106 protein-coding genes and 1 tRNA gene (1 of these 107 only partly in view) are annotated in these 114,818 nt (G+C 59.9%); 46 read left to right on the top strand and 61 right to left on the bottom strand.

The annotated features are described in order from the left end of the window. The 6 genes from LC094_RS04400 to LC094_RS04375 all read left to right on the top strand — a co-directional run. A protein-coding gene (locus tag LC094_RS04400; RefSeq protein WP_226550530.1) for an acetyl-CoA carboxylase biotin carboxylase subunit crosses the window boundary here: on the top strand, positions 1 to 222 show its 3' portion. 1,155 nt of this gene lie to the left of the window's left edge; 222 of the gene's 1,377 nt are visible here — the last part of the coding sequence; its start codon lies beyond the left edge, outside the window; the stop codon is at positions 220 to 222. Then, positions 219 to 1,094, top strand: coding sequence for a 5-oxoprolinase subunit B family protein (locus LC094_RS04395; RefSeq protein ID WP_226550529.1), 876 nt, complete (start codon positions 219 to 221; stop codon positions 1,092 to 1,094). Before LC094_RS04400 ends, LC094_RS04395 begins: the two co-directional genes overlap by 4 nt. Beyond that, positions 1,084 to 2,055, top strand: a complete 972-nt coding sequence (locus tag LC094_RS04390) for a 5-oxoprolinase subunit C family protein (RefSeq protein WP_226550528.1) — start codon at positions 1,084 to 1,086, stop codon at positions 2,053 to 2,055. Before LC094_RS04395 ends, LC094_RS04390 begins: the two co-directional genes overlap by 11 nt. Positions 2,056 to 2,160: 105 nt before the next feature. Beyond that, a complete protein-coding gene (torT, locus tag LC094_RS04385; protein WP_226550527.1) occupies positions 2,161 to 3,225 on the top strand; it encodes a TMAO reductase system periplasmic protein TorT in 1,065 nt (354 codons plus the stop codon). 67 nt (positions 3,226 to 3,292) lie between these two features. Further along, positions 3,293 to 4,795, top strand: coding sequence for a sugar ABC transporter ATP-binding protein (locus tag LC094_RS04380; RefSeq protein ID WP_226550526.1), 1,503 nt, complete (start codon positions 3,293 to 3,295; stop codon positions 4,793 to 4,795). Beyond that, positions 4,792 to 5,808 (top strand): ABC transporter permease, encoded by a 1,017-nt coding sequence (locus LC094_RS04375; protein WP_226550524.1) that lies wholly within the window; start codon positions 4,792 to 4,794, stop codon positions 5,806 to 5,808. The genes LC094_RS04380 and LC094_RS04375 overlap by 4 nt, the downstream gene beginning before the upstream one ends. Before the next feature lie 115 nt (positions 5,809 to 5,923). Here LC094_RS04375 and LC094_RS04370 read toward each other — a convergent pair whose 3' ends face one another. From LC094_RS04370 to LC094_RS04355, 4 genes are all read right to left on the bottom strand, one after another. Next, positions 5,924 to 9,211: a CapA family protein gene (locus tag LC094_RS04370; RefSeq protein WP_226550523.1), complete on the bottom strand. Its 3,288-nt coding sequence runs from the start codon at positions 9,209 to 9,211 to the stop codon at positions 5,924 to 5,926. A gap of 190 nt (positions 9,212 to 9,401) precedes the next feature. Continuing rightward, positions 9,402 to 9,593, bottom strand: a complete 192-nt coding sequence (locus tag LC094_RS04365) for a hypothetical protein (RefSeq protein WP_226550522.1) — start codon at positions 9,591 to 9,593, stop codon at positions 9,402 to 9,404. Between the two features lie 247 nt (positions 9,594 to 9,840). Beyond that, positions 9,841 to 11,727 (bottom strand): BapA/Bap/LapF family prefix-like domain-containing protein, encoded by a 1,887-nt coding sequence (locus LC094_RS04360; RefSeq protein ID WP_226550521.1) that lies wholly within the window; start codon positions 11,725 to 11,727, stop codon positions 9,841 to 9,843. A gap of 252 nt (positions 11,728 to 11,979) precedes the next feature. Then, complete coding sequence (locus tag LC094_RS04355) at positions 11,980 to 13,767, bottom strand: BapA prefix-like domain-containing protein (protein WP_226550520.1); 1,788 nt, start codon at positions 13,765 to 13,767, stop codon at positions 11,980 to 11,982. Between the two features lie 315 nt (positions 13,768 to 14,082). Here LC094_RS04355 and LC094_RS04350 point away from each other — a divergent pair, with 315 nt between their 5' ends. Then, on the top strand, positions 14,083 to 16,065 hold the full coding sequence (locus LC094_RS04350) for a hybrid sensor histidine kinase/response regulator (protein WP_226550519.1): 1,983 nt from the start codon (positions 14,083 to 14,085) through the stop codon (positions 16,063 to 16,065). Positions 16,066 to 16,261: 196 nt separating this feature from the next. After that, positions 16,262 to 16,897: a response regulator transcription factor gene (locus LC094_RS04345; RefSeq protein ID WP_226550518.1), complete on the top strand. Its 636-nt coding sequence runs from the start codon at positions 16,262 to 16,264 to the stop codon at positions 16,895 to 16,897. A gap of 80 nt (positions 16,898 to 16,977) precedes the next feature. Here the strand turns inward: LC094_RS04345 and LC094_RS04340 are convergent, their stop codons facing one another. The 14 genes from LC094_RS04340 to LC094_RS04275 form a co-directional block, all read right to left on the bottom strand. Beyond that, complete coding sequence (locus tag LC094_RS04340; RefSeq protein WP_226550517.1) at positions 16,978 to 17,406, bottom strand: hypothetical protein; 429 nt, start codon at positions 17,404 to 17,406, stop codon at positions 16,978 to 16,980. A gap of 541 nt (positions 17,407 to 17,947) precedes the next feature. Next, a complete protein-coding gene (locus tag LC094_RS04335) occupies positions 17,948 to 19,276 on the bottom strand; it encodes a BamA/TamA family outer membrane protein (protein WP_226550515.1) in 1,329 nt (442 codons plus the stop codon). A gap of 76 nt (positions 19,277 to 19,352) precedes the next feature. Then, positions 19,353 to 20,525 (bottom strand): HlyD family efflux transporter periplasmic adaptor subunit, encoded by a 1,173-nt coding sequence (locus LC094_RS04330; protein WP_226550513.1) that lies wholly within the window; start codon positions 20,523 to 20,525, stop codon positions 19,353 to 19,355. Further along, complete coding sequence (locus LC094_RS04325; RefSeq protein ID WP_226550511.1) at positions 20,522 to 22,657, bottom strand: type I secretion system permease/ATPase; 2,136 nt, start codon at positions 22,655 to 22,657, stop codon at positions 20,522 to 20,524. The genes LC094_RS04330 and LC094_RS04325 overlap by 4 nt, the downstream gene beginning before the upstream one ends. Positions 22,658 to 22,676: 19 nt before the next feature. Beyond that, the gene (locus LC094_RS04320) at positions 22,677 to 23,852 is read right to left on the bottom strand and encodes a TolC family protein (protein ID WP_226550509.1); all 1,176 of its coding nucleotides are present in this window, start codon (positions 23,850 to 23,852) and stop codon (positions 22,677 to 22,679) included. A 418-nt stretch (positions 23,853 to 24,270) separates the two neighbouring features. Continuing rightward, complete coding sequence (locus LC094_RS04315) at positions 24,271 to 25,779, bottom strand: hypothetical protein (RefSeq protein WP_226550508.1); 1,509 nt, start codon at positions 25,777 to 25,779, stop codon at positions 24,271 to 24,273. A 1,031-nt stretch (positions 25,780 to 26,810) separates the two neighbouring features. Then, positions 26,811 to 26,900, bottom strand: a tRNA-Ser gene (locus LC094_RS04310). A 131-nt stretch (positions 26,901 to 27,031) separates the two neighbouring features. Beyond that, positions 27,032 to 27,784 carry an alanyl-tRNA editing protein gene (locus tag LC094_RS04305; protein WP_226550507.1) on the bottom strand — a complete coding sequence of 251 codons (753 nt, stop codon included), beginning with the start codon at positions 27,782 to 27,784 and terminating at the stop codon, positions 27,032 to 27,034. Further along, complete coding sequence (locus tag LC094_RS04300; protein ID WP_226550506.1) at positions 27,781 to 30,258, bottom strand: DUF3772 domain-containing protein; 2,478 nt, start codon at positions 30,256 to 30,258, stop codon at positions 27,781 to 27,783. The genes LC094_RS04305 and LC094_RS04300 overlap by 4 nt, the downstream gene beginning before the upstream one ends. Continuing rightward, positions 30,255 to 31,301, bottom strand: coding sequence for a cysteine synthase A (locus LC094_RS04295; protein ID WP_226550505.1), 1,047 nt, complete (start codon positions 31,299 to 31,301; stop codon positions 30,255 to 30,257). Before LC094_RS04295 ends, LC094_RS04300 begins: the two co-directional genes overlap by 4 nt. A gap of 157 nt (positions 31,302 to 31,458) precedes the next feature. Then, positions 31,459 to 32,832, bottom strand: a complete 1,374-nt coding sequence (locus LC094_RS04290; RefSeq protein WP_226550504.1) for a cytochrome P450 — start codon at positions 32,830 to 32,832, stop codon at positions 31,459 to 31,461. Then, positions 32,829 to 34,049, bottom strand: a complete 1,221-nt coding sequence (locus LC094_RS04285) for a hypothetical protein (RefSeq protein ID WP_226550503.1) — start codon at positions 34,047 to 34,049, stop codon at positions 32,829 to 32,831. Before LC094_RS04285 ends, LC094_RS04290 begins: the two co-directional genes overlap by 4 nt. A gap of 59 nt (positions 34,050 to 34,108) precedes the next feature. Then, the gene (locus tag LC094_RS04280) at positions 34,109 to 34,861 is read right to left on the bottom strand and encodes a cytochrome c biogenesis CcdA family protein (protein WP_226550502.1); all 753 of its coding nucleotides are present in this window, start codon (positions 34,859 to 34,861) and stop codon (positions 34,109 to 34,111) included. A gap of 150 nt (positions 34,862 to 35,011) precedes the next feature. Further along, positions 35,012 to 37,990, bottom strand: a complete 2,979-nt coding sequence (locus tag LC094_RS04275; RefSeq protein ID WP_226550501.1) for an Rne/Rng family ribonuclease — start codon at positions 37,988 to 37,990, stop codon at positions 35,012 to 35,014. Positions 37,991 to 38,723: 733 nt separating this feature from the next. Between LC094_RS04275 and LC094_RS04270 the strand changes: the two genes are divergently transcribed. Further along, positions 38,724 to 39,272, top strand: a complete 549-nt coding sequence (locus LC094_RS04270) for an NADPH-dependent FMN reductase (RefSeq protein ID WP_226550500.1) — start codon at positions 38,724 to 38,726, stop codon at positions 39,270 to 39,272. A gap of 54 nt (positions 39,273 to 39,326) precedes the next feature. On the opposite strand, the gene LC094_RS04265 is transcribed toward LC094_RS04270, so the two are convergent. The 9 genes from LC094_RS04265 to purC all read right to left on the bottom strand — a co-directional run bounded on the left by LC094_RS04265 (position 39,327) and on the right by purC (position 47,717). After that, positions 39,327 to 40,103 (bottom strand): hypothetical protein, encoded by a 777-nt coding sequence (locus LC094_RS04265; RefSeq protein ID WP_226550499.1) that lies wholly within the window; start codon positions 40,101 to 40,103, stop codon positions 39,327 to 39,329. A gap of 71 nt (positions 40,104 to 40,174) precedes the next feature. Continuing rightward, positions 40,175 to 40,918 carry a hypothetical protein gene (locus LC094_RS04260; protein WP_226550498.1) on the bottom strand — a complete coding sequence of 248 codons (744 nt, stop codon included), beginning with the start codon at positions 40,916 to 40,918 and terminating at the stop codon, positions 40,175 to 40,177. Positions 40,919 to 41,002: 84 nt separating this feature from the next. Next, entirely contained in the window at positions 41,003 to 42,337 is a 1,335-nt protein-coding gene (locus LC094_RS04255) for a sigma-54-dependent transcriptional regulator (RefSeq protein ID WP_219784735.1), read from the bottom strand. Positions 42,338 to 42,415: 78 nt separating this feature from the next. Then, on the bottom strand, positions 42,416 to 44,143 hold the full coding sequence (locus tag LC094_RS04250; protein WP_226550497.1) for a sensor histidine kinase: 1,728 nt from the start codon (positions 44,141 to 44,143) through the stop codon (positions 42,416 to 42,418). 185 nt (positions 44,144 to 44,328) lie between these two features. Continuing rightward, a complete protein-coding gene (purQ, locus tag LC094_RS04245; RefSeq protein ID WP_226550495.1) occupies positions 44,329 to 44,997 on the bottom strand; it encodes a phosphoribosylformylglycinamidine synthase subunit PurQ in 669 nt (222 codons plus the stop codon). A 99-nt stretch (positions 44,998 to 45,096) separates the two neighbouring features. Next, positions 45,097 to 46,017 (bottom strand): DUF1176 domain-containing protein, encoded by a 921-nt coding sequence (locus tag LC094_RS04240; protein ID WP_226550494.1) that lies wholly within the window; start codon positions 46,015 to 46,017, stop codon positions 45,097 to 45,099. A gap of 71 nt (positions 46,018 to 46,088) precedes the next feature. Continuing rightward, positions 46,089 to 46,547, bottom strand: a complete 459-nt coding sequence (locus LC094_RS04235; RefSeq protein WP_226550492.1) for a DUF1203 domain-containing protein — start codon at positions 46,545 to 46,547, stop codon at positions 46,089 to 46,091. A gap of 144 nt (positions 46,548 to 46,691) precedes the next feature. Further along, complete coding sequence (purS, locus tag LC094_RS04230; RefSeq protein ID WP_219784739.1) at positions 46,692 to 46,922, bottom strand: phosphoribosylformylglycinamidine synthase subunit PurS; 231 nt, start codon at positions 46,920 to 46,922, stop codon at positions 46,692 to 46,694. A 33-nt stretch (positions 46,923 to 46,955) separates the two neighbouring features. After that, a complete protein-coding gene (gene purC / locus LC094_RS04225) occupies positions 46,956 to 47,717 on the bottom strand; it encodes a phosphoribosylaminoimidazolesuccinocarboxamide synthase (RefSeq protein ID WP_219784740.1) in 762 nt (253 codons plus the stop codon). Positions 47,718 to 47,978: 261 nt separating this feature from the next. Here purC and LC094_RS04220 point away from each other — a divergent pair, with 261 nt between their 5' ends. The 3 genes from LC094_RS04220 to bmt all read left to right on the top strand — a co-directional run bounded on the left by LC094_RS04220 (position 47,979) and on the right by bmt (position 51,779). Next, positions 47,979 to 48,290 carry a DUF1476 domain-containing protein gene (locus LC094_RS04220; protein WP_226550490.1) on the top strand — a complete coding sequence of 104 codons (312 nt, stop codon included), beginning with the start codon at positions 47,979 to 47,981 and terminating at the stop codon, positions 48,288 to 48,290. Positions 48,291 to 48,641: 351 nt separating this feature from the next. Further along, positions 48,642 to 50,696: a phosphatidylglycerol lysyltransferase domain-containing protein gene (locus tag LC094_RS04215; RefSeq protein ID WP_226550488.1), complete on the top strand. Its 2,055-nt coding sequence runs from the start codon at positions 48,642 to 48,644 to the stop codon at positions 50,694 to 50,696. 78 nt (positions 50,697 to 50,774) lie between these two features. Continuing rightward, positions 50,775 to 51,779, top strand: a complete 1,005-nt coding sequence (gene bmt / locus LC094_RS04210; RefSeq protein WP_226550487.1) for a betaine--homocysteine S-methyltransferase — start codon at positions 50,775 to 50,777, stop codon at positions 51,777 to 51,779. Here the strand turns inward: bmt and LC094_RS04205 are convergent. Further along, positions 51,776 to 52,900, bottom strand: coding sequence for a PA0069 family radical SAM protein (locus LC094_RS04205; RefSeq protein WP_226550486.1), 1,125 nt, complete (start codon positions 52,898 to 52,900; stop codon positions 51,776 to 51,778). The two genes, bmt and LC094_RS04205, sit on opposite strands and share 4 nt — an antisense overlap. A gap of 71 nt (positions 52,901 to 52,971) precedes the next feature. After that, the gene (locus LC094_RS04200; protein ID WP_226550485.1) at positions 52,972 to 53,382 is read right to left on the bottom strand and encodes a SufE family protein; all 411 of its coding nucleotides are present in this window, start codon (positions 53,380 to 53,382) and stop codon (positions 52,972 to 52,974) included. Positions 53,383 to 53,571: 189 nt separating this feature from the next. On the opposite strand from LC094_RS04200, the gene LC094_RS04195 reads away from it, so the two are divergent. The 3 genes from LC094_RS04195 (at position 53,572) to LC094_RS04185 (ending at position 56,538) form a co-directional block, all read left to right on the top strand. Beyond that, the gene (locus tag LC094_RS04195; RefSeq protein ID WP_226550484.1) at positions 53,572 to 54,072 is read left to right on the top strand and encodes a hypothetical protein; all 501 of its coding nucleotides are present in this window, start codon (positions 53,572 to 53,574) and stop codon (positions 54,070 to 54,072) included. A gap of 76 nt (positions 54,073 to 54,148) precedes the next feature. Then, positions 54,149 to 55,099, top strand: a complete 951-nt coding sequence (locus LC094_RS04190) for a nucleoside hydrolase (protein WP_226550483.1) — start codon at positions 54,149 to 54,151, stop codon at positions 55,097 to 55,099. A gap of 38 nt (positions 55,100 to 55,137) precedes the next feature. Continuing rightward, positions 55,138 to 56,538 carry a protein adenylyltransferase SelO gene (locus LC094_RS04185; RefSeq protein ID WP_226550482.1) on the top strand — a complete coding sequence of 467 codons (1,401 nt, stop codon included), beginning with the start codon at positions 55,138 to 55,140 and terminating at the stop codon, positions 56,536 to 56,538. Positions 56,539 to 56,542: 4 nt separating this feature from the next. Here LC094_RS04185 and LC094_RS04180 read toward each other — a convergent pair whose 3' ends face one another. Continuing rightward, positions 56,543 to 57,217, bottom strand: coding sequence for a hypothetical protein (locus LC094_RS04180; protein WP_226550480.1), 675 nt, complete (start codon positions 57,215 to 57,217; stop codon positions 56,543 to 56,545). Between the two features lie 36 nt (positions 57,218 to 57,253). Between LC094_RS04180 and LC094_RS04175 the strand changes: the two genes are divergently transcribed. The 9 genes from LC094_RS04175 to LC094_RS04135 all read left to right on the top strand — a co-directional run bounded on the left by LC094_RS04175 (position 57,254) and on the right by LC094_RS04135 (position 65,281). Beyond that, positions 57,254 to 57,961: an endonuclease/exonuclease/phosphatase family protein gene (locus LC094_RS04175; RefSeq protein WP_226550479.1), complete on the top strand. Its 708-nt coding sequence runs from the start codon at positions 57,254 to 57,256 to the stop codon at positions 57,959 to 57,961. A gap of 69 nt (positions 57,962 to 58,030) precedes the next feature. Then, positions 58,031 to 58,249 carry a DUF6500 family protein gene (locus LC094_RS04170; protein ID WP_226550478.1) on the top strand — a complete coding sequence of 73 codons (219 nt, stop codon included), beginning with the start codon at positions 58,031 to 58,033 and terminating at the stop codon, positions 58,247 to 58,249. A 127-nt stretch (positions 58,250 to 58,376) separates the two neighbouring features. After that, positions 58,377 to 59,642 (top strand): cation:proton antiporter, encoded by a 1,266-nt coding sequence (locus tag LC094_RS04165; RefSeq protein ID WP_226550477.1) that lies wholly within the window; start codon positions 58,377 to 58,379, stop codon positions 59,640 to 59,642. Continuing rightward, positions 59,639 to 60,472, top strand: a complete 834-nt coding sequence (locus LC094_RS04160; protein WP_226550476.1) for a PhzF family phenazine biosynthesis protein — start codon at positions 59,639 to 59,641, stop codon at positions 60,470 to 60,472. Before LC094_RS04165 ends, LC094_RS04160 begins: the two co-directional genes overlap by 4 nt. Before the next feature lie 113 nt (positions 60,473 to 60,585). Further along, positions 60,586 to 60,996, top strand: a complete 411-nt coding sequence (locus tag LC094_RS04155; protein ID WP_226550475.1) for a Fur family transcriptional regulator — start codon at positions 60,586 to 60,588, stop codon at positions 60,994 to 60,996. 120 nt (positions 60,997 to 61,116) lie between these two features. Next, positions 61,117 to 62,025 carry a DMT family transporter gene (locus LC094_RS04150; protein ID WP_226550474.1) on the top strand — a complete coding sequence of 303 codons (909 nt, stop codon included), beginning with the start codon at positions 61,117 to 61,119 and terminating at the stop codon, positions 62,023 to 62,025. Between the two features lie 141 nt (positions 62,026 to 62,166). Further along, the gene (gene eno / locus LC094_RS04145; protein ID WP_226550472.1) at positions 62,167 to 63,444 is read left to right on the top strand and encodes a phosphopyruvate hydratase; all 1,278 of its coding nucleotides are present in this window, start codon (positions 62,167 to 62,169) and stop codon (positions 63,442 to 63,444) included. Between the two features lie 128 nt (positions 63,445 to 63,572). Next, positions 63,573 to 64,646 (top strand): RelA/SpoT domain-containing protein, encoded by a 1,074-nt coding sequence (locus LC094_RS04140; RefSeq protein ID WP_226550471.1) that lies wholly within the window; start codon positions 63,573 to 63,575, stop codon positions 64,644 to 64,646. 26 nt (positions 64,647 to 64,672) lie between these two features. Next, on the top strand, positions 64,673 to 65,281 hold the full coding sequence (locus LC094_RS04135; protein WP_226550470.1) for a GNAT family N-acetyltransferase: 609 nt from the start codon (positions 64,673 to 64,675) through the stop codon (positions 65,279 to 65,281). A gap of 111 nt (positions 65,282 to 65,392) precedes the next feature. Here the strand turns inward: LC094_RS04135 and LC094_RS04130 are convergent, their stop codons facing one another. Further along, positions 65,393 to 65,668, bottom strand: coding sequence for a glycine zipper 2TM domain-containing protein (locus tag LC094_RS04130; protein WP_226550469.1), 276 nt, complete (start codon positions 65,666 to 65,668; stop codon positions 65,393 to 65,395). Between the two features lie 119 nt (positions 65,669 to 65,787). On the opposite strand from LC094_RS04130, the gene LC094_RS04125 reads away from it, so the two are divergent. Next, entirely contained in the window at positions 65,788 to 66,249 is a 462-nt protein-coding gene (locus tag LC094_RS04125) for a cupin domain-containing protein (RefSeq protein ID WP_226550468.1), read from the top strand. Positions 66,250 to 66,469: 220 nt separating this feature from the next. On the opposite strand, the gene LC094_RS04120 is transcribed toward LC094_RS04125, so the two are convergent. Next, entirely contained in the window at positions 66,470 to 67,600 is a 1,131-nt protein-coding gene (locus LC094_RS04120) for an anhydro-N-acetylmuramic acid kinase (protein WP_226550467.1), read from the bottom strand. Positions 67,601 to 67,672: 72 nt separating this feature from the next. On the opposite strand from LC094_RS04120, the gene tyrS reads away from it, so the two are divergent. Continuing rightward, on the top strand, positions 67,673 to 68,962 hold the full coding sequence (gene tyrS / locus LC094_RS04115) for a tyrosine--tRNA ligase (protein WP_226550465.1): 1,290 nt from the start codon (positions 67,673 to 67,675) through the stop codon (positions 68,960 to 68,962). Positions 68,963 to 69,077: 115 nt separating this feature from the next. After that, complete coding sequence (locus LC094_RS04110) at positions 69,078 to 69,944, top strand: hypothetical protein (RefSeq protein WP_226550464.1); 867 nt, start codon at positions 69,078 to 69,080, stop codon at positions 69,942 to 69,944. Positions 69,945 to 70,018: 74 nt separating this feature from the next. On the opposite strand, the gene LC094_RS04105 is transcribed toward LC094_RS04110, so the two are convergent. Both LC094_RS04105 and LC094_RS04100 read right to left on the bottom strand, forming a co-directional pair. After that, positions 70,019 to 70,576, bottom strand: coding sequence for a peptidylprolyl isomerase (locus LC094_RS04105; protein WP_226550463.1), 558 nt, complete (start codon positions 70,574 to 70,576; stop codon positions 70,019 to 70,021). Continuing rightward, positions 70,569 to 71,075: a peptidylprolyl isomerase gene (locus LC094_RS04100; protein ID WP_219784763.1), complete on the bottom strand. Its 507-nt coding sequence runs from the start codon at positions 71,073 to 71,075 to the stop codon at positions 70,569 to 70,571. The genes LC094_RS04105 and LC094_RS04100 overlap by 8 nt, the downstream gene beginning before the upstream one ends. A 191-nt stretch (positions 71,076 to 71,266) precedes the next feature. Here LC094_RS04100 and LC094_RS04095 point away from each other — a divergent pair, with 191 nt between their 5' ends. From LC094_RS04095 to LC094_RS04035, 13 genes are all read left to right on the top strand, one after another. Beyond that, on the top strand, positions 71,267 to 72,454 hold the full coding sequence (locus LC094_RS04095) for a phosphoglycerate kinase (RefSeq protein WP_226550462.1): 1,188 nt from the start codon (positions 71,267 to 71,269) through the stop codon (positions 72,452 to 72,454). A 259-nt stretch (positions 72,455 to 72,713) separates the two neighbouring features. Then, entirely contained in the window at positions 72,714 to 73,607 is an 894-nt protein-coding gene (locus tag LC094_RS04090) for a fructose bisphosphate aldolase (protein ID WP_226550461.1), read from the top strand. 426 nt (positions 73,608 to 74,033) lie between these two features. Continuing rightward, positions 74,034 to 75,716: a glucan biosynthesis protein gene (locus LC094_RS04085; RefSeq protein WP_404814972.1), complete on the top strand. Its 1,683-nt coding sequence runs from the start codon at positions 74,034 to 74,036 to the stop codon at positions 75,714 to 75,716. 2 nt (positions 75,717 to 75,718) lie between these two features. Continuing rightward, a complete protein-coding gene (locus LC094_RS04080) occupies positions 75,719 to 75,913 on the top strand; it encodes a hypothetical protein (protein WP_226550460.1) in 195 nt (64 codons plus the stop codon). Positions 75,914 to 75,929: 16 nt separating this feature from the next. After that, entirely contained in the window at positions 75,930 to 77,738 is a 1,809-nt protein-coding gene (gene mdoH / locus LC094_RS04075; RefSeq protein ID WP_226550459.1) for a glucans biosynthesis glucosyltransferase MdoH, read from the top strand. Then, positions 77,725 to 78,939 carry an OpgC family protein gene (locus LC094_RS04070; protein ID WP_226550458.1) on the top strand — a complete coding sequence of 405 codons (1,215 nt, stop codon included), beginning with the start codon at positions 77,725 to 77,727 and terminating at the stop codon, positions 78,937 to 78,939. Before mdoH ends, LC094_RS04070 begins: the two co-directional genes overlap by 14 nt. 199 nt (positions 78,940 to 79,138) lie before the next feature. Continuing rightward, the gene (locus LC094_RS04065; RefSeq protein WP_167600721.1) at positions 79,139 to 79,441 is read left to right on the top strand and encodes an FtsB family cell division protein; all 303 of its coding nucleotides are present in this window, start codon (positions 79,139 to 79,141) and stop codon (positions 79,439 to 79,441) included. Between the two features lie 75 nt (positions 79,442 to 79,516). Next, complete coding sequence (locus tag LC094_RS04060; protein ID WP_226550986.1) at positions 79,517 to 80,089, top strand: transglycosylase SLT domain-containing protein; 573 nt, start codon at positions 79,517 to 79,519, stop codon at positions 80,087 to 80,089. A gap of 605 nt (positions 80,090 to 80,694) precedes the next feature. After that, positions 80,695 to 81,720 carry a pyruvate dehydrogenase (acetyl-transferring) E1 component subunit alpha gene (gene pdhA / locus LC094_RS04055; RefSeq protein WP_226550457.1) on the top strand — a complete coding sequence of 342 codons (1,026 nt, stop codon included), beginning with the start codon at positions 80,695 to 80,697 and terminating at the stop codon, positions 81,718 to 81,720. Positions 81,721 to 81,738: 18 nt separating this feature from the next. After that, positions 81,739 to 83,112 (top strand): pyruvate dehydrogenase complex E1 component subunit beta, encoded by a 1,374-nt coding sequence (locus LC094_RS04050; protein ID WP_226550456.1) that lies wholly within the window; start codon positions 81,739 to 81,741, stop codon positions 83,110 to 83,112. A gap of 12 nt (positions 83,113 to 83,124) precedes the next feature. Then, positions 83,125 to 84,432 (top strand): pyruvate dehydrogenase complex dihydrolipoamide acetyltransferase, encoded by a 1,308-nt coding sequence (locus tag LC094_RS04045; RefSeq protein WP_226550455.1) that lies wholly within the window; start codon positions 83,125 to 83,127, stop codon positions 84,430 to 84,432. A gap of 121 nt (positions 84,433 to 84,553) precedes the next feature. Beyond that, positions 84,554 to 85,432: a hypothetical protein gene (locus tag LC094_RS04040; protein ID WP_226550454.1), complete on the top strand. Its 879-nt coding sequence runs from the start codon at positions 84,554 to 84,556 to the stop codon at positions 85,430 to 85,432. 149 nt (positions 85,433 to 85,581) lie between these two features. Beyond that, on the top strand, positions 85,582 to 85,896 hold the full coding sequence (locus LC094_RS04035; RefSeq protein WP_226550453.1) for a hypothetical protein: 315 nt from the start codon (positions 85,582 to 85,584) through the stop codon (positions 85,894 to 85,896). Between the two features lie 5 nt (positions 85,897 to 85,901). Here LC094_RS04035 and LC094_RS04030 read toward each other — a convergent pair whose 3' ends face one another. From LC094_RS04030 to LC094_RS03950, 17 genes are all read right to left on the bottom strand, one after another. Next, entirely contained in the window at positions 85,902 to 86,738 is an 837-nt protein-coding gene (locus LC094_RS04030) for a glycosyltransferase family A protein (RefSeq protein ID WP_226550452.1), read from the bottom strand. 16 nt (positions 86,739 to 86,754) lie between these two features. After that, positions 86,755 to 87,573 carry a serine O-acetyltransferase gene (gene cysE / locus LC094_RS04025; RefSeq protein ID WP_226550451.1) on the bottom strand — a complete coding sequence of 273 codons (819 nt, stop codon included), beginning with the start codon at positions 87,571 to 87,573 and terminating at the stop codon, positions 86,755 to 86,757. Positions 87,574 to 87,717: 144 nt separating this feature from the next. Continuing rightward, positions 87,718 to 88,434 carry a DUF2793 domain-containing protein gene (locus LC094_RS04020; protein WP_226550450.1) on the bottom strand — a complete coding sequence of 239 codons (717 nt, stop codon included), beginning with the start codon at positions 88,432 to 88,434 and terminating at the stop codon, positions 87,718 to 87,720. Then, positions 88,427 to 92,410: a baseplate multidomain protein megatron gene (locus LC094_RS04015; protein WP_226550449.1), complete on the bottom strand. Its 3,984-nt coding sequence runs from the start codon at positions 92,408 to 92,410 to the stop codon at positions 88,427 to 88,429. Before LC094_RS04015 ends, LC094_RS04020 begins: the two co-directional genes overlap by 8 nt. Positions 92,411 to 92,413: 3 nt before the next feature. Then, positions 92,414 to 92,866: an NlpC/P60 family protein gene (locus LC094_RS04010; protein WP_404814971.1), complete on the bottom strand. Its 453-nt coding sequence runs from the start codon at positions 92,864 to 92,866 to the stop codon at positions 92,414 to 92,416. Continuing rightward, positions 92,866 to 93,777, bottom strand: coding sequence for a DUF2163 domain-containing protein (locus tag LC094_RS04005; RefSeq protein ID WP_226550447.1), 912 nt, complete (start codon positions 93,775 to 93,777; stop codon positions 92,866 to 92,868). The genes LC094_RS04010 and LC094_RS04005 overlap by 1 nt, the downstream gene beginning before the upstream one ends. Further along, the gene (locus LC094_RS04000) at positions 93,777 to 94,409 is read right to left on the bottom strand and encodes a DUF2460 domain-containing protein (RefSeq protein WP_226550446.1); all 633 of its coding nucleotides are present in this window, start codon (positions 94,407 to 94,409) and stop codon (positions 93,777 to 93,779) included. Before LC094_RS04000 ends, LC094_RS04005 begins: the two co-directional genes overlap by 1 nt. A gap of 50 nt (positions 94,410 to 94,459) precedes the next feature. Further along, entirely contained in the window at positions 94,460 to 95,143 is a 684-nt protein-coding gene (locus tag LC094_RS03995; protein WP_226550445.1) for a phage tail tape measure protein, read from the bottom strand. 4 nt (positions 95,144 to 95,147) lie between these two features. Continuing rightward, positions 95,148 to 95,366 (bottom strand): rcc01693 family protein, encoded by a 219-nt coding sequence (locus LC094_RS03990; protein WP_394707350.1) that lies wholly within the window; start codon positions 95,364 to 95,366, stop codon positions 95,148 to 95,150. 22 nt (positions 95,367 to 95,388) lie between these two features. Further along, positions 95,389 to 95,703: a gene transfer agent family protein gene (locus tag LC094_RS03985; protein ID WP_226550443.1), complete on the bottom strand. Its 315-nt coding sequence runs from the start codon at positions 95,701 to 95,703 to the stop codon at positions 95,389 to 95,391. Positions 95,704 to 95,706: 3 nt separating this feature from the next. After that, positions 95,707 to 96,120 (bottom strand): phage major tail protein, TP901-1 family, encoded by a 414-nt coding sequence (locus LC094_RS03980; RefSeq protein ID WP_226550441.1) that lies wholly within the window; start codon positions 96,118 to 96,120, stop codon positions 95,707 to 95,709. A 23-nt stretch (positions 96,121 to 96,143) separates the two neighbouring features. Next, complete coding sequence (locus LC094_RS03975) at positions 96,144 to 96,554, bottom strand: DUF3168 domain-containing protein (protein ID WP_226550439.1); 411 nt, start codon at positions 96,552 to 96,554, stop codon at positions 96,144 to 96,146. Then, complete coding sequence (locus tag LC094_RS03970; protein WP_226550438.1) at positions 96,551 to 96,895, bottom strand: head-tail adaptor protein; 345 nt, start codon at positions 96,893 to 96,895, stop codon at positions 96,551 to 96,553. Before LC094_RS03970 ends, LC094_RS03975 begins: the two co-directional genes overlap by 4 nt. Next, positions 96,895 to 97,491, bottom strand: coding sequence for a head-tail connector protein (locus tag LC094_RS03965; RefSeq protein ID WP_226550437.1), 597 nt, complete (start codon positions 97,489 to 97,491; stop codon positions 96,895 to 96,897). Before LC094_RS03965 ends, LC094_RS03970 begins: the two co-directional genes overlap by 1 nt. Before the next feature lie 162 nt (positions 97,492 to 97,653). Further along, entirely contained in the window at positions 97,654 to 98,859 is a 1,206-nt protein-coding gene (locus LC094_RS03960) for a phage major capsid protein (protein ID WP_404814964.1), read from the bottom strand. 51 nt (positions 98,860 to 98,910) lie between these two features. Then, positions 98,911 to 99,522, bottom strand: a complete 612-nt coding sequence (locus LC094_RS03955) for an HK97 family phage prohead protease (protein WP_226550436.1) — start codon at positions 99,520 to 99,522, stop codon at positions 98,911 to 98,913. A 1-nt stretch (position 99,523) separates the two neighbouring features. After that, complete coding sequence (locus LC094_RS03950) at positions 99,524 to 100,816, bottom strand: phage portal protein (RefSeq protein WP_226550435.1); 1,293 nt, start codon at positions 100,814 to 100,816, stop codon at positions 99,524 to 99,526. 361 nt (positions 100,817 to 101,177) lie between these two features. On the opposite strand from LC094_RS03950, the gene LC094_RS03945 reads away from it, so the two are divergent. Beyond that, positions 101,178 to 101,636: a hypothetical protein gene (locus tag LC094_RS03945; RefSeq protein WP_226550434.1), complete on the top strand. Its 459-nt coding sequence runs from the start codon at positions 101,178 to 101,180 to the stop codon at positions 101,634 to 101,636. A 43-nt stretch (positions 101,637 to 101,679) separates the two neighbouring features. Here LC094_RS03945 and LC094_RS03940 read toward each other — a convergent pair whose 3' ends face one another. Together LC094_RS03940 and LC094_RS03935 are read right to left on the bottom strand one after the other, a co-directional pair. Beyond that, complete coding sequence (locus LC094_RS03940) at positions 101,680 to 103,083, bottom strand: DNA-packaging protein (protein ID WP_404814963.1); 1,404 nt, start codon at positions 103,081 to 103,083, stop codon at positions 101,680 to 101,682. Then, positions 102,968 to 103,294: a hypothetical protein gene (locus LC094_RS03935; protein ID WP_226550433.1), complete on the bottom strand. Its 327-nt coding sequence runs from the start codon at positions 103,292 to 103,294 to the stop codon at positions 102,968 to 102,970. Before LC094_RS03935 ends, LC094_RS03940 begins: the two co-directional genes overlap by 116 nt. A 288-nt stretch (positions 103,295 to 103,582) precedes the next feature. Here LC094_RS03935 and LC094_RS03930 point away from each other — a divergent pair, with 288 nt between their 5' ends. Further along, positions 103,583 to 104,356 (top strand): potassium channel family protein, encoded by a 774-nt coding sequence (locus LC094_RS03930; protein WP_226550432.1) that lies wholly within the window; start codon positions 103,583 to 103,585, stop codon positions 104,354 to 104,356. Between the two features lie 36 nt (positions 104,357 to 104,392). On the opposite strand, the gene LC094_RS03925 is transcribed toward LC094_RS03930, so the two are convergent. From LC094_RS03925 to fabF, 3 genes are all read right to left on the bottom strand, one after another. Continuing rightward, complete coding sequence (locus tag LC094_RS03925) at positions 104,393 to 105,583, bottom strand: APC family permease (RefSeq protein ID WP_226550430.1); 1,191 nt, start codon at positions 105,581 to 105,583, stop codon at positions 104,393 to 104,395. Positions 105,584 to 105,647: 64 nt separating this feature from the next. Then, on the bottom strand, positions 105,648 to 106,823 hold the full coding sequence (mltG, locus tag LC094_RS03920) for an endolytic transglycosylase MltG (protein WP_226550429.1): 1,176 nt from the start codon (positions 106,821 to 106,823) through the stop codon (positions 105,648 to 105,650). Position 106,824: 1 nt separating this feature from the next. Then, complete coding sequence (fabF, locus tag LC094_RS03915) at positions 106,825 to 108,087, bottom strand: beta-ketoacyl-ACP synthase II (RefSeq protein WP_226550428.1); 1,263 nt, start codon at positions 108,085 to 108,087, stop codon at positions 106,825 to 106,827. Positions 108,088 to 108,240: 153 nt separating this feature from the next. On the opposite strand from fabF, the gene LC094_RS03910 reads away from it, so the two are divergent. Beyond that, the gene (locus LC094_RS03910) at positions 108,241 to 109,437 is read left to right on the top strand and encodes a PilZ domain-containing protein (protein WP_226550427.1); all 1,197 of its coding nucleotides are present in this window, start codon (positions 108,241 to 108,243) and stop codon (positions 109,435 to 109,437) included. Between the two features lie 107 nt (positions 109,438 to 109,544). Here the strand turns inward: LC094_RS03910 and LC094_RS03905 are convergent, their stop codons facing one another. The 4 genes from LC094_RS03905 to LC094_RS03890 form a co-directional block, all read right to left on the bottom strand. Continuing rightward, positions 109,545 to 109,778 (bottom strand): acyl carrier protein, encoded by a 234-nt coding sequence (locus LC094_RS03905; protein WP_009571390.1) that lies wholly within the window; start codon positions 109,776 to 109,778, stop codon positions 109,545 to 109,547. 215 nt (positions 109,779 to 109,993) lie between these two features. Next, complete coding sequence (gene fabG / locus LC094_RS03900) at positions 109,994 to 110,731, bottom strand: 3-oxoacyl-[acyl-carrier-protein] reductase (protein ID WP_226550426.1); 738 nt, start codon at positions 110,729 to 110,731, stop codon at positions 109,994 to 109,996. Between the two features lie 89 nt (positions 110,732 to 110,820). Beyond that, positions 110,821 to 111,750, bottom strand: a complete 930-nt coding sequence (fabD, locus tag LC094_RS03895) for an ACP S-malonyltransferase (protein ID WP_226550425.1) — start codon at positions 111,748 to 111,750, stop codon at positions 110,821 to 110,823. Between the two features lie 97 nt (positions 111,751 to 111,847). Beyond that, entirely contained in the window at positions 111,848 to 112,528 is a 681-nt protein-coding gene (locus tag LC094_RS03890) for a hypothetical protein (RefSeq protein ID WP_226550424.1), read from the bottom strand. A 275-nt stretch (positions 112,529 to 112,803) separates the two neighbouring features. Between LC094_RS03890 and rpsF the strand changes: the two genes are divergently transcribed. The 3 genes from rpsF to rplI are packed head-to-tail and all read left to right on the top strand — an operon-like array spanning position 112,804 to position 114,030. Beyond that, positions 112,804 to 113,160, top strand: coding sequence for a 30S ribosomal protein S6 (rpsF, locus tag LC094_RS03885; protein WP_226550982.1), 357 nt, complete (start codon positions 112,804 to 112,806; stop codon positions 113,158 to 113,160). Between the two features lie 24 nt (positions 113,161 to 113,184). Then, complete coding sequence (gene rpsR, locus LC094_RS03880; RefSeq protein WP_005852865.1) at positions 113,185 to 113,412, top strand: 30S ribosomal protein S18; 228 nt, start codon at positions 113,185 to 113,187, stop codon at positions 113,410 to 113,412. A gap of 12 nt (positions 113,413 to 113,424) precedes the next feature. Next, positions 113,425 to 114,030: a 50S ribosomal protein L9 gene (rplI, locus tag LC094_RS03875; RefSeq protein ID WP_226550423.1), complete on the top strand. Its 606-nt coding sequence runs from the start codon at positions 113,425 to 113,427 to the stop codon at positions 114,028 to 114,030. Between the two features lie 60 nt (positions 114,031 to 114,090). Here the strand turns inward: rplI and LC094_RS03870 are convergent, their stop codons facing one another. Beyond that, on the bottom strand, positions 114,091 to 114,681 hold the full coding sequence (locus tag LC094_RS03870) for a hypothetical protein (protein WP_226550422.1): 591 nt from the start codon (positions 114,679 to 114,681) through the stop codon (positions 114,091 to 114,093). Positions 114,682 to 114,818: the final 137 nt, after the last annotated feature.

Below are 114,818 nucleotides of genomic sequence, written 5' to 3'. Positions count from 1 at the left end.
CTGGGCAAGGTCATCGTTTACGCCGAGACCCGCGAGGCCGCCATCGACAAGCTGGTGGAGGCGCTCGAAAGCATGGAGATCGGCGGCACGAAAACCACCGCGCCGCTGCATCTGGCCTTGGCCTCCGACCCGGAGGTGCGCAAAGGCGCCTTCCACACCCAATGGCTCGAGCCCTGGCTTGAGGCTGGCAACCTGTCCGCAACCAAAGGAGACGCCGCATGAAAACGCGTTACACATATGGCGGGGACGAACATATCTATGTCGAGATCGACGATGAAATGTCGCTCGACGCCTTCTTCATCGCGCTCTCTCTGTCGAACATGGTGCGCGAGGCGAATATCCCCGGCGTGACCGAGATCCTGCCCGCCAATGCCTCTTTCGAAGTGCGGTTCGACCCCGACGTGATCGCGCCCGACGCGATGATGGAGAAGATCAAAGCCTTCGAACATCAGGCCGAAGCGCAGGAAAAGCGCCTCGACACCCGGATCATCGAAATCCCGCTCTATTACGAGGACCCCTGGACCCACGAGACCCTGATGCGGTTCCGCGAACGCCACCAAGACCCGACGGGCAGCGATCTCGATTACGCCGCGCGGATCAACGGCTATGATACGGTCGCCGATTTCATCGAGGCGCATCACAGCCAGCCGTGGTTCGTCTCGATGGTCGGCTTTGTCTCCGGCCTGCCGTTTCTCTACCAACTCGTCGAGCGCGACAAACAGCTCGAAGTGCCGAAATACCTGCGCCCCCGCACCGACACGCCGAAGCTGACGGTGGGCTATGGTGGCTGTTTCTCCTGCATCTATTCCGTGCGCGGCGCGGGCGGGTACCAGATGTTCGGCATCACGCCGATGCCGATCTACGACCCGGAGCAAAAGATCAGCTATCTCAAAGACTTCATGGTCTTCTTTAAACCCGGCGACATCGTGAAATGGAAACCCATCGACCGCGCCGAATACGACCGCATCACGCAGGCGGTCGAGGATGGCACCTACACGCCGCGCATCGCCGAGGTCGCTTTTGATCTCGACGCGTTCAACGACGACATGACCGGCTTTAACGCCAAGCTGATGGAGGCCCTCAATGACGCTTGAGATCATCAAACCCGGGCTTGCAACGACCATTCAGGACCTTGGCCGCCCCGGCTATTTTCACCTCGGCATTCCCGAAGGCGGCGCGATGGATCGCCTCGCGTTTCGGGCCGCAAACCTGCTCGTTGGCAATGACGAAGGGGCCGCGGGATTGGAAGCCGTCTTCATGGGGCCGGAGATCAAATTCGGCGCCGAGATGAGCGTGGCCGTGACAGGCGCAGAGATGCCCATGTTCCTTGACGGCGAGCCGCGCGAGACATGGACCTCCTTTACGGTGAAACCCGGTCAGGTGCTGTCCTTCGGCTTTCTGAAAACCGGCGCGCGCATCTATATCGCGGTCTCCGGCGGCATCGACACGCCGCCCGCACTTGGCTCGCGCTCGACCTATCCGATTGGCGCTTTGGGTGGCTTTGAAGGCCGCGCCATTGCCGCAGGCGATGTGATCCCTGTCGGCGACGGGTCGGTGGTGGCGGAGGGACGCGTGGTCCCCGACGCGCTCCGACGCCGCCCCGGCACCCCGGCCGAATTGCGCGTCCTGACCGGCCTGTATTGGCACCGTTTGACGGAAAAGAGCCAAAAGGCGTTCTTTGACGACGATTGGGTGGTCGCGCCCGAGGCCGACCGCATGGGCTACCGCTTCCGTGGCGGCCAGCCGATGGAATTCGTCGACCGTCCGCAGCCCTTCGGCGCAGGCTCCGATCCGTCGAATATCGTCGACGGCTGTTATTCCTACGGCTCCATTCAGGTGCCCGGCGGGCTTGAGCCCATCGTGTTGCACCGCGATGCGGTGTCGGGCGGCGGGTATTTCACCCTCGGCGCGGTGATCTCCGCCGATATGGACCTCATCGGGCAATTACAGCCCAACACGCCGGTCAAATTCAAACGCGTCGAGATGGACGAAGCACTTGCCGCCCGCGCCGCACGCAAAGCCCTGATTTCAGACATTCGTCAGTCCCTCTCCTGAGGGGCCGACGTCCCCCCGGGGCTTCGGCCCCACCTCGAAAGCCAGACCACAACAATAAGCGGCACAAAGCCGCCTTCCCTGATGAACCAACAAGGAGTCAGATCCATGAAACTCGCCCTGATGACAGGCGCGGCGCTTGCCGCGCTGGCCACATCCCCCAGCTTTGCCGAAGACTGGTTTCCCTATGAGGCCGAAGAGGTGACCCCCGCCTTCTCGACCGACGGGACCGCCAGCGCCGTCACCTACACGCCGCTTGAGAAGGCCGATGCGGCCTATGACATCTGCGTGTCCTTCCCGCATATGAAAGACGCCTATTGGCTGGGTGTCGACTATGGCGTCGCAGAAGAAGCCAAGCGTCTCGGCGTCAAGATGAACCTCGTCGAAGCAGGCGGCTACACCGAGCTTGCCAAACAGGTGAGCCAGATCGAGGATTGTGTGGCCGCAGGGGCTGACGCGGTGATCATCGGCGCGATTTCTTACGATGGCCTGAACAACGTGATCAAAGAGACCGCCGCCAAAGGCATTCCGGTGATCGATGTGATCAACGGCGTCTCCTCGCCCGACATCTCCGCCAAATCTCTCGTGTCCTTCTACACGATGGGCTTTGAGACCGGCAAATATCTGGCCGAAAAACACCCGGCGGGCAGCGATCCGGCCAAAGTCGGCTGGTTCCCCGGTCCGGCAGGCGCAGGTTGGGTCGAGGCCGCGAACTCCGGCTTTATGGAGGCCGTCAAAGGCTCCGCCATTGAGGTTCTGGAACCGCGCTACGGCGACACCGGCAAGGAAGCCCAACTCAAACTCGTCGAGGACGTGCTGCAATCCGACCCGGATGTGAGCTACCTCGCGGGCACGGCCGTCACCGCCGAAGCCGCACAGGGTCTGTTGCGTGAACGCGGTCTGACGGATGAGATCGGCCTTTTGGCCTTTTACATGACGCCTGGCGTCTACACAGGCATCCAGCGCGGCATGATCGCGGCGGCACCGGCGGATTCCATGGTCATTCAGGGCCGGATCGCCATGGACCAAGCCGTGCGGATCATCGAAGGCAAGGACTACGTCAAACACGTCGGGCCGAAAATCTTTGTCGTCGACAGCGACACCATTGGCGATCTGTCCCGCGATGCGATCCTGCCGCCGGAAGGCTTCCGCCCCGTCTTCTCCGTCGAGTGATCGCCTGATCCCTCTTTGATCCGAAGACACGGGTGAGGCCTTGCCGTCTCACCCGATAGGAGGCCCCATGACTCTTCCTCTTCTCACGACCCACAACCTCACCAAGACCTACCCCGGCGTGCGTGCCCTCGATGGCGTAGATTTTGATCTTATGGCGGGCGAAGTGCATGTTTTATTTGGCGAAAACGGCGCGGGGAAATCCACGCTGATCTCCATGCTCGCAGGCGCAAATACACCCTCCGAGGGCAAAATTTACCTCGATCATCACGAGGTGGCCTTCGACTCCGTGGCCCGCGCCAAGGCGCATGGCGTCTACACGGTGTTTCAGGAATTCTCTCTCATCCCCACGCTCACCGTGGCCGAGAACATGTTTCTCGGACAGGAGCCGCGCATGGGGATTTTGATCGACCATGCCGATATGCGCCGCCGGGCGCAGGAGATTTTCGATGAGCTGGGCTTTCCGATTTCCCCCACCGCGCAGGTCTCCACGCTGTCGCGCGCACAGCAGCAGATGCTGGAGATTTCCAAGGCGTTTCACGGCGATCTGAAGGTGCTGATCCTTGATGAACCCACCGCCTCCCTGACCGAACGCGAGGTGGATCACCTGTTCCATTTCATCGACCGACAAAAGGCCAAAGGCGTCGGCATCATCTATATTTCGCACCGGATGCAGGAGTTCAAACGCATCGCCGACCGCATCACCGTGCTGCGCGACGGGGCCAAGATCGGCACGGTCGAGATGGCGGGCACGGATGAGGCAGCTTTGGTCGAAATGATGACCGGACGCCAGATTGCCGACATCTATCCGACCATCGCCACGACGCCCGGCGACGTGGTGCTTGAGGTCGCGGATCTCGCCACCCTCGGTATCGCGCCCTCTTCGCTCCGCCTGCGCCGAGGCGAGGTTCTGGGTGTGGCGGGGTTGGTCGGCTGCGGCAAATCGCGGTTCTTCCGCGCCATGATGGGCTTAGGTCCCCGACGTTCCGGCACGGTCCACTTGAACGGGCACGACATCACCGGACTGCCGACTCGCGAGATCATCCGCGCAGGCCTCTATTACCTGTCACCTGATCGCAAACACGAGGGGCTGGATCTGGCCAAGACCTCTGACGAGAACCTTGCGCTCAATGTCGTGACCTCCGGTGCGCCCGTGAAACGCGGCTGGATCGACTGGCGCAATGTGCGTGACACGGTGGCCGGGATTGCCACGCGGGTCGAGCTGCCCGAGGACTACCGCGCCCGGCGTGTGTCGCAACTATCGGGCGGTAATCAGCAAAAGGTGCTCTTCGGCAAAGCCTTTGGTCAGGAGGCCGATGTCTATATTTTCGACGAACCCACCGTGGGCGTCGATATGGGCACCCGCGCGGCCCTTTACCTGAAAATCAAGGCTCTGGCCGAAGCGGGCAAGGCGGTGATCGTGATCTCCTCCGATCTGCCCGAAGCGATCAACCTGTCCCACCGCATTCTTGTTTTCGCCAATGGTCATGTGTCGGCAGAGCTGCCGCGCGCTGAGGCCAGCGAAGACACCGTCCTGAACTATTTCTTCACCGAAAGCGAGCCCGTCCAATGAGCGATGCAACCGCAGCGGCGCAGGTCACACCGCGCGCCAATCCGATCAAAACCCTGTTCATCCGCGTGGGCGTCTTGCCGTTCTTTCTGGGCATCGCGTTGGTGGTGTTCTCCTTTATGTCCGACAAATTCCTGACCGGGCAGAACCTGATGAATGTCGCGCGCCAGTCGGTCTATCTGGTGCTCGTCTCCTTGGGGCAAATGCTGGTCTTGGTCTCCGGCGGGTTCGATCTGTCGGTCGGCACCGCGATTGCGCTGACCTCTGTGGCCTCCGCCCTGTCGATGACATGGGCCGCGGGCGTCTTTGACAGCGTGTTCCTGATCATCGCGACCGGCATCCTCGCAGGCGGCTGCGTCGCGCTGATCGTCGGGCTGATCAACGGCGTGGGTGTGGCCTATTTCGAGGTCTCGCCTTTCATCATGACGCTGGGCGTCTCCTCCGTGGGCGCAGGGCTTGCGCTCTTCATGACCGGCGGCATCCCGATCTCCGGCCTGCCCATTGCCTTTGGCGACACCTTCGGGTTCGGCAAATGGTTCGGCGTGCCCGTGCCGGTGTTCATCGCGGTGATCTGTATCGTCGTGATGTGGCTGATGATGTCGCGCACCACGCTGGGCACCCGCATCTATGCCGTCGGCGGCAACATCAAGGCCGCGCATCTCTCGGCCATCGACACCAAGAAGACGCTGGTTCTGGCCTATGTGCTCTGTTCGCTGATCGCCGCGCTGACCGGCGTGCTTTTGACCGCCCGCGTCGAGAGCGGCGAGGCCAATCTCGGCGGCACCATGGCGCTTGAATCGATCGCAGCCTGTGTCATCGCGGGCGTCTCATTGCGAGGCGGCATCGGGCGGGTTCAGAACGTGGTCTTGGGCGCGTTTTTCATCGTCATGGTGCAAAACGGCATGAACATCGCCCGCGTCAGTTCCTACATGCAGATGGTGCTGCTGGGCAGCTTGTTGATCCTTGCGGTGATCTTTGACCAGATGCGCTACCGGATGATCATGCGCGGCGCGTAACGCCCCGCTCACAGATGGTCAAAACCCGCGCGACCTTCGACGTGGCGCGGGTTTTATGCCCCAAAGCCCCAAAATCTCGTAAACCTGTGTGAGAAGTCCCCATCTGGCGCAGCGGCTACGATGGGTCTCCCAAGCGTAGCGGAAGAGGTCTTGGAAAAAGATAGCAGTCCGTATTCGGGCGCCGTCCAACAACACGGATTTCAAGCTGCAAATACGCCGCACGCAGATGTTCGAGCGCCGGAGGACGCAGGCCGAAACGGTCATAATAGATTTCTCCCGCCTGCCAGCGGGAGGTTGGCTGCATCCAGTCACAGGGATCATGCGCCGAACCGAGCCCCCAGATCGCGCGATGCTCCCCGCCGGGCGGAACGGCCCGATACTCGAGCTTCAAATCATCCGGTGGCACAGGCGTTGCGCGCCACCACGTCTCCACCCAAAGCATCTCGCGGCGGGTGATCTGCGTCGGATTGAGACGAACCCCCAAGAGCTCAAGCCCGTTCACGATCTGAGGGACGACCCGGGCATCGCGGGGCACATGGGTCGCCTGTCCGAGACGGACGGCGGGCGCAAACTCCGACAGGCGTTCAAGCCGACGGGGTTTCTCCTGTTTCGCAACGGCTTCGGTTCGGGCGTTCGTCGTGTCTGTCGGCCTGGCGGCACGATCCGCAGGCGCATCGACATGGATCACCACAGCCTGCTCCGTGATCTCAACAGAGGTTCCGACCGCCCGACAGCGCGCAGCGAAATCGGCAAGGACGGGCGCGGCGGCGGCGGCGGGCAAGGTCTCGCAAAAACCATACCCGACACCGATGGGAAGAAACTCGACCCAAGCCACGCGGCCACGCTCAAGGCCAAGACGAAACACGCCGCCCGGTTTGATGTCGCTTCGCAAAGCTTCTGACAAGATCACCCCCAAGCCCGGCAGGATCGGCTTGGAGTTATAAATTTCGACGCCTTCAAGCCGGCTGTCGCGTGCGCCAAAGACCAGATCGGCCCCTGCGTCGATCAGGGCCTGCGACAGCGCACGTTGGGTCGCCTCAGCGACCTGTTTCCCCCAATGCACGGAGACGAAAACGACATCCGCCTGCTCTGCCGCGGCGTTGAACTCCTGCGTCAGGCGCCACGCATCCGGATGGTGGGGCGAGAGATAAGCCGTTCCGGCCTCAGCCTCACCTGCCGCAAAGCGTTCTTGGGAGGCATCGATACCAAACAGCGCAACACGCAGATCGCCCGCCTGACAATAGGTCGGCTGAAAGGCCGCTTCACGATCAGATCCGCTGCCTGCACTGGCGATACCGACCGCATCCAGAATGTCTTTTTGCTGCAAAAGCGCCGCTGGACCGTAATCGCCGCTATGGGCATTGGCGACCGTCACCGCATCGATCCCGGCATTGGCGAGCACCTCGATCATCTCTGGCCGGGCGCGCCGATAGAACGGCCCCTGCTCGCCCTTGTCGACCCCCTGCTGGCCCAATGTGCTCACCACACAATCAAGGGTCGCAATCGACAAATCTGCCTCTTTCAACACGGGAAGCTCAATCAGTTGATCCAGTCCAAGCTGTCCGGCGCGGTCATGCACGCGCCCGCCGAGATTGAGACTGCCCGCCAGTGCCACGACAGCCTGTGCCGGATGCGGCAAACTTGGGACCGAAGCCTGTGGCGCACTCTCGATTGCAGCTGTCGCTTGGGCTTGGCCGAGATAATACCGCAGATAGGCAACATAGCCCGAGAGGTAATGTTCCACATCGTCAATGCGCACCCGAAACGCGTGATGCCGGATGAAAAAACTCCCCAAGATACGCGCAGGATTTTTGAAATACATCGCAATCTCGGGCCAGAAAAAGCCGTTCAGCAGATGATGCGCCCGGGTTTCCAGTGCCCGGTAAAATGTATCACGATCCAACTGCTTCAGGAGATGACGATGCTCCGCGCTTTGGTCGAGGCGACCGATCATCTTATGCGCGGCCATCATCAATTCGAGCAGCGTCGGAAAGGTGGTAATCCGGTCGAGCACAAAGTCGAGATGCCCGACAACATTCTGAAGTCCAAAGCGAAAATAGCGTTCCTCCGGCCGGTAGAGTGTCAGCTCGTTGACACAGTAGCTCAGCCAGTGATCGTGAATTTTCCAATGCTCCTGCGCGATGAAATAGTCGAACGCTTTCTCAACCGTCGCGATCCAGCGCGGGTCCTTGGTCAATCCGTACAGGCGCATCAATCCAAAGGCCGCCTCGCCATCGTAATAGATGATGCGAAACACCTCCTTGACCGAAAGATCATCGGCATTGAGCACATGCGCCAACTGTCCCGTCTCTGCGTCCTGAAGCCGCACAATCCCCAAGGCCAGCGCCTCAAGAAGGGACAGATGACGCTCATCGCCGGTCAGTTCGGTGTATTTCACAAGCGCCAGAAGACAAACGGCACTTCCGCCCAGTTTGAGCTCATTGTTCATGTCGCGCAGGTAAGCGACCTGTCCCCCCTCCGGCGCGTCGTAGGGTTGGATCAACGTCTCGGTCAGAAAAGCAAGCCCGCGATCAATCGCCTCTTTGAGCGCCGCATCCTGCGTCACCTCCCAGGCCTCCAGCATCGCATAAAGCGTGCTCGCATGGCGCAAGGTGTTGTAAGAGTTGATTTCCCGATCAAAACACGGATGCAGCCCGTAGGTAAATTGGCCCTTCTCGTCGAGCTGCTCAGCCAAAAAACGGCTGGCGTCGTCAATCAACCGCGTGACGCAGGGCTGATCCAGATCCGCCAATTTGCGCCGCCCGGTATCCCGCCCTTCGACCCCGCCTTCATAGCCATGTAGCGGCACAGGCGGCGCATCGGCCTCAAGCAAAAACGCCTCTGTCGCAAAAAGCTGCACGGGGGCCTGCGCCTCAGTCGGCAAGGTGAACGCCGCACCGAAACGTCGCTTGCCATAGGCCGTGAAGTTCTTGATGTTCAATCCCGCGTGTTCGACCGCATTGCCAAGATAGAGCATCGCATTGGCATTCAGTTCCTGTTCGAGAAACGCCTGAGAAAACCCGGGGTCCAGTGCCACGCCATAGCGGAAATAGTTGCGTTTGCTGGCTTGAAACGCCTGTTGTGCCTGCTCCCATGACAAGGCCCAGCTTTGGCTGACCCAATCCACGCGCACCCAACGGACCTTCCTGTCGGAGGCGTCCGCCTCGATGCACCACTGTTCGAGCTGCGTCCAAAGGGCTTTCACATCCGGCGCGGAAAAATGAATGACTGTCGCACGTTCGGTGCCGTTGCTGATCGAGAAAAAGACCCGAAGCGGCGCGTTTTTTTCAGCGGATGACATCGCATAGGTCAGCGCCGCACGTGCCTGCGCCAAAAGTTGGCTTAGCGGCACCAAAGGCGAGGCGGTCAGGCGGGAGAGCGGGTCGCAAATAGTCTTCGTCATGACTTATATCCTGAGCAGGTTCATCCCGAACGGCTCAGACACCCTCACCTTTTGAGCATAGTAAATACGCCGAAAGGATAGGATCATAGCACCACGATCCAAGTCAACACTGGCGTCCCAGAAAAGACATGTCGACACAGTCCTCACGACAAGACCATGGCGGCAAAGCTCTGGCTCAGCTGTTCTGGCCCTAACTCTGGCCCTGACCCGCTTTGAAAAGCGCCTGATGGTCTGCCGCCAGAGCTGCGAAGGCACGAGACGTCGCTGAAAAGCCCAAAGATTCAGCAATAACACTTGCGTAAAGCGCGTCCGCAATCAAATTGCTGGACAGTCCCTGTGTCGATGCATCAGTATGCCGGAGATCATTCAAGCTTTGGTTCATGTCGAACTCCTAAAGGAGAGAGGCAGATCATGCTGGGTGAGTGATATTGGGGGTGACACAATCCGCCTCTCAAGTGTTGGGTTGGTCCGGTGAGAGACCAGCCCTGCGTGCGGAGAAGTTATTTGCAGGGTCTTCTCCTACACCATCCAATGGCCGTTGGATGGTGATCTCTTTTTATACTACCGGCTTGGCCACGCTATGCCCCAGATAGAGCCCGGGCGGGCAATTCCGCCCGGGTCTGTTTTGTTTAGATCGGCAGGATGTCGGTGACACCGCCCAGCAGGTCGTCGCCCAACAGATCACCGCCAAGCAAACCATCCGTCAGCCCACCAAGGAGCCCACCGGACGCCGCCGGGTCACCATCCGTCACCAGGACAAGCCCTGTCGCATCGGCAACAAGTCCTGCGTCACCGATCACGTCGCCAAGCACTCCGTCATTGCCGGTGATGTCGCCCAAGAGGCCACTGTTGCCGGTCACATCGCCGAGCAGGCCACCATCTGCGAGCACATCGTCGAGCAAGCCAGCGTCACTGCCCGTCAGCCCAGACAAAAGCCCACCTTCGCCGCCAAGGAGACCATCGGTCAGCCCGCCAAGGAGATCATCGCCCAAGAGGCCGTCCGTCACGCCACCAAGCAGATCGCCTTCGCCACCGAGCAGACCGTCGGTCAAACCACCGAGAAGGTCACCGCCCAAAAGGCCGTCTGTCAGACCACCAAGCAGGTCGCCCTCGCCGCCAAGCAGCCCATCGGTCAAACCACCGAGCAGATCACCGCCCAAGAGGCCGTCTGTCAGGCCACCAAGCAAGTCGCCCTCGCCGCCAAGCAGACCATCGGTCAGACCACCGAGAAGGTCACCGCCCAAGAGGCCGTCCGTCAGACCACCAAGCAGATCGCCTTCGCCGCCGAGCAAACCATCTGTCAGACCGCCGAGCAGACCGTCCGTCAAACCGCCGAGGAGATCACCGCCAAGGAGGCCGCCATCCGAACTGCCGTCGGTTGCGCCTTCGCCGAGCAGGCCGGTGCCGATCAAATCGCCGACAAGCCCTTCAGAGCCCGTGATGTCACCAAGCACGCCATCGTTCGTCAACAGATCGCCCAGAAGGCCACCGGAGCCCGTGACGTCGCCCAGCAGGCCGGAGTTTCCGGTCAGATCGCCGAGCAAGCCGGTATCGGAGACGAGACCGTCAAGCAGGCCAATATCGTCACCTTGGACCCCGTCGCCCAGAAGCGGTTGCCCCAGAAGGTCGTTTCCAAGCCCCCCAAGCACGCCGTCTTCCCCGACGAGATCACCCAGAAGGCCATCAGACCCCGTGATATCGCCCAACAGCGCACCGTTGTCCGTGAGACCGGCCAGCAGACCGCCAGCACCGATCAGCGGATCGAGGAAGCCCTGAACATCCGCATCGGCGTCTGCATCAGCGTCCGCATCAGCATCCGCGTCGGCGTCAGCATCGGCATCCGCATCCGCGTCGGCATCGGCGTCCGCATCAGCGTCGGCGTCAGCATCTGCATCGGCATCCGCGTCAGCATCGGCGTCAGCATCTGCATCGGCATCCGCGTCAGCATCGGCGTCAGCATCTGCATCCGCGTCGGCGTCAGCATCAGCATCCGCGTCGGCATCGGCGTCCGCATCAGCATCAGCATCGGCGTCAGCATCTGCATCTGCATCGGCGTCAGCATCTGCATCGGCGTCAGCATCTGCATCGGCGTCAGCATCCGCGTCGGCGTCCGCATCTGCATCCGCGTCGGCGTCAGCATCCGCGTCGGCGTCAGCATCCGCGTCGGCGTCCGCATCGGCGTCGCTGTCATCACCGCCGCCTCCACCGCCACCGGCGAGTGCTGCGAGACCGAGGGCGCCAAGACCGAGCGCCGCCACGGCTTCCTCGGGCATGCTTTCACCAAGGCCAGCCGCCGCGGGATCGCCTTCAATCACCATATCGTTGCTATAGACAATGCTATGAAGCGACCCGTCTGCAGCCGGGACGTAATAGCCAGCAACGGTGATCATATCCCCATTGCCAAGATCAATGATCAGATCATTGCCCGACCGGCTGTATGTCTCAAGCCCGGTCTGGTCGATGTTCAGCGGAACGCGCACCTCATTCGGGGACGCCTGAATTGTTTTCATAGTCATGTTTCACTCCAATACCCAATTACACCCTTCGCACAGTAACGAACACATACGTAAGTTCATACGAAAGACTTAAGTATGTATCTGAGATATTTTAGTATGCCTAGTCAAGTTTTCTCGCATCATATTCGGAGAAAATCCGACGACACGCACAACTCAGGCGCATTTCCCCCCGGCCTCGTGCTCACAAAGGGCCATCAAAACAGAAAAACGCCCCGCCAAAGGCAGGGCGCTTCATCGCGTTTCCGAGATCGATCAGATCAGAGAATCGTCACCACCGAGCAGACCACCGGTCAAATCGCCCAGAAGACCATCCTCTCCACCGAGCAAACCGTCCGTAAGCCCGCCAACGAGACCACCGTCGCTGAGCAGACCGCCGACCAGACCTTCGTCGCCGATCACCCCATCAAGCAGGCCATCCTCACCACCGAGCAGACCACCGGTCAGACCGCCCAGAAGACCGTCTTCGCCGATGATGCCGTCCAGCAAGCCATCGGTCAGGCCACCGAGCAGACCGTCAGAGGCCTCGCCCCCATCGGTCAGCAAGGTCAGACCCGTCAGTTCTGTCACGAGCCCCTCATCCCCAACGACGCCGCCAAGCAGGCCATCGTTGCCAGTCACATCACCGAGCAGCCCGCTATTGCCAGTCACATCGCCCAGCAGCCCCCCATCAGCCAGCACAGGATCCAGAAGCCCGGCACCCTCACCGCCTAGGACACCATCCGTCAAGCCGCCCAGCAGGCCATCTTCGCCGCCCAAGAGACCATCGGTCAGATCACCAACCAGCGGAAGCCCGTCGAGAAGACCGCCCTCGCCGCCGAGCAGGCCGCCAAGCAGACCGTCGTCGCCGGTCAAACCGCCGAGGAGTCCATCTTCGCCGCCGAGAAGTCCGTCGGTCAGATCACCCACGAGCGGGAGACCATCCAGAAGTCCCCCTTCCCCGCCGAGCAAGCCGCCCAGAAGTCCGTCGTCGCCGGTCAGGCCGCCAAGCAGCCCATCTTCGCCGCCGAGAAGACCATCCGTGAGACCGCCCACAATCGGAAGGCCGTCCAACAGGCCGCCTTCGCCGCCCAGCAACCCATCGGTCAAACCACCGACCAGCGGAAGACCGTCGAGCAAGCCGCCTTCGCCGCCGAGAAGACCATCCGTGAGACCGCCCACCAGACCTTCGTTGCCAAGCAGGCCACCGACAAGGCTATCGCCGCCGAGAAGACCGCCCACGAGACCGTCCTCCGCCAAAAGCCCACCGACGAGCCCCTCATCGCCCAGCAATCCGCCCACGAGACCGTCTTCGGTCAGAAGGCTACCGACAAGACCGTCAGCGTCCAGCAAACCGGCGGTGAGACCGGTGCTGCCGAGCAAGCCACCGACAAGCGAGCCCTCGCCCAACAGCGCATCGGTCACGCTGGACAAAGGATCATCGGAGCTCGGGCCGTCACCGAGCAGACCTGCGCCCAGCAGACCACCCAAGAGACCTTCTTCGCCGGTCACGGCACCCAAAAGGCCGTCATTGCCGATCAGGCTGCCCAGCAGGCCTTCGGATCCTGTGATCGCGCCAAGGCCACCTTCGTTGCCGGTCAAAGACCCCAGAAGACCGTCGTCATCCACAACAGAGTCGAGAATGCCCGTCGATTGGTCCGGCTCGGGCTCCGGCTCGGGCTCGGGCTCGGGATCCGGGTCGACCGTATCATCGTCATCATCGTCTGAATTGTCGTCGTCGTCATCCAAAAGCACTGCGGCACCAAGCCCCGCCAAGGCGGCCAGACCAGCGCCGGCTTCATCCAAGGAGAACCCCTGACCAAGCCCTGCGACCGCGTCTTCATCGTCCCAGACGCCTTCGACACCGCTGAACGTGCCATCTGCATAGAGCAGGCGATGCGCCTCGCCACTGGCGGTTTCGATATAAAAATTGCTGAGGGTGAGCGTGTCACCATTGACCTGTTCAATAACAAGGTCGTTTCCGGATTTCACAAAACGGCTCACGCTGTCCTTATTCAGATGAATCTGAACATCCACTGCGTCGCCAACAACAAATCCACTCATCGCCATTTCCCTAGTCCTTTCATGTGGCCCCTGCGGCCAGAATCGTTACGTAAGCAATAACCCCTCCCCTTAGTTATCAAAAGTATGTAGTTACATCAATAATAATATTTAGAGCATCAAATTGATCAGAGTTAGAACAATACGCAGCGAGAAACATTGCCGAAAAGTTGCATCTCCCCTTCCTTTGCGCCAATCACTCAGCGACACTCAGCGCGTGACAGATTGCACACGGCTAAGTTGAACATGGCCAAGCAAAGAACTGACGCAGACAGCACGGAAACTCCGTCGAGGACTGAAACACAGGTATGGTTAAACATGACGTCTGACCCCTATGCATCGCCCGCTCAGAACAACGCAGCGATGCGACCGATCATTCAAACCATTGCGCGTCTCATCGCGACGGACCGGCGCCCTTCCTTACTTGCCACCGAGACCGGAAGCATCCTTCTGGCCAACGCTCCCGCACAGCGTCTGCAGCTTGATCAGGGGGATCTGCAAGACAAACTCGACTGGAAAGCCCTGTGCAAACAGGCGAATCGCGCCACCAGTGTCGCCACCTCACTCACGCTTGGCGCAACCGAGCTGGAGGGCGAAGTCGTCCATCTCTCTCTTGGGGCGGGCGACGGCTTTCTTTTGCGACTTTCAGAAAATGATCACGAGGCCGCTTGGCTGCGCAACCGCTCACGTGCCGCCACGCTCATGCGCGTCGCGCATGACCTGCGTACGCCGATCCAGTCTCTCCTGGCAACGGCGGAGAATGTTCTGGACACCGCCGCCACTAACGACATGGCCCAAAACCAACAGGCCCGCAATCAGCTCAAGAAAACCTCCGAGTTGGCGCTGGAGCATATCAGCAACGTGCTTGGTGTCATTCGCGGTGAGCAAAGCGTCAGCGGCCTGCGTCCGGACGAGACATTCAACATCACCGAGGAATTGCGCAGCCTCATGATGATGATCTCTCCGATCGCGCGCGCCCGTCATGTGAATCTCAAACTTTGGCTCGATCCACATGAAGATGTGTGGGTGCATGGGCCGGTGCGTTTTGTGCGGGCACTCTTTCAAAATATTATCGACAACTCTGCCAAATACGGCGGGCAGGATGTCGAAATCGGGCTCTCTTGTCGTCCCATCGCCACAACGGAAACCGATGAGCCCTCGCTCAAACTTACTCTGACGGTCAAAGACATGGGGGGCGGCCTGCCCCCGGATCAAAAAGCGCGCCTTTTGAAAGCGCTCGGTCAGGCCGACGCGAAGCAGATCGAATCCTCGCGAGACAGCACCACCGCCCAATCCGAGCGCCCGTCGGCGGGATTGAATGTCCTCGCCCATGCCTTGCGACAACTCGGCGGCACGCTTGAATTCTCCGATCGCTATACAGGCGACTGTGAGACGGCAACCGACACGGACGCCGCGGTCATTGGCACGGTGATGGAGGTGACACTGGTTTTAGAAAAAGGAGAGCAGACGGGCCTGTTTTCCGAAACGCCAAACAAGTCGCTGCCCGAAGAAAACTCTTTGCAAGGGTTCTCCATCATTCTGGTCGAGGACAGCCCCGCAAGCCGGGACTGGATTTGCCATGTCCTGCGCGCCGCAGGCGCCCATGTCTGGCCGGCTGGAACAGGCCTTGAAGCGCTTTCCTTGCTCACGAAATCGGACATTACCGACAAACTCGATCTGATCCTGACCGACATGACCCTCCCTTACATGTCCGGCGTCGAATTCGCGCAACGCGTGCGCAAACAAAAAGACATCAACTGGCACGGCCCCATCGTGGCTCTGACGGCGCATGTGGCGGATGCCGTGCTCTCGGCCTGTGACGCCGCCGGTATTGCGAAGGTGCTTGAGAAACCCATTCGACCGGCACAGTTGCGCGCGGCGTTACACGCGGTCTTGGAGGACGCCAGAGGGACGTCGCAAAGGCTGTCGCCGCCGGCCTCACAGGACGAGGTCAAGGCCGTTGAGCCGGAAGCGACAGAGGTTCCGCCGCTCAAAGACGAGATTGTGCACGAACTGCTGACACAACTTGGCCATCAGGGCGCAACCTCTTTCATGACCCGCGCACATGCCGAGGCGGGCCAAGTGTTGTCCAAGCTGCAAAAAGACGGCATTAGCCCCGATACGGGTCGCATGCTGCATGCGGCGACAGGGGCCTGTAGCCTCACGGGACTTGGCGCATTGGAAGCCTGCTTGCGGTGTATGGAAAAGGCTTTTGATGCTGGCGCCCCCTTAGAGGACTGTCAGAAACAATTGGAAAAAGACCTCGCGCGCACTCAAAAAGCGATTTTTGAACTACCATAAGCTATATTGCCCCACCTCAAATACAACCATAGATTGCAAAATGTGGATTTCGTGCAGAATTCCGGAACATAATGAGCATTTGCTCAGTTAAAGAGTGGTGAAAATATTTTAGTGATCTCTATAGAGCTTCATTGCGTATTGAAGTTCACCAGTGAGACCAACTGGGCCGCACAGGCTTGGAAAAGAAGGAAAGCAGATGACGGCGACCGCCTCTAAGACGAGAATTCTGATTGCAGACGACCACGCGATGGTTTTGGAAATGTTCGATCATTTTCTTTCCAACCTCCCAGAATTCGAGGTAACAACGGCTCCCGATCTGAATGTAGCCATCGACATTCTCGACCGCGATGGCCCTTATGATTTGGTTTTGGTCGACTTGAACATGCCGGGCATGAACGGTGTCGAGGGGCTGGGGAAAGCGCTTGAGAAAAACCAAGGCAAACCGACCGGGCTTTTGACCAGCGATCCGACAGCTCAGGTTGTCACCGAGATTCTCGCCATGGGTAGCTCTGGCGTCATCCTCAAGACCGCGTCTTTGAAAGATTTGGCCAACGAAATCCGCTTTATGGCGGCGGGCGGACGATATGTGCCGGTCGAGTTGCTTGACCTGCAACGCCTTAAATCACGCGGCACGACGAAATCACCGCTTTCGGAAAGAGAAATGCAAGTGCTTGAGCATTTGGCAGAGGGGCAATCGAACCGCGAAATCGCGCAGGGTCTGAGCCTCGCTGAAGCCACCGTCAAGATGCATGTGAAATCAATCTGCACGAAACTCGGCGCGAACAACCGGACACAAGCGGTCATCGTGGCGCAGGACAGGAACTACATCTGAGCCTGTTGCGAAACGCCCGCACCGCTCTCCCTTGCACCGCGTTTCTCTTTATTCCCTGCCTCAGATAAAAAGAGAACGCGTTAATGTAGCTGACGCAAGGATCGCAGAACCGTTTGCCCGCAGGCTTTCGCGGGCAAAATGGCGTGACAGATTCCGAGAGAAGACAGAACGGACTCCCCTTCCCACATCTCGCTTTCAAGCGCGACAATGCGAATATCGGGATAGGTGCGTCGGATTTGCAAGCAGGCATCTGCTGCGGCCTCCGGCGCACCAAAAAAATCCTCATCCACGACAAGAACATCTGGTTTCCAGACGCCACCATGTAGATGGCTCAGCGCATTGTGCGCATTGTCGCTGTGGAGCAAGGACATCTGAAATCCTTGCCTGATTTGAGACATATCCATGGGGATTGCGTCCCAATCGGTGAAGGCAATCACATTGATCACCAAATGCGCAGACCCGGCTGAAACTGCGACGGCATTTTCCGGTTTTAAAGTTTGCTGTAGCATGCGTGAGCCCCCGTCATCCCCAGACGCACTTTCGGCGTCTTATATTTACTCCAAGTATGCCAACCGCACCGGCCGACGCATTGCGTGCTTTCGTGATGGTGCAGCATCTTCCGTAAGCTCCGACCAAACCGACAGATGGCGGTTCACCCGAAGCACTTGCACCAAATCTCCATTCGCCCCTTTTTGCTGCGCCGTTTTCCGGTCCATTTTTGCAAAAAGACGATCTTCCAGACTGCTCCGCTTATTGCCGCTTGCCTGTTGTCGTTTGAAAAGCATGAAATCACCAAACACTCTAACCGGGACCAACTCCCGAAATCTCGAATCGCGCCGCCCCCTAAACCCTGAGGTCCTTGCGCCGTCTTGAGACATGAGATAGCACGAATGGATATTTATACCTATACTTATTTTTAAAAAATAATCTTTAGTATGTAGTACAAAATCAATCTCGAGGAATTGCATAGAAAACAGGCGTTGGCTCCGCGAGATGCCAACGCCCATCAAATTTCCAGACATGACACCGACGAACCGATGTCAAAAACGCCTAAAAACGTGTGCTTAAGCTCAGACCAAAAACCTGCTCTTCATCGCCGTCCTCTTTCTCGATCGGCTTTGCGATGTAGAGAGAAATGGGGCTTGTTCCCACCTCAAAGGACAACGACAGCCCCACGGAACTGCGCTGGTGGTAATCGTCGTCGATCGCCCCACCCTGCGTATCGTCCAAGCCCCAAGCCGCGCCCGTTTGCCAGAACACGCCTCCCACCACGGGCGCCTCGACGAGGGCTTCGAAATTGTGCTGGAACTCGACGGAAGACACCGCAAACTTGTTGCCACCAAGCCCTTCACCGTTGTCACGCGGCCCAACGCCGCGCGGCGCAAAGCCGCGAAACATGTCGGCGCCGGGCGCAAAGCGGTCCAGAACCCGTGTGGCATTGCCCTGTTGCCCCGAAACCGTGCCCGCCTCGAGAGAGATCAACATGCGAGACTGTGCCCCAAGCGGCACATAGGAGCGGGTTTCAAAGCGGAAATCGGACAATTCGTCATCCGTGCCGAGGTTCCAGAAATACTGGTCCATGCCGAGATTGTATTCCCAGGTGCCCCAGCCACGTTCGCCATCCTCAAAAGAGCTGTGATTGAGGCCCAGTCGCACATAGGGCGCCGCGATGCTGTCGGTCTCTTCCGCCAGCAAAAGCGCACTGGCGTCTGGCGCCACATCGAAAAGCCGGTAATCACGGTATCCCAGACCCGCCTCCAGACGCGTCCTCGTCGTGAGTGTCCAGGCCAGATAGGCTTCGATCTGAGCCGCCTCGCGCGAGAAAGAGCGGTCGTCGTAGGAGATCTCCTCCCACCCCGTGCGAAAGCCCAAATCAATGTCGTCGCCGATGACATCGACATGATAGAGACGCGCGATGGCCCGTTTGACTTCGGAATTATATTCCAGCCGCACCGAGCCGTAGGTGTCGGGCAAAAGGTTGTAGCGTTCAAAAAACAGCCCACCGATCACCCCGTCTTGCGACGCGTAACTCAGGCTGCCCTCGATCCGCCCCGGCTGGGTGTTCAACTCCTGCACCTCGATGACAAGCGTCTCCCCCTCGGGATAAAGCACAACACTCTCGAACACGCCCGTGGACATGAGACAATCCTCGATGGCGCGCAGTTCCAGCGAGAGATAGGGCACATTCGGCACCGCCCCGCAGGTCATCTGAATGTCCTGTTCCGGGATGAACTGCGCCCCGCGCACTTCGACGCGGGCAAAGCTTTGCACCGATTGGGTCCCAACAGATTGCGCAGTACCCACTGTCGCAATCAGTGCCAAAGCAGGAAAAAGAACCGCCGTGCGTCGCACGGCAGGAGCAAAGAGTGGCGGCAGCATAGGTGTCTTTCTCTTACATCTCTTCAATTGTTTCAGCTCTGCGTCTGCGTTTCTGATGCCCCCACATCCAAAACGCTCAACGCAATCTTGCGCGCATCAGCGGACGGGTCAGATAGCTCAGAACCGACCGCTCTCCGCTTTCGATATCGACCTGCGCGACCATGCCGGGCCGGATCGCGAACTGCTCCCCAAAGCGTTCGAGATAGCTGGTCTCCGTGCGCACCATCACGCGGTAGAAATCTTGCGGACCCTGCGGCGTGTCCTCTTCGACCGTGTCCTCGGAAATCTGCGTGACCACCCCGGCGAGATCGCCATAGGTCGCAAAATCATAGGCCGTGATCTTGACGCTCGCGGGCATGCCCGGCGCGACAAAGGCAACGTCTTGCGGCTTGACCTTGGTCTCGATCAAAAGCTGATCGTCCGTCGGCGTGATCTCCATGATCGGCTCACCGGGCTGCACCACGCCGCCCAGTGTGGTGATTTCGATGTTGTTGACACGTCCGGCCACGGGCGAGCGGATTTCCGTGCGTTGGAATTCGTCCTGCTTCTGGATCAGGTCCTGCTGCAAGGTCGTCAGTTTGGCGCGCCGTGCCGCGAGATCCTTGTAGGCGTCCTGCACATAGGCGTTGCGCACTTCGTTGATCTTGCCGTCAAGCTCCGCCTTTTGCTGACGCAACTGCAAAAGATCGATCTGGCTGACGGCCCCGCCCGCGGCCAGCGGGCTGGTGATTTCGATCTGGCTCTCGATCGTGCCACGTTCCTCTTCAAGCGAAGCCAGTGAGGCTTCAAGCTTGGTCCGGCGGGCTTCGAAGAGGCGCAATTCCGTCGCTTCCGCCTCGTTGGGCGTTGGCCCAAACTCCAGATGCGGCTGCTCCAGAACCTCCGCCTCGAGACGTTGAACCTCTGCCGCCAATGCGGTGATCTCGGCCTGCGTGGCGTTGAAGGCCGTTTGCGACCGCGTGGGGTCGAGACGGGCGATCAGCTGGCCTTCCTGAACGATGTCCCCCTCGCTCACATGCAGTTCCGCAAGGATGCCACCCTCCAAACTTTGGATGGATTGCAAACGACGCAGCGGCACGACGCGCCCGTCGCCGCGGGTGATCTCGTTGATCTGGGCCAGCGCGGCCCAGCCGATTGCGATGACCAATGACAGCACGACCGTCTGGATCACCAAGCGCGCGCGTTTCACGGTCTGCCTGCGATAGCTGCCGTCGATATGGCTCGTTGTGATCAGATCGGCGTTGCTCATTTCACGGCCTGCACCGGTTTGGACTGCGCCGAATTGGCCCGCGCCGTGTTGAGGATCTGAAGCAGATCACCATCCCGCGCCACGCGCCCGTCCTTCAACACAATCGCCCGCTCGGTGAGACCGAGCAACTCGCGCTTGTGGGTGGAAATGATCGTCGTGCGGCCTTTGAGCCAGTCTTTGAGATAGGCGATCACTTTGGCTTCGGTCACATGGTCAAACGCTGAGGTCGGTTCATCGAGCAGCACCACTTTCGGGTCCTGCAACAAGACGCGCGCCAAACCGATGGACTGTCGCTGACCGCCGGAGACATTGGCATTGCTTTGAATCTGAAGATCGAGCCCGCGCACGTGTTGGCGCACGAATTTGCCAAGTCCCACGGCATCAAGCGCGGTCAAAAGCTCTTCGTCGGAATGCAGCCCGTGATCGAGCAAAAGATTCTCGCGCAGCGTGCCCTGAAACAAAGCGACGCTCTGCGGCAGATAGCCGATCTGACGCCGCCGGTCGATCGGATCGATCTGGCTCAAGGCAAGATTGTCCAACAGGACGCTCCCCGTTTGCGGATCGGTCAAACCGGCCAGCAAACGCAACAGCGTCGATTTCCCGGCCCCGTTGCCACCCAAAAGAGAAATCCGCTCCCCGGCTTCGATTTTCAATTCAGGGATGGCCAAGACCGGCGGAGCCTCGGGATTGTGGCGAAACACCACGTCCTGAAGCTGGTAGTCGCCCTGCATCATTTCTGCGCGCACGAAATGCCGATCCGAGGGGCGCTCGACCGGCATTTTCATGATCTCGTCGAGACCTTCCATCGCGGCGCGCACATGTTGCCACTTGGCAAGAAGCCCGGCCACCTGCCCCATCGGAGACATCGCACGGGTCGACAACAAGGTACAGGCGATGAGGCTACCGACGGTCAAATCACCGGCGCTGATCAGATAGACGCCAGCGATCACCACACCCGCATATGCAAGGCGCTGAACCGCGCTGACCAGCTGCGTCATCAACGTCGTCAGATTGCGGGTCTTCACCGCCGTCGTCGCCATCGTCGCCGTCAGCTGTGCGTGCGCCCGCTGAAGCCGACCTTCGGCGCGCGCCGCTTTGACCGTTTCGAGATTGGTGATGGTTTCGAGCAACAGCCCGTTGAGCGCAGCCGCCTCGCGGGTGTTTTCCTTTGAGGCCCGCGCCAGTTTCTTTTGCATCAAAATGCCGGGCAAAACCGTCAGGATCACCCCGGCCAACACCACCAGCGCGACAGAGCCACCGATGAACCAGATCACGCCCAGGAAGATCAGCACGAAAGGCAGATCGCAAATGGCCGTCACGGTGCTCGACGTGAAGAACTCACGCACAACGCCGAAATCACGGACTTGGTTTGCGAAGACGCCCGGTGAGGCGGGCTGGTTGACAAGGCGCATGTTCGCCACCTTGTCAAAAAGCTGTGCCGAAAGACGCAAATCCAAATCGCGCCCAGAGACATCGACCAAAGACGAGCGCATCAAGCGCAAGACCAGCTCAAGCACGATGGCGATGCCAACACCACTGGCCAGAATCCACAGGGTGTCCATCGCATTGTTGGGCACCACGCGGTCATAGACCTGCATCGAAAACAGCGCGGTCGCGACGGCCAGAAGATTGGCCGCAAAGGACGCGATCATCACGTCGCTATAAATCCACCAATTTTCCCACAGCGGCCCAAGCAACCAATGCCCACGCCCCGCCTTTTTGCCATCCAGACGGTCGGACACGATGTCGAGCGGCTTTGAAATCAACAGTTTACCGTCGTGTAGGCGCTCAAGTTCTTCGAGGGTCCAAACGGCTCGACCGCCGCCGGACTCCGGTAGAACGACTCTGGCCCGCTGGCCCGACATCTCTTCGAGGATCAGCGTGCGGCCGTCTTTCAGAAAGAGCAGAACCGGAAAACTATGTTCAGGCAGAGTGTCCAGCACCTCGCGGCTGATCCGGCAGCTCATATTGGCACGTCGCAACGCCAAAGGCGCCATCTCCGGTGTCAAATGGCTCCCCGCCTCAAGCGGCAATCCTTCGGTCAACTGGGTGACCGAGCTGGACACCCCCTGCAACCGGCAAAGTTCCAGAAGGCCCAGGACAAGAGGATCGTGCGATACCGTATCTTTCATGCCAACGTCCGTTCCCTAATTACTGTATCACCGTGGTGACGGAGAGCATCGTGCCAAGCACACCGAGTTCCTTGGCCGATTCATATTCCGTGCGTTTGCGTTCATCGTATGTGTCAATCTCATCAAGCTGAGCGTCATAAAGATCACGCCCCGTCGTCAGCAAATCGAGAATCTCACGTCGTCCCGCGACGAATTGCTCTTCGTAGGTGCTCAGAACTTTCTCCGACTCGCGAAGCTGCACCGCTTTGGAGCTTTCGCTCCGCCGCAAAAGGCTTAGCCGTTCCAGCGCACTGCTGGCCGTGTTCATGAGTTGACGTTCGACCCCATTGAGCGAGGCTTTCGCGCCTTCGACCTGAAGCTGGGCCATCTGAATCTGGCGCTGACCAAAGCCACGCGAATTCAGGTCCACACCTGCGGAAATCCCCAAGGCGGTTTGTGTCTCGCCGCCATTCAAATCAACGCGCCCCTGCGCCTGAAGATTGATCGTGGGAAACCGCTGCGCTTTCGCGGTGGTGATCCCCGCCTCAGCTTCGGCCACGGCGGCCCGGGCGGCGACATATTCCGGCGCGATGCGAATGGCCGCGCGGATTTTTTCGGAACTTCCGTAATGCTCCGAAAAGCCGATCACGGGCGGCCTATTGACGCTCGGCACCGGCTGACCAATGAGAAATTCCAGTTGGGCCATGGCGATTTGGCGATTGGCCAAAAGTTGCGACATCTGCTCATCCGCACGCGCAATCTCAAGGCGCGCACGCGCCACTTCGCTGTTGTCGCTGACGCCCGCACGGGCGCGATCCTGCGCCTGATCCGCCAAACGGCGCGCAAATGCCATATACTCTCTCGTATAGGCGATTTTGCGATCCAAAACCTCTACATCAAGAAAAAAGCCCGCAATCTCGAATGTCAGATCTTCGATCGCAACCTTCAGATCGGACACTGCCTGGACGCGGACCTGAGAGGCTTCTTCGATATCCGCTTTTGTCTTGCCCCAATCGAAGAGCACCTGCGTGACGCTCATGGTAAGCCCCGGACCATCACTATCTGTCGTGCTTGTGTCGCCGGAGAGGCTGATGGACGGGAAATAGGCATCGCGCGCCGCCTGAATATCGACGGTTTTCATCGCAACTTCTTGCCGCAACGCTTCGACGCCAGGATCGTTCACCGAAGCAACCAAGACCGCTTCCTGTAACGACATCTGCGCCCATGCGGCAGGTGCTGAGAAAACTGTCAGAACACAAGCGGATGCAATGAGGCCCTTCCGGACGCGTTTCCCAAGGGACCGCCCGAGCGTGCGTGTGGCTGGCAAAGGTCTCCTGCTTTCCCGCCTCATCTGAGAGTACTCACAGCCGTGGAGATAGGAAGTGAACCCAGAATTAGGGTCGGTCTCCGCATCGCTACAAAAGTTCTTAACATCATATCATCGCTATCGATTCCCCCCTGCAAAAGAGCGATCGACCCCCCAGAACAAACGTTTGACGTAGCCGGATCCACAAAAGCGGATACGGCCTTCTCATGATGCACCCTAAAGGTGAAACATTAAGCCTTTTACCACCTAAAGGTATATATTTAATACATCAAGTATTGGGGTGGAAATTTCAACCCTAGTTTACACATTACTGTGCGGCATCATCATGCGAGAACAATCCATCAAGGAGCGTATCCTCGACACCGACCGTATCAACAAGTGCCCCAGCCAAATCGCCAGTCTCACCGAGCAAGCCGCCAATGAGCTCGCCGCTGTCTTCGACCACATCACCCAGAATCGCATCCAGAGCATCGCCGCCCGCCATGACATCCGAGCTCGAGGGGCCGAGGATTTCACTCAGCAGGCTATCGATTTCACCATCCAGCGGCAGGCCGACATCGCCCGCCAAGAGCCCTTGATCGGCCAACGATCCGGTCAGGCTGTCCTCGCCCACAAGACCGGCAAACAGATCGTCGAACCCGCCCAGAGCCACCTCTGGAACGTCGATGTCAAAGACATCCTCATCGCCCAACAGGCCCGTCAGCACGTCATCGACGCCATCCAGAATTGTGTCCGTCACCTCGCCGAGAACATCTCCGACATCCCCAGCGGACGAATCGAGGCCGATCAGCGTATCGAGGAAATCACCTTCTTCCTCACCACTGACACCATCTGCCTCATCCGTCGCATCAGATCCGCCGCCCAGACCAAGCAACCCGCTGAGCAGGCCGCCATCGCCGACGAGATCTCCGATGATCGGCAAATCGCCGACCAGATCGTCCAAAAGGCCGCCCTCGCCAAACAGGTCATCGACAACGTCCGAAATGATTCCATCGTCGCCCAACACGCCGTCGAGCACCCCGTCCCCCAAAATCGGGTCAAGGATGCTGCTCAACACACCATCTTCGCCGACCAGCGCATCCATGAGATCATCGATCACACCGTCTTCGCCGAGCAAATCGGCCAACAGAGACTCATCTCCGAGCAACTCCGTCAGCGCACTCCCCAAAAGCCCATCAGGGCCAAGAAGCGCCTCCAAAGCGTCAAGATCGAGCAAGCCATCTTCACCGATCAAAGTGTCGAGCAGCGTAGCGACAAGGCTCTCATCCCCAAGGAGCGTATCGAGGATTCCACCTTCGCCCAACAGCGCGTCTAGGAGCGCATCGACAAGACCATCATCCCCAATGATGGGATCGAGAACATCCCCGAGCAGACCGCCGTCATCGTCATCGCCGTCGAAAAAATCAGCCTTGGGAGGATCATTGGAATCGCCCCCCAAGCGTGCAGCCGTTGCTTCATCGGCCTCCGCCAAAATCTCGACTGCCGCCGCATTTGCCGCACCTGCATCGGATGTCTGTGCGGTCCGCCCCGCTGCGGCAACGGCTCCAGACACAGCAACGTCAAATTCACCCAACACATCGTCGGCACCCTCATCCGCACCGACATCAGGCAATTCTTCATTGAGTTCGCCGTCCTCCGGCGCGTCTGTTTCAGCTTGAGCAATCTGGACGATGTCTTCCGACCCATCCTGTTCGGCGACCGCCTCTTGAGGCGTGCCAGCAAAGGCGCTGAGCCCCTCTGACATTCCCGCCTGCAAGGCCAAGCCCATACCAATAGCGGTGGCTGCCGCACCGTTCAGGCCGGCTTTCTGATTCATACGTTCTTGTTGGGATGCGCCCACAGGAAAAGGGTGCGCGGCCTCATCTACAGGGCGCTGTACCGGCTTATCCTGATCATTTTTCGCCATTTTCTGACGCACTCCACACTTCAAAAATCAACACGACACCCGCAACATCCACATCGAACACAAGAGGCTTCGTCGACGTTACTTACTATTTTATACGACAGAGAGAAACCCATATCCAGCATTTTGTATATAAGGACATACCTAAGTAAAAAAACGACTTCCCGAACATAACGGCGAAGCCTTAAAGCGATGTGACCTTGCTGAAACGCGGTATCAACAACGTGAAAAAGAATTCTTAAAAGAGCTATATTATTGCATAAACTCAAACAGCAAACCTCAATTCCCCCAAACACGCAGGGTCACGCCTCCCGCAAAAGCATCTAGAATATATACTTTAGTATTGTAGGAAAATTTGCGCGCAATCGCCGCCTCGCCACGCCGCAATGCACAAACCGCACTGAACAACACAAGCGGCCCAATCGTGAATCCAACCCGAATCACGATGGCCACCCCCTGCCAACCGGTCCGTTTCCAGCGCTTTTGAATGACAGGCCTCGCGTCCAACGGAAGGGCGCTTTCTCGAGCCAGAGGACATAAGCTCAGCACGCTGTGGGTGTTTGCTTTTGTCGCGCCTCCTCAGCGAAAGCAGGCACATTCTAGCGCGCCCCATTTGGGCAGCATGACCGTCGTCAGACCTTGTTGAACGATTGGGCGATTGCACTCGGAAAGGAGCCGCAACATCTGTTTGGCTTAATCCTGCCTTCTGACCGCAAGACAGACGATCAATCCAGCCCGTAGACCAAAGCGGCCCTACATCGCAGCCCCCTACCAACGCCCTCCCCCATGTGGGACAACATCAAATGAACAGGCTGGAGCGAAACATACGTGAGAAAAGCATGAAAGCCAAACGCGAAGCCCTCAACAGGCCGCAAATAACCCCGTCTAAATAAAGGGAAATGCCGCCAACACATCGCAGCAAGCACAGGTTTTCTTAGGGTATATGGCGGAGAGGAAGGGATTCGAACCCTCGAGACGGTTCCCCGCCTACACACTTTCCAGGCGTGCGCCTTCGACCACTCGGCCACCTCTCCGCCGGCGTCTATAGTGGAGATCATGGGGGGGGTGCAACCCCCCGATTGTCAGAAAATGAATGTTTTTTGACGCCGCGCGAAAGCGTCTCTGCGAAAAGGGTCTTTTGCGCCATAAAAACAAGGCAATACACTCAATCCAGATGGATCGAGACCCGGCGATTGTCGCGGCCTTTTTTCTCGAGCTTGCCGATGCGGATGCGCCCGATTTCAGAGGTGCGCGCCACATGGGTGCCGCCACAGGGTTGCAGGTCGATCTGATCGCGTCCCAGCCCGATCCGGATCAACCGCACGCGGCCCTCAGTCTGGCCCTGCCCCATCGGCGGCATGACCGACATGGTCTTGACGATGGCCGGATTGGCAATCAACTCTTCGTCGGTGATCCAATCCTCGGTGACCACCAGATCACGCTCAATCAGGGCGTTGAGATCGTCTTCGAGCGCCTGTTTGTCCGCGACGGGCTCCGGCATCTGGAAATCCAACCGGCCCTTTTCCGCGCCAATCGCCCCGCCCGTCACCGGATAGGGCAAGACAACGGACAAAAGATGCAACGCCGTGTGAATGCGCATGTGATGATGCCGTCGCATCCAATCCAAACGCTGGGTCACCGTGGCGCCAATGGGCGGCAGGGGGGCGGGTTCGGCAGGGATCAGGACGATCTCATCGCGGGCACCATTCGGTGCGCCTTTCACCGTCGTGGCAATCGTCAGGCCAGCTTTGGTGCCGCCCTCAGACCAATCCAACCGCCCGCTGTCGCCGGGCTGACCGCCCCCCGTGGGATAAAAAATCGTGCGGTCCAACACCACACCGCCCTCGGAGGTGTGGCGCAGCACCCTGGCCTCGGCCTCTTGCAGATAGGCATCTTCGCGAAACAGCAGCACGGTCATGTGCTGTCCCCATCTGCGTCGCCCTCCGCGTCCTGGTCGAAATCTTCGTCTTCCAACATCCTTGGATCGGCCTTGCTCGGCGTCTCACCCGCTGTGCTTTGCGGCTTCTGCCCCTCAGTCGCCTGACCCGCATCCGGCACCGCCGGTTTTGGCGACAAAACCTCAGGATTGCGCAGCCAGATGTCGCGCTGCGCAAAGGGAATCTCGATGCCTTCCTCGGCAAAGCGTTTCGCGATCGCGTGGTTGATGTCGTTTTTCACCGCCACGATATAGGTCACGTCCCGCAGGATCGCGCGGATCTCGAACTCAAGCGCATCGGCCCCGAAATTCAGGAACCAGACCTGCGGCGCGGGGTTCATCGCCACCATCGGCTGGTCCTCGGCAATCTCGCGTAGGATCGCCTCGACCTTGCGCGTGTCAGTGCCATAGGCCACGCCCACGGGCACGATCACCCGACCGATAAGATTGCCGCGCGTGTAGTTGGTCACCTGATTGGAAATCAGATCGGCGTTCGGCACGATCAGGTCGGTCTTGTCAAAGGTCTCGACCCGCGTCGAACGCACGGAAATATCGCGCACAAAGCCCATCTGGCCATTGCCGACATCGATCCAGTCGCCCTCGGAAATCGGCCGCTCGATCAACAGAATGATGCCGGAGACAAAGTTCTGCACGATGTTCTGAAGGCCGAAACCGATGCCGAGAGACAGCGCACCCGCGACAATCGCCAGTGCCGACAGATCGATGCCCGCCGAGACGATGGCAATGATCGCCGACAGAAAGACGCCAAGGTATCCGGCGCCCGCGATGATGGCGTTTTGGCCGCCTTTGTCGAGCTTGGTCTTCGGCAGAACGGTGCTTCTGAGTGCCGCTTTGAACAGCCGCGTTGCGCCAAGACCGATCATAAAGACGATGACAAAGGTCACAAAAACGCCGGGCGAAATGGTGACCCCGCCCAGGGACACGCCCTCGTTGATCTGGACCCACAGCTCCCAGAGCTGATCCTCGCGCATGCCCCAGATCAGCGCGAAGAACGGCAGGGACGCCACGGTGATCAGGAAGGAGGCAAAGACCGGAATAAGCGCGTCCTTGGCGCCCTCCTGTTGGCGCGTCACCAAGGCGTAGAGATCGTAGCAAAGCTTTGAGAGCACCGCGACAAAGCCCATGAGGCCCAGCGAACGCAACAGCGGAAAGACGATGCTCTTGGCCGCTTCCATATAGCCGGCCGCCGCCAGCAACACGGCCAAAACCGAGGCGATCAACACGATGCGCGCGATGGTTTGCAGGATCAGCGCGCCAAAGCCCTGACCTTCGACGGCCCCCTCAGGATGCTCTTCATCCGAGGCGGAGATTTTCGCAGGCGCCAGAATCCGCGCCAGACGAAACAGCGCAATCCCCGCCACCAGCACCAGAGGAAAGCTCAGAACCGCCAGGGTCGCGGGCGTATAGGCATCGATCTCCGCCAGCTGAATCAGCACCTCGTTGAGCACCGACATGATGCCCGCCAAGGCCCCCATGGTCATCGCCTCGACGCGGCGCACCGCCCCCAGATCGAGGATCGGCTCCTCCGCGCCCGTCGCATAGAACAGGCGCCCTGCAATCCAGCGCCAGAAGAAATACACCAGACCGATTTGCGGGATCGCGGCCATCGCCACAGCGGCGCGCGGCCCCAAGGCGCCGGTCAGCGTCGCCGCCACGAGAATGGCGATCAGGCCGATCATCGGCATCAGAATTTGCAGCAAAGAGGCCAGAAACCCCGTGACGCCCTTGCCCGCATCCCCCGACACACGAGCGCGCACCCAATTGGTGAGGCTTTCCGACCAATGCCGCCCACGCATGATGAAAATCAGCGCCACCAAAAGCGACAGGCCGATCATCGCCCCATTGGTTTTCAGCGTGCTGCGCCCGGTTTGCGAGGCGGCATTTTCCACGATGGAGGTCCAGCCCGCGACACCCGTTTGCGCCAGAGCGCCAAAGGCGGCGGGCCAAAGCGTCGGATTGAGCGGACTCGGACCGAGGCTCATCAGCTCATCGGCCTGACGTTCGGTGAGCGTTGCGTCAATTTCGGAAATCAGCCCGTTGGCACGGGTATAGGCCTCTTCGGCGGTCTTGATCGGCGCCTGCGCGCTTTCAAGTTGGCTGTTCAGCTCGCGACGCCGCTGGGTGATTTCGGCGCTTTCGCTTTCACCCTCGGCGGGCGCGGCCCCCAGCGCGTCGATCTGCGCCTTGAGCGTCTCGATCCGGGTGGAATTCGCACCCTCTGCGGAAAGGAAACTTTCACGCCAGGTGACAAGCTCACCACGAAGCGTTTCAAGCGCGGCATTCGAGGTGTCGCTTGCGGAGATTTGCTCTTCCGCAACGCGCGCCTCACTTTCCCATTGCTTGTAATCGGGTGTGGCCCCCTCTTGGGCCGCTGCCGAAAGCGGCAGGGCCAAAAGGACTATCAGGATGAATCGACGTAAAAACTGGCTGATCATACCCCTTCATATACGTCAGGCAGCGCGCGCGGTCCACGGTCAAGCCATTCCGGCACGGGCAGTTGTTTTTCCTTGAGAAACTCGGGGTTAAACAATTTCGACTGGTAGCGCGTGCCGTAGTCGCACAGGATCGTTACAATGGTGTGACCCGGCCCCATCTCGCGCGCCATGCGCATCGCGCCCGCGACGTTGATGCCGGACGAGCCGCCGACGCAGAGGCCTTCGTGTTCCAACAGGTCGAAAACGACCGGAAGCGCCTCTTCGTCCGGGATTTGATAGGCGAAATCCGGGGTGAAGCCTTCGAGGTTGGCGGTGATCCGGCCCTGCCCGATGCCTTCGGTGATCGAACCGCCCTCGGATTTCAGCTCGCCGGTTTTGTAGTAGCTATAGAGTGCCGCGCCCATCGGATCGGCGAGACCGATTTTCACGCCCTTGGGCTGAAGCGCCATGCCGACACCCGCGAAAGTGCCGCCGGAGCCCACCGCGCAGATAAAGCCATCCACCTTGCCGCCGGTCTGATCCCAGATCTCCGGGCCGGTGGTTTCGATATGCGCCTGACGGTTCGCCACGTTGTCGAACTGATTGGCCCAGATCACGCCGTTCGGTTCGCTTTGTGCAAGTTTCGCGGCCAGACGCTCGGAATAACGCACGTAATTGTTCGGATTTTTATAGGGCGCAGCGGGCACTTGAACGAGTTCCGCGCCTGCGAGCCGGATCATGTCCTTTTTCTCCTGAGACTGCGTTTCCGGAATCACGATGACGGTGCGAAAGCCCAAAGCAGAGCCGACAAGCGCCAGACCGATGCCGGTGTTGCCCGCCGTCCCTTCGACAATCGTGCCGCCGGGTTTCAGCGTGCCTTTTTTCAGCGCGTCCTGAATGATGAACAGGGCGGCGCGGTCCTTGACCGACTGGCCGGGGTTCATGAATTCCGCCTTGCCGTAAATCTCACAGCCGGTCGCCTCCGACGGGCCTTTGAGCCGGATCAGGGGCGTGTTGCCGATGCTGTCGATCATATCGCGTTTCAGGGCAGAAGGAGCAGACATAGATATATCCTTTAAATCTCGCAGTCCCTGAATGTGTAGGACGTCCATTCCGCGAACTCAAGACAGCGCCAAAGAGACAGGGAGGCTGTTCCGGTTTTTCGCGCGATGCCGGAACGCGCGTTTGCCCGAACAGCTTACCCTGTGAGGATTTCCGCCCTCAAAAAGCGTCCTGCCGAGGCGTGAGTTTGAGCCAGATGCCGTCTTTCGAGCGCACGGTGAGATGCGCGACGGGCACGGGCGTCTTGTCCGCGACGGTTTCAACTCGAAACGCCCGCAGCAAAAGCGCCAGAAACAATGGCCCCTCGACCATGGCAAATCCCGCGCCGGTACAGACCCGCGGCCCCGAGGAAAACGGGATGAAGGCGTCGCGCAGACAGGTCTTGCCGTTTTCGGTTTTGAACCGATCCGGGTCGAATTCATCAGGCCGTTCCCAAAAAATCTCATGCCGCCCGAGGTGCCAGGGCGAGAGCACAATCTGCGCCCCTTTCGGCACGTCGCGTTCGCGAAACCGCACCGGACATTTCGCCTCACGCACCATCATCGGCACCGGCGGATAGAGCCTGAGCGTTTCACGGAACACGTCTTTGGTAAAGCGCAGTTTTGAGAGGTCCGAAAACGTCGGCGCGTCGGGCAGGCTCAGCGCCTCCTCTGCCACACGGTCCTGAACCTCCGGATTCGCCGCCAAAAGCCAAAGCGCCCAAGCCAGCGCCGTGGCCGAGGTCTCATGCCCCGCGAGGAAAAAGATCGCCACTTGATCGACCATTTCCTCGGTGTCAAACCGCTCTCCCGTTTGCGGATCGGCGGTGGTCATGATCTTCGTCGCCAGATCGTCGGGCGCGGTGCCCGCTTTGATCTCCGCCATGCGTTTGGCGGTCAGATCGGTGATCAGCTTGCGGATCGCCTTGGCGCCGTCGCGAGTGCGTTTGCGATGAAACCGGGGCAACCATTTCGGCAGCGGGATGAAGGCGGCGATGTTGAGAATGGGTTGGGCGCGTTGATAGCCTTGGAACTCCTCAAAGACCTTCGAGGCGGTGTCATGGGTGATCGGGATCGAGAACAGCGTGCGGAAAATCACATCCGCCGCGCCCTCTGAGGCGTAGGGTTCGATGTCGAGCGGGCCGTCTTTGGCTCCGGTCTGATCCTGCAACCGCGCCACCATCGCCTGCCCTGCCCCAAGCATCGCCGGAAACGTGTCCTTCAGCCGCCCGCCCTCGAACGCCGGGTCGATGATGCGCCGTTGTTTGAGCCAGGTCTCGCCATTGGTCAGGAACACCGAATTGCCCAGAAGCGGTCTGAGCCCCTCTGCCACGCGCCCCGATTTGGGGAAATTCATCGGCTCCTCATTGAGCACGCGTTTGACCAAAGAGGGCTGGTTGACCAGAAAACTGCGGAAAAACGGCGTCTTATATTCCGCCATCCAGGCGCGATAGAGCTTGGCCGGTTGCGCCGAGAGAATGTCCTTGCGGAAGAGTTTGACGTAATTGCGCAGACTGGTTTTTTCCGGGCGCGGGGTCGGTTTTGGCGGGATCATGACCTATCCTCCGGCGCCATTTCGATAAATTTATTGGCCGGCGTGTCGATCCGCGAGGGGCTTGGCATCGCATCCGCAAACCGCGTGGCTAGAGTTTCGCCGCCTGCGGTGATTTTGAAATAGTCGTAGTCACCGGGCCGATCGAACGCACAGAGATACTGAAAATGCCGCCGGAAGAAACGGCGTTTCATGGTGGCCTGTTTCTCGGGGCTGAGCGTCTGGGTGAAGGCGGCCGACATCACCAGCGGCCATTTTTGCCCGTCAGGCGCCACGCCAGAAACCTTGATCGGATCGCAGAGCGCGAAAGAACACGGGTCGCCCGGCGCCGTGACATCGAGCCAGAAAAGCTCAGGACGCGCCGAAAGATAGGCCAGATCGCGGCGCAGCACCTTGGCCTCCGGCAAATAAGACACCATCGGCACGACATGACCAAGGGTCAGGAAGGACAGAACGGGGCCTGCCTTAGCCCCCTCGCCCGCCCGGATCAGATCGGCCAGAATAGACACGCCCAAATGCGCGCCGGAGCTATGTCCGACGAGCAGAACCTCGTCCCAATCCTGCGTGAGCGCCTCAGCAATCTCGGCGCGAAACGCGGCCATGCGAGCGTCCAGCATCGGCGGATTGGCCCCGCGCCAGCGCGCCGAAAACCCGTAGTCATGCATCAGATAATAGGCGAACAGCTTGCCGTCTTTCGCCTTGAACCAACGCAAAAGCAAATAGCCCGCGATCAGGCCGAGACCAAAACCGATCCAAGCCGCCCCCATGAGACCCGCGATCCAAGTGATCGCCCAGACCAACAAGAGCGCAATCAGAAGCTGCGCCAGCAACACGCCAATCGGGTAAAGCGCGGCAATGACCGGCCCGCGCCGGAGCTTCATAAGGCGAAACAGCGCGCCCGTGGAGATGTAAATCCAGGCGGTGCGCGCAAGGATCAGATAGGTGCGGAAAATCCCCGCCTCCATGCTGCCTTGCACGATGTCGGACCAGACGAGGACGTCGATCTCACTCTGAGTCGCCTGACCGTCGATCTCGCCGCGAACGGACCAACCGAAATTGCGGCCCTTTTTCGGGGAAAGCGTGAGGGAATAGCCGGAGATTTCCGCCTGCGTCGCGCCCTCTTTGCGGTACAATTCGCGGTAGCGGCGCGGCGGAATGGGGTCGTAGCCGGGGATGTAAAACACCCGACGCCGTTTAACCTCTTTACCCTGCTCGCTCATCCCGAAACCTTTAACGTTTTCGGTACACTAGCGCGGGTTTGGGGCGAAATTAAGCCCCTTTAACCCAGTTGACTCAGCGCCGGGAAGGTTTCCAAAAGCCAGTACGACAGGCGCGAGAAGGCGCCGGTGACCATCAGCAGGCCGACGAGCAGAAGAAGCCCGCCCATGATTTTCTCAATCAGCCCCATATGGCGTTTGAGACGGTTCATCAGACCGACCGCGCGGGTGATGAAAATCGCAGACAAGAGAAACGGCAGACCGAGGCCAATGGCATAGGTCGCCAAAAGCGTGGTGCCGCGCGAGACCGACCCTTCAGAGGCCGCCATCGACAGGATCGCGCCCAGTTGCGGCCCGATGCAGGGCGTCCAGCCGAAAGCGAAAGCGAGGCCCAAAACGTAAGCCCCCAGAGCGGTGCCGCCCTTGTCGCCCGCGTCCAGACGCGCTTCGCGGTCGAGGATCGGAATGCGGAACACAGACAGGAAATGCAGTCCCAAAATGATGATCACCACGCCTGAGATGCGCGCGAAAAGCACCTGATTTTTTAGGAAAAACATCCCAAAGGCCGAGGCCGTGAAGCCCATGAACAGGAAGACAGTCGAGAGCCCCAAAACGAACATCAGAGCGGGCAGGATCGCCTTGCGAGAGGCCTTGCCGCCGCCGGTCAGCTCATTCATCGAAATCCCGGACATATAGGCCAGATAGGGCGGCACGATGGGCAGGACGCAGGGGCTGAGAAACGACACCATCCCCGCCGCAAGCGCGACGAACATGGAGGGCAGAAGCGTGGCGTCAAAGAGATCAATTCCGAACATATTTTGCTCATGCCACAGGAAAGCGGTTCTGACCAGCGTCGTGACTGTCGCAGCGGCTCACATTCTCGTTTGAGAGTGCATCAAATGAAAACGGCCGGGACTGTGCCCGGCCGTTTCATGTCTTTGCGAGTGTGCTTTAGAGGGCGTGCCTTAGCGGCTCCACCAGCCCCGGCGCTTCGGCTTGTCCGCTTCCGGTTCAGCCTCCGCATTGGCGGGTTCTGTCACGGGTTCGGGCTCCGCTGCGACCTCTGGCTCAGCCGGGGCCTCTGCCACAGGCTCCACCTCGGGCGCGACCTCAGCCACAGGCGTTTCCACGACCTCGGGCGTTGCTTCTGGCACGACCTCGGCCACCTCTTGCGACGCCACCTCAGGCGCGGCCTCGACAGGTGGTTGCTCTGCTGCCTCTGCCGCAGCTTTTTCCGCCTCAGCGGCAGCTTTCGCGGCTTTGTCGGCCTCGATCTCCGCCTTGGTGCGACGCTTGCGCTTCGGCTTCGGCGCCTCCTCTGCAGCGGCCTCACCTGCAGCTTCCGCAACAGGCTCTTCGGCCTTTTTGCGACGGGTCCGGGTGCGCTTCGGCTTTTCTTCGACCGGAGCCTCTGCGGCCTCCTCCGAGGTTTCTTTGGCGGTCTCTTTGGCGGCCTCGGCCCCCTCCTCAGACGCCACCTCTTCGACCGGTTCGGCCTTTTTGCGGCGGCTGCGGGTGCGTTTCTTCGGGGCCTCTTCGGTCGGAGTGTCCTCAGACGTAGACGCGGCCTCAGCCTCTTGCTGAGCCTCCGGAGCCTCAGCGCCCTCGCCCTCAGAGGTTTCCCCCTCTTCGGACCCAGTCTCGCCGTTTTCACCGTTTTCGTCACGCGACTTGCGACGGCGACGACGACGACGGCGTTTCTTCGGCTTTTGATCCTCGGAACTCTCTTCCGAAGTCTCAGCGGCGCCCTCCTCGGCCTCGTTCACATCTTCTTCGACCTGATCCTCGACCTCATCGTCGTCGTAATCCGACATCAGATCGGCAGAGGCAGAAATCACCGTCGCGCTCACTTCCGGCACCACGCGGGTGGCGGTTTTGAATTTCTCGATGGAGAAGTCCGGCGAGATCAGGAAAGGATCGGCCTCGATGCGGATCGCCATGCCATAGCGCGCTTCGATCTGGGCGATCATTTCGCGTTTCTGGTTCATCAGATAGTTGACGATGGCCACCGGCGCCTTCAGCAGCACCTCACGGGAACGCTTGCGCGTGCCCTCTTCTTCGAGCTGGCGCAGGATCGACAGCGCCATGTTGTCGTCGGAGCGGATCAGACCGGTGCCGTGGCAATGCGCACAGGGCTGGGTCGTCGCCTCAAGCATGCCGGGACGCAGACGCTGACGCGACATTTCCAACAGGCCGAAACCGGAGATACGGCCCACCTGAATGCGCGCGCGGTCGGTTTTCAGCTTGTCTTTCAGACGCTTCTCGACCGCCGTGTTGTTGCGACGCTCTTCCATGTCGATAAAGTCGATCACGATCAGACCGGCCAAGTCCCGCAGACGCGCCTGACGCGCCACCTCTTCGGCGGCCTCCAGGTTGGTCTTGAGCGCGGTGTCCTCGATCGAGCCCTCTTTCGTGGCGCGGCCCGAGTTCACATCGACGGCGACCAAGGCTTCGGTCACGTCGATCACGATGTAGCCGCCGGATTTGAGCTGAACCACCGGGTTAAACATGCCCGCGAGGTAGCTTTCGACCTGATAGCGCGCAAAGAGCGGCAGTTGGTCGGCGTAATGCTTCACGTTCTTGGCGTGGGACGGCATGATCATGCGCATGAAGTCCTTGGCCTCGCGATAACCCATCTCGCCCTCGACGAAAACCTCGTCGATGTCCTTGTTGTAAAGGTCGCGGATCGAGCGTTTGATCAGGTCGCCTTCCTCGTAAATCTTCGCCGGTGCGACAGATTTGAGGGTCAGCTCGCGGATCTGTTCCCACATCCGTTTGAGATAGTCGTAATCGCGTTTGATCTCCGTCTTGGTGCGCTGTGCGCCCGCCGTGCGGATGATCAGACCAGCGCCCTGCGGCACTTCCAATTCGCCTGCGATCTCTTTGAGTTTCTTACGGTCTGCGGCGTTGGTGATCTTGCGCGAAATGCCACCGCCACGGGCGGTGTTCGGCATCAGGACACAGTAGCGACCGGCCAGAGACAGGTAGGTGGTCAGCGCCGCGCCCTTGTTGCCGCGCTCTTCCTTGACGACCTGCACCAGCATGACCTGACGCACTTTGACGACTTCCTGGATCTTATACTTGCGCGGACGCGGTTTGCGTTTCGGGCGCACTTCCTCGTCGGTGTCATCGTCGGCGACGCTTTCGATGGACTCGTCCTTGTCAGCGGCCGTCTCGGCGTCGTCTTCGTCAGAGTCGTCTTCATCGTCAGACTCATCATCAGAGTCTGCGTCGTCTTGGGTCGCCTCGTCGTCAGATGCGCCCTCTTCCGCCGTTTCCGCCGCATCTTCCGGCTCTTCGACCGGCGTTTCCTGCACGGTGAATGCGGGCGATGTGCCCTCTTCGACCGACGCCTCTGCGGTTTCGGCCTCTTGAGCCGGCTCTTCTGCAACGTCGTCAGCAATCAGAGCATCGGCCTCGGAGGCCTCCGGCTCGATCACATCCATGCCAGAAACCGGGCCAGAAACAGCGCGCGTGTCAGCCTCAGAGCCATCCTCTGCGGGCAGATCGACCTCTTTGGTCTCCACCGCATCCTCGCTCTTGAGCCCTTCCGCTTTCACGTCACCGGATTGGGTCTCATCGGATTTCGAGCGCGACCGCGTGCGGCGGCGGCGAGAGCGTTTGGGCTTGTCTTCTTCCTCTTCGAGCGCTTTGGCATAGGCCAGCTCTTCGGCCAGCAAGGCCTCACGGTCCGCAACCGGGATTTGGTAGTAATCCGGGTGGATTTCAGAGAACGCCAAAAAGCCGTGGCGGTTGCCGCCGTAATCCACGAAGGCCGCCTGCAAGGACGGCTCGACGCGCGTTACTTTTGCGAGGTAGATGTTGCCAGCGAGCTGGCGTTTGTTTTCCGATTCAAAGTCGAATTCCTCGACCTTGTTTCCGTCGACCACCACAACGCGGGTTTCCTCCGCGTGGGTGGCGTCGATGAGCATTTTCTTTGCCATTGAATTTGTCTTCCGGCACCCGATACGGGCGCGCCCCTGTTGAAAGAGGCGTCGCGGGTCAGCGGGTGATGTTTTGGGGCGAGCGGATCGGCTAAGGCAGCGGTCGCAAACGCACAGCGGCCAAGGGCCCCCGTGTCTGCGTTTCTTCGTGCCTGTGCGCGTTGCATCGCGTTTCTTCTCCGGCGCATCGCGTGATCTTTGTCACTCTTGCGCCCATTTAAATCCCGCGGGCCCTCAAAGGACTGTCGGGACGGTTCGTGCCGAGGTTTTGTCATTCCATGCGGCGGTATCGGTCTGTTCTGCGGGCGGTGCCTTACAGTCGATCGTTTTCGCGACCCCGGGCCTCCAAAACACGCATACAGCGAATCTTTCACACGCGGTTTCCGGGGCGGGAATGCCACCAAGCGGACCTGCGTTCTTATATCAGTAGTGATGCATGTGCCTTTAGACAACACGCAAATTCATGGAAACGACATTTTCGGCCACAGTTCGCCCTAAGTTCACCCTTAAAAAGCGGCTCAAAAAGCGTTTCGCCGCATAAAATAGCGCAAAACCGATTAACGAAAGCTTTTCATGGATGAACAGCCAAAGCTTTTTCAATGTGCGCGGAGACAGGGATCAGGTGCTGCGCTGCACATAAGTTTCACTGTTTATTTGCGCTCGCAATACTACATTAAAAATCAAGATTTAGCACAAACGCGCAGCCCTCTGCGCAATCCCGAAAGGATGTACCATGACCCGTATCGCTGTTCTCGTTGGCTCGCTCCGCAAAGACTCGCACACCCTGAAGCTTGCCAAGGCGCTGACCAAAATTGCCCCTGAGGGCCTTGAGTTCAATTTCGTCGAAATCGGCGACCTGCCCTTCTATAACGAAGACCTCGACACCGACACGCCGCCCGCCGCATGGGCGCGCTTCCGCAAAGAGATCAAAGCCGCCGACGGCGTGCTTTTCGTGACCCCGGAATACAACCGCTCGATGCCCGCCGCGATCAAGAACGCGCTGGATGTCGGCTCGCGTCCCTATGGCGACAGCGCCTGGGGCGGCAAGCCCGCCGGCATCGTGACCGCAAGCCCCTCGGGCATCGGCGGTTTCGGCGCCAACCACCACCTGCGCCAGCCGCTGGTGTTCCTCAACATGCCCGCCATGCAACAGCCCGAGGCCTATATCGGCAACCTTTGGAACATGTTTGACGAAGACGGCAAAATTGTCACCGAAGGCACCGAGGATTTTCTCAAATCCTGGCTCGAAGCCTATGCCAAATGGGTGGCAGACCACATCTGAGGCTCCCTCGCTCAGATATGAGAAAGGCGTCCCAACCGGGACGCCTTTTTCCATTCAATATCCCGAGCAATGTTGATTGGCATCATCCCCGCAGATGAAACGATTGCGCCTCAGATTCATTTCATCGCCATCGGGAAAATAAATAGTGTTTCCGAACATCCATACGATGCCATAGTTCAACTGTGCGTGCCCGTCTGCAAACTGTGCCACGGGACCCGCTTTTTGCGCTTTATCGAACACTTGAACAAACCGGACATGAAGATTTCGCAGCATGCGTTCTTTATGCTCCTCGCGCTGGTGCGTCCAAAATTCCCGGATCACAACGTCGTATTGTTCCGGTTTTACTTTCAGCTCTATCGGCGTCTGAACGACACTCGTAATCTCATGTTCATAGAACATTTCAGTCTCAACAGTCAGACGTTCAACCCTCTGATAGGCGGCGTCCAAATCACCTGTATCATCGACCTCGTCGGAAACCTGAACATGGATCATCCCGGAAGGTGCTCGATATTCGAGGAGGTTTCTACAAATCGATGGGACGCCTTCGCTCTCCGAAATACAAAGAATACTGCGCCCTTCCACGGTAAGAGGCGTCTCAGGCACTTCCCACAGCGACATAGTGTAGGAGCGCATCGTCAGATACTGTACACCAGCAATAACATTTGGGATGAGATAGTACCCAATCGGAAGAACGACAAAGGTATAACCGATGCCCTTCCGACCTCGCCGGATCAACCGAATCCCCCATAGGAAAAGAGCAACCGGCCCCAGAAAAACCAGCACGCCCATCAATAGAACAACAATCATATCCCAAGTGCTAATACTGATCATTTATGACCTTTCCCCTCTTAAGAGTTTTAATGCTCAAATAACAAAACACGGCCCCGTCCAAGACAGCGGAATCACCGAAAAAATGCCCGGACATTGGCAGACCTCTGATAGAAGCGTGGGACTTTCTCAACGTCCCCGATGAACCAAAACCAGCCTTTATAGACCCTTACATGACCTGTGGCGAGCCGGGCGACAGGCAGGCCTTGAATAGACAGATCATAGGCCTCGTATATTTCAGAAGAGGTGAGTTTCAGCCTGTCATTCTCCTCGGGCGCCAATGTCGACAGCCGCAGGAGTACATCGTAATCGGAAACCGCGACCTGCCCTTCCGCCGGCTCTGCGACGGTCGCCAGATAGCCACGCCCATCTGGCATCTTCCGCGCCTCAACTCGCAGCCTCTCCCCTCTTAACTCGCTCAAATCTAACGTCATTGACGCCATAACTTGGTCGCCTTCAAAACTGCCCACAACGATCATCTCTGTGGGCGTATAGCGCTCGAACATACGCTCACAAAAAGAGGCCACTCTCCCCTCGCCATCATCATGCGACATCAGACAAAGAACACGGCGACCATGCATATCAAGTTTCTCTATATCGTGATACGCCATCTCCATCAGGTCACGCTCGGCGCTGCGAAGCTGAAAATATGAGTAGAGTTGCGGCAGGGTATAAAATGCCAAGAAAGCAAGAAAAATGCCCGTTCCCAATGCATAGCGCCTGCGCAAAAGCGTCCAGACACCGGCGACAACGACAACCAAGTTGCTGAGCCAAAACACAATGAAAAGACTTAAGAAAAATAACACCGTCAAATGCAAAACGATCCGTGGTTTACGCGTTTGAAATTCGGCTCTTTAAATACACATTTAAAAAGCGGGCGCTTTCACCCCCGCTTCAACATGTCACAAATAATCCGAGCGCTGCAGCCCGTATTTGGCCATCTTCTCATTGAGCGTCCGGCGCGGCAGGCAGAGCTCGTCCATCACCGCCACGATCGAGCCTTTGTGGCGGCGCATCGTGTTGTCGATCAACATGCGCTCGAAGGCTTCGACATATTCCTTCAAAGGCTTGCCCTCGGTGGTCATCGTCTGCTGTTCCGGCGCGTCGCTTTCGGACAAGAGAAGCGAGGTGATCGAGCCCGATCCGCGACGGCTTTGCAGCACGGAGCGCTCGGCCACATTGATCAGCTGACGGATGTTGCCCGGCCAAGGCGCCTGCAACAATTGCGCGGCCTCCTGCGCGGAGACCTCCGGCGCGTCGCAGCCGTATTCCTCGGCGAATTGCTGAGAAAGCTGCGTGAAGAGCAACAGAATGTCTTCGCCGCGCGAGCGCAGCGGCGGCGTGGTGATCTTCATCGCCGCGAGGCGGAAATAGAGGTCGGGCCGCAGTGCAGATTCACAGGTCCGCCCTTGTTCCTGAAGGTTACAGATCGCGATGATGCGCGTTTCGGGCGGCGTGCCCTGTTCGTCGATCCATTTGAGCAACCGCGCCTGAAGCGTCATCGGCATGGCCTCGATGTCTTCGAGAACCAAGGTCCCGCCCCGCGCTTCCTCAATGAGCGGTTGAATTTGCCCGTCCGGGTCCGGCCCAAACAGTCGCCGCGTCAGATCGGCCTCGTCGCGGCCTGCGCAGGCGAAAGTGATGAATTTCTTCGAGGCCCGCGTGCCGACCGCGTGCAAAGCGTGGGCGACCAAGGTCTTGCCCGTCCCCGTCTCGCCGTCGATCAACACATGCCCGTCGGCTTGACCGAGATCGAGAATATCCTCGCGCAGCCGCTCCATCACCGGAGACGCACCAATCAGCTTGTTCATGATGCCGGTGCCGTCGGACAATTCGCGGCGAAGCGCGCGGTTGTCGAGCGTCAGACGCCGCGCATTGGTGGCCTTTTTCGCCAGTTCCGTCATCCGGTCCGGGTTGAACGGCTTTTCGAGAAAATCGAACGCCCCGATCCGCATCGCCTCCACCGCCATCGGCACATCGCCGTGGCCGGTGATCATGATGACCGGCAGACCGCTGTCCGTGCTCATCAATTTCTTGAGAAACTGCATGCCGTCCATGCCGGGCATCTTGATGTCGGTGATGACCACGCCCGGATAATCGGGCCCCAAAGATTTGACCGCATCTTCCGCGCTGGAAAATGTCTCCGTGTCAAAGCCCGACAGCGCCAACCATTGGCTGATGGATTGGCGCATGTCCTGTTCGTCATCGACGATCGCGATTTTCATTGCCGTCGCCATGGGTGTTCTTCCTTTTTCTTGTAGCCCGGTAGGGCTAAACGTCTCAGGGACCCGTTTGGTTCCCAAAATTCTGTCGTTTTATTCCGCCGCGTGCTGCGCCTCGCGCGACAGCGGCAGCACCATTTCAAAGGCCGCGCCGCCCGTGGGCCGGTTGCGCGCCATCAAACGCCCACCCAGTTCGGCCACGATCCCCGACGAGATCGCAAGGCCAAGCCCCACCCCGTCGCCCGGCGCCTTGGTGGTGTAGAAAGGCTCGAAGAGATCGTCGAGGTTTTCGATGCCTGTGCCGTTGTCACGCACGGTCACACTTGCTTGAGTGCCGCCCAAAACGCCGCCGGTGACCATGATCTCGATCTGCGGCTCCTCGGAGGCTTTGCTGGCGTCAAAAGCGTTGCGCAACAGGTTCACCAAGACCTGCTCCAACCGCACACGGTCGCCATCGACCATGACGGGTTCGGGCGGCAGGCTTTTGATGATCTCCACCGCACCCTGACGGAATTGCGGCTCCATCATCGACAAGGCCGAGGACACGCAATCGCGCAGGTCGATCTCCTGCAATTGATCCGAGCCTTTGCGGGCGTAGGATTTCAACTGCTTGGTGATCGCGCCCATGCGTTCGATCAGATCGTCGATCCGCCCGAAAGAGGCCAAAGCCTCCTCGGAGCGCTTGCGTTTGATCAACAGCCGCGCGCCCGCCAGATATGTCTTCATCGCCGCCAGAGGCTGGTTCAACTCGTGGCTGACGGCGGCCGACATCTCGCCCAACACGGCCAGTTTCGACGATTGCGCCAGGGTCTGTTCGGCGACCTCAAGGCTTTTCTCAGCGCGTTTGCGTTCGGCGATCTCGCGTTGAAGAGCGGCGTTCAACTGGCGCAATTCGGCGCTTTCACGTTGGAAAAGACCCGCCCGCGATACGGCGCGGCGCGAGGTCATGTAGAAGGCGCCCGACAGCAAAATGGCAAAGCCCATGATCTCAAGCGCCAGAAAGCCGTTCACCCGCTCGCGCACCGAGGCGTAGGTGGTAAAGGACGTCATGCGCCAGCCGCGAAACGGAATACGGCTTTCCAGACGCATCACCGCCTCGCCGCCCAGATAGGTCTCATCCGGGCTTGCCGACCAATCCGTCGTCAGCTGAAACGCGCGCTCGATCGCCGTGGGGGCATCGCGGGTCGCCAGGGCCTCGCCTTCGGATTTCGAGCGCCAGCGCGGTTCGGTCGAGAGGATGATATTGCCCTCGGAATTGACCACGATCACCGCATCCGAAATCCCGGCCCAGCTTTTCTCGAACTTGGCGAGATCGACCTTCACGACGATGACACCCGCGAGCGAGCTGTTCACATCGATGCGGCGCGAATAGCTGAACTCATAGGCGCCATTGTCGAGTTGCAGCGCCTTGAAAATCGTATCGTTGGAGCGCAGCGCATCGACGAAATTCGGGCTTTGGCGGTTGTTCGTGCCCAAAAGCGAGCGATCCGTGGCCGCGACCACCCGCCCCGTTTCGTCCAAAAGCGTGATCCCCGCCGCGCCGATCTCGTCCACATAGGTGATCAGGTGTTGCGAGGTCTGCTGAAAATCATTCGAGGTGAGCGCGCCGACCAGAACCGGGTCGCGGGACAAAAGCGTCGGCACGATGGAGTTTCGCTGCAATTCGCTCATCAGGTTGCCGGCGTAAAGCGCCTGTCGCACCTCCGCGCGGTTGCGGGTCACGGTGGTGTAGCGTTCGGTCAGCAAAAGGTTCGACACCCAGACCACGCCAATCGCAGCCGCGACAAAACCGATCAGCGCCAGACGCCCGGTCCAACCCATGGTTCGGGCCGTCGTGCCTGCCGATGTGCGGGCTTTTCCCGCGTCAGATTTTCCCCCGGTGTCGCTCATGCGGTGAGATTACGCGGGCGCGGGCGCCACCCGCAAGGGGAAGCCACCGGCCCAAAACGCAGAAACGCCCCCTCTCGGGAGCGTTTTGAGCAAATTCTTGCCGGAAAACCAACGTGTCAGGCGGAAACCACCGCATCGAGCAGCGAGGTAAAGAAAGCCTTGCCGTCTTCATTGCCATGCGCCGCCTCGGACGCGCGCTCCGGGTGCGGCATCATGCCAAGCACGCGGCGGTTTTCAGACAGGATGCCCGCGATGTTGCGCTTGGAGCCGTTCGGATTGTCGAGATAGCGGAACGCCACGAGGCCCTCCCCTTCGAGCCGGTCGAGCGTATCCTCGTCAGCGGTGAAATTGCCATCATGGTGCGCAATCGGAATGCCGATGTGCTGGCCTTGAGCATAGGCGGAAGTATAGGGGCTGTCCGTGGTCTCGACCGCCAGACCCACGGTGCGGCAGATGTATTTCAGACCGGCGTTGCGCAAGAGAGCGCCCGGCAACAGCCGCGCTTCGGTCAGCACCTGAAAGCCGTTGCAGATGCCAAAGGCATAGCCACCGCGGTCGACGTGGGCCTTGAGCGCCTTGGTGATCGGCGAATTGGCCGCAATCGCGCCACAGCGCAGGTAGTCGCCATAGGAGAAGCCGCCCGGAACCCCGATCACATCGACACCGGCCGGAAGATCGGCCTCTTTGTGCCAGACCATGGTGACATCGGCGCCCGCCTGTTTCAGCGCCATGGCCATGTCGCGGTCACAGTTGGAACCGGGGAATTGCAGAACGGCGGCTTTCATCGGGCGGGACTCCTGTGAGGGCGGTTTACGCGCCTGATACGCGTTGTCCCCCGCCTATTCAAGACTCTTCACGCGCCCTGACGTCCGCAAGGTGCTTTGTCATTCAGGCCAGACCACATGGGGGATGATTTTCTGGTCACAGGCATCATCTACGACACGGCGCTCCAGCACATAGGAAAACCCGTCGAAGCGGTAGCTCTCCTGAGTGAAACAATCGCCGAGGCCCCGCCCCTTGTAGAAACTGTCGAGCATGCGCGTGTCGCCCTGAATACCCCAAAGCGCCAGTTCCGGCACAGCCGCGCCCTCTTCATCAATGGCCGCGCCCCGCACCGGGGCCACGCCGTCCAGCTCCGGCCCCAAAAGATAGACCTGAGAGCCCACATTATAGGCCGCCGTCCAGCACAGCTGCGACAACACGCGCAGCTCCGGGTGGCCTTCGATCTCTTGCGGCGCGGCCTCATTGTCCAGCACGCCGGGCAAGGGTCCGTCACACATCTCCTCGGTGATCTTGCGCGCCTCAGCCTGCAAGGCCACCCAATCGGGTTGGTGCAGCGTCAGCTTGCGATCCTCGACGCGATCTTCGACGCGCCCTTGTTGGTCTTCGGCCCAAAGCAGCGCCGCCTTGATCCCCGCCAGAGACACACCTTCGCTAAAGCCTTCGGCGGCGTAAACGATCTCAAGCGTGTCGCCGTCGAGCAGCACCTCCGGAAAAGTGATCTCGACATCTTCGGACAGGTCCAGCACGGCCCCGTCGATCTGGATCACGCCCTCATCCAACATTTCCCGATTGCGCAGGCTCAGGACCCAATTGCCACTATCATGCCCGCTATCATTACTGCGCGCGAGCGAGAGGATCGGATGCGCGCGCGGGGTCAGCGCGCAATAGTCCGGCCCGCATTTCGCCTGCCATTGCTTGTGGTGGAATTGTGCGATGTCTTGGGCACGCGCCAGATCGGGTGCGATCACCTGAACGGCGGCAAGGGTGAGCATGGCGGTGGCGGACTTGAGGCGAGTGAACATCGAGAACCTTTTGATCTGAAACGGAGAAACACCCCTCTCTTAGGACAGTGCCGCGCGTCTTTAAAGCCCGCTTATCGCGTCACCCGCACCTGCCAGCACGTGTTGCGTGCGGATCGGATGTCGACAAAGGCGATCTCGTCACGCGCCAAAAGGGCCGCGCAATAGCTGTCGATCTCGGCCTGTGGCGTCACCCGGCCGGTGCCATAAACGATGCGCTCGTCGATGGAATAGCCCTTGATCAGATAGTCAGGAGATGTGGTCAAAACCTCCGGCAAGCCCTCGCCCCGATAGGGCGCGCACTGGGCGGCACAGAGGAAAATCGGACCGGTTTCCGCATAGGGATTGCGGGTCTCAAAAGGTCGATGCGCGCAAATCAACATGCCGTGGCCTTTGGGGATATTGCGCAGGCAATGCCGACAGGGCGCGCCCTCATAGGGGTTCAGCACCTGCTCGGGCGCCTGCCCGTTGGCATCGGGTTTGCCCAGTCGATAGGCATGGGCCGTGAGAGTGGGAAGTCCTTGAAAATTCATCGCGAAAGCTCCTGTTTGTCTCTCCTGAGGTAAACAGGGCAGCGCGCCACTGGCGAACCGGAACTTGTGCAAAGCGCAGACCAACGAAAAACGCCCGCCAGACAACCTGACGGGCGTTTTCAAATCTTCAAACCGCCGTGCGGATCAGAGCAATTCGACCCGGTAGCTTTCGATCACCGTGTTGGCGAGGAGTTTCTCGCACATTTCGTTGATCGTGGCTTCGGTGGTGCCATCGGCCAGATCGAGCTCGATCACCTTGCCCTGACGGACTTCGTTCACACCGTCAAAACCAAGCGCACCCAGCGCGTGTTGCACGGCGGCGCCTTGGGGGTCCAGAACACCGTTTTTCAGCATGACAAAAACGCGGGCTTTCATGGGGTTATCCTCTTTCGGGCAGTCTTTGAAAGTTCAGTTGATCAAGGTCGGCTTGTCGCCGATCGGGCCATTCGTCGGCAACACGCCCAGACGACGCGCCACTTCGGTGTAGGCATCGGTCAACGAGCCGAGATCGCGGCGGAACACGTCCTTGTCGAGCTTCTGCCCGCTTTCGATGTCCCACAGGCGGCAAGAGTCGGGGCTGATTTCATCGGCCACGATCAGACGCATGAAATCGCCATCCCAAACGCGACCGATCTCGATTTTGAAGTCGATCAGCTTGATGCCCACGCCATACATCACGCCGGACATATAGTCGTTGACACGCAGCGCGAGTGCGACGATGTCGTCGAGGTCCTGCTGAGAGGCCCAGCCGAAAGCGATGATATATTCTTCCGGCACCAGCGGATCGCCCAGAGCGTCGTCCTTATAGGAGAACTCAATGATCGGCCGCGGCAGGCGCATGCCCTCTTCGAGACCCAGACGTTTCGCCATGGAGCCAGCGGCATAGTTGCGCACGATCACTTCGAGCGGGATGATTTCGCACTGACGAATGAGCTGCTCGCGCATGTTCAAACGCTTGATGAAGTGGTTCGGGATGCCCAGAGACGTCAGGCCGGTCATGAAAAACTCGGACAGGCGGTTGTTGAGAACGCCCTTGCCCTCAATCGTCGCCTTTTTCTCGGCGTTGAACGCGGTGGCATCATCCTTGAAATACTGCACCAAAGTGCCCGGTTCCGGACCTTCGTAGAGCGTTTTCGCTTTGCCTTCGTAGATTTTCTTGCGGCGCGCCATGGGGCCTCCAAAAGCTGGTGGGGCCGGGAATCGATGCGACCGGCCACTTCAAATGCGCTCTTTAGGGCAAGGCGGCCCTCGGGGCAAGGTGGCCCGATCCGATGAGACGGAATTATGACAGGGGAACGGTCGGTCATCTTGCGCACCGAAAACTGTTTTAATGTCGCCTATATTTTAAACGAAACATTGATCTGCCTCCTTGTCGCCCCGATATGCAAAGGGCATAATCTAAATCAAAGGTTTAACGAGGAGGAGCCTGCCATGACCACTTTCGACGAACGCGAAGCTGCGTTTGAAAGCAAATATGCCCACGACTCTGCCGCTCAGTTTCGCGCCGAATCGCGCGCCAACAAGAAACTCGCCATCTGGGCCGCCGAAAAGCTCGGCAAACCCTCGGCGGAGCTCGACGATTACATCAAGGACGTGATCCGCGCCGATATGAAAGAGGCCGGTTTCGAGGATGTGCTCACCAAAGTGTCCGAAGATCTGGGCGCGTCCGTGACCATGCAAGAGCTGCGCACGCTGTACACGGGCTTTCTGAGCCAAGCCAAAGTGGAGCTGGCGGACGGCTGAGCGCAGCTCACGCCTGCCCCACCGCGCGTCACCATCTTGTCACCTTAACGTGACGCTCTGTTGTGACGCCTTGAGAGGCCTGCATCGACGATGCGGGCCTTGTTCTCGTTCCCCACAATATCCGTTCAAACGCCCCCGCAAAGGTTTCCGGTCGCGCCAAAGCCCCCCTGTTCGGCTCTCGAAGAGGTCAAAGGCTTTAATCGAATATTGGGAAAATGCGCTTAAGGCTCTCAACACCCCCTCAGCGCGGCAAGACATGTGTACCTCTGCACATGGCCAAATCTACACATGGCCAAAGGTGTTGAACGACATGGCACAGATCAGGCCCATAGGCCAAAGGAGCGACATCCGATGCGACACAGCCAGATCGAGATTGAGGACACGCTCAAACGATCTTCCGTCCTGACGCACGCTCCGCGCGCCACTGGCCCCGAGACCCCAGACGCCAAAGCCACGCTGGTCGCGCAAGGCGACCGTAAGGGCCTGCACAAACTTCTCGGAAAACAGATGCTGCCGCTGGCCGTCATGGTGTTTTTCGCCTGGCTGTTGTGGGAAAAAGTCGCGCATCTCGATGTGAAAGCCGTGTTTGCCACCGTTGCGACCGTCACCCCCGGTCAATGGGGGCTCGCAGGGCTGGCCACGCTCGCCAGTTTCTGGGCCGTCGGACAATATGACCGGGTGCTCCACGCCCAGCTTGGCACCGGCATTTCCGACAGTTCCGCCCGCAGCTCCGGCATCCTCGCCATCGGCCTGTCGCAGGCTTTGGGCTTTGGCGCGCTGACCGGCACGCTCATCCGCTGGCGCATGCTGCCCGAACTGACGCTGTGGCAGGCCGCGCGCCTCTCCGGCGCCGTTGCCTTGTCCTTTCTCATGGGCTGGGCCGTAGTGGCCGCCATGGCGCTTTTGGTGTTTCAACCCGAAGTGCCTTTGATGAAAACGCTCGCGACCGGCGCCATCGCGCTTTTCCTCACGCTGGCCGCCCTCTCGATCTATCCGCCGCGCGCGCTCGTCCGCCTGCCCTGGCCCTCGATCAAGACCATGGTCACCGTCGTGGGCCTCGCCGCCATCGACACAATCTGCGCTGGCCTCGCGCTTTACGTGCTTTTGCCCGATCACCTATTGCTGCCTCTGGGACATACGGTGTCGGCCTATCTCTTTTCTCTTGGCGCTGGCCTCATCAGTTCGACCCCCGGCGGTGTTGGCCCATTCGAGGCCACATTGGCGTCCCTGCTGCCTGCGATTCCGATTGAGCCACTTCTGGGCGCCGTGGTCGCCTTTCGCCTGATCTATTACGGCGTGCCCGCTGCGATCTCGGCGCTCTTCATTTTGCGCGGCCCCAAGCGCTGCAATCTCGCCCGCGAGCCGCATCTGGTGAAAACCTCGCCCTCCCCCTACCTGCCGCCCCAGCTCGAAGTGCAGATTTTCGCCGCCCCGCGCGCCGAGGCCGGGCTGTTGCGCACCCGCGATTTCTCTCTGTTGTCTGCCGCAGATGGCACGGCTCTGGGGCTGGCCTCCCCCATAGGTCAGTCGCTTGTCATGCTCTCCGATCCGATCTCCGCGCACTGCCCCGGACAAACCCGTGATGCGCTCTCGCGTGCCGCCGCCCGGCGCTACCGGATGCCTGCGATCTACAAATGCGGCGCCCGCATGGCCGCCTCCGCCCGCCGCGCGGGCTGGCAAGTGCTGTCCACCGCCGAAGAAGCCTGGCTCATCCCGGCGGAGTTCAATCTGGAAGGCTCGAAAACACGCCAACTGCGACGTATTCTTCGCAAAGCCGAAGAAGGCCGCATTCGCGTCACCGAAGGCATTCGCGATCTGCCGCTCGGTCAAATGGACCGCGTGGCCGCCGAATGGCTGGCGATGCGCGGTCAGGAACGCGGCTTTTCCATGGGCACCTATGATCGCGACTACATTTCTTGTCAGCGGGTGTTTCTGGCGTGGCAAGGCACCAACCTCGTGGCCTTCGTCAGCTTTCATGAAAGCCGCAATGAGATGACGCTCGATCTGATGCGCTCTGGCGAGGCCGCGCCCGATGGCACGATCCAGCTTTTGATCGTCAAAGCCATCGAGGCCGCCCGCAAACAGGGCGTGCCGCGCCTGTCTTTGGCCGCCGTCCCGTGGCAGGGCGAAGACCACGCGCCCCTGACCCGCTGGCTGCGTCAAAAATTCCTTGCGCGCTCCGGGGCGGCAGGATTGCGCCGCTTCAAATCGGCCTTCGCACCGCAGTGGGAAACGCTTTATCTGGCCGCACCGACGCGTCTGGCGCTCACGGTCGCGGGCATGGACATCCTGCGCCGCGTGACCGCGCCGCCGCCGAAAGTAACCGCCAACCCGATGAAAGCGGCCCGCTCCGCCACCCACCCGACTTTGCGGCTCTCCAAAGCCCTGAAACTGCGCCGAAAATAAACCTGTTGTCGCCGACGTGTTTTGCCTCTCTTTGCAAAAGGCTTTAGGAGGTCAGGCATTGCATTTGCCGGAGACCACATGTCCAAACTCGTGCCCGATACGCCGTCTGACACCCTTTTGAGCCAACTGCTGAGCGCCCACGAGTGGCTTTTGGCCGATGGAGCCATGGCGACGACGCTCTATGACATGGGCCTCCCGCGCGGCACAGCGCCGGAGATGTGGAATTTCGACAGACCCGAATGCGTCCTGACCTTGCACCAAGAGGCCATCGCGGCAGGGGCCGACATTCTTCTGACCAACTCCTTTGGCGGCACCGCGGCACGGCTGAAACATATGGGCGCCGAAGCTCAGGTCTTTGAGATCAACAAAACCGCCGCCAAGCTGGCCCGCCAAGCCGCCGACACCGCCACACGCCCGGTGGTCGTCGCCGGGACGATGGGGCCGACAGGAGAGATTTTGGCCCCGATGGGCACGCTCTCCCAGACGGAGGCCACTGAGATGTTTTTCGATCAGGCGCGAGCGTTGAAAGCCGGGGGCGTCGATATTGCTTGGATCGAAACCATGTCTTCACTCGACGAATTGAGCGCCGCCGCCGAAGGGGCCAGCAACGCGGGGCTGCCTTGGATCGGGACGATGAGTTTCGACACGGGCGGCGCGACGATGATGGGCGTCACCCCGGCGCAGCTTTCCACTCTGGTGGACAGGATGGCGCAACCGCCTTTGGCCTATGGCGCAAATTGCGGCGCGGGGCCGTCCGCTGTGGTGCGCAGCATTTTGGACCTCACCGCCCGCGCGCCCGAATGCCCCATCGTGGCCAAAGCCAACGCAGGCCAGCCGCAGGTGATCGACGGACAGCTGCAGTACGACATCACGCCTGCGATGATGGCCAATTACGCCTGTCTCGCACGTGATGCTGGCGCGCGGATCATCGGAGGATGCTGTGGCACAAGCCCTGCGCATCTCAAAGCGATGAAACAGGCGCTGGAACATCGTCCGCAAGGTGCCCGCCCGACACTCGAACAGGTGGTCGCAGCCCTTGGGCCCTTCGTGGTCGACACAGACCCTGCCGAGGACGCGCTTTAAAACAGGCTCAGCTGATCGCCCGGTTTGGGCGGCACAGCAAAGAGATCCGTGCGCAGGACTGTTCCCTTGCGCGACAATCCGGTGCGGGACAGCGCGACCTCGAAGCGTTTCGACATCAGCTCCGCCCATTCGCCCTCGCCCCGCATCCGCGTGCCGAAGGTGCTGTCATTGGCCTTGCCGCCGCGCAACTCGCGCACCCGGTTCATCACCCGCGCGGCGCGGTCTGGCACATGGGTTTCAAGCCACTCCTCGAACAAAGGCGCGACCTCCAGAGGCAGGCGCAACATGATATAGGCCGCCGCTTTGGCCCCATGCGTGGCCGCGGCCGTCAAAATGGCCTCCAACTCGTGATCGGTGAGCGCGGGAATGATGGGCGCGACCATGACGCGGACGGGAATGCCCGCCTCAGAGAGCGCGCGGATGGTTTTCAGCCGCCGCGCAGGCACGGGCGCGCGCGGCTCCAACTGACGCGACAGGCGCGAACCCAGCGTCGTCACCGACACCCCGACATGCACAAGGCCTTTCGCGGCCATCGGCGCTAAAATATCAATGTCGCGCTCGATCAATGTGCCCTTGGTGACGATGGTCACCGGGTGATTGTGCTCCGCAAGCACCTCGAGAATGCTGCGCATGATGCGGTCACGCGCCTCGATAGGCTGATACGGATCGGTGTTGGTGCCCATGGCAATCGGCGCGACCTCATAGCTTTTGGCGGAGAGTTCGCGGCGCAAGACCTCCGCCGCCCCCAGTTTGCGCGTCAGCCGAGTTTCAAAATCCAACCCCGGAGACAGGCCCAGATAGGCATGGCTCGGGCGGGCAAAACAGTAAGAACAGCCGTGTTCGCAGCCGCGATAGGGATTGATCGAGCGATCAAAAGGAATGTCGGGGCTGTCGTTGCGGGTGATGATTTTGCGCGGGCGCTCATCCACCGTGGTGGTGCGCATCACGCTTTGTTCAAGCTCCGCATCCCAACCGTCAATGAAGGTTTCGCGGGCGAGACGTTCGAACCGGCCGGCGGCGTTGGACGTGCTGCCACGCGCTTTGGGCACCAGTCCCAAAGGCAGCGTGTCGCTGAAGAAATCGCTCGAAAGATGGGAGGGGTTTCTGGATTCGTGGCTCATGCCACAAATATGAACAAAAAGAGAACATTTGCCAAGTGGAGAACTTAGTCCTCCCTCTTGTCGTGCGATTTTCAGGCCGCTTTTTGCGCGGTCTCCCTGATCCGTTCGACCATGGCGCGCAGACCGTTGGAGCGCTGCGACGACAGGTGTTCATCGAGGCCCAATCGGGCGAGCTCGGCGGGCGCATCGGTGGTCAAGACCTCAGAGACGGTCAATCCGGCGAACAATTCATGCAAAATCGCAATCAGGCCCTGCACGATCATCGCGTCAGAGGCGCCCTGAAACTCGAATTTACCGCCCTCGATCGTCGGCACCAGCCAGACCTGCGAGGCGCAGCCCTCGACCTTGGTCGCAGGCACCTTGAAGGCGTCATCAAGCGGCGGAAAGGCCTTGCCCATCTCGATCACATGGCGATAGCGGTCCTCCCAATCGTCCAGAAACTCAAAGGTTTCGACAATCTCTTCGAACTTCTCTTGCGCCATGATCGGATCCTCAGTTTTGCTGCCAAAATCACATAGGCCTTTGCCCGGCAAAGGTCCAGTCCGCCGCTCTTTGCCCCGCGCTATGCCCTACGCTTTGCCATGTGTTTTCGACTGGCGCCGCAACGCGGGCTTTTCAATAGGGGGCTTTTCGGGTAGCCCTTGGACCACGAAGGTGTAAGGGAGAAGCCGATGCGGCGTCAGGTGATCATTTCGGGGCTGGTTTTGTCACTTTTGGCGGGCTGCGCCACAGTGAAAGAGTCGCGGTTCAACCCGCTCAACTGGTTCGGAAAATCCGAAGCCGTCGCGGTCGATCAGAACGGCCAGAACGTCACGGTCCTGCCAACCCTCGCGCCGCGCAAAGGCTATCCGGTCTTTGTCGACACCCGCCCGCTGGCGCCTCAGATCACTGAGGTGCAAATGGTCAAATCCGCCTCAGGCGCCATCGTGACCGCCACCGCCGCCCTGCCCTCTGCGGGCTATTATGACGCCGAATTGGTCGCCGCGCCCTCTGATCGCGCCGACACTTTGGTCTTTGATTTCCGCCTGCGTGCGCCCTCTGAGACGGTGCCTGCGCTCAGCCCTGCGCAGCGTCAGATTACGGCGGCGAAATCTTTGTCGAACACGGACATCGCGGGCATTCGCACGGTGATTGTGCGCGGGGCTGACGGCGCGCGCCAAGTGCGGCGCTAAGCGGCCTGATCCGCTTTACATCCCGCCCCCTGCGGAGCATGCTGCGCCTTTGACCAACCAGTAAAAAGGCACGCACATGTCGGACTTCCCGCGCAAGATCATCATCGACACGGACCCCGGACAGGATGACGCCATGGCGATCCTTCTGGCGCTTGGCTCGCCCGAGGAGATCGACCTTTTGGGCATCGTCGCGGTCGCGGGCAATGTGCCGATCGAGCGCACCTCCGAGAATGCGCGCAAAATCTGCGAAGTCGCCGGGCGCCCCGATGTGTTGGTTTTCGCGGGCTGTGACAGGCCGATGGCACACACGCTGGTGACCGCCGAACACGTGCACGGCAAAACCGGCCTCGACGGGATCGAATTGCCCGCGCCGACCATGCCTTTGCAAAAGCAACACGGTGTGGATTTCATCATCGAAACACTGCGCCGCGAAGCCCCCGGCACGGTGACTCTTTGCCCGATGGGGCCTTTGACCAACATCGCGACGGCTTTCGAGAAAGCCCCGGATATTGTCGAACGCGTGCAGGAGATCGTCCTGATGGGCGGCGCCTATTTCGAAGTGGGCAACATCACCCCGGCCGCCGAGTTCAACATCTATGTCGACCCGGAAGCGGCGGATATTGTGTTTAAATCTGGCGTCAAACTGACGGTGATGCCGCTGGATTGTACACATAAAGTGCTGGTCACCGCACCGCGTTTGCAGGCGTTCAAGGCGTTTGGCAATCACTTGGGCGACGTGGTCGCGGGCTGGCTCGATTTCTTTGAGCGGTTCGACATCGAGAAATACGGCTCTCAGGGTGGCCCGCTGCACGATCCGACGGTGATCGCCTATCTGATCAAACCGGAGCTGTTTTCCGGGCGTTTCATCAATGTCGAGATTGAAACCCAGTCGAAACTGACCCGCGGCATGACCGTTGCCGATTGGTGGGGCGTCACGGATCGGCCCAAAAATGCGATGTTCATGGGGGATGCGGATGCGGATGGGTTCTTTGACCTGTTGACGGAGCGTGTCCGCCGCCTTCAATGAGTATTTGGCCAGCAAAGGAAACGGATTACATTGAGGCTATGACCCAGTTCGACAATTCCTATGCCCGCCTGCCCAACGCGTTTCACACGAGGATCGCGCCGGAGCTATCGCCCGCGCCCGAGGTGATGCTATGGAATGCGCCATTGGCGGAGACCTTGGGTGTATCCGATTGGGATGCGCCGATGCTTGTGGGCAATGTAATCCCCGAGGGCGCCGATCCGATTGCGCAGGTTTATGCCGGGCATCAGTTCGGCGGCTGGTCGCCGCAGCTGGGCGACGGGCGCGCGGTGCTTTTGGGCGAGGTGGTCACAGAGGATGGCCGCTTTGACATCCACCTCAAAGGCGCGGGGCGCACGCCCTATTCGCGCAATGGCGATGGGCGGGCGTGGATCGGGCCGGTGCTGCGCGAATATATCATCAGCGAGTTTATGCAGGCTGCGGGTGTGCCGACGACACGCGCCTTGGCGGCGCTTCGAACCGGCGCGCGGGTGCAGCGCGAGCGCGCCTACCCCGGCGGGCTTTTGGTGCGCATTGCGTCCAGTCACATCCGGGTTGGCACGTTTCAATATTTCACGGCACGCGGCGATGAGGCCTCTGTCAAGCTTTTGACCGACCACGTCCGCGCGCGACATTACCCGCAGGCCAAAGATACGCTGGAGCTGTACGCCGAGATTGTCAAAGCGCAGGCGCGGTTGATCGCCAAATGGATGGGGCTGGGCTTTGTCCATGGGGTGATGAACACGGACAATATGGCGGTCTCGGGCGAGACGATTGACTACGGCCCCTGCGCCTTTATCGACGGCTATTCGCCAAAGGCGGTCTATAGTTCGATCGACCAATTCGGGCGCTATGCCTATGAGCAACAGCCCTCGATTGCGCATTGGAATTTGGCGCAATTGGGGTCGTGTTTCGTGCCGCAAATGGAGGAAGAGCTGGGCGGGCAGCACAAGGCGATTGATGCGCTGACCGAGGTGCTGAATGCTTTTCCGGAGGCCTATCAGGCGGAATGGCGCGCGGTGTTTGGCGCGAAGCTTGGGATGGACGATCCGAATGAGGCGGATGTGCCGCTCATTCAGGACCTCTTGGGCCTGATGGCCAAAGATGGCGCGGATTTCACCAATACGTTCAGAGGTTTGCTAGACGGCTCTGCGCGCGACTGGATGTTGGACCGGGAGGCGTTTGACGCCTGGGTGCCGCGTTGGGAGGCGCGACGCGCGGGGACTTGGCGTGAGATCATCACCAAGGCGAGCCCTGCCGTCATCCCGCGCAATCATCGGATCGAAGAGGCCATTCAAGCCGCACTTGAGGGTGATGAGAGCAAGGCGGCGCGGCTGGCGCGGGTGTTGAGTGCGCCGTTTGATCTGGCAGAGGAAGATCAGGATTTGACGCATCCGCCGACCGAGGATCAGGTGGTGCACAAAACGTTCTGCGGCACGTGATCTCTCACTTCGACCGGTATTTCCCAAACAAGCGCTTGTTGCGGGTGATAAAATCGCGGATCAGGCTTGCGAAAGGCGTGTTGCGGTCAAAGGCCACGTAGATCGCGCCGGACACCGCGCCGATGAGGCCGCCGCCCGCGTCAACGATCAGGTCCCACATCGTGTCCTGAAGGCCGGATTTCTGCATATTCGTGCCAAAAGTCTGATCCATCGTATATTCGAAAATCTCCCAGAGCGCGCCGATGGACATCGCAAAACAAAAGGCGAAGAGCCCCATGGCCCAAGGCGGGGCCGCATAGCGGTCGCCTTGGAACAGCATGAAAATCGCGATGAAGCCCACAAGACCAAAGCCCAGCGCAGAGCCTCCGTGCAGCACGATGTCCCACCACCAATAGCGATTGTAGAAATCGCCGACCTCACCCAGAAACAGCGTCGCGAAGATGAACAGCACGATCCCCGCCATGAAAGAACGCGGGATATAGATGTGAAAGCGACGCGCGAAGAACATCGGCACAAGCGTCAGCCCAAATGTGCCCAGCGCGATGAAGGACGAGGTGTAGCGCGCCGCCACGAGGCCCGCGACGAATTCCGCCATCAAAGCCACCCAGACGAGGCGCATGACCAAAGGCTGGCTGCGGGCCTTGGTCATCAGCTCTTGCAAAGTCTCTTTGGCAGACATGGTGAAATCCTGTTGTTGCATGCCTATGTTAACCAGATGATACCGAAAGTGGAAACCGGCGCGCTGCGCCTCGCCTCATATAATCTGCGCAAATGCAAAGGCACGGATGGCAAACGCGCGCCGGGGCGGGTGCTGGATGTGATCAACAGCCTTGAGGCCGATGTCATCGCGCTGCAAGAGGCCGATCTGCGGTTGGGACCACGCCCTGCCGCGTTGCCGTCCCGGATGATCGACACGCATACGGAGTTCACTGCCCTGCCCATCAACACTTCGCCGGTGTCCGTCGGCTGGCATGGCAATGCGATCCTCCTGCGCAAAGGGGCCTTGGTCGAGTGCGTGCATCGGTTTGATCTGCCGGGGTTGGAGCCGCGTGGGTCGGTGGCCGTGGATCTGCCGGGGTTGCGGGTCGTTGGCGTCCATCTGGGCCTGTTGCGCAGTTCGCGGCAGAAACAGCTTCACGCCATCCGCGCGCATCTGGCAAAACTCGACGACCGTCCGACCGTCATCTTGGGCGATTTCAACGAATGGTCGCGCACGCAGGGCCTCGATCCGCTGCGCGATGCCTTCGACATCCACGCGCCGGGACGCTCGTTTCACGCCTCGCGCCCGATGGCCGCGCTGGACCGCATCGCTTTTACTCCCGCGCTTGAGATGCGGGACGCAGGCGTGGCGGAGACGGTCCTGTCGCGCCAAGCCTCCGATCATTTGCCGATCTGGGCCGATCTCAGACCTTTGAATATCTGAGCACCGCCGCATAACGCCTTGATCTCATAGCCTCCTCGCCTATGGTCCGACAAAAATACGAGGCATGACATGCGCAACACTCTGCGGGCAAAAGCGATCAAAATCTGTGAAGAGAAGATCGCCAAGAATGGCGACACGGTTGGCCTGTCTTTTTACGCCTTCTTTGCCAACAAAAATGACGACCCCGAGCTTTTGATGGAAGCCGCAGAATGGTGGATCAAGACCCATCAGCTCGATCACTTTGAAAAATCAGCCAAAATTCGCGACATGATCCGCGCGGGGCTTTGAGGCGGGCCATCTCAGAGCTGCGCTCTTTGGAGGAGCGGTATGCGATAATCTGTGGTGCGCTGGCCGAGAAATCGTTTTAAACCGCTGCCAAGACGATTTTAACGGTTCCCCCTTCAAGGCACTTCCCATGACACTTCTGCAAATCACCTCGCTTCTGATCGTGCTCGCCGGCGCCTTCGGGGCGATCAACTACCTGTTTTTGAAACTCCCCTCCTCTATCGGCATTCTCGTCGTGGCGCTGATCGCCTCTCTCGCGGTGATCGGACTTGATGCGATTTTCCCCGCCTCTCTGGTCGAAGAGACCATCCGCGCCGAAGTTCTGGCCTTTGATTTCTCCGACACGCTGTTGGAAGGCATGTTGGGGCTGTTGCTCTTTGCGGGCGCTCTGCATGTGAAGGTCTCCGATCTTCGCGCGCAGTGGAAGCCGGTGTTTCTCATGGCGACCTTGGGCGTGGCCCTGTCCACCGCCGTGGTGGGCGCGGGCTTTAGCTGGCTGACCGGTATGCCCCTGTTGATCGCGCTCACCTTCGGAGCGCTGATTTCGCCGACCGATCCGGTCGCGGTGCTGGGCGTGTTGCGGCAGGCGTCGCTGCCGAAAAGCCTTGAGACCAAGATCGCGGGCGAGAGCCTGTTCAACGATGGCGTGGGCTATGTGGTCTATCTTGTGCTGGTTGGCCTGGCCTTTGCGGGCACGGGTCATGGCGATGTGCATGGGAGTGAGAATGCCGTCGAAGGCGCGCTCTGGCTCTTTGCCCAAGAGGCCATTGGCGGTGCGCTGTTGGGTCTTGTTTTGGGCTGGCTGACCTTCCGCGTGATGCGGCTCATTGATGACTATGCTTTGGAGGTGCTGATCACCTTGGGTCTTGCGTTCGGCGGCTATGAATTGGCGGTCGCGATGCATGTGTCCGCCCCGATCATGGCGGTCTGCGCCGGGCTTTTGATCGGCGATGTGGGCGCGAAATACGGCATGTCCGAGGAAACCCGCCGCTATGTCGATGCCTTCTGGAAAATGATCGACGAGATTCTCAACGCCATCCTCTTCCTGATGATCGGTTTCGAGGTCTTCGCCGTGGCCTTTGACACCACCTCCGTCATCGGCGGACTTATGGCCATCGTGCTGGCGCTCATCGCGCGGCTCACAGCGGTGGCCATCCCGGTGTTCCTGCTCAAACCCTTCTCGAATTTCTCGAAAGGCACCATCCCGATCATGACATGGGGCGGGCTCAAAGGCGGGATTTCCGTCGCCCTCGCGCTCTCCTTGCCCGACAGCGAATGGAAACCGCTGATCCTGACGGCGACCTATATCGTGGTGGTGTTTTCGATCATCGTCCAGGGCCTCACCGTCGCCGCCGTCGCCAAACGTGTCGGCCCTGAACCGGAGTTGGATGTATGACCCGCTACCTGACCTATGACGTCTTCACCGACCGTGCCTTTGGCGGCAATCCTCTGGCCGTCGTGCCGGAGGCGGACACCCTGCCCGAAGAACAGCTGCAAAAGATCGCACGCGAGTTCAACTATTCGGAGACCGTGTTTCTCTACCCGCCCAAGGAGGCGGGAAACACTGCACGTTTGCGGATTTTCACGCCGACGATGGAGGTGCCCTTTGCCGGGCATCCCACCATCGGTGCCGCTGTGGCGCTCTCTGAGATGGGCTATGGGCCGGAGTTGCGGCTTGAGTTGAAGGTCGGGTTGATCACCGCCAAAGCCGCGGATGGCAAGGCGGAATTCACCGCCACGCAGCCGCTTGAGACCGTCGCGCATCCCGAGGCGGCTTTGGTCGCGAAAGCGCTTGGCCTTTCCGAGAGCGATCTGAAATCCGCGCCGGTGATGGCCGGAATGGGCTTGGCCTTCACCTTCACGGAACTCACCTCGCGCGCGGCTTTGGCGCGCGTCACCTGCGACATTGCCAGCTTCCGCGAGGGCCACGCGCGCTACCCGATGGGCCTCGACTTTGCCCAAGCGCCCTATTGGCGCGACGGTGAGACCGTGCATTTGCGCATGTTCGCGCCGCTCGATGACATTCCCGAAGACCCCGCGACCGGCTCCGCAGCAGCCGCCCTTGGGCGGGTGTTCCAAGAGCGCGACGGGGGCGACATCACCATGACGATCCATCAAGGCGACGACATGGGCCGCCCCTCGCGAATCTCGGTCCATGCCACGCCCGAAGGCGTCACCATCGGCGGTCAGGCGATCCGCATGATGGAGGGCAAGCTGGTCTTTTGAGACCAAAGCAGACTATCCTTACAAAATGGTTTTGCGAGTAAGTCGCAAATGCGGGCTGGACCAATCCGGCCCGTTTTTTTACCTTTGGGCAGACCACCTGAGCCGGAGCCCTCATGACAGACACGATCCTGATGCGTTGCGAGGCCAAGGGCCTGCGCCTGACCGAGCAACGTCGCGTCATTGCCTCCGTGCTCGAAGAGGCGGTGGATCACCCGGATGCCGAGGAGCTTTACGCCCGCGCCTCCGCCAAAGACCCGAAAATTTCGCTGGCCACGGTGTACCGCACCGTGAAGCTGTTCGAAGAGCGCGGCATTTTGGACAAGCTCGAATTCGGCGACGGGCGGGCGCGCTATGAACCGGCGGATCGGGCGCATCATGATCACCTGATCGACATGGAAACCGGACAGGTCATCGAATTCGTCGACCCGGAGATCGAAGCGCTTCAGGAAAAGATCGCGGAGCGGCTGGGGTTCGATCTCAAGGGGCATCGCCTCGAACTTTTCGGCGTGCGCAAAAAGCGCTGAGCGCCTTGCGACCCGGGGTTGAGTGGTTTCGCCCTCCCCCGTCTGCGGCTTTTGAGGCCTCACAAAGCTTGCCGCTTGGGTGTCTGCCCCGCTAGGTCTGGGAAAAACTCAGGATCCCACATGCACAATCTGCGCGCCATTCTCATGATCATCGGCTCCATGGCCTTTTTCACCGTGGAGGACATGTTCATCAAACAGCTCTCCACCGCGATGCCGGTCGCGGAGGTGCTGCTGTTGATCTGTATCGGCTGCGCAGCGATTTTCACGATCTGGGCTCTGCTGCGCCGTGACCGGATTTTCACCGCGCGCAATTGGCGCCCCATGATCCTCTTGCGGGCTTCGACCGAAGCCGTTGGGTCCATTGCTTTCGTCACGGCCTTGTCCCGGGTCGAGATTTCCACCGTCGGCGCCGTCTTTCAATCCATGCCGCTGGTCGTCACCCTCGGAGCGGCGGTCTTCCTCAAGGAACGTGTCGGCTGGCGACGCTGGAGCGCGATTTTTGTCGGTTTCATCGGCGTTTTGATGATCATTCGCCCCGGATTTTCCGCGTTTGAGCCGCAGGCGCTTTGGGTGCTCGTCGCGGTGGTGGCCGTGGCGGCACGCGACCTGATGACACGGGTGATGGATGTGGCCGTGCCCTCCACCGTCGTGTCCATGCAAGCCTACCTCGCAGTCCTGCCTGCCGCCCTTCTGGCGCTTTGGGTCTCTGGCGCACCGCCGGTGGCCCCTGATCTCACCCTGTCTGGCATGTTGGTCATCGCGATGCTCGCGGGCACTTTGGGCTATGCGCTGATCGTGTCAGGGATGCGGTTGGGCGATGCCTCCGCCGTCACGCCGTTTCGCTATGCGCGGCTCGTGTTTACCATGATCGGCGGCGTTCTGGTCTTTGGCGAGCGGCCCGATGTGATGACCTATCTCGGCTCTGCGCTGATCATCGCCTCCGGCCTCTATAGCTTCCTGCGCGAACGCAAATTGGCACGGCTGGATCGCGACATGTTGATGGCAGACCTCGAAGCGCCTCGAGTTTGATCCCTGTTTTAGCGCCGTTTTAGAATGCGCCGTTTTCAAAGAGTTGGCCGTTGTTAGCGCATGGGTTGTTGACCTATACGCCCCGGCTGGTATCAAGCAGGCGACTGGCCCGCTTAACCAAATTGCAAAGGGACACCTTCAATGAGCACCATCATCGACATCATCGGTCGCGAAATTCTCGACAGCCGCGGCAATCCGACCGTGGAAGTGGACGTCATTCTTGAAGACGGCACCATGGGCCGCGCCGCTGTGCCGTCGGGCGCCTCCACGGGCGCACACGAAGCCGTGGAAAAGCGCGACGGTGACACCTCCCGCTATCTAGGCAAAGGCGTTTTGGAAGCCGTCGCCGCCGTGAACGGTGAGATTGCCGAAGCGCTCGTCGGCATGGACGCCACCGAACAAGAAGCGCTCGACGCGGTGATGATCGAGCTGGACGGCACGCCCAACAAGGCCCGCCTCGGTGCCAACGCCATCCTCGGCGTGTCTCTGGCCGCTGCCAAAGCCGCCGCCGACTACTCCGCCCTGCCGCTCTACCGCTACGTCGGTGGCTCCGCCGCCCGCGTGTTGCCGGTTCCGATGATGAACATCATCAACGGCGGTGAGCATGCCGACAACCCGATCGATTTCCAGGAATTCATGATCATGCCTGTGTCGGCATCGAACGTGAAAGAAGCGATCCGCATGGGCGCCGAAGTGTTCCACACGCTGAAAAAAGAGCTCTCCGCCGCCGGTTACAACACCGGCATCGGTGATGAGGGCGGCTTTGCGCCGAACATCTCTTCGACCCGCGAAGCGCTGGATTTCGTGCTCTCCGCCATCGAAAAAGCTGGCTACAAACCGGGCGAAGACATCTACCTCGCGCTCGATTGCGCCTCGACCGAGTACTACGAGGGCGGCAAATACGAGATGAAAGGCGAAGGCAAATCGCTCACGTCTGAGGAAAACGCCGACTACCTCGTCGAGTTGTGCAACGACTACCCGATCATCTCCATCGAGGACGGCATGGCCGAAGACGATTGGGCCGGTTGGAAGCTTTTGACCGAGAAACTCGGCGATAAAGTCCAGCTCGTGGGCGACGATCTCTTCGTGACCAACCCGGAGCGTCTGGCCTCGGGCATCGAGCAAGGTGTTGCGAACTCCATGCTGGTGAAAGTGAACCAGATCGGGTCGCTGTCCGAGACGCTCAAAGCCGTCGATATGGCCCACCGCGCGCGCTACACCAACGTGATGTCGCACCGCTCGGGCGAGACCGAAGACGCCACCATCGCCGATTTGGCAGTGGCCACCAACTGCGGCCAGATCAAAACCGGCTCCATGTCGCGCTCCGACCGGATGGCGAAATACAACCAGCTGATCCGCATCGAGGAACAACTGGGCGCGACGGCGGAATATGCCGGGACGTCGATCCTGAAGAAATAAGGCCGTGCGCCACGGCGGGCAAACCCGCTTGACGAGATAGAGAAAGCCCCGCCGGATTGGTGGGGCTTTTTGTTTTATGCCTATTTATATAAGCTCAATTTCATACATCATCTCAAAGGACATCGAATATGGCTTGGCCGACCCCACAGTATTCTAAAAACAGGGTGAGGACCGCAGGAAAAAAAATTGCAGCTGCATACAACGAAAAAAAGCACTTGGTATGGAACTTAGCAATTCCATATGAGGAATATCTCATTTTGGAAAATTGGCGCACATCCCATGGGGCTGTGCTAAATACTGCACAAGCATGGCTTAGACGTTTAAATTCTCCAGGTCGCCCAATCGTTGGTCAACGTCTGAAACGTATCAATACCATTGTCGATAAGCTCGCCACGGGACGGTCTCGCGATCTATCTACAATGCATGATATCGCTGGCGTCCGTGCAATCTTCAGATCTCTGGATGAAATTTATGATTTTCGAGATCAAATGCGGCAATCCAAAGCCCAACATCGTTTAACCCATGATGTCGATAAATTTGACTACATTCAGTCACCCAAAACTACAGGATACCGCGGTATACATGAAGTAATGGAGAGACAAGTGGCATCACCGAGTGGCATTCCATGGAACGGCCTTAAATTTGAAGTACAACTACGCACCGCTGTTCAACATGCATGGGCAACAGCAGTCGAAATTTATGACGACACTCAAACTGCGCGATTTAAGTTTCAGCAGTCTGAAAACCCTGCCTACGAACAGTTTCTCATCGCCAGCGAGATCTTAGCAAGAGTTCATGAAGCCAGCAGCGGGTGCTTAGCTGAAATGGACGACATAAAACTGGCCAACCGCTTTATAGAATTAGAGTATCAAACACACACTGTGACTATGATACACGGCCTACAAGTTGCCGTTAACTATAGACCTCTAAAGAAAAACAGTATCTTACAGCGAACGACAAAAGGAGATTTGTTCGTGTTTTCATTTTCAAGTTTTCCTCAAGCGCTCCGTGCAATTTCAGAAATTGAAGGGCGAGAAGAAACTCTGAATGCAGTGTTGGTTGGAGCCAAAACACCTCTACATATTCGCGAAGCATTTCGAAATTACTTTGAAGATACCTCCGATTTTGTATTTCTTCTGGAAGAGGCAATTTACAAGATTATGGGTCACGAGATCATTCTGCCTTGGCAGAAGACTACCTAATCCGACTTAGGAATAATAATTAAGATATGACTTCCCTCTCCAGCCCGCTCCCCGACGGCACCCACGAGTTGCCCTCCGGCAAGCTCGCCGCCATTGTCACTTACCTCGAAATGCACTCCCGCCCCGCTCCGCGCCCTGCGCCGGAGCAGCCGGGGTTGGAGCTGGTGCGTCATGAGGCGCCCGATCTCGAATGGTATCGCGCGCTTTATCGACGTGTCGGCGAGGATTGGCTTTGGTTTTCAAGGATGTATATGGCGGATGATGCGCTTGCCGCGATCCTGACCGATCCGAATGTCGAGGTCTATTCGGTCCGCAAAGACGGCATGGATCTCGGACTTTTGGAATTGGATTTCCGCGATCCCGAGAACACCGAACTGGCGTTTTTCGGGCTGGATAAGAGCCTGATCGGCGGCGGCACCGGGCGGTGGTTAATGGAACATGCTTTGGACAAGGCCTTCGCGCACCCGATCAAGCGGTTCTTCGTTCACACCTGTACGCTGGACAGCCCGCAGGCCGTGGGGTTCTACATCCGCTCAGGCTTTACCCCCTACCGGCGCGCCATCGAGGTGATGGACGATCCGCGCATGAATGGTCCGCTGGCGAAGACGGCCGCGCCGCAGATTCCTATGATCTGAAAGGCTCATAGCAAAAGGCCCCGCAACATTGCGAGGCCTTCGAAAACAAACACTCTGAACAGAAACCTAAGCACTGGTCACGTCACAAACTCTTGGGCGAACCGTACGCTCTTACGGGCATTTCGCCGTGTAATAGGTGCCGTCACCGTTGGAATAGGCACAGGTCGCAGCGCTCGCATCCTTGGCGACCAGAGCGCCGGCAGCAGCGCCACCCAGCGTGGCCAGGACGGTCCATTCGTCATTGGACCCAAGCGCATCGGCAGTGATGTAGCCCAGACCAGCACCGGCAGCAGCGCCGACGCCGGTGCTCATGTCGGTGTTGCTCATCTGACAAGCGGCGAGTGCGGGCGCGGCAAAGGCCATCGCCAAAAGGATTTTCTTGGACATGGAAGTCTCCCGTTGATCTTATTGCTGTGGGGTCAACGTCAGCCTCGCCGGAATGGTTCCTAAAAAACTGTACTAAACGTGCAAATGCGTGAGCGAAAACAAGGTAAACATTTGAAATTATGACAAAAGAAATTTCCGCAGATGAGATCATCGCAAAGCTGAACCTGACGCCTCACCCCGAGGGCGGGCATTATCGGCAAACCTGGATCGCCGAGACGGACGGCGATGCGCGGGCGGCGGGGACCTGTATCTATTTCCTGCTCAGGGCGGGCGAGCAAAGCCATTGGCACCGGGTCGATGCGACGGAGATCTGGCATTACTACGCGGGCGCGCCTCTGATTTTGTCGATGTCGGAGACGGAAGACGGCCCGGCACGGGATTTGATCCTTGGACCGGATTTAACCGCCGGAGAAGCGCCCCAGCTCATCGTACCACCGCATCATTGGCAGGCGGCCAAGACGACAGGAGACTGGACGCTGGTCGGCTGTACGGTCTCGCCGGGGTTCCGGTTTGACGGCTTCGATCTGGCGCCGCCCGATTTTGAGATTCCGCGCAGCGAATTGGGGCCAGAGCAAAGATAATGCCGGATTATGGGGAATACTGTCGCGTTTTTCCCCACAGATTTGGCAAAATGGTAAGGTTTTCCAGACTGGCTTAAAAATGACGTTAGGTTAACCTGAACCTGTTAACCAGTGTCGGGGGGGGAACCAGTGACCACACGTTTTCCCATTGTTTCGAGTTTTGGGCCCGGCGGAGTTGCACCTCGCAAGCTGCCGGGTCTCGTTCTCCTCCCATTTTAACCTATTCCGTTTTCCCCAGATCAGGCCGCGAAATGCGACCGCCCCCGATCGCAGTCCGCACGCCAGTCGTCATGGGGGCAGAGGTCGGCATCCCGTAGATCACCCGCACTGCGAGATAGGCAAAGGCCTGCGCCTCTAACATATCGCCATCGAGCCCCACCTCTTCGACCGGCAACACCGGGCAATCCACCCCCGCCGCAATCATCGCCATCAACGTCGCGTTGTGACGCCCGCCGCCGGTGACATAGAGCGCCGTGGGCGGTGTCGGGCAATGCTCCATCGCGCGGGCGACCGAAGCGGCGGCAAAGGCGGTCAGGGTGGCGGCGGCATCGGCGTCGGACAGCGATAAGGCGGCCTCAAGAACACCGTGGAAATCGTTCCGGTCCAGAGATTTCGGCGGCATTTTGTAGAAATAAGGATGCTCAAGGCCTTTGGCGACGATCTTCATCTCCGGCTGACCCGCAGCGGCCAGTGCGCCACCCGCGTCATGGGTCTCGCCCCGGCGCGCGCGCATCAGATCGTTCACCGGCGCATTCGCGGGGCCGGTGTCGAAGGCCAGCAAAGCGCCGGGTGCTGCCGGGTCCTCCACGGTGGGATCGACCCAAGTCAGATTGCCGACACCACCGAGATTGAGGAAGGCGACCGGCGCCTCGGCCCCGATGTAGCGCGCCAAAGCGTGATGGAAGAACGGCGCCAAAGGCGCGCCCTGCCCGCCCATTTCGACATCCGCCGTGCGGAAATCCCAGACCACCGTGCAGCCGAACATCTCGGCCAGAACTGCGCCATTCCCGGCCTGATAGGTCCTCCCCGCGTCAGGCGCGTGGTTCAAGGTCTGGCCGTGAAAGCCGATCAGATCGAACTCCGCCGCATCTTCGCCAACGATGAGATTCATCAAGGCATGGCTATGCGCCGTCTCAATGATTTCACACACCTCTTCAGGTGCCGCCCACGACCCGAGGGACGCCCGCAATTTATCCTGCTCATCCGGCGTGTAATCCCAAAAGACGCTTTTTCCGAATTCGAGAATCTCGACACCATCGGTTTTCAACACCGCCACATCCACCCCGTCCAAAGACGTGCCGGACATACATCCGGCGGCCCAGATCGGAGACTTCTTACCCTGACTGCTCATCACACTCTTTCCCTTTGGTGCGCACCCCGATATATCAGGCCCCGCTGACCCTTTGAACGGAAAATGTGACAGATGACCTACCATCCCAAATCGGAATTCCTGCGCGTGATCATCGAGCGCGGGTTCCTGGCCGATTGCACCAATTTGCAAGAGCTGGACGACGCGCTGAACAATGGGATGGTGACCGCCTATATCGGCTATGACGCGACGGCGAAATCGCTGCACGTCGGGCATCTGTTGAACATCATGCTGCTGCGCTGGTTCCAGAAGACCGGCAACAAGCCGATCACGCTGATGGGCGGCGGCACGACGAAGGTGGGCGATCCGTCTTTCCGCTCCGACGAACGCCCGTTGTTGGGGCCGGAGCAGATCGACGAGAACATCGCGGGCATGCAGCAGGTGTTCGACCGCTACCTCGATTACGGGGATGAGGGCAACACGCCCTCAAGTAGCGAAGCGGTAGGGCAAAATAATCTTGCGCTCATGCGCAACAATGCCGAGTGGCTCGACAGCCTGAATTACCTCGACTTCCTGCGCGACATCGGGCGGCATTTCTCCGTGAACCGGATGCTGTCTTTTGAGAGCGTGAAATCGCGTTTGGATCGCGAGCAATCGCTGTCCTTCCTCGAATTCAACTACATGATTTTGCAGGCGTATGATTTCCTCGAGCTGAACCGCCGCTACGGCTGTCTTTTGCAGATGGGCGGATCGGATCAATGGGGCAATATTGTCAACGGCATCGACCTGACGCGCCGTGTTTTGGACAATGACATCTACGGATTGACCACGCCGCTTTTGACCACCTCGGATGGCCGCAAGATGGGCAAATCCCAAGGCGGCGCGGTCTGGCTCAATGCCGATATGCTCTCGCCCTATGAGTTCTGGCAGTTCTGGCGCAACACCACGGATGCCGACACCGGGCGCTTCCTCAAGCTCTACACCGATCTGCCGGTCGAAGAGTGTGAGCGTCTCGGCGCGCTTGAAGGGTCCGAGATCAACGAAGCCAAGATCATCCTCGCCAATGAGGTCACCACGCTGTTGCATGGCGCCGAAGCTGCGAAGGCGGCCGAGGCCACCGCACGCGAGGTGTTTGAGAAAGGCGGCGTGGGCGATGATCTTCCGACCGTGGAACTGGCGGCGTCGGACATCGGCGACGGCATTTCCATCGTGCAGCTTTTCGTCAAATCCGGCCTCTCCGACAGCGGCAAAGCAGCAAAACGCCTGTTTTCCGAGGGCGGCGCTAAGGTGAATGACGAGGACCACAAGGACGCAGGCCTTCTGGTGACGGCTGATATGCTCAAGGAGCCGATGAAGCTCTCGGCAGGCAAAAAGCGCCACGCATTGGTGGTCTGCAAGGGCTAAATTCCGCCCGACTTCACGAAATGATCCAAAGCCGCGCAGCAACTGCGCGGTTTTGTGATATTAAAGGACGCTGATCTTCATGGATTTTTTCCATTTTCAGGCGCAGAATACACGCATGAAGAGAGTCGCATTCCTCCCCCTTGTTCTCATGGGCCTCGCCAGCACGGCTGAGGCGCAATCTTTTGACGCGAGCCAATGGATCACCGGCGACGGCTGGATCGCGCTTGGTGCATCGACGATCGATACCGAAGAGGCATGGCTGGGCGGTGATGGCACATGGACCACCGCTTGGGATGGGCTGGGTCTGAGTTTCGGGGCCTTTGGCACCTTGGGGCGCGAACATGAAACCTATGCGGCGCTGAGTTATAGCCTCAGCTCCGGCGCCCGGTTCGAGATCGGCAATCCGCGCCCGGCCTATGACCAATTCGCCCGCCCGCTGATTTCCGACGTGATGCTACCGGAAGCGCTGAGACGCACAGAGACGGGATTTAGCCGATTGACCAATGGCACGATCACCGAAAGCCAATACCTGCCCTATGGCGTGAGCTATCAAACCGCAGGCGTGGCGACCTCGCTCCATTATGTCGATGAATATGACGCCACGATTCTGGGTCTTGGCGGCGGCTGGCAGAGCGGCGCTTGGCAGATCGAGGTGGCGTTGGAATATGTCGATGGCGACACCAATGATGCCAATGCGAAACTGCAAGGGCGCTATGAATTGGGCGCGGGCGAGATGTCCGGCACGCTGTCCTACAATGAGGCCAATGATGCCCCCGCCGCGGTGGAACTGGCCTATCGCCACCAAGTGACCGACCGGCTGTCCCTGACCGAATTGGTCTCTGTGCCCTTTGAGGAACCGGAGGATGGCGTGGCGCTTTTGGGGGCGAACATCTACCTGCGCGGCTCGACCTCACTGGATTTGTCGGGCGGCTATGGCGCGGGGGATGGATTGGCCTCTGCGGCGGTGCGCTTCGAGTTTTAAACCCAGAAGTCAGACATGAAAAAGGGCGCCCGAGAGCGCCCTTTCTATTGCAGTGTCGGACCGGATTAGCCGGATTAGTCCGTGACCTTCACAGACGTCATCACATCCGGCTCACCGATGACGGCGCCATTGGGGCCGGTGCCGCGTTTGATCTGATTGACCACATCCATGCCGGACGTCACCTTGCCGACCACGGTGTATTGACCGTCGAGATGCGGCGCGGGCGCGAACATGATGAAGAACTGCGCATTGGCGGAGTTCGGGTTCTGGCTGCGGGCCATGCCGACGACGCCGGTGTCAAAGGACTGATCGGAGAACTCGGCCTTCAGATCGGGATAGGTGGAGCCACCGCGCCCGGCCATCTGCATCGAAAAATCGGCAGCGCCCATTTTGCCATATTGCACATCGCCCGTTTGCGCCATGAAGCCGTCGATCACGCGGTGAAACACGACATTGTCATAGGCGCCCTCAGAGGCGAGTTTCGTGATCTGCTCGACATGGCCCGGGGCCACATCGTCGAACAGGTCGATATGGACGACACCATTGGCCTCGCCCGAGACGGTGATGTCGAGCCCGGTCGCGAAGGCCGGCCCCGCCACCAGAGCGGCGATCAGGGTGAGCGACTTAAGCATCGGCGGCCACCTTCATGGAGATCATCGCGTCGGGGTACATCGGCGGCTCACCACGGGTGATCTTGTCGACGGCGTCCATGCCGGAGATCACGCGGCCATAGACCGTGTACTGGCGGTTGAGGAAGTGGTTGTCGGAGAAGTTGATGAAGAACTGCGAGTTGGCGGAGTTCGGGTTCTGCGACCGCGCCGCACCGATGGTGCCGCGATCATGCGGAATGCCGGAGAACTCAGCCGGAAGATCCGGCAGATCGGAGCCGCCGGTGCCCGCACGACGCAGTTCGAAGTCTTTGTTCTGGTTGCCGAATTTCACGTCGCCCGTCTGCGCCATGAAGCCGTCGATCACGCGGTGAAACACCACCCCGTCATAGGCGCCGGAGCGCGCAAGCTCTTTCATCCGCTCACAATGTTTGGGCGCGATGTCGGGCAGAAGCTCGATGACCACTTCGCCGCCTTCGAGCGTGATGATGATCGTGTTTTCAGGATCTTTGATGTCGGCCATGACTGGCTCCTTCCGGATAGAAACGGTCAAAATTTGGCACAGTTTAATCTGCGCGTGAGACGAGGGAAAGGCCGAACTCATCACAAGCCTGCTCATCTGCACCCGCCACAACTCACGGTGGTTGACGAAGCGGTGATCAGAGTTCAAACAAGTGTCAGACGCCAACCCCTCCCCCGAAAGGACCGATTGCTATGGCTTGGAAAACCCTCGATGATATGGAGCTGGCCGGCAAGGTCGTGCTGACCCGTGTGGACATCAACGTGCCCGTGGCCGATGGCAAAGTGACCGACGCCACCCGGATCGAGCGGATCAAGCCGACGATTGACGACATTCTGGAAAAAGGCGGCAAGCCGGTGCTTTTGGCGCATTTCGGGCGTCCGAAAGGTCAGGTCGTGCCGGAGATGAGCCTTGGGCTGATCAAGGACGCCGTCTCCGACGTGCTGGGCGTGCCGGTGAAATTTGCGAGTGACTGCATCGGCGGTCCGGCAAAAGAGGGTGTGGGTGAGCTTGGCGAAGGTGAAGTTCTGTTGCTGGAAAACACCCGCTTCCATGAGGGCGAGACCAAGAACGACGGCCAATTCGCCGCCTCTCTCGCCGCTCTGGGCGATGTCTATGTCAATGACGCCTTTTCTGCGGCGCACCGCGCGCATGGCTCGACCGAAGGGGTGGCGAAACTCCTGCCTTCCTGCGCAGGTCGGCTGATGCAAGCCGAGCTTTCCGCGCTCGAAGCCGCACTTTCCACCCCCGAACGCCCGGTCGTGGCCGTGGTCGGTGGCGCGAAAGTCTCGACCAAGCTCGATCTGCTGGGCAATCTGGTGCGCAAGGTCGATTACTTGGTGATCGGCGGCGGCATGGCCAACACGTTCCTGGCGGCCGAGGGCGTCGATGTGGGCAAATCGCTTTGCGAGCATGATCTGGCCGACACCGCGCGCGAGATCATCAAAAAGGCCGACGAGGCCGGGTGCGAAATCGTGCTGCCGGTCGATGTCGTCATCGCCCGCGAGTTCAAGGCCAATGCCGAAAACGAGGTCGTGCCGGTCACCGAATGCCCGGCGGATGCGATGATTTTCGACGCGGGTCCGAAATCGGTCGAGCGCATCAGCGAGATCATCGAAGGTGCCAAGACCTTGATCATGAACGGCCCGCTTGGGGTGTTCGAACTTGAGCCCTTTGGCAAAGGCACCTTCGCGATGATCGAAAAGATCGCCGAACAGACCAAGGCGGGCGCTTTGGTGTCCGTCGCGGGTGGCGGCGACACGGTGGCCTCGATCAACGCCTCGGGCCACGGCGAAGATTTCACCTATATCTCAACCGCGGGCGGCGCCTTCCTCGAGTGGATGGAAGGCAAGGAATTGCCCGGGGTTGTGGCCCTCGGCTAAGTGTTCAAGGCCCGCCGGTTCTGGCGGGCCTTTTCATTTTCAGACACATCATGAGGCGCGTTTGAGGGACATCAAGTCCCTGCCGGGAAAAGCGGCATAGCCTACCGCCAAGGTGAGCCGAGCGCGTAACCTGCAAGAGATTCCAAAACGTTAGCGCCACCAAGATTGCGACGCGGCGCCGGGCACGGTAATTCGGTAGTGAGATCAGTTGAGCCCCGCGAGGGGATTTGACCCAACAGAGGCCAAGAAGAGGAATGAGATGTCTATTCAAGAAATGACCGCCAAAATGGGCGAAGGCCAAGGCTTCATCGCAGCGCTTGACCAATCGGGGGGCTCCACGCCCAAGGCGCTCAAACTCTACGGCGTCGAGGAAAGCGAATATTCGGGTGACGACGAGATGTTCGACATGGTGCACGCGATGCGGTCGCGCATCATCCAGTCGCCGTCTTTCACCGGCGACAAAGTCATCGGCGCGATCCTCTTTGAGATGACCATGGACCGCGAAGTCGGTGGCAAACCGACCTCTTTGTTCCTCTGGGAAGACAAAGGCGTGGTGCCGTTTCTCAAGATCGACAAGGGGCTCGAAGCCGAGGCAAATGGCGTTCAGCTGATGAAACCGATGCCGGGTCTCGACGATCTTTTGGCGCGCGCCGCAAAGCTCAAGGTCTTTGGCACCAAAGAGCGCTCGGTGATCAACGCCGCCAATCCAGAAGGCATCAAAGCCGTCGTCGACCAGCAATTCGAGATCGGCGAACAGGTGATCAAGGCCGGTCTCATGCCGATCCTTGAGCCGGAAGTGACCATCACCATCGCGGATAAGGCCGAAGCCGAAGCCATCCTGCGCGAAGAAATCCTCAAGCATCTCGACGCCATGGACGAGAGCAAGCAGGTCATGCTGAAACTCTCCCTGCCGACCGAGGCCAATTTCTACAAACCGCTGGTCGATCACCCGCGCGTGTTGAAAGTCGTGGCGCTGTCGGGCGGTTACGGGCGCGATGAGGCCAATGACATCCTGTCGAAAAACACCGGCATGATCGCGTCTTTCTCGCGCGCGCTCTCCGAGGGGCTGAACGCCAAACAAAGCGACGCGGAATTCGACGCCACGCTGAAAGCCGCCGTGGACAGCATCCACGCGGCCTCCATCGCGGGCTGATCTGCGCATCCCTACAGAAATTTGGGCGCTCCTCACCGGGGGCGCCCTTTTCGCGCGCCACCACCCCGAGGCCAAGGTGAGTCGCGCCGTGGCAAGTCCACGACAAGACCAGAGAGGGTGGGAAAGATATGTGCATTTGCTCACTGGAACTCGATCGCGAAAACCGTGTAACACTTTTACGAACATATATGCTGCATTTGCGAAATCACTTCGCCGTTTGATCAGCGTAAATCCGCATCCCACGCGCAGAATCCCACTTGCGCGATGGACAAAAAAGGTCAAAAGGCGTTGAGATTAGGAGGAATTCCGCCCGCATTAAGCAGTATTCCGCCACAGACACCCTAAGATTGGCATTTTGTGCTGCACAGCAAAATTGACGCCTTATTTACCCTCCAGACCCTGACATCACGGAGTGCCAGTTTGACGATTCCCGCCGGTTCCGCCGCAACCCTTGAGACTTCCCCTGACAATCTGCGCCGCCGCCGGTTTCTATCGGCTATGGCGGGCTCTGTTGCCGTCTCTGCGGTGATGCCCTCTTTGCTGATGGCCCAAGAGGCCGAAGCCCCAGTCACCGAAGCCCCTGTCACCGCGGCCCCCGAAGCCGACCCTCTGCCCGCAGAGCCTGTCGCGCCCGCCGCCCCCGAATTCCCGCCCTTTAGTTTTGACGCGCTCTCCGAGGAAATGCGCAAAGCGGCCGGTGAGAATTGGCACGAGGCGGAAAAGATCGAAGGCGCGCTCGCCGGTCTCGATTACGACGCCTACCAACGCATCCGCTTCCGCCCCGACCATGCCCGCTGGCAAGACGAGGGACAGGAATTCCGCCTGCACGCTTTCCATCTCGGATGGCTGTTCAAGGAGCCGGTGCATATTTTCGAAATCGTCGAGGGCCGCGCCCAGCCGATGGACTTCACCACCCATGATTTCGAATATGGCGGCAATGTCAGCGAACAAATCCCCGAGGACACGCCGATGCCGGGGGTGGCCGGGTTCCGCCTGCACAACCCGCTCAACCGTGCCGACATCTTCGATGAGCTGATCGCATTCCTGGGCGCGAGCTATTTCCGCGCCTTGGGTCGGGGGACGGTTTACGGCCTCTCCGCGCGAGGCCTCGCGGTCAACACCGCCATGCAGGGCGGCGAAGAATTCCCGCGCTTTACCGATTTCTGGATCGAACGTCCCATGCCGGGCGCCAACACGATCACGGTCTATGCCGCACTCGACAGCAAATCCGTGACCGGCGCCTACCGCTTTGTCATCACCCCCGGTGAGGACACCGAGATGGAGGTCACCGCCCGGCTGTTCCTGCGCGAGAAAACCGATCAGATCGGCATCGCGCCCTTGACCTCGATGTATCTCTTCGGTGGCGCCGATCCGCGTGGTTTCGACGATTTCCGCGCCTCTGTGCATGACAGCGAATATCTCGTGCTCAACACCCGAGGTGGCGAGACTTTCCTGCGTGCCTTGAACAATCCGCCGCGTCTGGCGAGTTCTTATCTGGGCGCAGAAAACCCGCTGTCCTTCGGCCTTATCCAGCGCAGCCGCGATTTCGACGATTACCTCGACGCGCAAGCGCATTATGAACGCCGCCCGTCCTTGATGGTCGAACCGATTGGCGATTGGGGCAAGGGCACCGTGCGTCTGGTGGAGATCCCGTCGAAACTTGAGGGCAACGACAATATCGTCGCCTTCTGGGTGCCGGATGGGACGTTCGACAAAGGCGCGGCGCTGGAATATGGCTACCGGCTGCATTGGGGCATGGCGCCCAAAGGCGACCGCAGCGTCGATCGCGCCCGCGTCCTGCGCACCCGTGTGGGCGAAGGCGGTGTGGCCGGCGTTGAACAGAAAAGCGACACCCGCAAATTCGTGATCGATTTCGAGGGGGGCGTTCTGTCTTCTCTGCCTGCCGATGCCGTGCTGGTCCCGCAGGTCAGCAGCGGCCGTGGCGAGATCACGCAGGCCATTGTCAGCAAGGTCAGCGGCACCAATATCTGGCGTCTTGTGATCGAGGCGAAAACCGATCCCGGAAATGTTGCGGAACTTAAAGCCGCTCTGACGGGTTATGGACAGACATTAACAGAAACGTGGCTTTACCAATGGATGAGGGACTGACTTTGACGCGATCTTCTCAACAGACCGAATTGGATATGGGCAAAGATATGAACACCGACGCACATCTCGATGCGGCGCAGGACTGGTTGCCGCCCGAGGCGCCGCTTGAGATGCCGCGCCAAGTGCTTGAACGCGACACCCGGCGGGCCGAATGGCCCCGCCTTCTGCGCCTGATCCTGCCCGGCAAAGCGGTCTGAGGCCGAGAGACAGATCATGTCCTCTTCGCCTCGCAAGGCCGCGCGCAGGGCCCTGCCCGCTGATGCCCGCACCAAGCTGATCCGCACACTGGCCCTAAGTTTCGCGCTTTTGGCCGCCCTCACCGCCTCGACGCTTCTGGCCGATGCCGCCATTCAGGACGGTGTCGATGTTTGGGACGTGGTGCGCGGGGTGTTGATTTTTGTCACCACCGCCTGGCTCGCCTGGGGGGCGACGTTGTCTTTCGTCGGCCTCGCGCCGCGCGTCGGCAAACGCCGCCCTGCGCCGGAGTTGACATCCCCTGCCCCGCGTCTCGTCGTCTTGGTGCCGATCTGCAACGAAGACCCGGTGACGACCTTTGCGCGCATCGCCGCGATGGATCAGTCGATCCGCGCCGAAGGTCTCGCCGCCGACATCGCGATCCTGTCCGACACCCGCAATGATGAATCTGCGCTTTTGGAGCGTCAGACCTATCTGCGCCTGATCCGCGAGACACACGGAGAAGGTCGCATTTTCTACCGTCGTCGCGACGACAACCGGGGACGCAAGGCGGGCAACATCGAAGAGTTCATCCGTCGCTCCGGCAGCGCCTATGATTTCGCGCTGATCCTCGATGCCGACAGCCTGATGGAAGGCCGCGCCGTGCGCGAGATGGCCGCCAAGATGCAGGCCGACCCGAAGCTTGGCCTGTTGCAGACCCTGCCGAAAATCATCGGCGCGCGGTCGTTCTTTGGCCGGGCGATGCAATTCGCCGCAAGCTTTCACAGCCCGATTTTCACCCGTGGCCTTGAGCGGCTTCAGGGCAACACGGGTCCGTTTTGGGGCCATAACGCCATGGTGCGGGTCAATGCCTTTGCCGAAAGCTGCGCCCTGCCGGAACTGGCCGGTCCGCCACCCTTTGGCGGGCACATCCTGAGCCATGACTATGTCGAAGCCGCCCTTTTGGCGCGCGGTGGCTGGCGCGTGCAGGTCGATCACACCATCAGCGGCTCGTTTGAGGAAGGCCCGGAAAACATCCTGTCCTACGCCAAACGCGATCGCCGCTGGTGTCAGGGCAACCTGCAACATTCCCGGCTTTTGCTGTCTCCCGGCATCGCCGGCTGGTCGCGCTTTGTGTTTTTACAGGGCATCTTCGCCTATCTCGTCTCCGTGCTTTGGGCCGCTTTTCTGATCACCTCCGTGGTGGCGACGATCCTCGCGCCCGTGCCGAATTATTTCCCGGAGCCGCATATGCTGTTCCCGGTCTTCCCGGACGACCGGACCAAGGAAATCACCGCGCTGATCGTTGGCATCATGGGGCTTTTGATCCTGCCGAAATTCGCCATTCTCTATGAAGCCTCGGGCACGCGGCGCACCGCCCGGTTTGGCGGCTCTGTTCGGGCTGGCTTGTCGGTGGTGGCCGAGATTTTGCTGTCTTCCCTGATTGCGCCTTTGATGCTGATGTATCAGACCAAAGCCGTGCTTCAGGTGCTCTCCGGTCGCGATGGCGGTTGGCCCGCGAACCAGCGTGGCGAAGGCGCTTTGAGCTTGCTGGAAGGTTTCCGCGCGGGACTTTGGATCATGCTCACAGGCGGCGCGGCGCTGGCTTTGGTCGCCCGTGTGGCGCCCGATCTGACGCTTTGGCTCCTGCCGGTCTGCTTGCCGATGGTGGCCGCCCCCTTCCTGATTGCATGGACCTCGCGTCCGCTCACACATGCCCTGTTTCTGGTGCCCGAAGAGCGCCGCCCTGCCCCGGTGATCCGCAGCTATCGCGAGATCCTTGGTCGGTGGCAGGCGGAGCCGCGCGCAGATGTGGCAAGCCCGGAGGTGACCCATGTCCCGGCATGACATCGCGGTGCCGAATGAGTTGGCCACGCCTGTGAAACGCCCGCGCGACCCGCGCATCGACGCGTTTCGCGGGCTGGCGCTCTTGATGATCTTTGTCGATCACTCGCCGCACAATCCCTTTGAATATCTCACCGTGCGCAACATCGGCTTTTCCGATGCGGCGGAGGCGTTTTTCATCATGTCGGGCATCGCCGCCGGTCTGGCCTACACCGGTCGGTTTCAGGCGCGCCACGACAAAGGCCTGTGGCAGGCTGTGGCGCCAATGTGGAAACGCTCCTGGACGCTCTACTTGGTGCAGATCCTGCTGACCTCTCTGGCCATCGCGATCTTTGCCGCAGGCGCCACGTGGTTTGGCGTCGATGAGTTGCTGACCAAGATCAACCTCAGGCAAGTGTTTGGCAACACCGCCGAGGCGCTGATCGGCATTCCGTTGCTGGGGCATCAATTGGGCTATGTGAACATTCTGCCTGCCTATTCGGTGCTGTTGTTCTGTGCGCCTTTGATAATCCTTTTGGGGCTTTGGCGGCCGATGTTGCTCTTGGGGCTCTCGGCGGCGCTCTGGCTGGCGGCGGGCATTTGGCGGATCAACCTGCCGAATTACCCCAATCCGGGCGGCTGGTTTTTCAACCCTGTCGCCTGGCAATTCATCTTTGTCGTCGGGCTTTTGACCGGGATTTTCCTACGTCGGGGCGAGCGGTTCGTGCCGAAAACGCCATGGCTCTTTTGGCTCGCGACCGGTTGGCTCGCGGTGGTGCTCGCGTGGCGCTATGTGCCGGGCTTCGGGCCGTTCATGAACCATCAGATGGCGGTTCTGGGCAAGGCGGGCCTGCCGTTCAACATGGTGTCGCATGACAAGACCTTCCTCGCCCTGCCCCGCATGACCCATGCTCTGGCCCTGGCCTATGTGTTGTCCTGCCTGCCTTGGGTGACGCGTTTGACCGGGTCGAAAGCGCTGTCCTTCTTGCGGCTTCTGGGGCGTCAAGGGCTTTTGGTCTTCGCGGCGGGCACGGTGCTTGCGCTCTTCAACCATGTGATCATGGGCTATTATGAGAAGGCCGACTGGCTCGGCTGGATGCTCATGCCCTTGGGTGCGCTGATCCTCATTGCCGTGGCTTGGCTGGGCGACATTCAGAAGTCCGCAAAACGTCAAACGCCCGCGCGAAAGGCAGACGTTGCAGCGCAGCCGATGCCCGCAGAGTAACACGCAAGTGTGTTCGGGCGGCTCAGAATCCGTTTCAGCATTTTTTTGCAGATGATTCGTTTTTGGGATTCACAGCGCGAATCGGCTGTGGCATAAGAGGGTTACGGAGGGGTTCCGCCAATGAGAACGCCCCGTGAGGCAGTACAGGTGACCTGACCCCGGTCGGGCATCTTTCATACAAAAAGGTAAGAAGCCTATCATGGCTCATCCGCGCAAACGCCCGTCGCTGACCGTGCTTCTGTACGTCGGCGTGATGGTCACCCTTGGTGGCTATTTCACCTTTGCCTCCGTGCAAGGGGAATACGGGCTGTTTCGCCGCTTGCAGATCGAGGCAGAATTGTCCGAGTTGCAAGCGGTGAGCGGCAAACTGGACGAAGAACTGGCCGTGATGCGCAACAAGACGTTGCGCCTGTCCGACAGCTATCTCGATCTGGATCTTTTGGATGAACAGGCACGCGATGTTTTGGGCTATCTGCGCGCCGATGAGATCGTGATCCGCTGACACCATCCCCTGCCCGAAAGGCAAAAGATGACACAGACAGCCGATGACACCACACCGTTTTTGACCCGCCGCCGGATGATTTTGGGTGGCACGGGTCTTTTGGCGTTGTCGGCCTGTGGTGGGGGCTATGGCGGCGCGCCTGCGAACCCCGAAGATGCCTGCGCGATCTTCCGCGAGCGCCCGCATTACCAAAGGGCGCTTGAGGCCTCCGCGCGCAAATGGGGTGTGCCGGTGCATGTGCAAATGGCGTTGATCTATCAGGAATCCACCTTCCGCGCGACCGCCCGCCCGCCGAAGCGCTATGTCTTGTTCATCATCCCGAAAGGCCGGGCCAGCTCCGCCCGCGGCTATGCGCAGGCGCTCGACGGCACATGGGACGACTACCGCAACGGCCCGGGTCGCGCAGGCGCCAGCCGCAGCAACATCCGCGACGCCACCGATTTCATCGGCTGGTATGTCTCGACCAACAACGCCGCCCTGGGGATTGCGAACACCGACGCCCGCAACAGCTACCTCGCCTATCACGAAGGCCGCACGGGCTACCGGCGCGGCTCGCATAACGGCAAGACATGGTTGCTGAATGTAGCGGACGGGGTGGCGACACGTGCGGCGCGCTATGAAGCGCAATTGGGGTATTGTCGTCGGTGAGGCCAAAGAACGATCCTCAAAAGACCGCGTGGAAACGGCGGCAACGCCGCGCAGATAGATTATCTAAGAGCATTGGCGTTCTCCTCGTTATACTGACGCTGTTGTTCCTAACCTTTCAAACGACAGTTTTATCCTTTGTCCCTTTTCCTAAAACGATGCATTTCTCTGGGGCGCCTGAAGATTTTATCGCCTGCTTTGAGCAACATGCCCTACTCGCCAAGACAAATGGAGTGACCTCCTATCGAAGGGACGCTACGAAACCGGATGGGAGAATACGGCTTGTGCAAACACGCGGCCTTGTGCGCCTTGCAGAAAGCCGCGCAATATTTTTGGACCCAGAGGCGACTGGTTACACTGTCGTAGACAGTTATTATGAATCCCACGGTGACAAATCAAAACCGTTGCGTAAGCGGGATTGGATCACTGCATTGCGTTGTGGGAATGGAAGACTATAGTCCTCGGCCCGTTCAGCGCATCCGACATTCCCAAAACGCATAGCTGCCTCCCACAGCGCATATCAGAAAAGCCGTGCAATCGTGGCTCACCTCCTTTATCATATAGTTTAACACTAAACTATCAGCCGTGATCTTGGAGGAGGAGGCCTGATGGCACCCCGTAAAACAGCGTCCAAACCGGCAAGCCAAGCCAACGTCTCTAAAGACGAGCTTCTTGCCTATTACAAAGACATGCTTCTTATCCGTCGTTTCGAGGAAAAAGCCGGCCAGTTGTACGGCATGGGCCTCATCGGCGGGTTCTGTCACCTCTATATCGGCCAAGAGGCCGTTGTGGTCGGGCTTGAGGCCGCCACGAAAGAGGGTGACAAGCGCATCACCTCTTACCGCGATCACGGGCATATGCTCGCCTGCGGCATGGACCCGAACGGCGTGATGGCCGAGCTGACCGGTCGCGAGGGCGGCTATTCCAAAGGCAAGGGCGGCTCGATGCATATGTTCTCGAAAGAGAAACATTTCTACGGCGGTCACGGCATCGTTGGCGCACAGGTGCCGCTCGGCGCGGGTCTGGCGTTTTCTGACAAATACAAAGGCAATGACAACGTCACCTTTACCTATTTCGGCGATGGCGCGGCCAACCAGGGTCAGGTCTATGAGACCTACAACATGGCTGAACTTTGGGACCTGCCGGTCATTTTCGTCATTGAAAACAACCAATACGCCATGGGCACCTCGGTGGCCCGCTCGACCAAATCGCCATCCCTGTGGGAACGCGGCGCGGCCTACGGGATCGAAGGCGAGGAAGTGGACGGCATGGACGTGCTGGCCGTGAAAGAGGCCGGTGAGCGTGCCGTGGCCCACTGCCGCGCGGGCAAAGGGCCGTATATCCTTGAGGTGAAAACCTACCGCTACCGTGGTCACTCCATGTCCGATCCGGCGAAATACCGGACCCGCGAGGAAGTGCAGAAAATGCGCGAAGAACGCGATCCGATCGAGGCCGTGCGGTCTATCCTTCTGACCGGCAACCACGCGACCGAGGACGATCTCAAGGCCATCGACAAGGACATCAAGGCCGTGGTCAACGCCTCCGCAGAATTCGCCAAGGAAAGCCCGGAACCGGCGCTCGAAGAGCTTTGGACCGACATCTACGCGGACGAAATTCCGCAGCATAACGCCTGATCCGGGGAGAACGACACAATGGCAACCGAACTTTTGATGCCCGCCCTTTCTCCGACGATGGAAGAAGGCACGCTCGCGAAATGGCTGGTCAAGGAGGGCGACACCGTCTCCTCCGGCGACATCATCGCGGAAATTGAAACCGACAAGGCGACGATGGAATTCGAAGCCGTGGACGAAGGGATCGTCGGCAAAATCCTCGTGGCCGAGGGCACCGAGGGTGTGAAGGTCAACGAGGTGATCGCGATCCTCGTCGAAGAGGGCGAGAGCGCGGACGACATCGCGGCCCCTGCCCCCGCTGCTGAGGCTCAGGCCCCTGCGGAGGCCGAAGCACCGGCGTCTGCTCCGGCGAAAGCTGCGGCTCCGGTCGAGGTGGTGTCCAAAGCCTCCCCGGATTTCCCGGAAGGCACACCGATGAAAACCCAGACCGTGCGCGAAGCATTGCGCGACGCCATGGCTGAAGAGATGCGCCGCGACGAGAACGTCTTCCTCATGGGGGAAGAGGTCGCCGAATACCAAGGCGCTTACAAAATCTCCCAAGGCATGCTGGACGAGTTCGGCCCGAAACGCGTGATCGACACGCCGATCACCGAGCACGGCTTTGCGGGCATCGCCACGGGGGCTGCGTTCGGCGGGCTGAAACCCATCGTCGAATTCATGACCTTCAACTTCGCGATGCAGGCCATCGACCACCTGATCAACTCCGCCGCCAAGACTCTTTACATGTCCGGCGGTCAGATGGGCGCTCCGATGGTGTTCCGTGGTCCGAACGGGGCCGCCGCCCGCGTGGGTGCGCAGCACTCCCAAGACTACGCCGCATGGTATGCGCAAATCCCGGGTCTCAAAGTCGTGATGCCCTACTCGGCCGCCGACTACAAAGGTCTGATGAAAACCGCGATCCGTGACCCGAACCCGGTGATCTTCCTTGAGAACGAAATCATGTACGGCAAATCGTTCGAAGTGCCGGACCTCGAAGATTTCACCATTCCGTTCGGCAAGGCCCGCATCTGGCGCGAAGGCACCGACGTGACCATCGTCTCCTTCGGCATCGGCATGACCTACGCCTTGGAAGCCGCCGACAAGCTGGCCGAAGAGGGCATCTCCGCCGAGGTCATCGACCTGCGGACGCTCCGCCCGATCGACTATGACACCGTGCTGGCTTCTGTCATGAAGACCAACCGCTGTGTGACCGTCGAAGAGGGTTTCCCGGTCGGGTCCATCGGCAACCACATCTCGGCTGTGATCATGCAGCGCGCGTTTGACTATCTCGACGCGCCGGTGATCAACTGTGCCGGTAAAGATGTGCCGATGCCCTATGCCGCCAACCTCGAAAAACTCGCGCTTGTGACCACCGACGAAGTCGTGGCTGCCTGCAAAGAAGTCACCTACCGCTAAGGAGAACCCGTTATGGCTATTGAACTTTTGATGCCCGCGCTGTCTCCGACGATGGAGGAAGGGACGCTGGCGAAATGGCTCGTGAAAGAGGGCGACACAGTGTCCTCCGGCGACGTGATCGCAGAGATCGAGACCGACAAGGCGACGATGGAATTCGAAGCCGTGGACGAAGGCGTCATGGGGAAAATCCTCGTGGCCGAGGGCACCGAAGGCGTGAAAGTGAACGCGCCCATTGCGGTGCTTTTGGAAGAGGGCGAAGACGCCTCTGCCGCTGAGACTGTCGGCGCTTCTGCGCCTGCTCCGGCGGCAGCGGAAGCCCCGAAAGCCGAGGCGGCTGCTCCGGCGCCGTCCGCTGCTGCGGCCCCTGCCCCGGCAGCTCCGGTTGCAGCCTCCGGCGAGCGCATCTTTGCCTCGCCTCTGGCGCGTCGCATCGCGGCTCAGAAAGGTCTCGATCTTTCTGCGATTTCGGGGTCTGGTCCGAAAGGCCGTATCGTGAAAGCGGATGTGGAGAATGCCACGGCCGCGCCGAAAGCCGAAGCTCCGAAAGCCGCGGCCCCTGCCGCCGCTCCGGCAGCCGCAGCGCCTGCTGGCCCCTCCGCAGATATGATCGCGAAGATGTACGAAGGTCGCGAGTACGAGGAAATCAAACTCGACGGCATGCGCAAAACCATCGCCGCGCGTCTCACCGAGGCCAAGCAGACCATCCCGCATTTCTACCTGCGCCGCGACATTCAGCTCGATGCGCTGATGAAATTCCGCGCCGAGCTGAACCACCAGCTCACCGGCAAGGGGGTGAAGCTGTCGGTCAATGATTTCATCATCAAGGCCGTGGCCAACGCGTTGCAAGAGGTCCCGACGGCCAATGCCGTTTGGGCAGGCGACCGTGTGTTGCAGATGAAAGCCTCTGACGTGGCCGTGGCGGTCGCGATTGAGGGCGGGCTGTTCACACCGGTGTTGAAAGACGCCGATATGAAGTCGCTCTCGGCGCTCTCGAAAGAGATGAAAGACCTCGCCCACCGTGCCCGCGACCGCAAGCTTGCGCCGCATGAATATCAGGGCGGGTCTTTTGCGATTTCCAACCTCGGCATGTTCGGCATCGACAATTTCGACGCCATCGTGAACCCGCCGCACGCTGGTATTCTGGCGGTTGGCACCGGGGTCAAGAAACCAGTGATCGGCGAAGATGGCGAGATCAAGGTCGCGACCGTGATGTCCGTCACCATGTCGGTGGATCACCGCGTGATCGACGGCGCTTTGGGCGCGGAATTGCTCAAAGCCATCGTCGAAAACCTGGAAAATCCGGTGGCGATGCTGGCGTAAGTCGTGCCACAACGCAAATCGCGAAAAAGCCCCGCCAAAGCGGGGCTTTTTTATTGTATCCATATGAACATTGGATAACATCAGGAAATATTAAACATCATCCTTTTCAGAGGTTTCTGGTTTGAGCTTCTATTTTACATTGAAAACCCAAAATAATATCTCAACGGACGATATCCTCAACGCGCTCACCAAGAGCGATGTCGCCGCCCTACAAACAGACGCCGGGACGGTCTTTTATCACCCGGGGCAATCCCTGCGCGGGGTGATCCTTTATGAAACGAATGATGGCTATGACATCGGTCTGAACGCGTTCACACCCCGCATCGACGCGTATCTGGCTCGGGAGATCGCATCGGTCATCGCCAAGAGAACGCAAGCCGAAGTTTACGCAGAGGACGATGAGCACGCGATACCGGCGGAACGCCTTGCGGAGTATGGCGGTGAGGATTGGATCGCCGCACGAGAAAACGAAGCGCAACTGCTCATGGCGCAATCTGGCAGTCAGATCACAGATCAATATTCGACCGTCTTCGGTTACAAACGCCCTTTCGCCCTCCCAACATCAAAGGCACTCAGTGCACAAGACCGCCTGAGCGAAATCGACAGGCTCATGCTGGAAGGCATTGCCCTTCAACAGATCGACGACGTCGAAGATATATATCCCGCGCAAATGTTCACCATGACCTTCAAGGCGCCAAAGCGGCGTCTTTTGGATCGCCTCAAAGGCAGACCTCAGCAAGATGCACCGCCTGATCGACATTTTTTCACAGTGACGGAAGAGACACGTACACTGACACCTGCGCCGATGAACTTTGGAGAGTTAGAGGTCAACTTGGTGGACAAAAGCAATCAAACGCGAACCATCACTGCTGAAAAACTGTACAACCATGCGCGCAGCCTTGGGTGCAGGGAATATGGTTTCGGTAGTTTTGACCTCACCTTGTCGGGCGATGATTTCGAAAAGATTTTTGCCGAAGCTCAGGAGCTTTCTGCTGTTTGATAGAAGATTTGTCCGCGGGGCAAAATCTATTGAAAGCCATCGTCGAAAACCTGGAAAATCCGGTGGCGATGCTGGCGTAATCGCAAGCCATATCATAGAGATACGAAAGGCCCTGCATGTGCGGGGCCTTTTGCATCAGGGGTCATTGGATGTTGAAATTTTTACTGGGCGCTGTGTTCGGAGCCGGTCTGTGTTACGCGGGGCTTGTGGCGGCCTCCCCCAATCCGATGGGGCCGCTCATGCGGTCCAAGGCGGGCGCAGAAGGTCAACGTCTATTCGAGGGACCGATGTGGCACAGCGGAGACCAAGGGCGGTATCAGCTTGCGGAGTTCAGTGCCGTCCATTGCGAACGGATCGGGATGGAATTGGTCGGCATCGAGATCAAAAGCCGTATGCTGTTGGCTGATCTTTTGCCGCCGAAAGCCCGGCTGATCTGTGCGCCACGCGACGAAGACCGAGGGTGACCGCGTTAGAGGGATACGGCGGTCGGTTCAGACAGACCGAAGTCTTCCCGAATGGCAGAGAGACGCGCGGGATCAGTGATGTCGTTGTCTTCAATATAGAGCAGCTTATCGTTGCCCTTGCGGATTTGCATGTTGTCCCCGTGGTTGACCACATAAAGCATCGCAGGAAACGGAACCGGGTCCAGCGGAAACCCAAGTCGCGCCGCGCGCGAGGCGTAGTTCTTGTGGCCCTTGCCGATCATGCGCAGGAAGAAGACAGGAAAGGCCTGTTTGCCCCAGTCCACCGCGAAAAAAGCGCAGGAGCCGCAATGCTTCCAAAACTCGGTCTCGCCGCCGATGGCGCGGCCCAGAGGGGCCAAGCGCCCGGACTGCGCATCCATCATATAGCCCTGTTCGACCAGATAGCCCCGGCCATTGTTATCCTCAGCCACATAGCGGAACAGATCGGGGTGCAGCAGATCGTCGGCATCGAGATGCATGACATAGCTGAACCGATCGAACGTCCGCGCGGCATATTCCGCCATCAAACGCACCTTGATCCGTTGATCCGAGACGTTGGCCGCGGCATTGTGTGGCGGAGCAGAGACGAAATGATAGCCGTCTTTTTCGGGGAAGTTTTCAGGCCGATCCTGAGAACAGAGGATCACCTCGACATTCGAATAGCTCTGCGCCTGAAGCGAGGCCAAGGTCAGTTCGAGAATACCGCAGACACGGGTCCAGTCGTGTGCCCGCGCCTTGCCGACGAGCGGGATCATCACAAGGATGAGCGGCGCGGATTCTGGTTTATGTTTGCGAGCGAAAACATGGCGGTAGCCCGCGGAGAGCAGAGATTTGACGTCCATTGCAACAGCGCCCTAATCAGGCCTTTTCACCGCGCGCGCCGATGAGTTGGTTCATCGAGATGGACGGCTGGGAACAGCCGGCTTCGCCCACGACTTTGGCCGGAACCCCCGCCACGGTCGTGCAATGCGGCACATCATTGAGAACGACAGACCCCGCAGCCACGCGCGAGCAATCACCGATCTTGATATTGCCCAGCACCTTGGCGCCTGCGCCGATCAGGACACCATCGCCAATTTTCGGGTGACGGTCCTCGTCCTCTTTGCCGGTGCCGCCGAGCGTCACGGAATGCAGGATCGACACATTGTCGCCGATCACAGCCGTTTCGCCAAAGACCAAAGCATGGGCGTGATCGAGGAACAGCCCCTTGCCGATGCGGCAGGCGGGGTGGATGTCGACGGAGAATTGCTCGGACATGCGCATCTGGAAGAAATAGGCCAGATCACGGCGGCCTTCGCGCCAGAGCCAGTTGGAGACACGATGCGCCTGAATCGCCTGGAAGCCTTTGAAATAGAGCAAAGGCTGGATGTAGCGATGGCAGGCCGGGTCGCGGTCGTAAACGGCGGCGATGTCGGCGCGCGCGGCTTCAGACAGCATCGGGTCGGCGGCATAGGCGTCGTCAGCGATCTCGCGAATGAGCTGTTCGGACATCTCGGGAGAGGCGAGTTTCTGCGCGATCCGATAGGCCAGCGCATCCTCCAGTGTCTCGTGATGCAGGATACAGGCATGGACCAACCCACCCAAGAGCGGCTCGGCCTCAACGGCTTGCCGCGCCTCGGAGACGATCTGGCTCCAGACGGGATCGAGTTTTTTCAAAGTGGTGCGTGTCTTGGCCATGCGCTTTTCCTCTTTTTCGAGAGTGTACTATAGATAGCCCCGAATTCAAAAGCGCAAGAGCGTAAAGATGAAAAAGACCCCGCCGCAAGTGCGCGACGGGGTTTGTGATTTTGCGTGATCGACCGGATGGTCGTCGTCCATGTGTTATTCGTAGGGCAGCGAGAATTGCACGCAGTGGATAGCGAGGCGGATCACCCCGCCCGCATCGAAATCCCCGCCCTCGCCGGTGAGGATCAGGTCCTCGGAGGCGTAATAGGTCAAAGGTGTGCCGGTGAGACCGCGCAGCCAGCTGCCTTGTGAGAGCGAAAGACCTGAGCCGTAGCGGTTCGAAGACCCCGCCACACCGAGCGAAAAGCCCGTGAGCCCGGTGCCGGTGATGTCGCTGAGAACCCGCCCTGTGACGCCATAGACGACGGATTGTCCGGGGAGCGCAAAGCTGGCCGCCGATGTGGTCCCGGCGGTGATCGTGTGATCCACTTCGATCACCTTTTGCACCATGCCAGCGCCATTCGGGGACAGGGTCTGAAGGCCCAAAACCCAATCCGCGCCGTCATATCCGGCCCAGCCATTCTGATCCGCGACATAGGCGCGCATGCCCAAAGTGGCGGGCACGAAAGCCCAGCCACCATTGACATAAAGCGCGATCATCCCCGCCTGACCGGACCATGCATTGACCGGAGCAGAGCCCACGCCATAGGTGTCGCCTTCTTGTGGCGTCAAAGGCGGGGTGTTACCGGTCACGGAGATAAGTGTGAGCTGCATCAGCCCGTCGATCCGGCTCAGCGCCTCGTTCACGGTGACATGTTTCTGGGCCTGAGCAGCCTCGATCAGCGGCAGGGCAAAACGGGTTGTATCACTCATTGATCTCAATCCTTTTGAAGAGGCCCGCGCCGAAGCTTTCGGACATTTGGGCAACGTGGATTTCATAAGCGCCGGTCAGACCGTCGCTGGTTTTCTGGGAGGCCGTGTAGGTCCAGCTCGAGGAGCCGGTGGTAACTTCGCGCAGGATGGCGCCGTCCTTGATGACGCGGACGAGGTAGAGCTCGTAGCTTTCGCCCAGCGGCACCTCGAAGGATTGCCAACTGTCGCCATCGATGCGCGTGCGCCGCACCCAACTCACCGCCGTGCCGCCTGTCCCTGTCGGCTCCGCTTGGAGATGCGCGGGCGCATAGGGCCGCAATCCGATGCCATCGAAGGCCTCGACATAGTGGTTGAAGCTCGTGTCATCATAGGCCCGGTTCGACGGCCCGATCCGGTAATGACGCGCCAGACCACGGGACGACTGAGGCAGATCAAGCTGACGCAATGTCGTGTCGATCAGCACAAAGCGCGAGCCCGCAGGCCAGCTTTGCGTCTTATCGCCCGTGTCCAGACCATCCGTACCAGCCTGCCCGCGAAGGCGCATCGAGATGTCATAGGTGTTCTCTCCGACAATCTCGGCATTGGCGAATTGGAACACCTCCCAATTGGACGAGGTGCCATCTCCGATGGCCGCAACATTGGCGCCATTAAGCACATCAAGAGGGTCGACCGAGGACAATTCCCCCCGCGTCAGTTTGACCCGCAGCACAGGACCGCGATCCCAGAGACCGGGTTTGGCCGCATCAAGTGCAGTCTGCGTGACCCCTATTGTAGCCCAGCTCGGCACCAGAGTATTGAGCGTATAGCCACTGTCCGACGCCGACGCATAGACCGCCGCAGAGCCCGGCCAGGGATTGGCCGTTACCGCGATATGCGGCGTGTAAGGCACCTCGTCTCCGGTCAACAACGGCAAGTCAAGAAACAGCGGGTAGACCGGCACGGGCGCGGAGAAGGCCTTGGCCTCGATGATCTCTTCGACCATGTCGGAAGGCTCATAGACCTCCTGCTCGACCCGCACCGCTTCGATCTGTTGCTGTTGACCAAGGGTGGCGTGATCGACGCGGTAGCGCAGCGTGCCCTCTTCGGCCTCGACGCTGATCACATCGCCCGCGCCATAGGACATGAGCGACGGCGGCAGGGAGAACCGCGCCGTATCCCGTGCGATCCGCGACTCGGAGAGCCAGCGCTCTACGATCTGACGGCCTTCGGCTCGTGTAAGCGCCAAAGGCAGCTCGGATTGCGACACCAGACGGCTCGCCTCATCCGGGAAGATCGCCTCCTCAGACCGCGCCGCATAGTCGCCGTCGGCATCGACAAAGGTCAGCTGCACGCGGCCAGCGACCTCAGCCTCAGGCGCGCGGACGCGCTCGAACAGACCGTCCAACTCGTCGGAAACAGCAAAATCCGTATCCGCCAGCGTCAGCTGCGATTTGCCATCCCGCGACCGGAAGATCAGTTGGCCCTCACGCTCGACGGCTTCGAAGCCATAGGCCAGCATCAAGGGTTGCAGCGCCGAACGCGCCCCCGCGATGTCGTTGACGTTATAGCCCCGGAGCACACCCCAAAGCTCAGAGGTGTCGATCTCTTCCACGCCGGACCGCGCACAAATCTCGGCCACCACATCGGCCAGAGACCGCGCGGTCGAGCGCCCGTTGAGCCAATGCCCCCTCGCGTAATTGTCACCATCGGACCACACCGCCGTGACCGACGGAAACGCCGGATAGGGCCGCGCGTCCCAAGCCCAAACATGGGCACGGGTCATGTCAATCATAGGACCATCATAAACCTCGGAGGTCGGATTGTTCTCATCCTCGCCCCAATAGCCGGTCATCGCCCGAATGTATTGCAGCTGGATAAAGTCATCCCGCCGCCCGTTCGAATAGGCCGGAAGCGCGCTTTCCGAGGATTTTGCATCGAGGAATTTGTTCGGCTCATTCGTGCCCTTGTCGATGGCGGCACAACCCATCTCGGTGAACCAGACCGGTTTCGACTGCGGCACCCAGGCGGTGGGCGTCTCGATGCGTACGCCCCCGATCCGTTCATGGTGATCGTTCAGCCACCAATTGCGAATGTCCTTGTAGCGATAGACCCAATCCTCGCCATAGGCGCCATCGGTGATCGGCGTGCGGATCTGGGCCGCGTCATGGTTTTCATGCGCGTAATACCAGTCATAGCCCTCACCGCCCTCGATATTGGCCTTGAGATAGTCGAGATTGTAGATCGCGCTCCAATCGGCGTCGGCATGATCGTCGCCATCGCGCCAGTCAGACAGCGGCATGTAATTGTCGATCCCGATGAAGTCGATGTTGTCATCGGCCCAGAGCACATCGAGGTTGTAATAGAGATTGCCGTCGAACTGATAGCCGAAATATTCCGACCAATCCGCCGCATAGCCAATCTTGCACTCCGGTCCGAGGATCGAGCGCACATCGGCGGCCAGCTGAATCAACTGATCCACCGCCGGGAAACCGGACGCCCCGCGAATACGGGTCAGCGAGCGCATCTCGGTTCCGATGCAGAAGGACTCGACACCACCCGCCAGCGCACAGAGATGCGCGTAATGCAGGATCATCCGGCGGAAGGAAAACTCCGCAGGGCCGGTGTAGGTGATCCCTTGACCGGGTGTCGAAGTCGGCTGTGCCAAAAAGTCAAAGAAATCGCCTGTGGCTGCGCTGCTGATGGTCTCAACAGAAAAATCACTGACCTGCGCAGAGCCAAAGAACGCCGCCACTTCGGCATCGGCCGCCGCCGTGCCATCCGTCGTGCCAGACACCCCTGGCGCCAAGGAGCTCGTGATCCGGCCCCGCCAAGGCAGCGCCGGTTGCCCGACATTGCCGGACCAAGGATCGACAAGCGTATTGTCCTCCATCTGATCCATCAAAATGAACGGGTAGAACATCACCTCTTGACCGGCGTCATGCAGGGCTTCGATGGCCTGCACCACGGATTGATCCGTCGGCGTGCCGCCATAAATCACGCGATCATCCGCATCGCGCGGAATTTCCGCCGCTGCGCCACGCGTGATGCCAGACACGGACCAGGGCATGTCTTTGGCGTCGATCGTCCCCTGCTCGACCTTGGGCTGAACCTGACAGGAGCCACAGCGCAGATCGTCCCCGAACCACGACACCACCAAAGAGGTGGAACCGCAATTCGGCAACTCTTCGGACATCGCATCAAGCGACGTGGTGAAATCCGTATCCCCCGAGGCGGTGTTCACATTCGATGCGATGGAGGCCCCAGTCGAGTCCTTGAGATACACAGGATCGGTCGCCAATGCATATTCGCCTGTGCCGGGGATCATCGCCACGGCGGGCACCAGATGCGTCAAATCGCTTTTCTCGCCAGACGCTTGGTCCGGGCGCATCACCTCAAAAGTGAATTGCGGCACCCTATTGCCAAAAGCCGTCAGGTCGACATCCTCAAGCACGACATACGCAATACCGCGATAGGCTGGCACAGTGCCTGCGCCTTCGACCGCTTCGATCTTGGCATCCGGAAGCTGATCTTCAGTGCCGTGATATACACGCATGCTCAGTGTGCTGACGTCGATCTCGCTGCCATCGGCCCAGACCCGGCCCACACGCGAAATCACACCCTCGCAAAGCGCCACAGCAAGAGAAACGGAATAGCTGTATTCCGTCACCTGTGGACCCTTTGGTGCACCTTTGCCGCCGCCGCCACTGGTTTTCTTATGCTCTTCAAATTCGGTCGCCCAGATCACCTGACCACCGACACGCATCCGTCCGTAAACCTGCGCCACGGTCGAGCCTTCGGAAGCGCCCGTCAAACGGAAACGCTCCACACGCCCGGTCTCCACCGTCTGGCTGCCAACCCCCATCAGGCGCTGGTCGATGGCCCGCCCGATGGTGGCCCCGATGGCGCGGCCAATAACCACAGAGGACAGGCCAAACACGCCACCGCCAACAGAGGCGCCAACGGCCGCACCCGCAGCTGAAAGTACAATCGTTGCCATGAGTTACCTCCCTGAAAGGCTCGTGGACGGAAAGGCAAAACAGCCCACAATCCGCCGTTTCCACGGTGCGCTGAGCGCGTTTTCGATCACCCCATGCCCGCTATAGGCATGGATGAATGTCGGCACCGCGCCGCTCTCGCCCACGATGCCGAGATGTTTGGCCACGGCGCCTTTGCGCATGCGAAACACCAACACGTCGCCGGACGTCATCTCAGCCAGTGATTGTTCGATCAGATGTGCGCGCGCCGCCCGCAGCAAACGCTCGTCCTGTTGCGGCTCGCTCCAATCCGGCGTGTAGGGCGGGATAAGCTCCGGCTCCTGCCCGTAAACCTCGCGCCAGATGCCGCGCAGCAGGCCGAGACAATCCGTCCCTACCCCCTTGCAAGACGCCTGATGCAGATAAGGCGTGCCAATCCAAGCGCGCGCGAGAGCCGCAATATTGAAATCACCCGCCATCATTGAAACAGCCCCTCAATCCCGCCGCGTTTCAGGCTACCACCATCATTTTCGCCGCTTCGAACCGGATAAGAGGCCAGCCAATCTTCGCCCGGAATATGCGGGAAACCCCGAAAATTCAGGAAGTTGTCGAACTTCAACCGACAGGTTTCCGCGCGTTTGTCACAGCCCGCCTCGATACGGATCAGATCGCCCACCGCAATCGCGGCGCGCAAATCTTCCCAAAGCTCGATCTTGCGACCCGTGGCCGACAGGCGGTCATTTTTCACCAGCCCGACAAGACCCTGCGCTGCGCCCGACAGAACGGTCAGACGCCCGCGCTCGAACCAGCGGTCATCGAATTCCGTCAGCTCGGAAAAGCTGAAAATCTTACCTTTTTCGACGGCTTCGACCGCAATCTCGGTGTAAAACCCCGGCTGCAAAGTGTTGAAGGCACAGCCCTCTCCGCCCAGAATGGCCGAACAGCTCGACTGGTAGATTTTGCCCTGCGGCTGGTTCAGCTCTTCGGTCAGACCCCGCAGCTCGGCGCGAAAGCCGCCGGAGACCCGCGTGATCTCGCCAAAGGTGCCTTTGAACAGCAAAACGCGCTGGCTCACATCCGCCCAGTTCACAAGCCAGGATCGCACAGCAGCGCCGTCAAAACGCCCGGCGCGGATGTCCTCTTCCTTGACCGCCGCCGCACTCAAGGCGCCCAGCGCCTCGGTGTTGTCGACCGACAGACCCGTGGATTGCTCCAACGCATTGGCCGTCAGGCCCGTGTCCGCCTTGAAGGTCAGCCCCTCAAAGCTCAGATCATTGTCGTGATCCGTGAACCCGTAGGTCGTCCCATCCTTGCGCACCAAGGCCCAGGCCCGGCACAGCGTCGTGGTCCCGCTCAGCAGGTGCATTTGAAGTTCGCCAGAGAGCGCCATCAGACCCGCACCTCCACAACCGGCACATTCGGCACTTCGCCCGCCTGGAACGAGGCGACCGAGGTGGAGATGCTGTCCGTGTCAAACCGCACCGGCACGTCGAATTCGAACCCAGCGGTGATGGCCGCGCCCTCGCCCGGCGCCGTGCCAAACGTGACCAGTCCGGTGAGCGTATCGACCTCCCAGTCGATGGCCTCAAAGGCCTCCTGCCCGCCGATCCCAAGTTTCACCGTGCTGAACACGGGCTTCTTGATCGGACGCACGTAGGTGGTCTCGCCGGAGGTGTAATTTTTATTCAGCTGAAACACCGTGGTCTCGCCGTCGCCATAGGCGATCACCTGATCCTCAAAGCCGATTGCGGCAGAGGCTTTGCAGGTCTTGTAATCCGACCAGTCTTTCCAGCGGAACCCGTAAAGCTGGCCCTTGCGCGCCTCGAAAAAGGCAATCATCAGCTCGATGTCATCCAGAGAGCGCATTCCCATCCCCGCATCATAGCGGCGACGCGAATGGGCCCAGGGCGTGTTGCGTTCTTCGAACCCGTTGGCCAGCGTCACCACATCGGTGCGCCGCTCAGGCCCCCCGACCGAGCCAAAGCTCAGGTTCGCCGGAAATCTCACTTCATGAAAACCCATCGTCTACCCTCCGAATGGCGGTCTCGGGCCATTTTGCCCCGGACACAGCGTTACTGATTGCGCGACCCACGGCCCAAGGCGCGGCTCAACTGGGCCGCCACCTGGCTCTGGCTGCGTTGGAAGCCCTGCACATCGGGCGTCGTGATGTTCATCGTGATGTTGACGGGACGCGCGGCACCGCCCTGCGCCTGCACACCGAGCTTGCCGTTGGCACCCCGCGTGAGTGGCATGATTGCCTCGGCCCCCGCCTCGCCCATCAATCCTGTGCCACCGCGCATCGGGAAAAAGGTCGGGCTGGAGACCACGCCACCATTGGCAAAAGGCATCACCCGGCCCTGCGCAAAGGCGCCGCCTTTCTCGAACGGCAAAAAGCCCTGGATCACGCTCTCAAGCCCATTGCCCAGAACCGAACCAATATGGCTCGTCACTGGCGCCAGCGCCGCATTATAAGCCGCGTTGAGCATCGACTCACCCAAGCCCCGAAGCGCATCCGCCAGCGTGTCGCCGTCGAACACCAAACCGTCGATAGCCTTCTTAAGCCCCCGCGAAATACCGGTTTCCAGACGCGACACCTCGCGCTGGGTCTCCGCCACCGTGGCCTGCAAGCGCACCATCTCCTGATTGAACGCCGCCGCCATGGCCTCCGCGCCGCCGATGGCGCTTTCCATCTGCTCGACCTTGTCTTCGAACGTGTCGAGCCCGTTGATATCCGTGCCGTTGATCTCGTCAGCCATCGTCTTACCCTTGTGTTACGCCTGAACTCGCGTCCGGATAGGCCTTGCTCAGCTCATCGAGCCGTGCCCGCCCCATCGGGGCCGAGCCGCTTCCTGCCCCGGTCAGGATCAGAAACTCCGCCGGCGTCAGCGCCCAGAATTCATGGGGTTTCAGCCCCAATCCCTTCATCCCGATCCGCATCAGCGCGGGCCAGTCAAAGCCCTCTGTCGTCATCATCCCCATGCGACACCTCTCATCCCGGCCCTCATCCCGGCACCGTGAAAGCGCGCGAAATCAGTTCCGCCCCGACCCGCGCCGCCTCCAGTGGCCCGCCTTTGATCTCCGCCGTCAGGATGTCGTCATAGCCGCCCTTCCAGCCGCCCCCCCTGAGACCCGCCACGACAATGCGCAGCACATCTGCGGAGGAAAACTTGCCGCCCTCGAACCGTTCGACCAGCGCGACAAGCGTGTCCGTCTCCAGACCGGCCTCAAGTTCGGCCAGCGCCCCAAGCGTGAGCTTGAGTACGTGACGCTCACCATTCATCGTGAGCGCCACCTCGCCTTGGAAGGGGTTCGCCATAGCTTACGCCGCCACGAAGCTGAGCGCGCCCGCGGACGCCATCGACAGCTCGTAGGTGGCCTCGCCATTGTAGGAGCCCGCATAATCGATCGAGGTCAGCATGAAGGCGCCTTGGACAGTGCCGAAATCCGGGATGATCACCTGGAAATCCAACACTTCGCCGTCAAAGAATATCTGACGCGCACGCTCGTCCGTGGCCGCATCCTTGAAGACGCCGGAGCCAGAGATGGTCGCGCTTTTTACGCCCGCGCCGCCCAGAAGCTCGCGCCAGCCGCCGGAGCTTTCCAGCGAGGTCACATCGACGCTTTCCGCGTTGAACGAGATCCGCGTGGCGCGCAGCCCCGCGATGGTTTCGAATGTGCCGGACCCGGTCATGTCCAGCTTGATCAAGAGGTCTTTTCCGTTTTGGGCAGCCATGTCATTTACTCCGTCTTGAGAAATCAGTTGTCTTCGACGCGCGCGCGGAACTTCATATCGATCCTGCGCACATCGCTGTCCTGAACGCGCCGGGCCTTGGCCGACACGAAATAGAGCCCGACGAGCGTGCCGCGGCTGAGCGCCAGATCGGCGTCCACCAGCACGTCGGAAATGGCCGTGGCCACCTGTTTGGCCGTCAGGAACCCCGCCGTGTCCGACACCACCGATACGGTGAAATCGTGACGCGCCCCTGCGCCCGTCTTGTCGGACGCGTCCGAGACATCCTCCGGCCCGAGGCTCACATAGAGCGATGGCAAGGTCCCCGTGGGCGCTGCGTCATAAATCGCCGTGCCCACAAGCCCGGTGAGTGTCGCATCCGCCACCATGGCCTGATAAATCGCCGTCTGAAGCGCGGCAGCTACCCCATAGCTCATGATGACGCCACCTCCTCACGCGCGGTGCAGCTCAGGTAGTGACCCAGCGCATCGGTTTCCGTCACGGCGAGGATTACGAAAATCCGCCCGCCTTCGACAAAACGTTGATCCGGTTTCGGACGGCGCTTCGATCCGACAGGCGCGCCGCGCACGATGATCTTCATCGCCACACGCGACACGGTCAGAAAGTCTTCAGAGGTCTCCGAACCGGTCCCCGTCTGGATCGCCGCCCAAAGCGTGCCGAGCTGCGTCCAGGTTTCGACATAGCCACCGGCGCCGTCAGAGACCCTCTCGGCCTCCTCAAGCACAAGCTTGCGATTGAGATGCACCACGGCTGCCATCAGTTCCGCCCTCCGAAGAGACGCAGGTTGCGGTAGCGCTCCAACAGCGTGCTGACACCGAAAGGCATCGTCGCCTCGCCCACCGCCGTCTCGTGACGGTGCTCGTAATAATGCGCCGCCAAAAGGAACACCGCCTGCGCCAGATCTGCGGGCAATCCGCCCCAGACATCTGCCATCCCTGCGGTGAAGGCGATCTTGGCCTGACCCGCGACGGGGATTTGCGGCAACACGAACCCCGTGGACACCAGACGCGGACGGTGCATATCCGGCTCCAGCATGTATTTCGCCGTGTCCACCGTGGTCTCGGCGCCCAAACGGTCAACAACGATGAAACTGCCGATCGTCGTCACCGGGGCCACCGGGAACACCTGCGCACTCAGATCGCGCCAGGCCGTCACCGTGTAAAGAAAATCGCGAGAGATCAGGACTTTGTTGGTCCGCGCTTCGACCGCTGCCATGGCAGCGCGCAAAAACGTCTCAAGAACCCCATCCTGAACCCCGTCGTCGTCAAACCCGGTGCCAAGTCTCATATGGTCCCTGAATTCAGCGACCGGCAGCGCCGCCGTGGCCACCTGGGTCTGCTCCATCAACATCATGGTACAACTCCGTATCCGGGCCCCCTTGTTTCGTATGAACGGACGCGCGACCCCCCTTGCTGCTCGGACGGAGGGGGAGCTGCTAGACAACACGGGGATAATGGACCGCGCATCCGCCGCCCCTGTCCGGTCCCGGACAAGGGCATAGTCAGTCAGGGTGTCTTAGGAGACGCCGAACTTCAGAAGCTTGATCGCTGCGAAGTCGGAGACATCGCCGCCCACGCGCTTGGTCGCATAGAAGAGAACATGCGGTTTCGCGGAGAACGGATCGCGCAGGATGCGCACGTCCGGGCGTTCAGCGACGGTGTAGCCGGAGGCAAAGTCACCGAATGCGATGGCCGCCGCGTCAGACGCGATGTCCGGCATGTCTTCGGCGATCAGAACCGGGTAGCCCATCAGACGGGCCGGCTCGCCAGCGGCCAGACCATCGGACCAGAGGAAACGGCCATCCGCATCCTTGAGCTTGCGCACCTGACCTGCGGTTTTCGAGTTCATCACGAAGGTGCCGTTGGCGCGGTACTGCGCGCCCAGCGCGTAGACCAGTTCAACGATGGCATCCGCCGGATTGGTGCCGTCAAACGCACCGTCGGTGCCGGTCGCAATGTAACCCAGAGACCCCCAAGCCCAGCTGTCGTTGGCCACTTGGGTGTGGTTCAGAATGCCGGTCGGCTTGTCGACGCCGTCGCCATTTATAAAGGCGGAGGCTTCGGCAGAGACGAACTTGTCGGCAATGCGGCCCGCCAGCCAGCCCTCGATGTCGAACGCGCTGTCGTCCAGCAGACGCTGCGAGGCTTTCGGCAGGGCGGAAAGCTCGTAGAGCGGGATCGAAATGCGGTCGATGGTCGGGGTCGCGGTCTCGGACAGGGTGCCGGTCTCGGTCGCCCAGCCGGAGCCCAGATCGGTGGTATCGATCAGCACGTCGTAAGAGGTCGCTTCGACATTGACGACATTGGCGATCGAGCGGATCGAAGCGGTGGATTTCAGCACCGATTTGATCACGTCGGAGGTCTGCGGATCGACCAGATACCCACCATCGCCATTCACGGCGGTGGACATGGATTTGCCTTCCAGCGCAAGACCGCGCAGCGCATCGTCATCGCCATTGCGCACATAGGTGGTGAACGCCGATTTATGGGACATATCCACCTCTTGCGTGGCGGACAGGGCCGGACGGCCATATGTGTGAGATTTACGATCAAGCATAGTCAGTCGCTCTTCCTGCTTTTGAAGTTTCGATTTGATTTCGGTCTGAAAGTCGTTGAGATCACTCATAAAACCGGCCAGCGCGGTCTTCACCTCACGGGTCAGATTTGGGGCCATATTCGTGGCCAATCCCGACTGTCGGGCCACTCTTTCAGGGTTGCTCATCCAAACATTCCTTTGTCCTGATGTTGGGTTTCGCGGGTGAATGCGCTGGCCTCAGTCATCTCCAAAGCCACCTCCGGCCAGCAGCTTGCGAGCGCCATTCAAAGCGTCCGCGAGATCGCGCAGCATCGCCTCGGCCATGAGCGCATCCGCGCCCTTCGCCTCCGCAGTCAGCCGCGCTTCCGGCAGCATCGGGAACGTGACCAAAGACACCTCCCAAAGCTCCAGCTCAGACAAAAGGCGCGTGCCTTTCGTATCCTTTTGGGCCTTCACCGTGCGGTAGCCGATCGACAGCCCGTCAATCGCCCCCGCTTCGATGAGCGCCACCGCCTCGCGACCCTTTTGCAGGTCGGTCAGCAAACGTCCTTTGACATAGAGACCGCGCGCGTCCTCGCGCACCTCGTCCCAGATCCCGATGGGCTGCGCCGGATCGTGCTGCCACAGCATCTTGACCGAGCGCCCCTTGGCCTTCAGCGCCGCCAGGGATTTGGCATAAGCGCCCTTCATCACCATGTCGCCACCGGTGTCGCGATGCCCGAAGAGCGAGGCGTAACCCTCAATCTTCACACCGTTTTCCGTCGTCTCCTTGACGGTCACATCCTCGCCCAGACGGGCAAATTTGTGCTCAAGACCACGCTCCAGATCACTGTAGAACTCTTTCTGCATCTCAGTTCCCTTCCTCGGCATCCACATCCTCTTCAGAGGTCTCTTCCTCGAAGGGCAATTCCGGTTCGTCCTCAAAACCCTCTTCCTCAGACGGGTCCTCAAACACCACCTCCTCCGCCTCAGGCGGGGTGAGCGGCGGCAGGCCAAGCATCATCCGCTTCTCGTCATCTGTGAGGAAATCCGCGCCCGCGATCCGGTTCCATTGCGCATCGCGCTCGGCGGCCAGCGCCGGCACCTGATCGAGATCGGGTTTCAGCTCCAGCATCTCGCCGGTCATTTCAGACAGCCAATGCCCAATCGCCGCCGTCACCTTCGACACCATCGGCAGCACCGTCAGACGGTAAAACGCCCGGTTCGCTTCCTGGTAATTCGAGTAGGTCATGTCGCCCGGAATGCCCAAAAGCATCGGCGGAACACCAAAGGCCAAGGCAATCTCACGCCCCGCCGCCTCTTTCGTTTTCTGGAACTCCATGTCGGAGGGGCTGAAGCCCATCGGCTTCCAATCCAGACCACCCTCCAAAAGCATCGGCCGACCCGCATTGCGCGCGCCCTGATGATGGCTCTCCATCTCGGACAACAGCCGATCGTACTGATCCGCGCTCATCGAGGCATTGCCATCCGCGCCCTTGTAAACAATCGCCCCCGAAGGCCGCGCCGCGTTGTCCAGCAAGGATTTCGACCAGCGCGACGCCGCATTATGCACGTCAATCGCCGTCGCCGCCGCTTGGATCGGGGACAGGCCGTAATGATCGTCAGAGGGGTGAAACGCCTTGATGTGGCAGATCGGCGAATGACCTTCGATCACGTCAAACCGGTGTTTGCGCCCGCTCACCGCATATTCATAAGCCACCGGCCAGCCATCCGCGCCGGGCACCAGATTCATGCGATCCGAGCGCAGCACATGCAACTCTTGCGGCGCCTGCCCCCAATCGCCCACGGCCTCGAGGTAGCCGTTGCCGGACAGCAGGAACTGCGCATAAAGCGCCTCGAACAATTCCGCACGGCCCTGTGCCGGGTTCGGACGCGAAATCACTTTCAAAAGCGGATGATCGTCAAACCGCACCTCGCGGTTTTGCAGAATGAGCGGCAGGGCAGACGCCGCCTCCGCAATGAGCTTAACCGCACGAAAGCCCACCGGGTTGCCGACAAATCCCACACGGGTCAGCGTGACCGTGTCGCGCGGGCTCCAGGCCACACGGCCCGTCCCCGAGACCGCCGCCACGACCGGACCGGTCGCCGAGGCTTTCGTTTCGGGCATCTCGACATTGCCCCGCTTCAGAAAGTCAAACACCATATCCGTGTCTCTCCTCATCTTCCGGTCAGCCTCTCGGGCCGCCTTCTCTCAAACCGCATCTCAAATCCCGGGCCTCCGGGCGGGGGACCGGCGTCATCTTGCCCGCGTCCAGCCCGCACCCGCCCGGCGCCGCACCTTCGGCTGGCTTCTCAAAGAGACATCTGCGCCGTCGGTGAAAGCAGTTCTAAGGGAGAGGAAGTAAGAAGTTCTGAGCAGGCCGCACGCTGGTCCACACCGCACGCAACACCCCTCAAGCCTTTGTTTTCATGAAAACTATATGAGGATTGGAGATTCCCCTTGTCGCCAAGACCGCAATCGCGTTCACTCGTCTCAACGATTTCAGAGAAAGAATTTAACAGCGATGCACCTGCGAAAGTTCTGGCCTGGCACATGGATCATCAGCGCCGCGGAATATGACCTGCCCATTTCCAACATTGCGCCACAGATTCTTCCCTTGTCAGCAGAGGGCGCGGACCACATCAACCGCACCTATTTTGCCAAAGGCGTGCCCAAATGGGTCTTGCGCATGGATTTTCACTGCATCGCATTCGTCACCGCCACCCCAAATGAACGCCTCTGCATCAAAGCCCCTCAAGACGGACGTATAATCGCACAATTTGTCTCGGGTGCTGTCGTAATCCTTCTCTGGATTCTCATCTCAGATCTGCTTTTCTCTTCTGCAAGCACACCATCCTGGTCTGAGCTTTGGTTCCCTCTGCTCTTCGCCGGCTTCATATATATTTTCACATGGGCCGCCTTCGCGGTAGCCGGTGAACTGACGCTCCGCTACGCAAAACTCGTCTTGCGCACTCTTCAATAAAAAACCCCGCCCAAAGGCGAGGTCTGATCTTATCCTTCTGAGTTTACCCCAACGTCCTGATCCGCGGACGTCCGGGATTGGGCAGGATCATCAACTCATGCACGGCCCACACAAGCGCATCCAATCGGTCCGGTGATCCAGAGGCCTGAAACCCCTGCGCCGTCATCTTGATCATCTGATCCTCCAGATCGCCAAGCCCGCGCGTGTGCACCACACGTCCCTGATCGTAGAGCGCCGCCACCGGCTCCGCCCGCGCCGCCTTGCCGCGTGTCGCGCGCACGGATTTATAGGGCACCAGCGGGTCGATCTGCCGGATCACGGTCTCCACCAAATCGCCGCCTTGGTTGACCTCCGCCACGATCTTATCCGCCTCCCAAGTCTTAAGCGCGTTGATCGCCGCCTCGGCCCAGACCGTCGGCGACGAGGCCGACACCGACGCATCCTCCAACACATAGGCGCACCAGTCCTTCGGATCGCCCTTGTTCACCACGCCAACGACAACAATCCCGCATTCGTCCGAACCCTTATGCCCCGTCACCGGCGGGTCCACCGCCACGACGATGCGGTCCAGCTCCGGCACCTCTTGCACCCGCGACGCCTCGATCCGCGCCAGCGACCACAAAGCGCCTTCTTCCTCATCCAGCAAAACGCCATCCAACTCCTGCCGCCCCAGCCGCGTGCCCGCATAGCGCGTCTTCACCTCTTCAAGGAAGGACGCCGCCAGATTGGCCGCGTTCGCCTCAGTCGGCGCGTGCGTTGTCACGGTGGAACTGCGCTCCAGAAGCGATTTCAAAATCGCCACATTGCGCGGCGTGGTCGTCACCACCGCGCGCGGATCATCCCCGAGCCGCAGCCCGAATTGCAACATGTCCCACGCTTCCTGCGGCTTGCGCCATTTCGCCAGCTCATCGACCCAGGCCGCATCGAATTGCGGGCCGCGCAGAGCCTCCGGGTCATTGCTGGAAAACACCGTCGCTTCCGCCCCATTGGGCCAGATCAGCGTTCGTCGCGTCGCCACCCACGTTGGGCGTCTGTCGGGCGGCGAACAGGCCAGAATGCCACTGTCGCCAAAGACCATCACCTCGCGGGCCTGATCATAGGTCTCTCCGATCAAGGCCACACGTTTCGCGCGGCCTCTTTGCGTCGCCCGGCTGCCCTCGACCATCGACCGCACCCATTCGGAGCCTGCCCGCGTCTTGCCCGCGCCGCGCCCGCCCATGATCACCCATGTGCGCCAATCGCCCTCCGGCGGCAATTGATGATCCAGCGCCCAAGCCTCGAACAGGTAAGGGAGCGCCACAAGCGCCCCCTCCCCCAAAGTGTCCAGAAACTCACGCTGTGTCTCTGGTGGCTCTGAGGCGAGCCAGCCGATCAAGGATCTCAGATTTGGCGGCGTCAAAGTCGATCTCTCCGCCGCCGAGCTCTCCGCTTTTGCGTTTGTGCTCATCGAGACGTTTCCTTTCGTCGAATGAGGTGTTCAGCGCCTTGTTGAGATCCGCCATGTGCTTGGCGATGTCCTTCGCCGCCTCCGGATCTCCGGCCCGCACCCCGATAATGGCCTCGTTGACGGCCCCGATCGCCCGGAGCACGCTTTGGTCCGCAATCTTCACCAGATTGTCCAACCCGTGTTCATCCCCCACAGATGAAGTCACTTTCATTGTCTTCGCCTCTCATGCTTGAGTGATCTCCGCACGAGAAACGCGAGGTTTTCGGTGCCCCTCAGCACTTTGATGCGACGTCTTTGGACCCCCTCAGGTCCCTTCCGCCTCATCCCCCACGCTTTCCAGCCAGACCGCCCTGCGACAAAACCCCAAAAATTGGTTAAAGCCTGCGCGCGGGCAGCGGGTTTCAGAGTGCGTTAACCTTTTGCCTCGGGGCGACGACAGCGTTCCCACTTGAAATCACGGCCAAATTTGCGCATCACCGAAAGAAACCGGGAGAAAGCCATGGCCAGCGCCTTTCACGCCAAGCTCTACGCGCTCTACGAGGGCAACTCCGACCGCGCGCATGTCTTTCGCTACGCGCTTTTGGCCTTCGACATGGTGACCATCCTTTTCGTCATCGTCACCTCCTTCTTCCCGCACCCGCTCTGGGTCGAGATCACCGATCTGGTCTTCGGCTTTCTGATCCTTCTCGACTTCTCCGCGCGGGTCTACGTCTCGGACCGCAAACTCCATTACCTGACCCGCCCCGCGACCATCGCCGATGTCATCGCCATGGTCTCCTTTCTGGCGCCGCTCGCGGGCGAAGGCCTCGGCTTCCTGCGCATCCTGCGCACCCTGCGCCTCTTGCACACCTATCAGCTGATGAACCGGCTTCGGCAGGACTTCAAACTCTTCCGCAAACACGAAGAGGTCATCGTCGCCGCGATCAACCTTCTGGTCTTTATCTTCGTGACAACCGGGCTGATCTACGCTTTGGAGCACGGCCATAACCCGCATATCCGCAACTACGCGGATGCGCTCTATTTCACCGTGACGACGCTGACCACCACCGGTTTCGGCGACATCACCCTGCCCGGCACCACGGGGCGCCTGGTCTCCATCGCGGTGATGTTCTTTGGTGTCACTCTGTTCCTGCGCCTCGCCCAAGTGCTCTTTCGCCCCACCAAAGTACGGTACGAATGCGAAAGCTGCGGGCTCATGTTACATGACGCGGATGCGACCCACTGCAAACATTGCGGCGCCGTGGTGCATATCCAAACCGAAGGCCTGCTTTAGCGCCTCCGGCGGGAGTATTTTTCCCACAAAGGAAACCTATTCGACGGCCGTGCCGAACAGAGTCACCATGGCCGCGATTGCCGTCACTGCGGCGAAGAAAGCGACATGGGCCGTCGATTTCCCCGCACGGCGCGCCAGCACCACAGCGATCGCCCCCTGCACCGTGTAATAGGCCGCAAAGGCCTTGGACGCCCAGGAAATGATCTGGAATACGTCGAGGCCCCACGTGATCAAAAGCCCCAAAGCCACCAATCCGGCATAGCCGATTTTCACGGGCACCCTGCCCTTGGTCAGCTCTTCAACCAACCCACCCGCGCCTGAGGTGTCGGCAACAGCCGCCGAGAACTGTGCCGCGAGTGCTGCGATCACCAGCATCATCGGCAGCACCGGCGCAACGATCCGCATCATGTCGATAATCGCCGTCTCCGAGGTTTCGATCTGATCCGGGCGAAACACATAGGCCATGAGCAGCACGTAGATCATGTAGATCGCCGTCGAGACCCATTGCGCAATCCGCATCGAGCGGATGCGGGTCTTGGCGTCGTACTCCTCGCCCAGATAGCGCGAGGTTTCGAACCCTTGCACCGTGACCACGAGTCCGAACAACAGGCTCAGCGCTGGCCAGCCCGTCAGGCTCGCGGGCGTCACGATCAACGTCTCAGTGCTGGCTTTCCCCGCGAAAAACCACGCCAAACCGACCAAAAGCCCGGCAATGATCGCCAGTTTCAACCCGACGGACACCTGCTCCAACCGCTCCAACGCCGAAAACCCTTTGGTCCAGCCGGTGATCAGGATCACACCAAACACCGCACTGGTCACAAGACGCGCCGCAACCTCCGTGTCCCATGGCGTCAGACTGACAGCAAAGGCGCCCAAAAGGTTGAGATAATAAGCGACCGAAATCACATAGGCGAAGGACAGCACCCAAGAGGCCAGATGTTCGAGCCGACCGCTCAGCGCATCATGTCCGCGCTCGTCCAGTGCCGCGATATTGAACCGCACCGCAGCGCCGATCGCATAGGCCAAGAGACACAAAAGCGCCATCGCCAGCGGTGTCCACGCCCCGTAAGCCTGTGCCAAAATAGGCCCCAAAACCAGAAACCCCGACCCGATGATCGAGGCCAATGGCGTCACCGTCGCTTTCCAAAGCGGCGCCTGCGCCAAACGTGGCCAGCTCAACAGCCCCGCCATCAAAAGCGTCATCGCGATAATGGCAATCGTATCCATCGTCTCATCCTAAAAACGAAAAAGGGCGCAGCCTCGCCGCGCCCTTTCCTATCATATCAATGTCTTACTGGCTTGCGCGTTCCGCTTCGATCTCGCGCCATTTGGCAACATTGGCGTTATGTTCCACCAAGGTCTCGGCAAAGGCATGCCCCCCCGTACCATCGGCCACAAAAAAGAGATACGGCGTCTCATCCGGGTTCACCGCCGCTTGCATCGCCTCAAGCCCGGGGTTGGCAATCGGTCCCGGCGGCATGCCCTCGATCACATAGGTGTTGTAGGGGCTGTTCGATTGCAGCTCAGACTGACGCAGCCCACGCCCCAAGACACCGACGCCATTGGTCACGCCGTAAATCACCGTCGGGTCCGTCTGAAGCCGCATACCACGACGCAAACGGTTCTCGAACACAGAAGCCACCTGACGGCGCTCTTCCGCCAGCCCGGTTTCCTTCTCGATGATCGAGGCCATGATCAGCATCTCTTCCGGCGTCTCAAGCGGCAGGCCCTCGACCCGCGTCGCCCAGACCGTGTCGATCCGCTGCTGCTGTGCCGCTTCCATGCGGGCGATCAGGTCGTCCACATCGGAGCCTTCGCGCACATCATAGCTGTCCGGCGCCAACATGCCCTCTGCAGGCATCTCGTCCGCTTCAACCGATCCTGTCATGAAATCTGCCGCTTTGAGGCTTTCGACGACGCGCCACACGGTCGTGCCCTCGGCCACCAACACGCGGTAGCGAGTGTCCGTTTCCGCGCGCACCTTGGTGTATTCCGCCGGCACTTCCTGAACCTCGTCACTCTCCGCGATGGGTTCGAATTCAGCCGTCTCGACATAGCTGCCGGTCTGCGGGTCCAGCTCGCGCACCTGAATCTCAGCACGGTTCACACCGATGCGGTAGACCACCTCGGTGCCACAAGTCGAGGCCCCGCCACGGGTGATCTGATCGATGATCTCCACCATGGAGGCGCCTTCCTCAACGAGGAAAGACCCAGCCTTAAGATCTTGAGACTTCTCACTATATTCCGCACCGATGCGGAAAATATGCGGGCTGGAAATCGCGCCTTGATCGGCCAGATTTTCCGACACGCGACGCATGGTAGACCCCGACGGCACGCGCAGACAGATCGCCTGATCGAGCGGGCCTTGTGCAACAAATTCGCGCTTGCCCCAAGCCACCGCCCCCGCCAATGCGACGAGGGCGACGATGAAGAGGGTCAGCGCGTTGGAGGCGATGGATCGCCACATATCAGCCGTCCACCTTTTTCAGAACCAGAGAGGCGTTGGTGCCGCCAAAGCCGAAGGAGTTCGACAGCGCCACATTGATCTCGCGCTCGCGTTTGGCGTTGGGCGCCAGATCGAGTTTGGGCTCCACGGCCGGGTTGTCGAGGTTGATCGTTGGCGGCGCCACTTGATCGCGGATCGCCAGCACGCAGAAGATCGCCTCAACCGCACCCGCGGCCCCTAAAAGGTGGCCGATGGAGGATTTCGTCGACGACATCGTGGCCTTCGACGCCGCATCGCCCAACAGGCGCTCAACGGCGGCCAGTTCGATCGTGTCGGCCATGGTCGAGGTGCCATGCGCGTTGATATAGTCGATGTCGGACGGCTCAATCCCGGCGCGCGCCAAAGCGGCCTGCATCGCGCGGAAACCGCCATCGCCATCCTCAGACGGCGCGGTGATGTGATAGGCGTCACCCGACAGGCCGTAGCCCACGACCTCGGCATAAATCTTCGCGCCTCGCGCTTTGGCGTGTTCGTATTCTTCGAGCACCACAACACCAGCGCCCTCGCCCATGACAAACCCATCACGGTCGTCATCATAGGGGCGCGAGGCGTGGCTCGGATCGTCTTTGCGCTTTGTGGACAAGGCTTTACAGGCGTTAAAGCCCGCAATGCCCAGCTCGCAAATCGCCGCTTCCGCACCGCCCGCAACCATCACGTCGGCATCGCCATAACCGATAAGACGCGAGGCGTCGCCAATCGCATGCGCGCCGGTGGAACAGGCCGTCACAACCGCGTGGTTCGGACCTTTAAAGCCGTAGCGGATCGACACCTGACCAGAAATCAGGTTGATCAGCGACCCCGGAATAAAGAACGGAGAAATCCGGCGCGGGCCTTTTTCTTTCAAAAGGACAGCCGCATCCGCAATCGAAGACAGGCCACCGATGCCGGAGCCAATCAGCACACCCGTGCGCAGGCGATCTTCCTCGCCCTCGGGTTTCCAATCCGCGTCCGTCAGCGCCTGTTCCGCAGCCGCGACACCGAAGAGGATGAAATCATCCACCTTCTTGCGCTCTTTGTTCGACATCCAGTCCTCGGGATTGAACGTCCCGTCGGTCCCGTCGCCGAATTTCACCTCACAGGCGTAATCGGTCGCAAGATGGCTCGCGTCGAACCGCTGGATCGTCCCAGCCGCCGATTGGCCGTCCAGAAGACGCGCCCATGTTTCCTCCACACCGCAAGCCAGCGGCGAAACCATTCCAAGTCCAGTGACAACTACTCGGCGCATCCGTGCCCCCTCATTTTTCGTCTGCGTTTTCTTACACGGCTCCGCCCGGCGATGGAAGTCCGAGACGAGCTTTGCCACCAATTCGGCGGATGGTAACCAGATATTGAGGCTTGGCGGCGTATCAAGGGGGACCTGCAACCGATTGAAATACCAATGCCACCGCGTCACCTCCCCCTGTTCGGCATCCTGCGCCTCTGCCTCGCCGCACTTGTCGGTGTTCTCTGCGTGACCTTTCCGACCTTGGCGCGGGCCGATCCGTCCTGCGGGCTCGAAGATTGGCTCACCTCGCTCAATGACAGCGCCAATTCCTATGTCGCCGCCCTTGGCAGTGCCTCCGAACACGAGGCCGCCCGACAATTTCGCACCGAAATGGAGCGTTACGACCGTGACCGACTTTTGAAACAAATCCGCGAGGCCGATTTGGGCCAAAATGAAAGAGCGCTGATGGACTATATCTCATCGCGCCGCCATCTCCTTGATTTGCATAACGGAAATTGGCCGGAAATGGCCGAACGCTATGGTTCGGATCCGCGTTTTGGCACCCAGGCCAGCAATCTCGAACGCTACCTCACCGCCGTGCCCTGCGACCCCAATGCCCCCGACCACCTCAACGCTGCGGAAGAAGACGAACAAAGCTTCATGGCGCGTCTGGCCGGAGGCGTCGAAGAAATGATTTCCCTGCTCACCCCGGAGGAGGAGGCAGAACACACGCCCGAACCCGTCGATCCAACGAAATTCGACGAATTCCGCCCTCATCCCACCCCGGCTCAGGATAAACCCACCGTCGCGCTCAGCCCCTCGGGCAACGTCGCCTTCGTCTTGGGGATTTTCACCTTTATCACTGCCATCACCTCTTGGGTCTGGATGCGCTACGGCATCGTGCAACGCCGTGCCATTCGCTACCCCTGCAGTTTGCCCGTGATCATTTTCGACGGAATCGTGCCGGTGATCGGCGAGTATCTCGACATCAGCCAGATCGGCGCAAAAATAGAAACCAATCTCAACCTACCCCTGCGCCAAAAAGTCAAACTCACCTGCGGCCCGGTCGAGCGCAAAGCCAGAGTGATCTGGCGCAACAATCACTTCGTCGGCGTGAAATTCGACCGCAGCCTGTCCGAGTTGGAAATGCGTTCGCTCCTGGGCCCCTATGCGGCGCAAATTGCCGCCGAACGCGAAGAAGCACGTCAAATGGGCCTCGACATCCCGCTTTCATCCTATGCCCCCGACGGCATCAAACCCGCCTCGCACCAAGACCCTGAATCCTCCGACGAAGAGGCATTGGAGCCGAAAAATTCGGATCGAGAACACAGTGAAACGGCCAAACAAGAACCGCCCGAAGCCGCCGCCTGACAGGCAAATAACGGCCAAAAGAAAACGGCGCCGCCCAAAGGACCGCGCCGTTTCAAATTCTGTCTCTGATCGGCGCCGCTTGGGCACCTAACCCCGAAAGGCTCGGATCAGGAAGCTTCGGTGATGAACTTCACCGCGTCGCCGAAGGTCTGGATGGTCTCGGCTGCGTCGTCCGGGATCTCGATGCCGAACTCTTCTTCGAATGCCATGACCAGCTCAACGGTGTCGAGGCTGTCTGCGCCCAGATCGTCGATGAAGGACGCGGTTTCCGTCACTTTGTCTTCTTCAACGTCGAGGTGCTCGACAACGATCTTTTTCACGCGATCTGCGATGTCGCTCATGTTCTTTCCTCACAGTTTGGGGCCCGTTGCCCGCTTTCAGCTTTGGCCGCTCGGACCACTCTTTCTACATGCATGCGCCACGAGTTGGTTTCAACCCTGAACGCCCACATGCCCACCGGCGTGAAATCGCCCGTGCTCAATCTGCGCTGCTCATAGCACAATCCTCTCCGGTGGCAAATGTTTTGTGACGCCACGTCCAGAAAGGTCTTATGCCCTTAGAGCATAGCCATCCCGCCATTCACATGCAGCGTCGTGCCGGTGGTATAGCCCGCCTCTTGCGAGGCCAGATACAACACCGCCGCCGCGATCTCTTCCGGCGTGCCCATGCGCGCACTCGGGATCTGGGCGTTGATCTTGTCTTTCTGATCGTCGGTCAGCTTGTCGGTCATCGCCGTCGCAATGAACCCCGGCGCCACGCAGTTCACCGTGATGCCGCGCGTCGCCACCTCATAGGCCAGCGATTTCGACATGCCGACCATGCCCGCTTTCGAGGCGGCATAGTTGCCCTGCCCCGGATTGCCGGTCGCACCGACGATCGAGGAAATATTAACGATCCGGCCCCAACGCGCCTTCATCATGCCGCGCAGCACGCCTTTGCAGAGCCGCATCGTCGAGGTCAGGTTCACGTTCAACACGCTCTCCCACTCGTCATCCGACATCCGCATGAACAGGTTGTCGCGCGTGATGCCCGCGTTGTTCACCAGAATATCAACCGAGCCCATCACCTCAGCCGCCTGCTTCGGCAGCGCCTCGACGGATTCCTTGTCGGACAGGTTGCACGGCAGCACATGCGCACGCTCGCCAAGCTCAGCGGCCAGCGCCTCCAAAGGCTCCACTCGCGTGCCGGACAGCGCCACGGTTGCGCCCGCGTCATAAAGCGCCTTGGCAATCGCACCACCAATGCCACCGGACGCGCCGGTGATCAGCGCATTTTTCCCAGTCAGATCAAACATTTCCAATTCCTCCGAAGCTTGTCGCTTCTTTTGTCCATAAATATCCCGGGGTGAACCGCGCAACAAAGCGCGGTGAGGGGCAGCGCCCCTTACCCTTTCAGCTTCGCGATGTCTTCCGGCGTGCCCACGGCACTGCAAGCGATGGATTTCTCAATCCGCCGCACCATACCCGAAAGCGCCTTGCCCGCGCCGATTTCCCACATCTCGGTGACACCCTCGGCCGCCATATAGGCCACAGATTCGCGCCAGCGCACGGACCCCGTCACCTGCTCGACCAAAAGCGCCCGGATCAGTGCCGGGTCGGTCACGGCAGAGGCCCGCACATTGGCCACCAAGGGCACGGCAGGCACGTTAATCTCCACATCATCCAAAGCCTCGGCCATCACATCCGCCGCAGGCCCCATCAGCGCGCAGTGGAACGGTGCGGAGACCGGCAAAAGCACCGCACGTTTCGCGCCTTTTTCCTTGGCGATCTCAACGGCACGCTCCACGGCGTCTTTATGACCAGAGACCACAACCTGTCCCGGATCGTTGTCATTCGCCGCCTGACACACCTCACCTTGGGCCGCCTCTTCCGCCACGTCTTTCACGGTCGCGAAATCCAACCCCAGAAGAGCCGCCATGGCGCCCACGCCCACAGGCACAGCCTTTTGCATGGCTTCGCCGCGCGTGCGCAACAACCGTGCTGTATCAGCGACGGAGATCGCGCCAGCTGCGGCGAGCGCAGAATATTCACCCAAGGAGTGCCCGGCCACGAAAGCCGCGTCGGTCACCGCAAAGCCTTCGGCCTCCAACGCCCGCATGGCCGCCAAGGAGGTCGCCATCAATGCAGGCTGTGCGTTTTGCGTCAGCGTCAGCGTCTCGATCTCACCCTCCCAGATCAGCGAGGAAAGGCTTTCGCCCAAAGCCTCATCGACCTCGTCGAATACGGCTTTCGCCGCAGGATATGCCTCGGCCAAAGCCTTGCCCATACCGATGGTTTGGGCGCCCTGCCCCGGGAAAACGAATGCGCGCGTCATGCTCGCCCCTCCAGCTGTCTCAATGTTGCAGACGGGTCTAACGGTCTCGCGCGCAGGCGGCAAGCCCGACAAAGCGCAACAAGCATCGATCGGGAGATCAGCGCAGCGCGCGAGGAAGCGCTTTGATGGCCGCCTTGCGCGACAAAGAGCGGCGACGCCCCTCGATGGCCTTGGCTGCCATCACAGGCACCTCAGACACCGAAGCCTCGTCCCGCAAATCCGAGTTCAGATCATACCAAAGTTCGCGCAGCACCTCTTCCCGGCCCTCAAACAACGTCTCGACCTCGCCCTGCGTGCCAAACCGCACATCCAGATGTGTCGTCCGCCCCGGTACAGGGCCTCGGCGCACGAACACCGATCCGATCTCGTCAAAGCCGATCACCGTATGCAACCGCGTCTCGTCACGCCGATTCAGCCAAACGACCCGAAGCTGATTGCGTTGCAGATCAACCTGAACCTCCCGACGGAGGCCCCGCTCCGCCATATAACCAAGTGTCAGCCCCATGACCCCAAGGAACACCGTCAGCCCCAGCTTGATGCCCAAAAGCCCAAACGCAAAACTCGCCCCGGGCCAAAGCCAGAGAGCCGCCATCACCAGAAAGGCCAGAAATGACAAAACACGCAAGCCAAGCTCCGCGCGCGGCCGCATCGCGCAAAGCCCGTCCTGCTGCGAGAGGCTGTAACCCCAGGCTGTCTCACGCCGAAAAATCGTACCTTTGTCCTGCAATTTCGGAGCGTGCGCGTCCGTGTCATGGTGCAGTTTCGAAGACAGCTTCATTGCCTTCATCCTTATATTCTTCTCATCCATAGGTTGTAATGTTGGTTAATGTGGGCAGGAATGTGACCGGCTTACGGTGATTTTTTGCGGCGCATCAAAGCTCCGTTCCCGCCCCCTCGGGAAAGCCAGAGTTTATCCTTGAACCAAAGCCCGAAATGCGTATAAGGACGCATCCTTTCGCAAGACACGTATGAACCGCGCAGTCTCTCGTGGTCGGGCCGCGGAAGGTCAAATGCCCGTCCTATGAAATGCGCTTGAACATGATTGGAGCACCCATGCCGCTTTACGAGCATGTCTTCATTGCGCGTCAGGACCTTTCCAACGCGCAGGCCGAAGGTCTCATCGAACATTTTGGCACCGTCCTCGCCGACAACGGCGGGAAACTCGTCGAGCACGAGTACTGGGGCGTCAAAACGATGGCCTACAAGATCAACAAGAACCGCAAGGGCCACTACGCCTACCTGCGCACCGACGCCCCGTCGGAAGCCGTGCAGGAAATGGAACGCCTGATGCGTCTGCATGACGACGTGATGCGCGTCCTGACCATCAAGGTCGACGCTCACGAGGAAGGCCCTTCCGTACAAATGCAGAAACGTGACGACCGCGAAGAGCGTCGTCCGCGTCGCCAGTAATCTTGTTTGGAAAGGACCTAACCTATGGCCGCTAAACCGTTTTTCCGCCGCCGCAAAGTCTGCCCGTTCTCTGGCGACAATGCTCCCGCGATCGATTACAAAGACACCCGTCTTCTGCAGCGCTACATCTCTGAGCGCGGCAAAATCGTTCCGTCCCGCATCACCGCAGTCTCTGCGAAGAAACAGCGTGAGCTGGCCCGTGCCATCAAACGCGCTCGCTTCCTCGCCCTGCTGCCCTACGCTGTGAAGTAAGGAGTAGATCCCATGGAAGTTATCCTTCTCGAACGCGTGGCCAAACTCGGCCAAATGGGCGACGTCGTGTCCGTCAAAGACGGCTACGCCCGCAACTTCCTGCTGCCGCAGGAAAAAGCAATGCGCGCCTCTGAAGCGAACATCAAAGCTTTCGAAGCTCAGAAAGCTCAACTCGAGGCCCGTAACCTCGAGACCAAGAAAGAGGCCGAAGCTCTGGCCGCGAAACTCGACGGTCAGAAATTCGTCGTGATTCGCTCCGCCTCCGACGCTGGCGCTCTCTACGGTTCCGTCACGCCCCGTGACGCCGCAGACGCCGCCACCGAGAATGGCTTCTCCGTCGACCGCAAACAGGTCGCTCTGAAAGCCCCGATCAAGGAGCTTGGCCTGCACGAGCTGCACGTCATCCTGCACCCGGAAGTTGAAGCCACGATCATCCTGAACGTCGCTCGCTCCGTCGAAGAAGCCGAACTTCAGGCCGAAGGCAAATCCATTCAGGAACTCGCCGCCGAAGCCGAAGCCCAGGCCGAATTCGAGATCGCAGAACTGTTCGACGACATCGGCTCCGCCGCGTCCGACGACGACGATTTGGCCGAAGTTGCCGAGACCGAAGAAGAGTAATCTTCTTTCCGTCGCAAAATTCAAAAAGCCCCGCTCAGCGGGGCTTTTTTTTGGCTTCACCTACATCTGATGATGATCGCAGGTGACATTCGGATTAAAAGGCATCGCCTCGCCCATCGGATTTTCACGAAACAGCCAAATGTGCTGATCATAATGCGGCATGAAGCCATGCGCCTCATCCGCCGATGTCTCCGGGTTGTCGGCCATATGGTCCCACAGACGCCCGTTCATCATCGGCGCCTCCTCATGACCGGCCGCTTTCCATGCTGCCTCAAACACCAGATTTTCAATCCCTACCAGTTCCATCGTACCATCCGCTTGGGGCTCATAGAGCAAAATCGCCGGTTTCATAAAATCCGTATGCGTCCCCATCCCGTCGACGCGGCCGCCCGGCGGGGCCAGCTCAAGCATCGCCGGATGAAGGTAATGCACCCCCATTCCGCCCCACTCTGCCGGCAGACCTTCCGTCGCTGCATGAACACATTGCCCTGATGGATCGGGGATATAGCCCTCAGCGAGCGCGACATCGACGTCCTTATATTTTTCCACCGCACGGCGCAGCGTGTCGAGGTCGTAGGTCTCTGCCGCGGCCATCCCCGCGACACCGCATAGAGCGACGAAACCGGCGGCAAGTTTTGTGCATATTGTCATGACTTTTCTCCTCCCAAAGACGGCGAGAGGCCGAGGCCCCCGCCCTTCCCCATGCTGCGCGGCTCAGCGAGTCGCCACAAGTTGGCCGTTTCAGCAGGTGCTCAGCGGGGTTTTGCCGAGTGGACTCACAACAACTT

Origin of the sequence: Celeribacter naphthalenivorans, from assembly GCF_020524585.1 — a bacterium.
Taxonomy (GTDB): Bacteria; Pseudomonadota; Alphaproteobacteria; order Rhodobacterales; family Rhodobacteraceae; genus Celeribacter; species Celeribacter naphthalenivorans.
Note: the sequence above shows the minus strand (reverse complement) of the source record. Positions and strands in the feature narration are given on the sequence as shown.

Bases quoted from the DNA above. Each gene is read 5' to 3' on its own strand.
- LC094_RS04325 (WP_226550511.1), bottom strand. From the start codon at position 22,657: ATGAAAGATACGGTATCGCACGATCCTCTTGTCCTGGGCCTTCTGGAA.
- LC094_RS04295 (WP_226550505.1), bottom strand. From the start codon at position 31,301: ATGTCTGCTCCTTCTGCCCTGAAACGCGATATGATCGACAGCATCGGC.
- LC094_RS04060 (WP_226550986.1), top strand. From the start codon at position 79,517: ATGATTTTGGGTGGCACGGGTCTTTTGGCGTTGTCGGCCTGTGGTGGG.
- mdoH (WP_226550459.1), top strand. From the start codon at position 75,930: ATGTCCTCTTCGCCTCGCAAGGCCGCGCGCAGGGCCCTGCCCGCTGAT.
- LC094_RS04345 (WP_226550518.1), top strand. From the start codon at position 16,262: ATGACGGCGACCGCCTCTAAGACGAGAATTCTGATTGCAGACGACCAC.
- LC094_RS03935 (WP_226550433.1), bottom strand. From the start codon at position 103,294: ATGAAAGTGACTTCATCTGTGGGGGATGAACACGGGTTGGACAATCTG.
- LC094_RS04390 (WP_226550528.1), top strand. From the start codon at position 1,084: ATGACGCTTGAGATCATCAAACCCGGGCTTGCAACGACCATTCAGGAC.
- eno (WP_226550472.1), top strand. From the start codon at position 62,167: ATGAGCACCATCATCGACATCATCGGTCGCGAAATTCTCGACAGCCGC.
- purC (WP_219784740.1), bottom strand. From the start codon at position 47,717: ATGGCGCGCCGCAAGAAAATCTACGAAGGCAAAGCGAAAACGCTCTAC.
- LC094_RS03955 (WP_226550436.1), bottom strand. From the start codon at position 99,522: ATGCAGAAAGAGTTCTACAGTGATCTGGAGCGTGGTCTTGAGCACAAA.
- LC094_RS04220 (WP_226550490.1), top strand. From the start codon at position 47,979: ATGACCACTTTCGACGAACGCGAAGCTGCGTTTGAAAGCAAATATGCC.
- LC094_RS04165 (WP_226550477.1), top strand. From the start codon at position 58,377: ATGACACTTCTGCAAATCACCTCGCTTCTGATCGTGCTCGCCGGCGCC.
- LC094_RS04050 (WP_226550456.1), top strand. From the start codon at position 81,739: ATGGCAACCGAACTTTTGATGCCCGCCCTTTCTCCGACGATGGAAGAA.
- LC094_RS03870 (WP_226550422.1), bottom strand. From the start codon at position 114,681: ATGACAATATGCACAAAACTTGCCGCCGGTTTCGTCGCTCTATGCGGT.
- LC094_RS04380 (WP_226550526.1), top strand. From the start codon at position 3,293: ATGACTCTTCCTCTTCTCACGACCCACAACCTCACCAAGACCTACCCC.
- LC094_RS04190 (WP_226550483.1), top strand. From the start codon at position 54,149: ATGTCGGACTTCCCGCGCAAGATCATCATCGACACGGACCCCGGACAG.
- LC094_RS04365 (WP_226550522.1), bottom strand. From the start codon at position 9,593: ATGAACCAAAGCTTGAATGATCTCCGGCATACTGATGCATCGACACAG.
- LC094_RS03970 (WP_226550438.1), bottom strand. From the start codon at position 96,895: ATGGCAGCCGTGGTGCATCTCAATCGCAAGCTTGTGCTTGAGGAGGCC.
- LC094_RS03945 (WP_226550434.1), top strand. From the start codon at position 101,178: ATGCACCTGCGAAAGTTCTGGCCTGGCACATGGATCATCAGCGCCGCG.
- rpsF (WP_226550982.1), top strand. From the start codon at position 112,804: ATGCCGCTTTACGAGCATGTCTTCATTGCGCGTCAGGACCTTTCCAAC.
- rplI (WP_226550423.1), top strand. From the start codon at position 113,425: ATGGAAGTTATCCTTCTCGAACGCGTGGCCAAACTCGGCCAAATGGGC.
- pdhA (WP_226550457.1), top strand. From the start codon at position 80,695: ATGGCACCCCGTAAAACAGCGTCCAAACCGGCAAGCCAAGCCAACGTC.
- LC094_RS04095 (WP_226550462.1), top strand. From the start codon at position 71,267: ATGGCTTGGAAAACCCTCGATGATATGGAGCTGGCCGGCAAGGTCGTG.
- LC094_RS04100 (WP_219784763.1), bottom strand. From the start codon at position 71,075: ATGGCCGACATCAAAGATCCTGAAAACACGATCATCATCACGCTCGAA.
- LC094_RS04010 (WP_404814971.1), bottom strand. From the start codon at position 92,866: ATGGCGGGTGATTTCAATATTGCGGCTCTCGCGCGCGCTTGGATTGGC.
- LC094_RS04180 (WP_226550480.1), bottom strand. From the start codon at position 57,217: ATGTCTGCCAAAGAGACTTTGCAAGAGCTGATGACCAAGGCCCGCAGC.
- fabG (WP_226550426.1), bottom strand. From the start codon at position 110,731: ATGTTTGATCTGACTGGGAAAAATGCGCTGATCACCGGCGCGTCCGGT.
- LC094_RS03925 (WP_226550430.1), bottom strand. From the start codon at position 105,583: ATGGATACGATTGCCATTATCGCGATGACGCTTTTGATGGCGGGGCTG.
- LC094_RS04110 (WP_226550464.1), top strand. From the start codon at position 69,078: ATGAAGAGAGTCGCATTCCTCCCCCTTGTTCTCATGGGCCTCGCCAGC.
- LC094_RS04195 (WP_226550484.1), top strand. From the start codon at position 53,572: ATGCGGCGTCAGGTGATCATTTCGGGGCTGGTTTTGTCACTTTTGGCG.
- LC094_RS04015 (WP_226550449.1), bottom strand. From the start codon at position 92,410: ATGGCAACGATTGTACTTTCAGCTGCGGGTGCGGCCGTTGGCGCCTCT.
- LC094_RS04160 (WP_226550476.1), top strand. From the start codon at position 59,639: ATGACCCGCTACCTGACCTATGACGTCTTCACCGACCGTGCCTTTGGC.
- torT (WP_226550527.1), top strand. From the start codon at position 2,161: ATGAAACTCGCCCTGATGACAGGCGCGGCGCTTGCCGCGCTGGCCACA.
- LC094_RS04130 (WP_226550469.1), bottom strand. From the start codon at position 65,668: ATGTCCAAGAAAATCCTTTTGGCGATGGCCTTTGCCGCGCCCGCACTC.
- LC094_RS03985 (WP_226550443.1), bottom strand. From the start codon at position 95,703: ATGGCGAACCCCTTCCAAGGCGAGGTGGCGCTCACGATGAATGGTGAG.
- LC094_RS04005 (WP_226550447.1), bottom strand. From the start codon at position 93,777: ATGGCGCTCTCTGGCGAACTTCAAATGCACCTGCTGAGCGGGACCACG.
- LC094_RS04300 (WP_226550506.1), bottom strand. From the start codon at position 30,258: ATGATCAGCCAGTTTTTACGTCGATTCATCCTGATAGTCCTTTTGGCC.
- LC094_RS03995 (WP_226550445.1), bottom strand. From the start codon at position 95,143: ATGGCTGACGAGATCAACGGCACGGATATCAACGGGCTCGACACGTTC.
- LC094_RS04375 (WP_226550524.1), top strand. From the start codon at position 4,792: ATGAGCGATGCAACCGCAGCGGCGCAGGTCACACCGCGCGCCAATCCG.
- LC094_RS04120 (WP_226550467.1), bottom strand. From the start codon at position 67,600: ATGAGCAGTCAGGGTAAGAAGTCTCCGATCTGGGCCGCCGGATGTATG.
- LC094_RS04305 (WP_226550507.1), bottom strand. From the start codon at position 27,784: ATGACCGTGCTGCTGTTTCGCGAAGATGCCTATCTGCAAGAGGCCGAG.
- LC094_RS04285 (WP_226550503.1), bottom strand. From the start codon at position 34,049: ATGAGCGAGCAGGGTAAAGAGGTTAAACGGCGTCGGGTGTTTTACATC.
- LC094_RS04280 (WP_226550502.1), bottom strand. From the start codon at position 34,861: ATGTTCGGAATTGATCTCTTTGACGCCACGCTTCTGCCCTCCATGTTC.
- LC094_RS03905 (WP_009571390.1), bottom strand. From the start codon at position 109,778: ATGAGCGACATCGCAGATCGCGTGAAAAAGATCGTTGTCGAGCACCTC.
- tyrS (WP_226550465.1), top strand. From the start codon at position 67,673: ATGACCTACCATCCCAAATCGGAATTCCTGCGCGTGATCATCGAGCGC.
- LC094_RS04360 (WP_226550521.1), bottom strand. From the start codon at position 11,727: ATGACTATGAAAACAATTCAGGCGTCCCCGAATGAGGTGCGCGTTCCG.
- LC094_RS04140 (WP_226550471.1), top strand. From the start codon at position 63,573: ATGGCTTGGCCGACCCCACAGTATTCTAAAAACAGGGTGAGGACCGCA.
- LC094_RS04070 (WP_226550458.1), top strand. From the start codon at position 77,725: ATGTCCCGGCATGACATCGCGGTGCCGAATGAGTTGGCCACGCCTGTG.
- LC094_RS04185 (WP_226550482.1), top strand. From the start codon at position 55,138: ATGACCCAGTTCGACAATTCCTATGCCCGCCTGCCCAACGCGTTTCAC.
- LC094_RS04105 (WP_226550463.1), bottom strand. From the start codon at position 70,576: ATGCTTAAGTCGCTCACCCTGATCGCCGCTCTGGTGGCGGGGCCGGCC.
- LC094_RS04030 (WP_226550452.1), bottom strand. From the start codon at position 86,738: ATGGACGTCAAATCTCTGCTCTCCGCGGGCTACCGCCATGTTTTCGCT.
- LC094_RS04270 (WP_226550500.1), top strand. From the start codon at position 38,724: ATGACCCGTATCGCTGTTCTCGTTGGCTCGCTCCGCAAAGACTCGCAC.
- fabD (WP_226550425.1), bottom strand. From the start codon at position 111,750: ATGACGCGCGCATTCGTTTTCCCGGGGCAGGGCGCCCAAACCATCGGT.
- purQ (WP_226550495.1), bottom strand. From the start codon at position 44,997: ATGAAAGCCGCCGTTCTGCAATTCCCCGGTTCCAACTGTGACCGCGAC.
- LC094_RS04090 (WP_226550461.1), top strand. From the start codon at position 72,714: ATGTCTATTCAAGAAATGACCGCCAAAATGGGCGAAGGCCAAGGCTTC.
- LC094_RS04215 (WP_226550488.1), top strand. From the start codon at position 48,642: ATGCGACACAGCCAGATCGAGATTGAGGACACGCTCAAACGATCTTCC.
- LC094_RS04265 (WP_226550499.1), bottom strand. From the start codon at position 40,103: ATGATCAGTATTAGCACTTGGGATATGATTGTTGTTCTATTGATGGGC.
- LC094_RS04000 (WP_226550446.1), bottom strand. From the start codon at position 94,409: ATGGGTTTTCATGAAGTGAGATTTCCGGCGAACCTGAGCTTTGGCTCG.
- mltG (WP_226550429.1), bottom strand. From the start codon at position 106,823: ATGTGGCGATCCATCGCCTCCAACGCGCTGACCCTCTTCATCGTCGCC.
- rpsR (WP_005852865.1), top strand. From the start codon at position 113,185: ATGGCCGCTAAACCGTTTTTCCGCCGCCGCAAAGTCTGCCCGTTCTCT.
- LC094_RS04045 (WP_226550455.1), top strand. From the start codon at position 83,125: ATGGCTATTGAACTTTTGATGCCCGCGCTGTCTCCGACGATGGAGGAA.
- LC094_RS04155 (WP_226550475.1), top strand. From the start codon at position 60,586: ATGACAGACACGATCCTGATGCGTTGCGAGGCCAAGGGCCTGCGCCTG.
- LC094_RS04065 (WP_167600721.1), top strand. From the start codon at position 79,139: ATGGCTCATCCGCGCAAACGCCCGTCGCTGACCGTGCTTCTGTACGTC.
- purS (WP_219784739.1), bottom strand. From the start codon at position 46,922: ATGAAAGCCCGCGTTTTTGTCATGCTGAAAAACGGTGTTCTGGACCCC.
- LC094_RS04395 (WP_226550529.1), top strand. From the start codon at position 219: ATGAAAACGCGTTACACATATGGCGGGGACGAACATATCTATGTCGAG.
- LC094_RS04170 (WP_226550478.1), top strand. From the start codon at position 58,031: ATGCGCAACACTCTGCGGGCAAAAGCGATCAAAATCTGTGAAGAGAAG.
- LC094_RS04255 (WP_219784735.1), bottom strand. From the start codon at position 42,337: ATGGCGACGGCAATGAAAATCGCGATCGTCGATGACGAACAGGACATG.
- LC094_RS04125 (WP_226550468.1), top strand. From the start codon at position 65,788: ATGACAAAAGAAATTTCCGCAGATGAGATCATCGCAAAGCTGAACCTG.
- LC094_RS04135 (WP_226550470.1), top strand. From the start codon at position 64,673: ATGACTTCCCTCTCCAGCCCGCTCCCCGACGGCACCCACGAGTTGCCC.
- LC094_RS04175 (WP_226550479.1), top strand. From the start codon at position 57,254: ATGATACCGAAAGTGGAAACCGGCGCGCTGCGCCTCGCCTCATATAAT.
- LC094_RS04320 (WP_226550509.1), bottom strand. From the start codon at position 23,852: ATGTCGTTACAGGAAGCGGTCTTGGTTGCTTCGGTGAACGATCCTGGC.
- LC094_RS03890 (WP_226550424.1), bottom strand. From the start codon at position 112,528: ATGAAGCTGTCTTCGAAACTGCACCATGACACGGACGCGCACGCTCCG.
- LC094_RS04150 (WP_226550474.1), top strand. From the start codon at position 61,117: ATGCACAATCTGCGCGCCATTCTCATGATCATCGGCTCCATGGCCTTT.
- LC094_RS04035 (WP_226550453.1), top strand. From the start codon at position 85,582: ATGTTGAAATTTTTACTGGGCGCTGTGTTCGGAGCCGGTCTGTGTTAC.
- LC094_RS03910 (WP_226550427.1), top strand. From the start codon at position 108,241: ATGCCACCGCGTCACCTCCCCCTGTTCGGCATCCTGCGCCTCTGCCTC.
- LC094_RS04315 (WP_226550508.1), bottom strand. From the start codon at position 25,779: ATGAATCAGAAAGCCGGCCTGAACGGTGCGGCAGCCACCGCTATTGGT.
- LC094_RS03990 (WP_394707350.1), bottom strand. From the start codon at position 95,366: ATGGGGATGATGACGACAGAGGGCTTTGACTGGCCCGCGCTGATGCGG.
- LC094_RS03980 (WP_226550441.1), bottom strand. From the start codon at position 96,120: ATGGCTGCCCAAAACGGAAAAGACCTCTTGATCAAGCTGGACATGACC.
- LC094_RS03975 (WP_226550439.1), bottom strand. From the start codon at position 96,554: ATGAGCTATGGGGTAGCTGCCGCGCTTCAGACGGCGATTTATCAGGCC.
- LC094_RS04370 (WP_226550523.1), bottom strand. From the start codon at position 9,211: ATGACGAAGACTATTTGCGACCCGCTCTCCCGCCTGACCGCCTCGCCT.
- LC094_RS03960 (WP_404814964.1), bottom strand. From the start codon at position 98,859: ATGAGCAACCCTGAAAGAGTGGCCCGACAGTCGGGATTGGCCACGAAT.
- cysE (WP_226550451.1), bottom strand. From the start codon at position 87,573: ATGGCCAAGACACGCACCACTTTGAAAAAACTCGATCCCGTCTGGAGC.
- LC094_RS04350 (WP_226550519.1), top strand. From the start codon at position 14,083: ATGACGTCTGACCCCTATGCATCGCCCGCTCAGAACAACGCAGCGATG.
- LC094_RS04275 (WP_226550501.1), bottom strand. From the start codon at position 37,990: ATGGCAAAGAAAATGCTCATCGACGCCACCCACGCGGAGGAAACCCGC.
- LC094_RS04020 (WP_226550450.1), bottom strand. From the start codon at position 88,434: ATGAGTGATACAACCCGTTTTGCCCTGCCGCTGATCGAGGCTGCTCAG.
- LC094_RS04290 (WP_226550504.1), bottom strand. From the start codon at position 32,832: ATGATCCCGCCAAAACCGACCCCGCGCCCGGAAAAAACCAGTCTGCGC.
- LC094_RS03950 (WP_226550435.1), bottom strand. From the start codon at position 100,816: ATGGTGTTTGACTTTCTGAAGCGGGGCAATGTCGAGATGCCCGAAACG.
- LC094_RS04335 (WP_226550515.1), bottom strand. From the start codon at position 19,276: ATGCTGCCGCCACTCTTTGCTCCTGCCGTGCGACGCACGGCGGTTCTT.
- LC094_RS04235 (WP_226550492.1), bottom strand. From the start codon at position 46,547: ATGAATTTTCAAGGACTTCCCACTCTCACGGCCCATGCCTATCGACTG.
- LC094_RS04340 (WP_226550517.1), bottom strand. From the start codon at position 17,406: ATGCTACAGCAAACTTTAAAACCGGAAAATGCCGTCGCAGTTTCAGCC.
- LC094_RS04355 (WP_226550520.1), bottom strand. From the start codon at position 13,767: ATGAGTGGATTTGTTGTTGGCGACGCAGTGGATGTTCAGATTCATCTG.
- bmt (WP_226550487.1), top strand. From the start codon at position 50,775: ATGTCCAAACTCGTGCCCGATACGCCGTCTGACACCCTTTTGAGCCAA.
- LC094_RS03940 (WP_404814963.1), bottom strand. From the start codon at position 103,083: ATGAGCACAAACGCAAAAGCGGAGAGCTCGGCGGCGGAGAGATCGACT.
- LC094_RS03930 (WP_226550432.1), top strand. From the start codon at position 103,583: ATGGCCAGCGCCTTTCACGCCAAGCTCTACGCGCTCTACGAGGGCAAC.
- LC094_RS03965 (WP_226550437.1), bottom strand. From the start codon at position 97,491: ATGATGTTGATGGAGCAGACCCAGGTGGCCACGGCGGCGCTGCCGGTC.
- LC094_RS04205 (WP_226550486.1), bottom strand. From the start codon at position 52,900: ATGAGCCACGAATCCAGAAACCCCTCCCATCTTTCGAGCGATTTCTTC.
- LC094_RS04250 (WP_226550497.1), bottom strand. From the start codon at position 44,143: ATGGGTTGGACCGGGCGTCTGGCGCTGATCGGTTTTGTCGCGGCTGCG.
- fabF (WP_226550428.1), bottom strand. From the start codon at position 108,087: ATGCGCCGAGTAGTTGTCACTGGACTTGGAATGGTTTCGCCGCTGGCT.
- LC094_RS04200 (WP_226550485.1), bottom strand. From the start codon at position 53,382: ATGGCGCAAGAGAAGTTCGAAGAGATTGTCGAAACCTTTGAGTTTCTG.
- LC094_RS04330 (WP_226550513.1), bottom strand. From the start codon at position 20,525: ATGAGCAACGCCGATCTGATCACAACGAGCCATATCGACGGCAGCTAT.
- LC094_RS04240 (WP_226550494.1), bottom strand. From the start codon at position 46,017: ATGTTCACTCGCCTCAAGTCCGCCACCGCCATGCTCACCCTTGCCGCC.